The following is a 112847-nucleotide window of genomic DNA, read 5'->3' as shown; positions in this document are numbered from 1 at the left end:
GACCAGAGCCCGCCCCAGTGGGTCGGGGCCGCGGTACTGCTCGGCTACGGCGTCGTGACAGCGCTAGCGGGAACGTCCCTGCTAAGCCGCCGCGACATCTCCTGACGCATCGGGTTGCGGCCCGACCAGATCGCGTGTCAGGGCCAGGATCGAGCCGGCCAGCCCGGCCAGCCCGGCCAGCCCCTGCCCGGCGTCGAGGCGGGACGGGTCGCGGTCGGCGTTCTCGGCGCCGGGTGCGGCGCCGGTGCACGTCGTCGTGCCGGCCGGGAACAGCTGCGGGTTGTAGGAGTCGTCGTAGTACACCCCGGTGGTCTTCGGGTCGCCCCCGGTGACCTGGGCGAGCATCCCGGGGAACGAGTCCGACGGGAACGGGGTGACCGCGTTGCGGTAGGTCAGGCCGGCGCCGGCCAGCCGGGCCAGGGCCGAGCCGGGACGGTGCGCGACGTATCAGGCGAGGTCCTGCTGGTGCAGGCCGTCCACGGAGACGAGCAGCACGTGCGCGCTGCGGCCGCGGCCGTCGTGGCTCGGCTCGGCGGCGGCCGGGGCGGAGAGGGCCAGGCTGGCCGCGGCGACCACGGCCGCGGCCATCACAAGACGGCGCCGCGTCGATGTTGTTTCCATGGTCTCGGTCTATGGGCGTCCGGTGACGCGCTCGCGCGGTTCCGGCGAACGGCGGGTGACGAACCCGGCCAGGCCCTTCAGCGTCCTCTCAGGTGACCATGGACCGCGGCGCCGGTCGCTGTCACTTGCGCCTACCGATGCTGAGAACAGGATGAGCGGCGGGCGGGGGTGATTCAGCGGTACCTCAGCGGCCCCCGCCTAGTTTCGGCCGATGCTGGATCGGCTGCGTAGCCTTCGCCGACCGGTGCTCTCCGCTCCGCCGCCGCGCACCATCGCCGGGCTCGTGCTCGCGTGGGCGATCGTGTGGTTCGTGCTGATGGCCCTGGGTGGCGGCTCGTCGTGGCACTTCTTCGTCCAAGGCGCGGCGGCGCTCGTCGACGTCGACGACGCGGTGACCGGCGGGCTCCATCTGTACGCCGCCGCGCCAGTGCTGCAGATCGGCCCGTTGACGTTCCTGGCCATCGTGCCGCTGCTGCCCGCCGGCCCGCTCGCGGCCCTGATCGGCTGGCAGGTGCTCGGCGCCGTCGCCGGCCTGCTGATCCTGTGGCTCGTGCGCGGCCTGGTGCCGTCGTGGCAGCGTGACGCCGGCTGGCTGGCCCTCGGCGCGGCGTACTTCCTGCCGGTGTGGATGTTCCTTGCCGTCGGCGTCGCGCACCTCGACGACGTCCTCGCGCTGCTGCTGTCGGTCGGCGCGCTGCGCGCCGCCCGGGCCGGGCGGACCTGGCTCACCGGGCTGCTGCTCGGGCTGGCCGTCGACGCCAAACCGTGGGCCGTCGGGTTCGCGGCGATGCTGCTCCTGCTGCGCGGGTGGCGGCGACAGGTGTGTGCTGCGGTGGCGTTGACCGTCGCGGTGGCGGTGGCCTGGCTGCCGTTCTTCGTCGCCGACCCGGGCACGAGCGCTGCCTTGCACTACACCATCAAGAACAATTCCGTGTCCGCGCTGCACGCGCTCGGCATCCACAACCCGCGGACGCCGCCGTGGGACCGCCCGGCCCAGCTGGCCCTCGCCCTGATCCTGGGCGTCATCGCGGTGCGGCGCGGCCGTTGGGCGGCGATCCCGCTGCTGGCCGTGGCGTCCCGGCTGGTGCTGGAGCCCGGCGGCAACAAGTACTACATCGCGGGCGTCGTCGTCGGCACCGTCATCTGGGATTTCGCCGGTTCCCGCCACGACATGCCGTGGTGGACCCTGGCGGCTTGCCTGAGCCTGTTCACCGCCCGCTGGATCCCGATGCCGGACGCCGTACACGGCTGGCTGCTCGTCGGCCTGTTCCTGGCCGCCGGCAGCATTCTGCTCGGCGCGCCCCGGCCCGTGCCGGAGTCGCCCTGGAGTCTCCAGACCCAATCGTCCACCGTGCCGGTACGGTAGGCGACGCACGCCGCCCGGTGATGCCGGGCCGCCGCGGCGTTGGTCCTGCTGGTCTGCGTCAACCTCGGCGCCGAGTGGGCCGCAGTGGCTGCCGGCGGGCACGCCGGGGGTGGAACGGCTGGACCGTGACGCTGATCGCGGGCCTCGCCGCGCTGCCGGCAAGTGCCGGCGGCGCGTTGTGGCGGACCCGCTTCTGCGGCGTCGGTGGCACCCGACCGCTGTGTTCGTGGCCGTGAGCCCGCTCGCCGGGGCCGGGGTGACCGGCGCGGGCGGTCGGGAGGACGTCGGGATCCGTGGCTCGTCGGCGGTCCGTTGAAGCCGCCGACGGTCCGTCGTTGCCGCGCCCGGCGAGCCTTTCGGCGCGTTCGGCCGGACCGGCTCACGGGAGGGAGACAGTTCCCGACCCGGTCGTGACGATGCTTTGCGCCAGATACTCGCCGCCGTTCTCGGCGCAGCCGGGCGGTTTGTAGACCTCATCCAGGGTCATGGTGAGGTGGAAGGTGCCGGCGATGCCGGCATACGCGCCGGTGCCCGAGCCGGTCACGACGGCAGCGTCGCTGGTGATCGTGGCCGTGCCCGAACAGGTTGCGGTGTCGGCCGTGAGCGCGCCGAGCACCGCGGCGAACTGCTGATGCAGTGCGCCGATATCGAGGCGGAATCCGCCTCGGCCCAGGGCGAGAGCCAGTTGGCTGCCGTGTTCCGGATCGACCGACCCGTCCGGGTGGACGCTCCGAGCCGTGCCGTAGTCACCGATCCCGCCGGTGAGGATGACCGTGGACGCCGGTCCGTCGTTGTCGGTGTAGTCGGTCAGATGGACCGGGCCGCCGGGCACCACGGTTGATGTCGGGCCCGTCGAAGGTACCGTCGGGACGGTACCGTCGTGGTCCGCAGAACATCCCGTCATCGCGAGCAGGACGGCGGCCGCAAGCACAGGTAGCAGGTGGACACGCACACGTCGAGGCTGCCCGCCGCGATGCGGTCCGGTCCATCCGGGGATCCCCGGGGAAGTCCCTGATCTAGCGAACACTCGGTCACAACCGGTCGTGACGGCCGCGTGGACGACCACCACGACCAAATCGGTGCTACTTGGCGCTGCGGTGGCCGCCGGTGTTGGGGATGAAAACTGCTGGCGTTTCAGCGTTCAGTAGTGGTCATAGGTGAGCTAGAGTGACGGCGTGAATTTGAAGGAATGGGCAGCGGCGACGGGTGTCTCATACGCCACCGCACGTCGGCGTTACGAGGCTGGGACGCTGCCCGTTCCCACGTATCGGCTGGGCAGGCTCATCATGGTCGGCGAGCCGGTTACGGGTGCGACGGCAGCCGCGGGTCAGGTCGTGGTGTACGCCCGGGTATCGTCGGCCGGCCAGAAGCCGGACCTGGACCGGCAGGTGGCCAGGGTGACCACGTGGGCCACCGGCCGGCACCTTGCCGTGGCGCGTGTGGTGGTTGAGATCGGCTCCGCACGCAACGGCCATCGCAAGAAATTTCTTGCCTTGCTACGTGACCCGGCCGTGACCACGATCGTGGTCGAGCACCGGGACCGGTTCGCCCGCTTCGGCGCCGAGTATGTCGAAGCCGCCCTCGCCGCGCAGGGCCGGCGGCTCATGGTGGTCGACCCGGCCGAGGTCGACGACGACCTCGTGCGCGACGTCACCGAGATCTTGACGTCGCTGTGCGCCCGCTTGTACGGCCGCCGCGCGGCGGCGAACCGTGCCCGCCGGGCGATCGACGCCGCTACCGGGGACGACCTGTCGTGAAGACGATCCAGGCGTACCGGTTCGCCCTCGACATCACCGCCCGGCAGGAGCGCGACCTGCTCGCGCACGCCGGCGCGGCTCGGGTCGCGCACAACTGGGCACTCGCCCGGGTCAAGGCCGTCATGGACCAGCGGGCCGCCGAACGCACCTACGGTGTGCCGGACGACAAGCTCACCGAGTCGATCTCGTGGACGCTAGCATCGCTGCGTCAGGCGTGGAACGCCGCGAAGCACGACGTCGCGCCGTGGTGGGCCGAGTGCTCAAAGGAGGCGTTCAACACCGGCTTGGACGCGCTGGCCCGCGCGTTGAAGAACTGGGCCGACTCCCGCAGCGGGAAGCGAGCCGGGCGGCCGGCCGGGTTCCCGAGGTTCAAGTCCCGCCGCCGCACCGCGCCGTCGGTGCGGTTCACCACTGGCACGATCCGGGTCGAGCCGGACCGCATGCACGTCGTGCTGCCTCGGCTGGGCCGGTTGAAGCTGCATGAGTCGGCCCGTAAGCTCGCCCGCCGCTTGGCAAACGGCACGGCGCGGATCATGTCCGCGACCGTGCGCCGCGACGGCGGGCGCTGGCACGTCGCCTTCACCGTCGACGTCGAGCGCGCCCAGCGGCGCCCTGCCCGGCCGGACACCGTGGTCGGCGTGGACGTCGGGATCAAGCACCTCGCCGTGCTGTCGACCGGCGAACTGGTCGACAACCCGCGCCACCTCGCCTCAGCCCAGCAGCGTCTGCGACAGCTCGGGCGTGCGCTGTCGCGGAAGACCGGCCCGGACCGCCGCACCGGCCGGCGGGCGTCGAACCGGTGGCAGCGGGCCGCGGACCGGCTCGGCCGGGCGCACGCCCGGGTGGCGAACCTGCGCCGCGACGGCCTGCACAAGCTCACCACCAGGCTGACCCGCAAGCACGGCACGATCGTGGTCGAAGACCTCAACGTCACCGGCATGCTCGCCAACCGGCGCCTCGCCAAGCACATCGCCGACACCGGATTCGCGGAGATCCGCCGTCAGCTCGCGTACAAAACGACGTGGAACGGCGGCCGACTACTGGTGGCCGACCGCTGGTATCCATCCTCCAAGACCTGCTCGGGCTGCGGCGCGGCGAAAGCCAAGCTCGCCCTGTCCGAGCGCGAGTACCTCTGCGAGGCGTGTGGTCTGGTCCTAAACCGGGACCTGAATGCCGCGCTCAACCTGGCCGCACTGGCGGCTGAGTACGACACCGCCGGGAGTGGCCCGGTGGCAACACGTGGAGCCGACCGGAAGACCCGCGTACGCGGGCAGGTGGCTGCGAAGCGTGAACCCGGCACCGCGCCTGCGGGTCAGACCGGGACCGTACCACCGCAAGGCGGGACTGCCGATCGTGTGCTCACTAAAGCGCACTGAAAGGCAACGGGTGAAGGTGGTGAGGTCGGCGCTGACGTCGTAGAAGATGTCGCTGCCGTTCTTGGTGCCGAGCACGTCGTAGGAGCCCGTCCGGGTCCTTGCGGACGCTGGTGACGGTCACGGCGGAGTCCTTGTTGGCCTTCATTGCCGCGGTGACCCTTGGCCAGCTCGTCGCCGGTCACCGCGGTGTCGTTCGACCTGCCCCGGCCGTCACCGCCCGACCCGGCGCCCGCTGGGAACGACTGGCCCGGCGACGACGCTGCGGGTTCGGCGCTGGCCAGCGACGCGGCGCCAAACATTCATCACCCCGACCGCCGTCAGCCCGGCCGCGGCCAGCCCGATCCGCCGGATTTGCTTGATCGATTTCATCGACCCGTTGCAGACTCCTGCCACCCGGCGCAGGCCGCTTGCCTGCGCGTCCGTGACCTACGGTCGGCAGCCAAACTGGGGTGAAGACTGGCAAGGCCCTGCCGTGCGGCTGGCATCCGCGATTCTGAGCCGGCCCGGCGGGGGCTTCCGCGTGACGACCGTCTTCCCGCTGAGCGGCGCCGGCGCATGAGCATCCGGGTGCTCGTCGCCGACGACCAGGCGCTCGTGCGCGGTAGCTTCCGGCTCCTCGTCGACACGGCGCCGGACATGGTCGCCGTGGGGGAGGCCGCGACCGGTCACGAGGCCGTCGAGCTCGCCCGCACCACCGTCCCGGCGGTCGTGCTCATGGACATCCACATGCCCAACCTCGACTGGATCGAGGCGACCCGCCGGATCACGGCATCGCCGGGCACGGCGGGCGTCAAGGTGCTGATCCTGACGATGTACGACCTCGACGAGTATCTTCACCGCGCTGCACGCCGGTGCCAGCGGGTTCCTGGTCAAGGACGCGCCGCCGGCCGACCTGCTCGCCGCGATCCGGGTCGTCGCGGCCGGTGAGGCGCTGCTCGCCCCGAGCGTCACCCGGCGCCTCGTCGAGGAGTTCACCCGTCGTCCCGAGCCGGCGCGGCGGCCCACCGCGGCGCCGGCGGGCGTCACGGAACGGGAACGCGAGGTGCTGACTCTGGTGGGGCTGGGTCTGTCCAATGCCGAGATAGCCGCGCACCTGCATGTGAGCCCTGTCCACGGCCAAGGCGCACGTGAGCCCGGCTGCTCACGAAGCTGGACGCCCGCGACCGCGCGCAGCTCGTCATCGCCGCCTACGACAGCGGCCTGGTGCGGCCGGCATGAGTCGCTGCGTTCGACGCGCCCGTCACCGCGGGAGGTGGACGTGCAGCGCGGCCCCGCCTGACGGTGCGTCGTCGACGGTGATGGTGCCGCCGTGGGTGGTGACGATGTCGCGGGCGATGGCCAGGCCGAGGCCGGTGCCGCCGCCGTCGCGGGAGCGGGTGTCGTCGAGGCGCACGAAGCGGCCGAAGACGCGTTCGCGGTCGGCGGGCGGGATGCCGGGGCCGTCGTCGGTGATCGTGACGTCGGCGTGGTCGTCGTCGCCGGACAGGTCGATGCGGACCTGGCTGGCGGCGTGGCGGGCGGCGTTGTCGAGCAGGTTGCGCAGGACGCGTTGCAGTTGCTGCGGGTCGCCCTGCACGCGCGTCGGTGTGACGTGCAGTTCGAGGCGCACGTGTGGGTGCTGGGCGGCGACGCGGTCGCGTTCGGTGTAGACGAGGTCGTCGAGGTCGACGTCGTCGTGGCGCAGCCGCAGCCCGGACTCGTCGGCGCGGGCCAGTAGCAGCAGGTCGGCGATGAGGGTGGCCATGCGTGTGCTCTCGCGGTGCATGCGTTGGACGTGGGTGACGGCGTGGTGCGGCAGGTCGATGCGTTCGAGGATGTCGAGGCCGGCGTGGAGGGTTGCGAGGGGGCTGCGCAGTTCGTGGCTGGCGTCGGCGACGAACCGGCGTTGGGCGGCGGTGGCGTCTTCGATCCGGTCGAGCATGGTGTTCATGGTGGTGGCCAGGGCGGCGACCTCGTCGGTGGCGGCGGGCACGGGCAGGCGGGTGTGCAGGTTCTGGGCGGTGATGGTTGCGGCCTGGCGGCGCATCGCCTCCACCGGTCGCAGGCTGCGGCCGACGAACAGGAACGTGGCCACGCCGACCACCGTGGTGAGCAGGGGCAGGCCGACGGCGAGCGCGCCGATGGTCGCCTCGGTGCCGTCGTTGACCTCGTCGAGCGACTGGGCGACCAGGACGGTGCGTGGCCCGTCGGTGGTGTCGACGCCGGTGGCGACGATCTGGAATAGCTCATCATGATCGACGGCCAGCCGCCGCTGCTCGTGCAGCGTCTGGCCGGCCTTGGGGCGCAGCGGCGAGATTGGGCCGGCCCCGCCGACCGAGGCGGACGCCGCGACGATCCGGCCGTCGACGTCGATGACCTGGACGATGGTGCGGTCGCGGGGCGACGGGCGTAGCGCGGCTGTGAGTCCGGCGCCGCCGCCGTCGCCGACGGCGGCGGTCACCTGCGTGGCGCGTTCGGTGGCGGACTGGTCGATGTTCTGGGTGAGGATGACGCGGGCCGCGACGACGAGGGCGACGCCGCTGAGCACCGCGGCGACCGCGACGACCGCCGCGGCGGCGAGCGCTGAGCGCATCCGCACGCCGAGCCGCTCGCGGAGCCGGGCGACGAATCGCTGGCGTGAGCTGGGCATATGCTGAACCTAACGGGATTGGGCATGCGGCCGGACCGGTTCGGGCTGTCCCCGCCGGCTTCGGGTGGTGGTCCAGGCCTGCCAGGCGGACCGGACGCTGTCGTGCAGCGAGTGGTCGGGGCGCCAGCCGAGGTCCGCCGTGATGCGGTTGATGGCGGCGACGACGGCCGGTGCGTCACCGGGACGCGGCGGGCCGCTCCGGGCCGGTACGGGGATGCCGGTCACGTCGGTGACCGCGCGGATCACCTCCCAGACGGAGTGGCCCTCCCCGGCGCCCACGTTGTAGACGTCGGCGCCGGGCCGGGCGGCGAGGCGCATGCCCGCTCGGCGGTGGGCGTCGGCGAGGTCGGCGACATGGACGTAGTCGCGCACCCCGCTGCCGTCGATGGTGGGCAGATCGGTGCCGGCGACGATGACGGGCGCGCCGGTGCTGAGTGCGTCGAACGTGAGCGGCAGCAGGTTGGTGCGGCCACGGTCGCCGAGGTGGGGCTCGGCGGCGCCGACGGCGTTGAAGTACCGCAGCGCGACCCACGAGATGCCGTGGGCGAGCCCGGCGGCTGCGACGAGCTCCTCGGCGGCCAGTTTGGTCCGGCCGTACGGGCTCAGCGGTCGGGTCGGGGCGTCTTCGGCGACCGTCGGGGTGCCGGGTACGCCGTACACGGCCGCGGAGGAGGAGAACACCAGCCGGGCGACGCCGGTGGCGGCCATCGCGTCGAGGACGGCGGCGACGACGCCGACGTTCTGCTGGTAGTACCAGATCGGCCGGTGCAGCGACTCGGGTGCGGACTTGCTGCCGGCCAGGTGCATCACGCCGGTGACGCCGTGGTCGAGCAGGGTGTGGCGCACGAGCGCGGGGTTGCCGGCGTCGCCGACGACGAGCGGCACGTGCGGGGCGAGGCGGGCCGGGTCGCCGGTGGACAGGTCGTCGAGGACGACGACCCGCTCGTCGGCCGCGAGCAGGTCCGCGACGACGTGCGCGCCGATGTAACCGGCTCCGCCGGTGACCAGCCACGTCATGACCGCACCAGCTGGTGCTCGGCGAGCGGGCCGAGCCGCAGGCCACGCGCTTCGGACCAGGTGATGAGCCGGGGGAGCGCGTCGAGGGTGCGCCGCCACGACCCGGCCGCAGAGGTGCAGTCGGAGTCGTGCAGCAGGACGGTGCCGCCGCTGGCAAGGGTGCTCGTCACGTCCGCGACTATCGTGTCCGGGGTGGCGGCGGCGCGCCAGTCGCGGCCCCACGCGGTCCACAGCTTCGGCTCCAGCCGCAACCGCCGGCAGGCGACGAGCGCCCCGGTGGTGAGCACCCCGTAGGGCGGCCGGTACCAGCGCGGTGCGCCGCCACCGAGCGAGCCGACGAGATCCCGGGCGCGGGCGATGTCGTCGTACGTGGCGCGGGGGCTGCGCCACAGCAGGCAGCGGTGGAACCAGCTGTGCACGGCGACCTCGTGTCCGGCGGCGACGACCTCCCGGCCGAGGCCGTGGTCGCGGTCGAGCATCGAGCCGAGCAGGAAGAATGTGGCCCGGATGTCGTGCTCGGCCAGCAGTTGCAGGAACTTCGGCGTCGAGACCGGGTCCGGGCCGTCGTCGAAGGTGAGCGCGACGTGGCCGGCCGGGCCGAGCCCGGCCAGGCCCGGCAGCAGGGCCCGGCGGCCCGGCGCGAACGCGGTGACGGCTGGCAGCGCATAGGCGGCGAGCCCGGCGAGGCCGGTGACGGCGCCGGCCGTGACGAGCCGGTTCATGCGGTCACCGCCAGGTCGGCCAGGACCGTCTCAGGCCGCACCGGCGACGGCGTGAACCCGGTGGTGCCGCCGAGCGCGGCCCGCAGCCCGTTGGCGAGGTCGGCCCGGCCACGCAGCCAGGGGACCCAGCCGATGCGGTCCAGCACCGCGGCGTTGGTGGCGCCGTGGCCGGGCAGGCACCGGTACGTCACGACCGGCACCCCGGCCGCGAGGGCCTCCAGCGACGACAGCCCGCCGGCGTTCTGCACGACGACCTGGCAGGCCCGTACCAGGGACGGCATGTCGTCGACCCAGCCGATCGGCACGACCCGGCCGGAGCGGTTGAGGCGGCGGCGCAGCGCGTCGTTGCGGCCGCAGGCGACGATCGGCACGGCGAGCCCGGTGTCGGCGATGTCGAGGGCGGCCCGCTCGACCTGACCGACGCCCCAGGCTCCGGCGACGACGAGCGCCCGCGGCAGCTGTGGCGGCAACCCGAGCGCGGCCGGTGCGCTCGACGCTGGCCGGGCGAACGCCGGCCGGACTGCGGGCGCGACGACCCGCACATCGTCGGCGCCGAGCGCCTTGGCCTGCCGGGCCGTGTCGTCATGCAGGGCCAGGTGCACGTCGACGCCGTCGGCGACCCACGCCGGGTGGACGGACAGGTCGGTGAGGTAGGTGACGACGGGCCCGTGCAGCCGGCCGCGCCGGCGCAGCCGGCCCAGGACCTGACTGGCGAGCGGATACGTCGACACGACCAGCCCGGTGTCCGGACCGAGCGCGGCCAGGGTCGCATCGTCCGCGGCGGCGGTCAGCTCGGCGGCCAGCCGGCCGAGTCGGTCGGAGCCGGCGAGGGTGAGCAGCCACCCCCAGGTGCGAGGGGCGAGGGCGAGCTGCCGGCGGTAGATGCTGCGCAGCAGGACCCCGGTGCGGCGAGGGAGCAGGTCGACGAAGTCGTGTCGCTGGACCGGGTGGCCCTGCGCCCGCAGCCGCCGGGTCAGCTCCGCCGCTGCGCCGTCGTGGCCGGCGCCGAAACTTCCGGAGATGATGGCCACCGGTCGCTGCATGTGGACCTCCCTGGTCGGCCGGGCGATTGCCCGACGCAGGCACATGCTGGGCGCGGTGACCTGAAAGAACGCTGAGCATGCCACCATTCAGCTCGATTTCAGGCGAACGGGCCTACGGTCCCGAGCCATGCGAAACATCAGCATGGTCGCGGCCCTCACCGCGGCCGCGGTGCTGGCGCTGGCCGGGTGCGGCAGCAATAGCGCACCGGATGCGGGCGGCGCCGGCGACATTCCAGACAACCAGGCGTTCGTCGAGTACCGGCCGGCTGGCAACCAGTACGCGCTGAAGGTGCCTGAGGGCTGGGCTCGCGCCGAGTCCGGGGGCACCGTGACCTTCACGGACAAGCTCAATACGATCACCGTTGCCCTCGGTACCGCCGCCACCGCCCCCGACGTGCCCGCCGGTCAGGCGGAACTGACAACGCTGGCCGGCAAGACCGGCGGATTCACGGCCGGCACCGCCTCGGTCGTCCAGCGCCCGGCCGGCCCGGTGCTGCTCGTCACCTACCGCGCCGACGCGCCACCCGACCCGGTCACCGGCAAGGTCGTCAACGACGACGTCGAACGCTACGAGTACTGGCACGCGCCGTCCGGGCTGCTCACGGTGACGCTCGCGGGCCCGCACGGCGCCGACAACGTCGACCCGTGGCGGACCGTGACCGACTCCGTCCGATGGCTGCCGTGACTGCGCCGCCGATCCGGGCCGAACGGTTGTACCGGTTCTTCCACAGCGGCGACGAGGAGGTGCTCGCCCTACGTGGGGTGTCGCTCGAGCTCGCCGCCGGTGAATGGCTGGCCTTGACCGGCCCGTCCGGGTCCGGCAAGTCGACCCTGCTGGCCTGTCTCGCGGGCCTCGACGAGCCGGACGGCGGCAACGTCTGGGTCGCCGGGCGGCGGATCACCCGCCGGCCGGAGGCCGCCCGGGCGTTGCTGCGGGCCCGCTACGTCGGCATGCTCTACCAGGCCGGGAACCTGCTGGAACACCTCACCGTTGCGCAGAACATCCGCTTCACCCGCCGTCTGGCGCGGTTGCCCCGCGCCGGCGACGACGTGATCGACCGGCTCGCTGCCGTCGGCCTCGCCGGGCACGCCGACGCTGCGCCCGGCGAGCTGTCCGGCGGCCAGGCGGCCAGGGCCGCGCTCGCCGTCGCGCTCGCCAACGACCCGCCGCTGCTCATCGCCGACGAGCCGACCGGTGAACTGGACGAGGTCACCGAGCGGGCCATCCTCAGCCTGCTCGCCGCCCACGCCGCGACCGGCACCGCCGTGCTCGTGGCCAGCCACAGCCGGGCCGTCGCCCGCGCCGCGCACCGCGTGCTGCGCCTGCGCGACGGACACCTCACGGACCCCGCGGAGGCTTAGCATGTCGGACCGCCGGGACGTCTTCAACGGCGAGCATCTGAACCGCACGTTCGGCCGCACCAGGGCGGTGCATGACGTGAGCTGCGTGATCCCGGCGGACGCACGGATCGCCGTCACCGGACCGTCCGGCTCGGGCAAGTCGACCCTGCTGCACCTCATCGCCGGCATCGACGAACCGACCGGCGGCACGGTCGGCTGGCCGCGGCTCAACGGCCACCCCCGGCATCATCCGGGCCGGGTCGGGATCGTGTTGCAACGCCCGGCGCTGCTGGCGACCCTCGACGTCGGCGAGAACGTGGCCCTGCCGCTGCTGCTGGCCGGTCGTCCGGCCGAGTCCGCCCGGCTCGCCGCCGGCGACACGCTGGGCCGCCTCGGCCTCGCGGACCTCATCGACCGGCTGCCGCACGAGCTGTCCGGCGGCCAGGCCCAGCGGGTCGCCGTCGCACGAGCTGTCGCGGCTGGCCCGGAACTCATCGTCGCCGACGAACCGACCGCCGCCCTGGACACCGAGGGCGCCGCTCGTCTCGTCGACGCCCTCCTCGCCGCCGCCGAGCGCGCCGGTGCCGCGCTGGTGCTGGCCACCCACGACACTGCCGTCGCCGACCGGCTCGAGCAGCGCTGGCACATGGCCGACGGTGCTCTCGGCAACCCTACGGAGCCGCTATGCTGACCTGGATCGCCGGGCTGCTGCGCCGCCGAGCCGGCCGCCTTGCCACCACCGCCGTCGGAATCGCCACGGCCGTCGCGCTGCTCGCCACGGTCGGCGCCTTCCTGGGCGCCGCCCGCACCTCGATGACCCGCCGCGCCGTCGCACCGGTCGAGGTCGACTGGCAGGTCGCGCTCGCCGCCGGCACCGATCCGGCCGCCGCCCTCGCCACGGCCGGCACCGAACCCGGCGTCGCCACCGCCCTGCCGGTCCGCTACGCCCACCTGCCGTCGCTGTCCACCAGCCAGGCGGGCACGGTCAGCACCACCGGCGCCGCCGTCGTGCTCGGCCTCCCGGCCGGCTATCGGACCACCTTCCCCGGCCAGATCCGCACCCTCGGCGGCGCCGCCGACGGCGTGCTGCTGGCGCAGCAGACCGCCGCCAACCTCCGGGCCGTCCCGGGCACCGTGCTGTCCATCGAACGCCCCGGACTGGCCGCCGCCCAGGTCACCGTCGCCGGCATCGTCGACCTGCCGCACGCCGACACCATGTTCGCCACCGACCAGTCCGGTGCCACCGCACCGCCCGACAACGTCCTGCTGCTGCCCGACACCGTGTTCACCGACCTTCTCGGCCCGCTGCAGAGCGCCCGGCCCGACCTGTTCAGCACCCAGCTGCACGTCCGGACCACCCGGCAGCTGCCGACGGCGCCCGACGCGGCGTACACCGCCAGCACCAGCGCCGCCCATCACCTCGACGCGGCCCTCGCCGGGGCCGGCCGGACCACCGACAACCTCGGCGCCGCCCTGGACGCCGCCCGCTCCGACGCCGCCTACGCCACCGCCCTCTTCCTGTTCCTCGCCACCCCCGGCGCCGTCCTCGCCGGCCTGCTCACCACCACCATCGTCTCGGTCGCCGCACCGCGCCGCCGCCGTGAGCAGGCGCTGCTGCGCACCCGCGGCGCCACCGCCCGCCACGTGCTGACGATCGCGGCCATCGAAGCCGCGATCACCGGCGTCGCCGGCGCTGCCGCCGGCGTCGGGGTCGCCGCATTGCTCAGCACCGTCATGTTCGGCAACGCCGGCGGCCCGGCCTGGTTCGCCGCCGCCGCGACGGCCGGCCTGACCGTCGCCGCCGCGGCGGTACTGTTGCCCGCGTGGCGGTCGCTGCGCACCGGCGGCGTGGCCACCTCCACCCGGACCGGTGAACTGCCGCCCACCAGGATGCCCCTTGCGCTGCGGCTTGCCCTCGACGTCGTCGCCCTCGCCGGCGCACTGCTGCTCCTGCGCGTGACCACCGCGCACGGTTACCAGCTCGTGGTGGCGCCGGAAGGAGCACCGCGCATTGCAGTGGACTACTGGGCGTTCGCCGGTCCGGCGCTGCTGTGGCTCGGCGGCGCGCTGCTGGTCTGGCGAATCGTGGCCACCGCCCTGCAGTACGGCCGCCGCCTCCTCGCCACCGTGTTGCGGCCCCTGGCCGGGCCGCTCGCCAGCACCGTCGCGGCCACCCTGCACCGCCGCCGCCAGCCGATCGCCGCCGCCGCGACGCTCATCGCCTGCACGGTTGCCTTCGCGGTGTCGACCGCCGGGTTCACCGCCACCTACCGCCAGCAGGCCGAGGTCGACGCCCGTCTCACCAACGGCGGCGACGTCACCGTCATCGCGCCGCCCGGCACCGCCGACGCGAGCCTCACCGAACCGATCCGGGCGACCGCCGGCGTCCGGCACGTCGAGACCGTCCAGCACCGCTTCGCCTACGTCGGCGCCGACCTGCAGGACCTCTACGCTGTGCAACCCGGCACCGTCACCGCCGGGGCGCACCTCGCCGACGCCTGGTTCACCGGCGGCACCGCCGCCCAGCTGATGCACCGCCTCCAGCAGCAGCCCGACGGCATCCTCGTCTCCGCCGAGACCGTCACCGACTTCCAGCTCCAGCCGGGCGACCGGCTCACTTTGCGCATCACCGACACCCGCACCGGCACCGCGTCCCCGGTCGACTTCCGGTTCCTCGGCGTCGTCAACGAGTTCCCGACCGCCCCGACCGACAGCTTCCTCGTGGCCAACGCCGACTACGTCACCGCCCACGCCGGCCCCGGACCGGCCACCCACCTCATCGACACCGGCGGCACCGACCCCGCCGCCGTCGCCGCGGCGCTGCGCCAACGCCTCGGCGCGGGACCGGCCATCACTGACATCACCGCGACCCGCGCCACCGTCGGGTCCAGCCTCACCGGCGTCGACCTCGCCGGGCTCACCCGCATCGAGCTCGGCTTCGCCCTCGCCCTGGCCGTGGCCGCCGCTGGCCTGGTCCTCGCGGCCGACCTGGCCGAACGTCGCCGCACCTTCACCATTCTCGGCATCCTGCGCGCCCGGCCCCGCCATCTGGCCGGGTTCGTCGCGGCGGAGGCGTGCGTCGTCACCGGACCCGCCCTGGTGCTTGGCGCCGCGGCCGGTGTCGGCCTGGCGGAGGTCCTCGTCACCATTCTCAGCGGCGTGTTCGACCCGCCACCGGATCGGCTCGCCCTGCCGTGGGGCTACCTCGGGGGCGTCCTGGCGGCGATCCTGGCTGCCGTGGCGGCGGCCGTGATTGCGCTGGTGCTCGCCACCCGGCGGCCGGACCTGACGCTGGTGCGCGGCGAATGATCGGCAGCCGGCTGCCTGGCCGTCGCGACGGGCCGGGGTCAGTCCGCCAGGCGCCGCTCGCCCGGCACGGCGGCATCCGGCCGCCGGGGCAGCCGCAGCACCGACGCGGCGATGATGGTCACCGTGGCGGCGAGCAGCCATCCGCCGATGACATCGGTCGGCCAGTGCGCGGCGAGCGCTACCCGGCTGACACCGACCAGCACGGCCCATCCGCCGGCGACCGCGACGAGCGCCGCACGCGACCAGCGGTTCGGCAGCAACGCCCAACCGAGCACGATCACGACGCCGGCCGCGACGGCCGACGATGTGGTGTGACCGGACGGGTAGGAGTACCCGCTCGCGGTGGTCAGCCGATCCGCGGGCCTGGGCCGATGCACGAGCCCCAACAACGCGAGGCGCACAACTGTCGAGGTCGCCGCCGTCGCGACGAGAAAGCCCGCGGCGGTACGGTCGCGGCGCACCAGCAACACCAGCAAGGCGAGCAGCGTCAGCCCCCGCACGACCGCGCTGTCGCCGGAATGCGTGACCGCCGACATCGTCGCGCGCCAGGCCGGGTGCGCAAGCGTGAAACGGCGCGCCGCGTCGCTGACGTCCACATCCAACCGGACCAGCGGCGAAAACCGGACCGCGACGAGTGCCGTGAGGAGGGCGAGGAGACCCCGCGGTGGCGGCGGGGATGGCCCGGCGGTCACCCACCGTCCGGGTCCAGCCGGTAGCCAACGCCACGGACCGTCCGGATCGCCGAGCGGCCGTACGGATGGTCGATCTTCTTGCGCAGATAGCCCACATACACCTCGACGATGTTCGCGTCGCCGTCGAAGTTGGCGTCCCACACGCTTTCGACGATCGCGGTCTTGGCCATCACGTCGCCGGCCCGGCGCATCAACAACTCCAGCAGCGCGAACTCCCGCGGTGTGACCGGAATCTCGTCCTCGCCGCGGGTCACCCGCCGCTGCACCGGATCGAGAAGCAGATCGCCGGCGGCCAGCACCACCGGCCGCTCCGGAGCCCCCCGGCGGATCAGCGCCCGCAGACGAGCGACCAGGACGACGAACGAGAACGGCTTCGTCAGGTAGTCGTCGGCGCCGAGGTCGAGGGCGTCGGCCTCGTCGTAGTCGCCGTCCTTCGCGGTGAGCATGAGCACCGGCGTCCAAACCTCGCGCTGACGCATGCGACGGCAGACTTCGTAGCCGCTCATGCCGGGCAGCATGATGTCGAGCATGACCGCGTCGTAGGCGCCGTGCGGCTCCTCGGTGGCCGCCCACAACCCGTCCACCCCGTTGTACACAAGGTCCGTGGTGAACCCCTCGACGGCCAGGCCGTCGCGGATCATCTCGGCGAGGCCCGCCTCGTCGTCGACGAGCAGCAGTCGCATCAGGCGCTCCCAACCCACGCGGCGCCGCACCAGCGCCCCAACACGGACGCCGAGCTCGTCCTCGCACGGGCGCCGGGCGCCGGGCGCCGGGCGCCGACATCACCATACTCCTACAATATGTAGGAGTATGGTTGGGTGCCGTCGCGCGATGGTGGGACAGGCCACGTTTTGCCGGATTCTCAGCCTCGGCGGCCTAACGTGACCGGCTTCCGCCGCACTGCGCCGACACCCCCTTTGAGACGAGGAGCATCCGTGAAGTTCCTGGATCCCGAATGGCTCATCTCCACCTTCGGGATGCTCGGCATCCTCGCGATCGTGTTCGCCGAGTCGGGCCTGCTGATCGGCTTCTTCCTGCCCGGCGACTCGCTGCTGTTCACCACCGGACTGCTCGTCGCCGGCGGCCGGTACCTGCACCTGCCGCTCTGGCTGGTGATCCTGCTCATCGTGGTCGCCGCGGTCGCCGGCGACCAGGTCGGCTACGTCTTCGGCCGGCGGGTCGGTCCGGCGCTCTTCCGCCGCCCGAACTCCCGGCTGTTCAAACAGGAGAACCTCGCCCGGGCCCAGGAGTTCTTCGACCGCTACGGCGCGCGCTCCATCGTGCTGGCCCGCTTCGTGCCGATCGTGCGCACGTTCACCCCGATCGTCGCCGGCGCCTCACGCATGCGCTACCGCACCTTCAGCCTGTACAACGTCATCGGCGGTGCATTGTGGGGTACCGGCGTGACCCTGCTCGGCTACTTCCTCGGGCAGATCGCGTTCGTGAGGTCCAACATCGAGTTCATCCTCATCGGCATCGTCGCGCTGTCCGTCGTGCCGATCGCGGTCGAACTGCTCCGCGCCCGGGCCCGCGCCCGCCGCGCCCGTTCATGATTCTCTCAGCATCAGCCCGACAGGATGCCCGACGTGAACCACCTGACCTATCCCGAGGCGATCGTCGTCGGCCTCCTGCAGGGTGTCACCGAGCTGTTCCCGGTCTCGAGCCTCGGGCACAGCGTGCTGCTGCCGGCGCTGCTCGGCGGCCGCTGGGCCCGCGACCTGGACGTGTCCACGCCGGAGTCGCCGTACCTCGCCTTCGTTGTCGGGCTGCACGTTGCCACCGCGTTTGCTCTGCTGCTGTTCTTCTGGCGCGACTGGGTACGCATCATCACCGGTTTCGTGACCTCGGTGCGGCACCGGCGGATCGACACGCCCGATGAGCGGCTGGCGTGGATGATCGTGCTCGCTACGATCCCGGTCGGCGTCACCGGCCTGCTGTTGGAGCACACCTTCCGCACCGTGCTCGGCCGGCCCATCCCCGCCGCCATCTTCCTCACCGTCAACGGCGTGCTGCTCTATGGCGCCGAACGCCTCCGCCGCCGAGCGGCGAGCGGCACTCCCGACCCCGTGGACGCCGCCGACTCCGACCGGCGCATCGCCGCCGGCACCTTCCGCGGCGCGACTCTTGTCGGATCGGCGCAGGTGCTCGCGTTGCTGCCCGGCATCAGCCGCTCCGGCGTCACCCTGGGCGCCGGCCTGCTCAAGGGCCTGTCGCACCAGGACGCCGCCAGATTCTCCTTCCTGCTCGCCACACCCGTCATCCTCGCCGCCGGCGTCCTCAAGATCCCGGACCTGTTCGGCCCCCTCGGCGCCGGCATCCGCGGCCAGGTCCTCGCCGGCAGCCTTGCCTCCGGCGTCGCGGCCTACTTCTCCGTGCGATTCCTGACCCGCTACTTCGAGACCCGGACGCTGACCCCCTTCGCGATCTATTGCGTCGTGGCCGGTGTTGCCAGTCTCGTCTGGCTCAGCGCCACATAGGCCGGCTCCGGCCGGATCAGAAGGTCGGACGCCGCCAAAACCACACCGCGCTGGTCGAACGCTGCTCGGAAACCGTGCCTGTGAAACCGAGTGATGTAGCTGGTTCGCGTAGCATCGTGTGCGTCCATCAAGTCGCGCGGGTGCCGAGCCGCAGTGACCGACTCATCCCCGTCCGCGCCGGTCGACGACGGGATAACGATGGTGGGAGCGGTGACAGGATGGTCGAAGACAGCTCGTCCGCCGGCTGCGGGGTGCTCGCCCTCACGCTGCTGGTGGTCGGGTAGCGGGAGCGCATTGCTGCGCTCCCGCCCCTCAGAACCGGACTTGCGGCTGTTCACCGCATCCGGCTCAAGCAGGTCGCTTGGGCGTGCTGGCGTTGCGTCGGCAGGCTGGTCCTTAATCTTCGCCAGTTGTTTGCCGGCGGAGGCATGAGGTGTGCACGAGGCGGCGGCGTTCGTCCTGCCGGCCTGGCGGGGGCGAGATGACAAGTTGTCTGGTCATCGCTTTCCCGATCGCGGCGAGCCACTGTTCCCACTGGTGTGGGGGTTGTGGTTCGTGGTCGGCGTGCCTGGCCGAAACCGCCGAGGCCACCCGCAGGGCCCGGCGCGGATGGCCCCCGACTCCTGGTCGTGCCTCCACGTCGACGCCGCCGCCGAGGCGGTCCGGCTAGCGCTGACCCTCCCACTGACCGGCGTCCACCCCCTCCTGCTGGCCGCCCCGCTCACCCGGTCTTGCCAGTCCACAATGGACATCATCCGGCAACACTATCCGTCTACCGAGATCCGCTCCGAAATCTGCGGCCACCGCACCTCCGTCGACACCACCGCGATCGAACGCCTCCTAGGCTTCCGGGCCCGCTGGACCCTGTGACCGCAGCGGTTCGCGGAACACGGTCACCGGTTGCCGTGGTGGATCTCGATCCGCCGGAACACCGGGAGCAGCGACACACACAGCATCGCTAGCGCTGCCACCGTGCCGCCGGACAGTGCGACCGTCGCCGTGCCGAACGCGGCGGCGAGCGCCGGCGCGGACATCTGGCCGAGTGGGAAGGACACGAACGACCAGAATTCGTCGTGGGCGCCGACGCGTGAGAGCAGCCGTTCGGAGATGTGGGTGTAGTTGACGGTTTCCCAGGTGACGGTGAACAACTCGGTGGCCGCCCCGGCCAGGAATGCCGCCCCGGCCAGCCATATCGCGTCCGCACCGGCCCCCAGCAGGATGAGCGGCAGGGCCGCCAGCGCCATCGCGGCCAGCGCCGGCCGCATCGGCCGTTGCAGCAACGGCACCTTAACCAGCACCACGCTGGCAAGCAGTGCACCGATCCCCTGAGCGCTCAGCACCAGACCCCAGCCCGTGACGCCGATCGTGTCGAAGGCGATGACCGGCCCAAGGACCAGCCAGATCCCCCGGTTGGTGGCGTTGAAGATCGCGAACGCCAGCGTCACCGACCAGATCCACGGCTGCGACGCGAAGTATGTCCAGCCCTCCCGTAGGTCGCTGAGCATCGTCGGGCCGCCGCCGACCCGCTTCGGGGGATCGGGCATCGCAATCCGCGCGAAACATGCGGCGGCCAGCAGGAACGAGGCAGCGTCCGCGGCGATCGCCCAGCCGCCGCCGGCGGACGCCGTCAGCAGACCGGCGCTGGTCGGGCCGAGAATCCGGGCGAGGTTGCCGGCCGTGGCCAGCAGCGAACTGGCCTGCTGCAGGCCGCGCCCGGTGGCCAGGTTGGACACGATGCCCCGCAGCACGGGCGTCGTGATCCCCTGGAACATGCCGTTGCCGACCGCGAACGGCAGCAGGAGCGCCGGGTGCTGATGGGTGATCAGGAGGATCGCGACCCCGGACTGCGTGAGACCGGCACCGAGGCTGGCCAGGCAGAGCACGGTGGAGCGGCGGTAGCGGTCGGCGATGCCACCGCCGAACAGCATGGTGGCCACCGTCGCCACCATCGCGGTGCTGGTGACCGCGGACACCCACACGGCGCTGCCGGTCAGTGCGAGCACGCCGAACGCCAGCGCGACCGGTGACATGGCGCTGCCGGCCAACGAGATCGAGCGCCCGGCGAAGTACCAACGGAACGAGGACGAGCGCAGCGGCCCGGAACCGTCATCACCGGCACCGGCACCGGCACCGTCCGCTGTCAGGCCGGGCTGTGCTGAAGCCATGCGTCGATGCCGGTCAGTGCCGAGTCGATCAGATGGCGGGGTGCCCCGCTGTGACGAAGTGACGTTGCCGCGCATGCGGCCAGTTGCACGTCGTTGAGGCCGAGCTGGTCCCGGGCCCGGGTGTATTCGGTGAACAGGTCCGTGTCGAACAGCAGCGGATCGTCGGCGTTGATGCTGCAGGGCACGCCCCGGGCGAGCAGCGCCGGAAGCGGATGCCGGTCGAGCGAGGGGACGACGGAGAGCATCACGTTGCTGGTCGGGCACACGTCGAGCGCGATGTCACCCGTCGTCAACCGGTCGAGCACTGCCGGGTCGGTGATGGCCGCCACGCCGTGCATGACCCGGTCGGCGCCAAGCACGTCGATCGCGTCGCGGACCGACGGTGCACCGGTCAGCTCGCCGGCATGCGGGACGGCGAGAAGACCACCGTCACGGGCGACGGTGAACGCCTCCGCAAACAGGGGACCCGGTGCCGCGGTCTCGTCACCGTCCAGCCCGAACCCGACGACACCGTCGCGGCGGCGGCGGACCGCGAGGCGGGCCAGCGCGACGGCCTCATCCGGCGGCCGGTCCCGGTTCGCCGCCACGACGAGCCCGAACCCCACGCCATAACGCTCCTGAGCGGCCCGTCCCGCGTCGAGCACCACATCGAGCACCTCGGCATCCGAGCCGAGCCGGCCACGGAACAGGCCCGGCCACATCGACGGCTCCACCCACACCGCCCCGGCCAGTGCCGCGTCCTCGACCACCTCGTGGACCAGCCGCTGAGCGTCCCCGGCCGTCCGCAGACACGCGGCCGCGGCGGTGATGGTGTCGGTGAACGCCGCGAAGGATCCGTATCCGGTCGGCAAGGTGGCGACGACCCCGGCCCGGTCGGCCAGCTCCAGCAACGTCGAGCGACGCATTGCCCCGTCAAGGTGGACATGCACATGAGCCTTCGGCAACGCGGCGAGCGCACGACTGGCTGACATTCGCGGAATGATCCCACACGCGATATGCCGGGCGGCTCGCGCGGAGACATATCGGATGTATATCACGAAAGGGTGTTTGCGGGACTTTTCGCCAGCTCAAGTCGCGAACCTCGTCGTGAACACGTCGACCGGGTCTTCGGACTCGAGTGTGAACCCGTGCCGCTCGTCCAACCGCCGGGCCGCACTGCCCTGCAGTACGTTCAGCCGCTTGCAGGTCGAGCATGACGTCCTCGGCCGGCCAGGCAGGCCGGCGTTGTGGACCGCGGTGCGGATCCGGTCGCGGGTGCCGGCGGTCAGGCCCAGCAGGGTGAGCGCGGGCGGGCCGACGTGCAGGCGGGCGACCACGCGCCGTATGTCGCTCGGGAACCTGGCTCGGCGATAGTCGGGACGAGGACGTCAACGGTCCTGAGACGGTGGGACTGGTCGTGCGCGTGTTCCTTTTCGTGGGAGTTGGGCTCGGGACGGGCAAGGCCGGACCCGACGAGCGGCCGCGGCCACGACGTGGTGGAGGTGGGGATGCGGACGGGCTGCGGTGTATCCCGCTGAGCCGGCGGGGTCGGCCAGCCGTGGGATCGGCTTACCGCGGGTGCCGGTCGGCCGCGGTCGTGGCGTAGCCCGCGGAGCTGGCGGCGAAGGTCGCTGAGGTGGCGGTCGATGTGCTCGGCCAGACCTGCGTCGTCACGGCGGTTGGCTGGTTCGTCGATCTGCCGTCAGCGGCGCCGTCCCAGGCCAGCCAGGGTCGTGGCCATTGCCGTCGCGGACGTGCACGACATCACCGATCGACAGTTCCCGAGAAGTCGCGGCCTTGTGCTGAATGCGGAGCCGCTCTGCGCAGTGGACCGGCAGATCCGAGGGGTGAACGCGTCAGCGTTCAAGCGCACGTGATCCGGTGCTCCCGGGTCGAGGTGTTGGCCGGGATTCGTTACCGAGACGACCGGCGATGAACGCGGCGGGTCTGTCCGGCCGGCATGCCTGCGCCAGTGGACTGGTCCGTGGTGTGTTCGTTGGCGGCCTCTGGCGCTCGGGTGGTGAGTACGTTCGCGATGACGTCGTGGACGAGCTCTGGGGGGATGGCGCGGTGGGCGATGAAGCGGCGGTAGAAGAACGGGCCGGTGAGTAGGTCGGTGGCGATCTCGGGGTCGAGGTCAGGGGGTAGTTGGCCGCGCTCGCGGGCGCGGGCTAGGACGACGAGCAGGGGCTCGCGGCGGCGTTGGGTCAGGTCGGCGTGGAGGGTTGCGAGTGCGGGGTCGCGTTCGGCGGCGTCGATGAATGCGGCGAGCAGGCGCGGGAACGGCGTGTGCTCGAGCAGGGTGACGAAGGCGGTGAGCAGTTGCGCCACATCGGTGTCCACCCGGCCGGTGTCGGGTACCGGGAAGGGTTGGAACGTGGCGTCCATGGCGTCGATCAGGAGCGCGCCCACGGTCGGCCAGCGCCGGTACAGGGTGGCCTTGCTGGCCCCGGCCCGCCGGGCGACCGCTTCCATGGTGAAGCCGGGCAGGCCGTCCTCGTCGAGCACCTCAAGAGCGGCCCGCAGCATCCGCTGGCGTGCGCCATCCCCTCGCGAGATCGGCTCCCGGGCCTTGGCCGGCGGGTCGGCCGTGGAGTGCCGGGTGGCAGTGGAGGCGGCCGATGGGCGTGCGGGCGTCACCACAGGCCGGTTGGCGCGTTGTTGTCGGGGACTGCTGGCCATGTTGCCCTCACCTCCATCGAGACGCTACCGTACCCTTATAGGAGTACGGGTCCGTATCGATAGGAGGATCCGATGGCACGAGTGACGCCGCCGCCCGGGCGCGCCACCGGCGTGCGGGCCCGGATGGTGTCCTGGTTCACCGAGCGTGCGCTCGGACGCCCCGCGGGACGCCCGGCGCATCCGGACCGGCTGGCCGAGCCGCTTCGGGCATATGCCCACCTTCCCGGAGTCCTGCGCGGCTACGCCAAGCTGGAGCAGGCCACCGCGGGCACACACCGGCTCGATCGGCGCCACCAGGCCCTCGCCGAGCGCACGGCCGCGACCCTGACACAGTGCGCGTACTGCATCGACCTGGGCCCTGAGGTGGTCCGCCGCTGGGGGGTGACCGACGAGGAACTGCTGGCCCTGCCGCACTACGACACCAGCCCGCTGTTCGACGAGGTGGACAAGCTCGTCCTGACCTACGCCGAGGGCATGAGCCGCACCCAGGTCGACGTCCCCGCCGACGTGGTCCAGCGGCTACGCGAACACTTCACCGACGCCCAGATCGTCGAACTGACCCACCGCGTGGCCCTGGAGAACGTGCGCGGGCGGTTCAACCTCGCCCTGGGCATCGAGGCCGCCGGGTTCAGCCAGGGCCGGGTCTGCGCCCTACCCGCCCCGCCGCCAGGCGCGGCCCCTCACCGGTCTGACGACGCTCTGACCGGCCTCCCACGGGAGCGGCGGTCATGACCACGGCAGCTACCACCACTGCCCAGCGGCTTGGCCGGACCAGCGCCTACTGGGTCATCACCGCGGTCGTGGTCAGCGAGTGCCTCGGCGGCGGCTTCATGGACCTGCTCCGCATGGCGCCGTTTTACCCGATCATGATCGACTTGGGATATCCCAGCTACCTGGCCACCATCCTGGGAACGGCGAAAATCCTCGCCGGGGCGGTGCTGCTGGCACCCCGGCTGCCACGGCTGAAGGAATGGGCCTATGCCGGCATCCTGATCAACATGATCGGTGCAGCCGCATCCCACGTCGCTATGCACCACTCCGCCACCAGCCTCATCGCCCCTGCCGTGTTCGCCGGGTTGGCGCTGCTTTCCTGGGCGCTTCGTCCAGCCGCACGTCGGCTCTAACACGCCCCTGATCGGGACGGTCAGGCGAGTGAGGAGGCTTCCGTGCTCAGCGTCTTTGTCCGCAACTTTCTGTTCACCATCGTGGTACCCGGGCGCCGGGGCGGTCTGGCTGCCCTGGTGGATCCTCAGGCGCTTCGACGCCATGGCTGTTCCCGCTGCGTGGCCGGCCGTCGCGGTGATCGCACTCGGCGCCGCCTTGTACCTGTGGTGTGTATGGGTGTTCGCGGTGGTGGGACGCGGCACTCCCGGCCCGTGGGACGCGCCCCGGAGCGTTGTCGCCACCGGCCGGTACCGGTGGGTACACAACCCCATCTACCTCGCGCGCTCCTCGTCATCCTGGGCGAGGCATGGCTGTTCCTGTCGCTGCCGCTCCTCATATGCTGGGCTGACGGAGTGCTGTAGGCCGTCCGGTCATCGTCTAACTGGGCTACTGATGCTCCGCTGCGGATCGGTTGGCCAGGTCGGCTGCCCGGGCGAGGAGTTCCGCCGTGGAACACGGCTTGAGCAGGTAGTCGTCGGCGCCGGCAGCGACGTCCGCCACAAAGCGCGTGCGCGGACAACATCAGGATCGGTACCGCTGCCGTCGCCGGTTCGTCGCGTAGCGTCCGGCATACGGCGAGACTGTCCAGGTCGGGCAGGATGGGAACGCGATCGAGACGAGGTCGTTGGTGAACCGCTGCCGACCAGGGTGCCGACGAACGTGGGACCACCACCGACCACGGCGACCACAGCCAGGTGACCCCACGAGGGCCGCTCCCTGGCAGCGGCGAGCCGGGCGACGATCCCGAATCCCTCGGTGGCGTTGTGCAGACCTGGTACCACGCCCCGCCCGGCGCCGGCCTGCGGGTGACGCTGGTGGCCGCGCGGGGAACTGGCGGGTTCAACGCGGCTGTGGTGTGCGCACGGGCTACCAGGTGATGTCCCGCTCGCCTCGGCGCACCAGCTCGCACTCGTAGGCCACGATAACCAGTTGGGCGCGGTCATGCGCGCCCAGCTTGGTCATGGCCCGGCTGACGTGTGTCTTCACCGTCGCCTGGCTCAGGCGCAAATGCGCGGCGATGTCCTTGTTGGTCAGCCCGCGACCGACCAGTCCCAGCACCTCAGTCTCCCGCTCGGTGAGCCCGGCTATCGCGGCCGGTGACCACTCCGGCTCTGCCGGCTGCCGCGTGTACCGGTCGATCAGCCGGCGAGTGATGTTCGGGGTGAGCAGAGCGTCTCCGTCGGCCACCACGTGGACCGCTCGGCGCAGCTCGCCCGGGTCGGCATCCTTGAGCAAGAAGCCGCTGGCGCCGCAGCGCAGCGCGTCGAAGACGTACTCATCGGTGTCGAAGGTGGTCAGCACGATCACCTTGATCCCGCTGGTACGGGGCTCGGCGCGCAGTTGGCGGGTGGCCTGGATACCGTCCAGGCCCGGCATCCGGATGTCCATCAGCACGATGTCGGGCTGCAGCGAGGCGGCCAGCTCCAGCGCCTGCTCACCGGTCACCGCCTCGCCCACCACGGTGAGGTCGGGGTCCCGGTCGATGAGCACGCGCAGGCCGGCGCGGATCACCGCCTGGTCGTCCACGATCATCACGCGTATCGTCACCGGCCCGCTCCGTTCCCCGCCGCGGGCAGGATGGCCACCACCTGGAAGCCGCCCTCCGGGCGCTCGCCTGCGGTCAGCTGGCCGCCGAGCGAGGTGGCCCGCTCGCGCATGCCGAGGATACCGAAACCGCCGTCGCCGCCGGTCCGCTGGCGGGAAGGCTGCGCGCGCCCCTGCCCGTCGTCCACGATGGACAAGACGATCTCGGTGGGCCGGTAGGCGAGTTCCACCTCCACTGTCCGGGCCGCCGCGTGCCGTACCACGTTGGTCAGCGACTCCTGCACGATGCGGTAGGCGGTCATGTCCATCGCCGGTGGCAGGTCCCGCGGCTCGCCCTGCCGGGCGACCGCCACCTGCAGCCCGGCGCGGCGCACCGTGTCCAGCAGCGAGTCCAGCTGTGCTAGGCCCGGCACCGGGCTGCGGTCGGCCGCCCGGCGGCCGGCGCGCGCACTGTCCGCGCGCAGGACGCCAACCGTGGCGGCCAGTTCGGCCCGGGCTTCCCGGTACGCGGCGCGTACCGCCGTCAGCGCTTCGCGGCTGGTCGCCGGGTCGTCGGTCAGCGTCTCTGCGGCCACCGACACCTGGATGGCCGCGCCGGCGAGGGTGTGCGCGAGGACATCGTGCAGCTCGCGGGCGATGCGCAGCCGCTCCTCGGTGACCCGGTGGTTGGCTTCCCGCTCGCGGTCCAGCACCGCGCGCCGGGCCGTGCGTTGCGCTTCGTAGGCCAGCGCGCGCCGACTGCGTACGGTCTCGCCCAGCATGATCAGCGACGCGAGCAACGCCGCCTGTGGCAGCAGCGCGGCGATGGAGCTGCTGATCGGCTGGTGGTCCTGGAGCACCGGGAACAGTTCGGCGGCGATCAGCGCGGCCGCCGCCGCCGACGCGGCCCAGCGCAGGTGCCCGGCGACAGCGGCCGCGTACAGCGGCACGGCCAGCGGGATCACCGGCGAGATACCCGGGCTGCCCAGTCCGTGGTATCCGATGAGCAGCAGTACCGAGGCGAGCAGCACGCCGAGCGGGGCACGGCACCGCGCCGGCAACACCGCCGCGATCAGCAGCGCGAACAGGTACGCAGCCACCCCGGCCGGCCGGTCTTCGGCTTGCGCGGACACGAAAATCCGCACGCCGATGGCCACCGCCACCGCCGCGACCAGCACCGACTCGACCAGCGCCCGGCGCAGCGCGGCCGAGGGCGGCACGCCCAGCCGCACATTCTGCATGTTGACACGCTACGGCGTGGCCGATCGGGCCGCGTCCTGCAGCTGGGGTAGCGCCGGCGGTCCCGCTACCCCGCCTGGGGTAGCGGGAAACGCCATCCGCAGGGCGACGACCGGAGGTACCCCGGGCGGCCAGCATGACGGCATGAGCTCTTTCACCGATCCCGATCCCGGTCCGCGGGAGACAGGGCAGCGTCAACCGGTGCTCCAACCGGCGACGCTGGACGCGCCGCAGCCGCCACACCGTCCCCGGGCGGGTACCTGGGTGTGGCGGGTACTGCGGACAGTGCTCACCCTGCAGGCGCTGGACGCTTTCCTTCAGCCGGTCCTTGCGGGGCGGTTCCTGTCCGGCGACTTCGCGATGCTCGCCCTGCACCGGCAGAACGGCACGTACGTCGGCGGCCTGTCCATGGCGGTGCTGGCGCTCGCCTTCATCTCCTGGGGGCTGTACCAGGTACCAGGCCGGATTGTCGCCGGGCTGGCGACGCTGGGCCCGATCGCCGGGTTGCAGATCTTCCTTGGCTTCACCCGGTCGCTGGGTGTCCATGTCCCGCTCGGCGTCGCCTTCATCGGCCTGTCCGGCTGGCTGATGTTCTGGGTGTGGACCCACCAGCCGGCCGTCCGCCTCTCGCAGCGGGTGAAGGCATGAGCGGTGCCCTGAGCCGGCGCGGCTTGCTCAGAATCGCTGGCGGGGTGGGCGCGACCACCACGCTCGGGCTCGCTGTGCCGGTACTGCTCGGGCAGGTGCAGACCGGAAAGGTGGTGGCCAGCCAGATCCCGCTGCCGCCGCCGTTCCGGGTGCCGCTGCCGATACCGCCGGTGCTGATTCCCAGCCGCAACCCGGCCTTCCCGGACGCGGACTACTTCGAGATTACCCAGCGGGTGGCCCGGCAGCAGATCGTGCCCGGGGTACTCACCGAGCTGTGGACGTACAACGGCAGCTACCCGGGGCCTACCATCATCTCCCGGTCCGGCGTGCGCACGGTGGTGCGCCACCGCAACACCCTGCCGGTACCCACGGTGGTGCACCTGCATGGCGGGCACACCCCGCCGGGCAGCGACGGCTTCCCCACCGACCTGGTGTACCCGCAGCCCGGCGCCGCCGTGCCGATGAAGGCGATGCCGGGCATGGAGAGCACCGGCATGCACGACCCGCTCGCCCGGACCAGCGTGGGTACCCGCGCCTACGACTACCCGATCACTCAGCGGGCCGCGACCCTCTGGTATCACGACCACCGGATGAGCTTCACCGCCCAGTCCGTGTACCGCGGGCTGGCCGGCTTCCACCTGATCGGGGACGCCGAGGCCGACGCGCTGCCACTGCCACGCGGCGATCGGGACATCCCGCTGATGATCGCGGACCGCTCGTTCGCGGCGGACGGCTCGCTGTACTACCCGGCCCTTGACCCGGCCGCGCTGTCCACCCCGGGCACTCCGGACCCGTACATGGGTGGCGTCTTCGGCGACGTCATCCTGGTCAACGGCGCGCCTTGGCCGGTGTGCGAGGTGCAGGCAGTGCGGTACCGGCTGCGCCTGCTCAACGCGTCCAACGCGCGCCGGTACCAGCTCGGCCTGTCCCCGCAGCCGCCCGGCGGGAAGGGGTTCACGCAGGTTGGCTCGGATGGCGGGCTGCTGCGCGCGCCGGTACGCCACGACACCATCGAGATCGCCCCGGCGGAGCGGTTCGATGTGGTGCTGGACTTCTCCCGCTACCAGGTGGGCCAGGAGGTGACACTGACCAACCAGCTCGGATCGGGGACCACGGCCCGCGTGATGCGCTTCCGGATCACCCGCCGAGCAGCGGACGCGACCACGATACCCGCGCAGCTGTCTACAGCGGAGGAAGTTGTCACCAGACAGGCTGAGCGGACCCGCAGCTTCGCCTTCCAGAACCACAGCCGGCGATCATGGACAATCAACGGCAAGGAATTCGACCCGGTGCACCCGGTGGCCACCCCCCGGCTGGGAAGCACCGAGATCTGGCGGTTCACCACTGACTTCCACCACTCTGTGCATATTCACCTGGTGCAGTTCCGGGTGCTGTCGCGCGACGGAAAGAAGCCTGGCCCGTACGACAGCGGCTGGAAGGACACGGTCGACTTGAAGCCCGCCGAGGAGACGGCCGTGATCGCCCGGTTTACCGACTATCCCGGCCGATACGTGATGCACTGCCACAACTTGGAACACGAGGACATGGCGATGATGGCAACGTTCACGGTGACTTGAAAAGGTTCCACGGCTACACGCACCCCACCGAAGCCAAGACCGGAGCTCCGAACTCGGTGCGACGGCGTGTATTGCCCCGTGGTTCAGGCAGCAGTCCCGGGCGTGAAGAGGTAGCGACTGCGCGTAGTGGCGTGTGCAGCGCGGATTCGTCGACCGGGCCAGAACGCGCGCCAAGACCATCCATCACGACCGCGTGTGGCCGCTATGCCAGGCTCGAGCCGAAGCGCCGCCGGCCCAGTACGCCCATGCACAAGCCGATCGCGACAACGGGAGTGCCATTCGGCCGTGGTCCGCGCCGACAGTCCCCCAGGCGTTCCTGCGCCCGCGTCTGGCCGGTGATCCGGGTCGCACCACCAATGCGAGGCCATGTCGAAGGTCACCTGGACCGCCGGACTGAGCGCCGCGATCAAACCGCACGAGATTCCACGAGTTCGACGTCTCCCGCGGCCGCTGCTCGAGGCCGACCAGCTGGTCTTCAAGGCCACCCAGACCTACTCCGACGGCGACGTCGTCCATCGGCGGCCCGGAGCCCCTGACTGCCGATGCCGGGTGCGGTGCGCCGGCGTAGCGGAACTGGCCGATGGCGTGGCGAAGGTCGTCGGACATGCGGTTGACCGTGGCGATGACGGCTTGGGAGGCGATGACCTCGTGCTGGGTGGCTGATGCGGCGTCGGCGATCGTGTTGATCGTTGCGGCGATGTCGCCGCTGGCGTCGGCGGCGCTGTGGCGCATGTCGCCGGTGGTGGCGGTCTGCTGCTCGACGGCGGCGGCGATGGCCGCCTGGTGGCCGTTCATGCATCATCGCAGCGGCCCCGCGGAGACGTCGGTGATGCTGGTCGAGGCGCTGTGCGCGGCCTCGGCCACGACACCCGCGCGGTCCGCGGAACCCGTCACCTGTGCGGAGATCGCACGGCTGCTGTCGGAAAGGGTTCCCGCGGCATCGGCCAACGCGGTTGCGGAGCCGGCGATGGCAGCCACGGTTGTCCGCAGGCTTACCCCGGCGGTGGCCAGCGCAGCAGCCATCTGCCCGACCTCGTCGCGTGAGGTGACCTCGACCTCGGCGGTCAGATCACCCGCGGCGAGGGCGTCCAGGACGTGGCGGACGCGCCGGACCGGCCTGACCAGCGCGCCGGAGACGACAATCCCGACCAGGACCGCGATACCGACAGCGAGCAGCGACACCGCCACCATGATCCGCTGATCGCGGGATTGGGCTTTGCCGGTGGCAGCAGCGGCCGCGGCCGCCTCGGTCGTTTCACTGCGGTGAGTTGGTCAAGGGCGTCGCCGAGGACGTTGTTGGCCTGATCCAGCGCACCGTGGTTGGCGAGCAGCGCTCGAGCGTCGCCCATGTTGCCCTGCTGGACCTCGGTAACAAGTTGAGTGTCGCGGACGTGGCGCCAGGCTGCCAGGCCGGCCCGGGCCGCTGATCCCCTGGAGGTTCGCCGGCGCGCTCCTCGCCGCCGTCGTGTGCACCGCCGCCCTGGCCACCGGGGCCTCTGCCCGCTGGACGGGTCGCATCGACGCCTCCCGACTGCGCGACCTGTGACCACCATCAGCCCGAGACCCCACAATGAACTGCAACGGTGAAATTGCAACGGGCTGCAACGGCCGTGACGATGCTTGTCTTGTCACCACGGCGTACGGCAACACACGCGAGCCGCAGGCCACGCCCTCCTGCGGGTCACGCTGGCACGGCCACACGGTCGTGGTGATCTTCGACAACAGGACGAGCGGCGAGACCGTCGGCAACCCCGACGTGTCCAACCTCTGAGCATCGCGAAGCGGCGTCTTCCGCCGTGGTCGGCCGCGGACGTTCTGCGCCAGGTTGCGGCGGCGGGACGCAGCAGGCCGGCGAGCGGATGGTGAACGCGGTGCTGTGGCCGGATCGTGCCGAGACCGTCGACGGTGCCGCCGTGGCCGGTGATGACATAGCGGGCCAGAGCGATGCCGAGCGCGAAGGGGCAATGGTTACCGTATCCGCCGCGGGCGAAACGGCGCGTTGCTCACCCGCCTGAGTGGAGCGGGCATCAGCCCCAACGGCAGCGTGGGTCACCCCGATCTACCTGGCAGAACCTTGAGCCTGGTGTCGCCTACCTGAAGGGGCCACGCCACTACATCATGGCCGGAATATCGCCCAGGCTCGGACAAGTCCGAGGTATACGATTCAGCGGTATTTGCTCAATTCCGACCTGTTCCTGGATCGGAGGTCGCTCATGCCTCGCCCGCGCTCGCCCTTCCAAAGCCGACTGAGGGATCTGCCATCGACGGATGTCTCGGCCGATGATTCGAGCGCGCAACTGCGTGGATTTATCGCAAAGGTGCCGGCCATCACCCTCGGCTTCTGGGTGGTCAAGGTCCTGGCCACCACGCTCGGCGAGACCGGCGGCGATTCGCTGTCCATGTCGATGGGGCTGGGCTACCCGATCAGTACCTCAATCTTCGCGGTCCTCCTCGTGGCCGCGGTCGTCCTGCAGATTCGGGCGGCCGGATTCAACCAGTGGATCTACTGGTTGACGATCGTCGCGACGACAACGCTGGGCACCACGATCGCCGACTACGTCGACCGGGACCTCGGCGTCGGATATCCGGGCGACACCGCCATCCTGGTCATCTGCCTGCTCACGTCCTTCGGCCTGTGGTACAAGGCGACCGGCACGATTGCGATGACCAGCGTCCAGACACCGCGTACCGAAGGCTTCTATTGGCTGACCATCCTGTTCTCGCAGACGCTGGGCACGGCACTGGGCGACTGGACCGCCGACACGATCGGCCTCGAATACGCCGGGGGTGCCCTGCTGTTCACTGCCCTGCTGGCGGTGATCGCCGCCGCCTATCGCTGGACCCGGCTCTCGCACACACTGCTGTTCTGGGCGGCGTTCGTGCTGACCCGGCCGCTGGGCGCCGTCGTCGGCGACTTCCTCGACAAGCCCCGCGTCAAGGGCGGCCTCGCCCTGGATCGTTACGCGGCCTCCGGCGTGCTGGTCGCCGCCATCATTGCGATCCTGACGGTCCGGCGTCAGCACCCCGCCGCCCGGCCGCACTGAATCCTTTCGTCTTGCGTCTCACCTGAGGCGTATCCACCTGGTCGACGCCGATCAACGCAGCAGTGCCCGGGTAGCGGTGCGGGCTCCGGCGCTGGCTCGACTCGCCGTCAGGAAGTCGAAGAACGCCCGGCGGTAGGTGGCGATCAGCTCACCCTCGGGTGACCACCGCGGCGGGATCTCGGCCCACCCGGCCGCCTCGATCATCCAAGATCAACTCATGGCTGCTTTCGGCGTACCTTGGCGCGCCCGGTAGGCGCAGGCCACGCACGCTGGCAAGCGGCATCGCCGCCATGAGGCGGCGTCACCCGGCAGCACGGCACCACAGCCGCCCCCGCACCGTCTGGCCAGCCGGCCACCTCATGGTGTGCCGCCGCGACCGCCACGAACTCCACAACCTCGTCACGCAGCTCCGCCCGCCACGTGGAAACGCCCGTACCGGCCCCTGGATCAACTTGTTGGCCCCCGGTTGCGCGTTCGTTAGCAACGCCCCGAACGTGCGAAGCGTCGTTCGGTGTCGGTTGGGTCGAATCCGGAACCGGTCGTCGACGACGGCGGTCACGAAGGTCCGTCCGTGCCGAGTTCGGTGGTGAAGTGGCCGCCCGGTGGGTGTGGCTGAGGGCGTTGTCGATCAGAGCGGTCAGCACCCGCCGGAGGACTGCCGGTCGTCCGCGGATCAGTGCCGGTTGCATGGCGTCGCCGGCGCCAGAGGCGACCGGCCGATCGCGGTGAGCGGGGTCAGGCTCCGGCGACGATGAGGACGGCGTCGGTGGCGAAGCCGAGGGTGAGACCGGTGAGGATGCCCCAGCCGGTGGCGGACTTGAAGCCGAGTTTGCGCGCGACGGCGAGCAGTTCGATGACCACATAGAGGATTGACCCGGCGGCGAGCGCGAGGAACGCGATGCTGACGGGTTCGCTGGTGAACCGTTGCCCGAGCAGGGTGCCGAGAAGGGTGGGAGCACCGCCGATCAGGCCCATGGTGGTCAGGAATGCCCAGGAGGGGCGGGCGTCGGCGGCGCTAAGCGGTGCGACGATGCCGAAGCCTTCGGTGGCGTTGTGCAGCCCGAACCCGATCACGAGCAGGACGGCCAGGCCGATCTCGCCGGCGGCGGCGGAGTTGCCGATGGCCAGGCCCTCGGCGAAATTGTGCAGGCCGATACCGATCGCGATGAGCAGAGCCAACTGTTCGGCCGGGCCACGCCAACCGGTCGCGGTAGCGGCATCGGTCATCGTGGCGGAGGAGGCCCTGGCGGCCATCCACCGGTCGAAGTGGATCAGTCCGATCAGGCCCAAGCCGACGCCGACGGCGAGGATCAGCCCGTAGCCGAGTGCAGGGCCGGCGTGCTTGTCGGCCGCGGCTTTGTCGATGGGTTCCCAGGCATGCGCGAGGATGTCGAAGAGCAGGAACACCAGAATGCCGATCGCGATGGCGTTCAAGATTGCCTTGAGCCGCGGCAGGGCGGCCCGCAATCGACCGATGGGCAAACCGAGGAAAATGGTGAATCCGGCGATGCCCCCCAGCAGGGCAATGTTGGTGCTGGACAAGCATGCCTCCAACATCGCGCTCGACAGTGGCAAGGTGAGGCTAGCCTGAGAAACAGCCACGGCAAAATCGTCGCCCGATGCGGGTCGCTCGCAGTCTCCAATGTCTCGGAGCAATCGTCACCACCGGACGATGCGACCGCCAACACAACGCCATCGTGCCGCCTGATCCAGTCTGTGCGGCGCCGCGCCGACACACGGCGGCGGCGTCCGAGGTCGCAGATCCGGATCACAGGCCTGCCGATCTCACACTAAGTGCCTGTTGGTAAAGGGTCTGGGTGGGTTGTTGGTGTCGGCTGGATCGACCCGCGGCGTGGCGTGAGGGATAGAGGGCGGGCTCTTGGTAGATGGGTGGTGTCTAGGCAACCATCCGACCAAGAGCCCGTGGATGTCTTCATACCTGTTCGATGTGTTCGGCGCCAGCACCAGGTGTCCCGGTTGTCTGTGTCGTGACCGGGTGCGTCACTATCCCTCCGACCTGACCGACGCGCAGTGGAAGATCCTGGAGCCCCAGGCGCGGGAGGTGATGGACCAGCTGCGCCGGGCCACCGGCCGGCCGATGGTCCACGACCTGCGCGCGATGCTCGACGCGATCGGCTACATCACCCGCCAGGGCAGCGAGTGGCGGGCTCTGCCGATCGATTTCCCGCCCTGGGAAGCGGTCTACGCGTTCTTCCAGCGCTGGAGCGAACGGCAACTGCCGCACCTGCTCGTCGACCGGCTCCGGGCCCGGCTGCGCCGCGGCGTCGGCCGGGACATCGAGCCGACGGCCGCGATCATGGACTCGCAATCCGTGAAGGCCGCCGACACCGTCGCCGCGGCCAGCCGCGGCTTCGACAACGGTAAGAAGATCAACGGCCGGAAACGACACATCGTCGTGGACACCGAAGGGTTCCTCCTCGCCGCAGTGGTCACCGCCGCGAACATCGGCGACCGCGTCGGCGCGAAACTGCTCATCATCGCTGTGCTCAACGTCTGCACCCGGCTGCAGCTCATCTGGGCCGACGCCGGCTATCACGGCACCGCGCTCACCGCCTGGATCCACGCGGTGGCCCGGATCCGGGTCCAGATCGTCACCCGCACCGAAGCCCACACCTTCAAGGTCCTGCCCCGCCGGTGGGTCGTGGAACGCAGCCTCGCCTGGCTGATGCGCTACCGCCGCCTCGCCCGCGACTACGAACGCCGGCCCGAACACCACCAAGCCATGATCTACTGGGCCACCGTCTGGATCATGACCCGCCGACTCGCCCGCCGCTCCACCGACCCACCCCAACAACGGCGATGGGGCCAATCACGCACCCCCGCTCCCAGACCCACGTAGACCCTTTACCAACAGGCACTAAGACCATGTCTCATTTGGGGTGTTTGACCAGTTTGCGGTAGCAGATGAGGGCGCAAGCGATGGCGGCGAACGCGGCGAAGTGCCCGGCATAGCGGTCGTAGCGGCGTACCAGCCGCCGGTAGCGCATGAGCCATGACATGGTGCGTTCGATGACCCAGCGGTGACGGCCGAGGCGTTGTGAGGACTCGACCTTCTTGCGGGCGATCCGCACGGTGATGCCGCGCCGGCGGACCTCAGCCCGCAGTGTTTTGTGGTCGTAGGCTTTGTCGGCGTGCAGCTTGGCGGGGCGGCGGCGAGGGCGGCCGGCCCGGCCGGAGACCGCGGGCATGCCGTCCAGCAGTGGCAGTAGCACCGCCGCGTCCGGAGTGTTCGCCGCCGACACGGCCGTGGTCAGCCGCAGGCCGCCACGCTCGGCCATGGCATGGATGTTGCTGCCGGGCTTGCCACGATCGACCGGGCTCGGCCCGGTCAGAGCGCCCCTTTCTCCGCCCGGACCTGGATCGAGTCGATCACCGCCCGGGACCAGTCCAGTACCTCCAGGGCCTGCAGTCGCTGCAGTACCGCCAGGTGCAGCGCCGGCCACAACCCCGCCTTCGTCCACGCAGCGAAGCGCCGGTGTGCCGTGGCCCGCGTGACGCCGAACATCGCCTCCGGCAGCTTCCACCACGAGCACCCAGCCTGGGTCAGATAGCAGATCGCAGCCAGGACCGCCCGGTCGTCGACCCGCCGCCGACCACCACCCTGCGGCCGCACCGGCGCCGGCGGAATCAACGGCGCAGCGATCTCCCACAGAGCATCAGGACACCAACACTCCACATCGGACACGCCCAAGATTGAACATCAACCTTGAACCGATGTCAGCCCCAAATGAGACGCGGGCTAAGAGGTCCTAACAAAGTCGGACGACGTGTCGGTACGTGATGATGCAGGTGGCGAGGCTGAGGAACGCTTCGTGCATGTCGTCGCGGCGTTCCCACCGGATCCGCAGTCGCTTCATGCCGTGATACCAGGCGATCGTCCGTTCGATCACCCACCTGTAGATGCCCAGGCCGGAGCCGTGCGGTTGACCGCGTCGGGCGATACGCGGGCGGATGCCCTTGCCCCGTACGGCCTTGCGGTACTTGTCGTGGTCGTAGGCCCGGTCGGCGAACAGCTCATCGGGGCGCTGCCGTGGCCGGCCGCGCCGGCCCCGCACGGGCGGGATCTTCTCGATCAGCGGCAGCAGTTCGGTGACGTCGTTGCGGTTGCCGACGGTCAGCGACACCGCCAAGGGGGATGCCGGCGCCCTCGGTCAGGACGTGGTGCTTCGAGCCCGGCCGGGCGCGGTCGACCGGGCTCGGACCGCTTTTGGGCCGCGTCGCGCGGCACGGACGTGGGAGGAGTCGATGACCGCCCGGGACCAGTCCAACTTTCCCGCGCCCTGCAACTCGGCGAGGAGCAGCTCATGCAGCTGCTGCCAGACTCCGGCCCGGTTCCACTCCTCCAGCCGCCGCCAGCAGGTCATCCCTGACCCGAACCCGAGCTCCTGCGGGAGGAACTCCCACTGGATACCGGTGTGCAGCACGAACAGGATGCCGCACAACACCTGCCGATCCGGGATGCGGTTGCGTCCCGGACGCCGGGGATCGCGGGGCACAGGCTTGGGCAGCAACGGTTCCATGCGCTGCCACAACCCGTCCGGCACGATCCACGGCGCCTGCTCACCACGCCTCACGGCCAGAGATCATAGACCACTGTCCATAAAGGACGGAAAAGATATAGATCACTTCTGTTAGGAACTCTAAAGGCCACCCCGGCGGGTGGGCGCGTCGCGGTGCGTGTGGCGGCCTCACCGTCGCCGACGATCGAGATCCGCCAGGCCGCCGGGTCGGGCCCGCCGAAGTGGTGGGCCGACCTGTGCGGCACGGGTACATCGGACGAACCGGTGCCGCACGCGGTCGCCGACATCCTGCGGGCGCACGGCGCCACCAAGGCCAGCACCTCCGTCATTCCGGGTTCGACCGACGTCCGGATCGCGTTGCAGTTCCCGGCGGCCTAGTTGCCAAGAACAGGCTCTCCTTCGTTGTTGGGTGCGGACTATGCGCTGGACTCGGGAGCGCGGCGGACGCTGCTCACGACGTCCGGCGCGCTGGGGTCGACCGCGTCGCCGAGCCGGTCGGCCGGTATGAGATCGAGGTGCAGGTCCGTCCGCGGAGTGGCCATAGGTTGCCAACTGGCGGCGAGTGGCTGGCGGTCGATGACCGGCGAGCCACGGCGACGCCGGTTGGTGCGGCCGTGGCGATGCGGGTGACGATGTTGTCGGGGTAGGCTATCGCGGCGGACGAGCCGCGGCCGTGCACGGCCGCCGGAGGCCGTCGCCGTTTGCCTGTGTGGGGCCGCTGGCGGCCAGGTGCGCATGGCGGCGAACAGGCATATCGACGTTGGCCGCGACAGCGCGGATCGGGACTGTGCGTGCGGCTGCGGCCTTGTCTGCCGACGCCGTGGGCGAGACCGCCGGGGGACCGCGAACAGGCGCAACGAGCCATCTTGCAGGCGTTGCGCCCGAAGCAGCGGCAGCAGCTGTGGACGGCGTACTACGTCACCGCCACCTGCCAGACGATCCTGCGCGGTCATGGGTGATCGTGCGGGATCCGGGTCTGGAATGGCACGACGCCGCGACCGGCTTGGACTACATTGCACTGCTGCGCCGCGACGACCGCCCGGGCCAGACGCAGCCGTGAACAGCTGGGGAGCCCGGCCGCGGGCCGGCCTCGCATCCGAACCCGTACGCACGGCTGCGATGGCGTCAGCGTCCGGCGCACGTTGCGCGGGAGCGGCAACCGCGTTGCGGAGCACCGTCGTGGTCACCTTCCCAGCGTCACGCCTCTCGTCTGCATGAAGCTCACTGACTCCACCGCTCCGCTGGCGCTCCGATCCCCGTTGACATGCACCTCGAAATGCAGGTGCGGACCCGAGCTGTGCCCCGACGATCCGACCGTACCGATGACCTGGCCGGCCAGCATCTGCTGACCCGCGGTGACCAGCGGGCGGGTGAGTATGTGACAGTACCGGGTGATCACACGGTTCGTGTGCAGAACGTCCACGTACCAGCCTTCTCTGCACCACGCAAGTGGCGTCGTGGCGGCGTTGGTCATCGTGGTTTCTTGCGGGTCTGGCCGAGCGGTGCACGGGTGGCCATGAACGAGATGGGGTCGATGGCTCCGTTGTGCGTGGTGTCGTTGTTGATGTGGACTTCGAAGTGCAGGTGGGGGCCGGAGCTGTGGCCGGAGGAGCCGACGTAGCCGAGGATTTGCCCGGCGAGGACGTGCTGGCCGATGACGACGTCGGGTTGGCGGAGCATGTGGCAGTAGCGGGTGAGGATGTCGTGGTCGTGTCGGATTTGGACGTACCAGCCGCAGCCGGGCGTGGCCGGGGATCCGTCGCGGTCGCAGCCGTGGCTGGCGGGTGTGATGTTGCAGCGGACAACGGTGACGACGCCGGCGCTTGCGGCACGGATCGGGGTTCCGCGGGCCGCGCCGATGTCGACGCCTTGATGCTCGGGTCGTTGTGTGGTGCGAAATCCGGAGACGATGGGCGCGTCGACCGGCGTGACCCATTGGCATGGCGGCGTGCTGGCTGTCGCCGAGGCGTCGGGGCTTTGCGTGGCTGCGGTCGTTTGCTGGCATGGGTTTGAGCACCCGTCGAACGTGACTGGGGTCGCCGATGTGTTGAGGGTGGTGAGTTGGCGGACGAGGCTTGCGGCGTCGGGCTCCCATTTCGCGTAGGCGTCGGGGTATGCGGAGCGCTGGACGGCCTGCGCGGCTTCGGTGAGGGGCAGGGTTTGCCAGTCGGGGACGGCGAGGAGTCGCTGGTAGAACTTGGCGGCGGCGTAGGCGGGGTCGTGTAGTTGGTCGGGGGTGCCCCAGCCTTGGCTGGGGCGTTGCTGGAACAGGCCGATGGAGTCACGGTCGCCGCCGGCCAGGTTCCGCAGGCTCGATTCCTGCATGGCGGTAGCGACGGCGATAACCCATCCGCGGGCCGGAATGTGTTGCGGGGCGCCGGTTTCGACGATGATGCGGGCGTTGGCGATCTGGTCGCTGTCCCAATGCTCACGGACTGCTGCGCCGGTGCCGCTCGGCATCGCCGGTGTGGTGGTGCAGGTGTCGGTGACGGCGGCGAGCATGACGAGCGGTGCGATGAGGCAGGGGATGATCAGGAGCGCCGCGCCGACGATGATGGCGAGGGTGCGGCTGGTCACGGCCGCCCCCGGGGAGGGGTGGCCGTGACCGTGGTGGTGTCGGTGGCGGGCATGAAGGGCTCCTGAACGGGTTGAGGGGGTGCGCGGGCGGCGGTCTGCGGTTGGGTCATGCGCTGGTGGCGGGTCGGGCGGTGGGTATGCCGAGCGGGACGGGTGTGGTGATGCGCCGGGCATGGTCGCGTTTGCCGGCGAGCCGGGTCAGGGTGATGTCGATGCCTTCGAGTTCGCCGAGCCAGCCTTCAGCTTCGGCGCACTGTCGCCGCTGGTGCAGGTCGGCTTCGATGTGGTCGAGTCGGGGCAGCATGTCCGATTCGACGTGCAGCATTGAGCAGCGCAGGCAGGCGTGTTTGTGGACGTAGGGGCGGCCGCAGGTGCCGAGTTCGACCTTGCGCCGGTCGAAGTGCTGTTCGAACTCGGCCCATTCGGTGGCTGTCGCAGGCCGGCATTCCTCGGCCGGTCGCATCCGGCGCCGGCGGTCCAGGAACGTCTGGTAATGGCGGATCAGGTCTTCTTCGAAGACTGCGACGTAGCCGCGGGTTGTCTCGAGGTTGGGGTGGCCCAGCAGGGCAGCGCCGATGTGGATGGGCAGGCTGTTGTTAACCAGATCGGCGGCGAACAGCCGCCGGAAGTCGTGCGGTGTGAACCGGGACCGGGCGAACTCCGGGTGCGTGCCGGGCGAGGGCGGCGCAGCAACGTTGGGGGGTCTGCAGCACGGTGTGCTGGCCCAGCGCCTGATCCGTGGAACCGCGGCGGCGTTGGAACAGCAGCGGCAGTAGCGGGGTATGGACCTTGTCGTGGGTGTCGTAGCGGGGTGATGGCCGGGATCGTGCCGGCGCGGTCGGTGCGCCGGCGGCGTAGGCGGGGTCGAGGAGCTGCTGCGGGGCGCCCCAGCCCTGGCTGGGGCGCTGCTGGAACAGCCCGAGCGAGTCGTGGTCGTTGCGGGGGCCGAGGTCGCCGAGGTTGCGCAGCCCCGACTCCTGGATCGTCACCGCGACCGCGATGATCCGGGCCTGGACGGGGATGTTCCGGCGGGCGCCGATGTCGGCGATGAGCGCTGCGTTGCCGCGCTGCTCGGCATCGTAGGCGCCGATGTCGCCACCCGGCGCGCCGATGATGGCACCGCAGATGCCATTGGCGCCGGTAACGGCGGCAAGGCCGATGCAGCGGAACACGACACCGATCACGGCCGTCACGATCAGCGCCAGCATCCGGCCGGTCATCGGTCATCACCGCGCTGCGGGCGGCTCCACGGTGCAAGCATGATGCCTCCTCGGGGGCAGCGGTTGGCGTGGCCGGTGACGGTGAGCCCGGGTTCTGGGCCGTGGCGTGCGGTGGTCACCGCCCGCGCAGTGCCGGCCGGTATCCGTGGCTGCGGCCCGCGTCTCGATCGGGGCCGGCTCGCGTGTCCGGTCGGGTGGAGACGCCGCAGCGTGTTGCGTGGTGCGAGAGCGGCCAGACCGCCCGGAACGCCACCCGGTTGCGGACGCGTCGCTACCCACGGGCGGTCATGGCCGGCAACGGCCCGGCGCCGGCCGGCCATGACCATCCACAGTGGATCGATGATGGTGCTCAGGTGCCGCTGTGCTCCGGCGATGCGGCATCCGGTCGTGGTGGTGCGTCGGTCAGGATGCGGACCACCGTGCTGGCCTTGATCGGTTTGTCGTGCGGGCCGCGGACCTGGGGCAGGACCAGCACCGGCCGGCGCAGGGTCCGGCCGGGACCGTACGGTTGCTGGCGCCAGTGGGCCCGTACCCACCACCGGTACGCCCGCGGGATGCGGTCCTGCCCGGCGGTGCCGCCGCCGGCCTCGCCGGGCCGGTCGACCGGGTTGTGGGCGGCGCCGCGGATACGTACGAGCTGCACCTGCGGTGCGGGCCGTCCGATGCGTTGGTAGGCCTTGCGGATTGTTGTGTCGATGTCGGCGGGGACGGTTTCGGCGACTCGCTGGGCGATGAGCAGCCAGGTCACGACGAGTACGGCGCCAGGGCCGGTCGCGTCGACGGTGGTGTCGGATGCCAGCGTGGTGTGCATCCGGGGCCCGACCCATCCGATCTCGGCACGGAGTTGCTGCAGGTCCCGGGCCGGCAGGCCGGTGCCGATGCTGCGGTAGCCGACCACCCGCAGGCCGTCGGGTCCACTCGTCCAGGACGCGGCGACCAGGTCGGCGTGTGGCCCGACCGGCTCGGCCCAGGCCAGCAGCCCGTGCGGGGCCGGCAGGTCGGCCGGGTCCACGACGGTGGCCGGCAGGGACCGGGCGGCGTGCGCTGCGAGCTCGGTGAATGCCGCGTCGATCCAGAACAGCCGCGCGGTGGCGACGCTGTCCGCGACGGTGCTGCGGACGTCCGGATCGTCGAGGCCGAGTGGCAGGCCGAGCGGCCCGCGGTACACGTCGGTGAGCCGGTCGCGGACCTTGGGCAGGGTCGCGGCCGGCAGCGGGCTGACCGGCCAGCGGCCGATCGTGGCCAGCGTCCTGCCGGGCAGGAGACTATCGAGGACGGCCTGCTGGAAGACCCGGGTGAGCGCCGCCGCGACCTGGTCCGGTGCCCACCCGGCCGGTCGCAGCCGCCGATGCAGCCTGTCAAGGTCACCGGCGTGCAGCAGGGCCGCGCAGGGGAAGCACACCGACCAGTCGGTGCCGAACTGTTCGACCAGCCGGCCGCCGTCGGTCTCGGCGACGGTGATGATGGGTGTGGTCTGGACGGTGTAGGCGATGCGGTCGTCGCTGCAGAAGTCGCAGACGTGCCGCGCGTCGACCTCGTCCAGCGGCGCCGGGTCTACCGGGTGGTGCGGGCCGAGCGTGGCCCCGGCCGGGTGGAGGTAGCGGACACGTCCGCTGTCCAGGTCGGTGTAGCGGTTGAGTGGCACGCCGCAGGTGCGGCACGCCATCGGCGTCCCGGGTGCCTGGTTCACCGGGCCACCTCCCGCAGCGGCACGGACGGCAACGCGGATACGCCGGCTCCGGGTGGGACCGGCTCGCCGGAACGGCCGACGCGCTGGCGGCCGAAGTTCGGGGCCTGACCGGCGAGGTCGGCGCGGCTGGGCAGGCCGGCGAGTGCCACGGCGTCGGCTCGGCCGCGGCGTGCCCGGGGCCGAGCGCGGGACGCGGCGTCGCTTGCAGTGCGCCGGTCGTCGTGGGCACGGCGGGGCCGCAGGATCGTCCGGCGATGCTGCGGTACGGGGGACGGCCCGGGCGGTGGCGTCGGCTGGGCCGCGCCGTCGTGGTGTGCAATCACAGGATGTGCTCCGCAAGGTGCGGGCCGGGCCTGCAGGCGCGGACGTGCATGCCCGGCCCGCCGCCGGACGTGCTGTGCACGCATGCAGGTCCCGGCGTCGGATGGGGCGAAGGCCAGGCGACCGGACGGGTCACCTGATGCGGGGAGGCGTAGCCCGGCCATGCCGGCGGCAGGTGCCGCCGCGAGACTGGGGCTGCGGACCGGCCGCTGGGCTGGTGCCGGCGCGGCGGGCGCCGAGGTGGCCCGGTGTCACTCGGGCGTTGCTGCACCGACCGGCCATCGGCTGTCGGACAGCGGTGCCGGGCCGGGGTGTGCTGCGGCGATGCTCAGGCCGTGCCGTTCGCCGCCCGATAGGGCGTTGCCCTATCAGGCCGGCGATCGGCGACCTTCAGCGTTCGGCTGGTGCGTCCAGCGTCGCCGCCAGCCGGGCGGTCTTGGTCGCCAGCCGGAAGATCGACACAGCGTTTTCGCCGATGGCCGCGAGGCCGTCGATGCGCTCGCGCGGCGTGAGCGGGAGCCGGGCGTGCGGACCGACACGGAACGCCGGCAGGGAGTCGTGCTCCCGGGCGAGGGCGTCACCGTCCTCGTCCAGCACGTAGTCGCCGAACGAGCCCAGGAACAGCCCGCCGATGCTGCTTTCACGGTTGCCGGTACAGGACACGACGAGGTCATAGGCGCGGCCGTCGACGAGCGCCGTACCGGGCAGGGCGACGGCCGCGGCGCGGCGGCCGGTGATGGTGAGCCGCTGGACACCGAAGCGGTCCGGCCGCAGGTACCGGCCGATGGCCTGGTAGCGGCCGCGGATGGCCGCCCGCCAGCCGTCGCAGGTGGCCGGCAGATCCTCGGCGTACCAGTCGATCCGCTCGAGCTGATCCAGGGCGGCGGCGGCCAGCTGCGGCGGCGGCGCGATGCCCAGCAGCGCCTCGACGGCACACTTGGCCGAGTCGCCGTCACCGATCACGGCCGCGCGGCGCACCCCGCGCAGCGGCCACGGCCCGGCCATCCGCTGCATGAACTGCGGGAACGTGACGATGCTGCCGCCGGCCGGGTACTGCACGACCGGGTCGCCCACGCCGCGCGCGTCGATGACCCGCCCGGCGAACACCGGTTCCCGGTCCCGGATCGCGATCTCGACGCCGGGGCCGTCGTCGCCGACGGCGATGACGTTGGTGTCGGTCACCACGTCGGCGAACTGTGCCAGCGTCAGCCGGATCACGAACGCCAGGTCGGCGTTGGTCTGGTACTCGGCCATCGACAGGTGCCCCGGCTGGAGCGGGGCGCCGGGCAGATAGTTCAAGCTGGCTCCCAGATCACCGGCGAGCCCGGCGCCGCCCGCCTGGTTGCGGGAGTTGAGGTAGAACGTCGGGCGGGTGGTCATGGCGAACGTGCCACCGGCCCGCGCTCCACGTTCCAGGACCAGCGGCTTCGGGTAGCCGCTGAGGACCCGGACCGCGGCGTAGACCGCGGCGTGACAGCCGCTGCCGATGATGACTTCGCGTTGCGCGTTGCTGGCGCTCAAGGTCACCTGCCGGCGCGTCTCGTCCGCCCAGGCGGCGTCGAGCAGCTGCTCGGCGAGGTCGCGGCCGGCGGGGTCCAACGCGATGCCGGTCAGCATCGCGGCGAGCGGGCTCGGGAACTCCGACACCCGTTGCAGTGCTGCCTGCATGCCCGCGACGGCACCCGGCTGCGTGGTCACCGCGGTCAAGATGGACTCGATCTGCGCGGATGGCTCCAACATGGCTCCGCATCCTTTCGTTGAGCGTGGACGGGCCACCACGCCGGCAGCTGCCCTCCCCGGGGGCAGTCGCCTGGGGCGTCGGCATGCAGCCGGCGCGGTGCCCGAAAGGGGTCAAACGGCATCGATGACGCCAGCCGGTGCCGTGCGGCCCCGGCTGGACGGCGGACTGGGCCGGCCGTCGGCGCTGCCCGGACGCCGCCCAGGCGGCGGGTCCGCAGGACCCGATCAAGCCGGGCGGCCCGTGCCGGCCGCGCGGATGGCGCCGGCTAGCGGATGCTGATCGCGGCCAGCGCCGGTTCCCGGTTGGCCGGGACGGCGCCGCCGAGGCCGGCGCGGGCGCCGAGCCTCGGGCCGAGCCGCAGCGTGTCGTGCACGGCCGGGAGGATGCGCCGCTGCCAGCCGTGCAGGGCGGTGCCGAGATCGGCACCGTGCCGGGCGTACTGGCGCAGTACCGCGGTGAGCGCCGCGGCCTGCTCGAGGCCGTGGTTGGCGCCCCGGCCGGTGTGCGCCCGCACGGGTGCGAGGGCGTCGCCGGTCAGGACCGCGAAACCGTCGCCGATCGGCCACACCGCACGGGTCGGCGGGTCGATGTCCAGCACCGGGAACGCGGCCCGGTCGGCGGTGGCGTGCACCACATCGGCATGGCCGGGCGGCAGCACTCTGGCGGCGGCCTCGTCCAGCTCGGCCCGGGCCGCGTCACCGACCCGGCGGCCGGGCACGTACACCCGCTGGTGCGGCGGCGCACCGAACAGCTCGGCGAACCGGTCGGCGGCGGTGTCGCGGTAGCAGGTCCAGTCCAGGCCGCCGGGGACCGGGCAGCTGTTGAGTTGCAGCCCGGCGCCGGGCTGCAGCCGCCAGAAGTCGTGCAGGCCGAGCGGGTCGCCGGCCAGGGTGCCGCGATGCGCGACGTATCCGGCGTAGTGCAGCCGCCGGTGCGGGTCGAGCAGGGCGCGGCCGGTGGAGGCGCGGCCGTCGGCGAAGACGACGAGGTCGGCCTCGGCGGTGCCGCCGCCGGCCAGGTGCAGCCGTGGCCGCCGCTGGTGCTCGGTGAGGCCGGTGACCCGGTCGCCGGTGCGGATCGCCCCGGCGGGCAGCCAGCCGGTTGCGGCGGCGGTCAGGGCGGCGGCGAGCCGGGTCCAGGTGGTGAACCGCCCGGGATAGTGCAGGGCGGCCGGTCGGCCGGCCTGCCGGTTGCGGACCGGGACCTGCCAGATGGTTGCCGAGCGGAGGTGCACGTAGTGCTGCTGCGGGAGCCCGGCGAGATCCAGCCGGTCGAGGACGGGATGCTCGAGCGAGAGCAGCCCGCCGCCGAGGGTGGCCGCAGCCGGGGCGGCCTCGTGGACGGTCACGTGGGGAAATCCGGCCTGGGCCAGGAACAGGGCGGTGGCGGTGCCGGTCAGCGAACCGCCGACGACGGCGACGCGCAGGCCGAACCTGGCCGGGTGATGGTGCTGCATCGGGTGCCTCCCAATGGGGACGGGACCCGGGCACGGCCGTGCGGCCGTGCCCGGGGTGCGCAGGGGTGCGCGTGCGGCCGGGCAACGGCCGTTGCTGCTGGATGGCGCGTGACGTCCGATGTGGACGGTCAGCGGGTCTGCCGGCGGGTCAGGAACCGCTGGCGATGGCCCGGCTGGGTGCCTGCGGGCCGGCGGCCCGGAGCTCGTCGAGGACGTCGGTGACGCCGGTGACGGCCCGGATACGCGGGTCGGTGCGCAGCAGCCGGTGCACGCCGGCCGAGGTGGCGGCGGTGACCGGCCCCGGCACGACCATCGCCGTGCGGCCGAAATCCGCAGCCCGGCGGGCGACGGTCACCGACCCGTGCCCGCCGCGGGCCTCGACCACGACGGTGCCGCTGGACACGGCGGCCAGCAGCGCCCGGTTCGCGATCGTGCGTGCCGGGGTCGGCTGCGCGTCCGGCGGCCACGCCGAGGCCAGCAGCCCGGCCGCGGCCAGGTGTTCGAGCAGTCGCAGTTCGTCCGGCGCTTGCAGGCGCTGCAGGCCGCAGGGCAGCAGCGCGACCGGTGAGGCCGTCGCCGCGGCGGCCCGCAGTGCGGCGGCGTCGATGCCGGGCCGGCCGCTGGACACCACGGTGTAGCCGCGGGCGGCAAGCCCGGCGGCCAGGTCCATGGCGACGATCCGGCCGTAGGCACTGGCGGCCCGGGTGCCGGCGACCGTCACCGCGGCCGCCGGGACGGGCGGTCGGGCCGGTCCGGCCGTCCACAGACACAGCGGCGGGTAGGGGAGGGCGTCGAGGCCGGGCGGCCAGTCGGGGTCACCGGGGACGATCACCCGGCAGGCCGCCATCGCGGCGTCGGCCGCGGATGCGGCCAGTGCCCGCAGCGGTCCGGGCAGCGGCCGGACCTCGGCCCGTAGCAGCGGCGGCGTGTCCGGGTCGGCGGCGAGACGATCCAGCGCGGTCACCGGCCCGTGCTCGGCGACCAGCCGGCTGACGGTGTCGTCGCCGGGTTCGGTCAGCCAGCTCAGCATGGCCCGGGCCGTCCGGTCGTCGGCGGCGGTCACGGCCGCCTGCCCGGGTTGTCGGCCGGCCCGCCGGGCGTGTCCACCGCGTCGGGCGGACCGTCGTCGGCGGTGTCGCCGCCGTCGAGGGGGTCCAGATCGGCCAGGATGCTGCGGGTGACGCGCAGCACCGTCTGCGCGCAGCCGCGGACCAGGGCCAGGTCCCCGCCGGCCCAGTTGCACACGTACGGGTCGCTGTAGCCGCTGGTGTCCAGGCCCAGCGCCGCGCAGACCACGTGGGCGACGCTTTCGGCCTCCGTCTCCGCCCGGCCCTCATGCACCACCACGACCGGCTCGCCGGGCACCGGGTCGTCGAGGTGGCCGCACCGGATGTGTGCCAGCTCGTGCAGCATCGTCTTGACCCGCTGCGCGCCGGCGAGGTCCCGCCGCACGGTCACCGACCGGTCGGGCCGCCCGCCTCGCATGTCGATCCGGGTCCGGCCCGTGGCCGCGCCCAGCGACCCGCTGCCGGCCTCCTCGAGCTGGAACCGGTACCCGGCGGCGGTGATCAACCCGATCACGTCGGTCGCCACCCCGGTCGGGTCCTCGCCGGTCAGCGGCTCGGGGGCCTGCCCGGCGGCCAGCAGCAGCCGGCGGCGCCGGGCCACTGTCGGCGGTTCGAACGGGATCCCGTCGGTCTGCGACAGCTCGAACACCGGGGCGAGCCGGAACCCGGTCAGCCGTGGCCGCGGCTGCCCGTCGGCATGTCGCGGCACGGCGAGCCCGTTGCGGGTGAGCCGGGCCGCCTCGTCGTCGGTCGGCCGGCGGCGGATCGGCGCCCATACGTGGAAGGCGTGCTCGCCGGTGCGGACCCGCCGGCCGTGGCGCAGCCAGCCGCTGGTACCGGCCCGGTTGCCGTAGGCCAGGAAGTAGCGCGGGACGATGCCGCGCTGCCGGGCCTGCTCGTCGAGCAGGATCTGGTTGTGCAGGCTGTAGCGGGCGCCGAACACGGCGACCCGGTCGAGGAACTCCACCCACTGCTGCGGCTGTTCGGCCAGGGTCTGCAGCCTGGTCTCGAACGCGGCGTGCAGACGGGCGACCCGCTCGTCCCGGTCGCGGCGCCGGACGTCCGGTGCCGGCGGCTCGGCGGTGCCTGGGGTGCCGGCGCTCGGGTCGGGCCGGTCCTTGTGATGCGTGGCCATCTGGAATGGCCTCCTATCCCCGCCTCGTGGCGGCGGGCAGGCTGGGACCCGTGCGGCCCCAGCCTGCCCGTGGGCACGAGGTGAGGCCGCCGGACCGCCGCCGTGCGAGACCAGGCGGTCGGCGATGCCGGACCTTCCTCAGCGGCCGCTGAGGAAGTCGCGCAACGCGTTGCGGTCGACGCCGAGCTGCTGCGTCTGCCGCACCAGCCCGAGCAGCACGAACTCCGGTTCAATCGCGTGTGCCCGTTCCAGCGCGGCGATGGCGAGGGCGTCCTGCCCGGCGAGGTAGGCGTTCAAGGCCAGCAGGCACGCCGGTGGCGCGGCCAGGTCCGGATCGGCGCGGCAGGTCACGCGCTGCCACAACGCCACCTCGGCCGGACTGCCGTCGCAGCCGGGCAGCACGTCGTCGACGACCGCGTCGGCGCCCAGCAGCAGCACCAGCCATGCCAGGTCCTGATCCGAGAGCGCGGTTCCGACGCCGGCCTGCTGGCGGGCGGCGCGGACAGCAGCGGCGCCGGCATCGCGCAGCATCGCCTCCATCGCTGCGACGTGGTCATCGGTACCCCCGCCTGCCAGGAAGCCGGCTCGCAGCGCGGCGAGCCGGTCCCGGGCCGCGGTCGCGGCCGCGTCCATCGCCGCCCGGGCGGCCCCGGTCACCGGGGCGACGAGTGCGCTGACCGCGTCGCGGCTGGCGTGGACCACCCGCCCGTGCTGCGCCGCGGCGACGGTGCTGCGTGCCGGCTCGATCGGGAACGCCTCGACGGGCTCCCCGGCGTCGTCGAGGACATGGGCGGTGCCGGCGTCGATGCGGATGCCCGGGCCGACGTCCAGGCCCGCGGCCTGGATCATCGCGCCGACGGTGGTGACGGCGGTCCGGACCGGGTCGGCGTCGCCGTAGCCGAGCAGCAGCACCGCCGCGAATTCGTGGACCCGGCAGTGTTCGACGACGGCGTCGGCGAGGTCGGTGAAGTACTGCCGGCCGCTCGGGTCGTCGGGATCGTCGCTGGGCAGGTCGGCCCGCAGCAGCATGCCGATGTGGTGGCCGTCGCGGGCGACGACGACGAGGCTGCGGTCGGGGTGATACCCGGTGATGTAGGGCACGGCGACGATGAGGTCGTGGTCGTCGCGGATCCGCAGCGGCTCGCCTCCGGCGCCGCCGGGGGTTCCGGTTGGTGCGGTGTCGTGCCGTCCGGGGGCGCCGGCGCTCGTGTCGCGCCGGTCCTGGTGGTGCGTGGCCATCGTGGTGGCCTCCTGTTCCCCGCCTTGTGGCGGCGGACAGGCTGGGACCCGCGCGGCCCCAGCCTGCCCGTAGGCACGAGGTGAGGGCCGTCGTACCGCCGGATGCGGCACGAGCTGCGGGTGGTACGGACGGTGTGCGCCGCCGGGTCAGCCGGCAGTCACGGTGGGGCCGGCCCGGGTCAGCGGGTGGTGACGAGCCGACGCAGCGTGTCCCGGTCGAGGCCCGTCGCCTGGGCGGCGGCGATGAGCCGGGCGAGGCGGTGCTCCGGGTTGCTGCGCAGCGCCCGTTCGATGCCGACGATCGCCAGCATGTCGTCGCCGGCGAGGTAGGCGTTCAGCGCCAGCAGGCAGGCGGGCGCCGGAGCGAGGGACGGCTCGGCGCGGCGGGTGACGTCGGTCCACAGCCGAAGTTCGGCCGGGCTGCCGTCGCAGCCGCGGATCGCCTCGTCGCGCACGTCGGTGCGCTGCAGCAGCAGGGCCAGCCACGCGATGTCGGCGTCCGCCGGCCGGGCGCCGTCGGTGGCGGCGCGCCGGGCGTCGCGGACCGCAGCGGCGCCGGCGTCGCGGACCGTGCGCTCCAGCACGATGACCGGGACCGGCGGCTCGCCGGCCAGGACGGTGCGGTGCAGGTCGAGCAGCTGTGACCGGGCGGCATGATCGGCGCGGTCCATGGCGTCGCGTTCGGCGCCGGTGACCGGTGCCACGAGGTTGGCGACGGCGGCGCGGCTGCTGCGGGCCACCCACCCGTGCATGACGGCCGCCGCGATGGCCGCGTTGCCGTCCGGGTTGAGCGGGATGTCGTCCAGGTAGGTGCCGTGACGGTCCATCACCGAGCCGTAGCCGTCATGGACATGCGCGATCAGCATGGTCTCGACGCCGATACCGGCCAGTGCGGCCGCTGTCGGGGCGACAGCGGCGGTGACCCGGTCGCGGTCGCCGTAGCCGACGAGGACCGCTGTGGAGATCTGGTGCTGTGCGAGCGTGGACCGGACCACCGCGACGGCGGTGGCCAGGTCCTCGGGGTCGTCCATGAGGTCCAGGCGGATTGTCGCCCGGAGCCAGCCCTTGTCAAATGCGGCACATACGAGGCTGTCGGCCGGGTGGTAGCCGATGAGATGTGGCAGCACGACGAGCAGATCATGCGTGCTGTGCACGGCCATCGGGCCGTCAAACGATGTCATCGCAACTCCTGTTCGTAACCGGATGCAGGTCGGGGGCGCCGCCTGGATCGACGCGGGGCTCATGCCCGGCTTGTTGCACCGGGCGGAGGTCGGGGTCAGGGGTTCCCGGCGGGGTACGGGGCCGGACGCCGGTCGCGGTGCCGGACCGGCGGGCGCACCCCGGGCGCGAGCGGTTCACCGTCGCGGGCCGCGTCGTAGTGCTCGACGCCGCCGCCGCGGCGTTTCGCCGTGTACATGGCCCGGTCGGCCCGGCCGAGGGCGACGTGCGGGTCGCCGCCCGGGGTGCGGCAGATGCCGATGCTGACCCGCAGCAGCAGCGTCCGGGCGCCGATGGTGACCGGTGCGACGAACGCCGCACGCAACGCGCGGGCCAGCACCAGCGCCGGCCGGGCGGTGAGCACGACGAACTCGTCGCCGCCGAGGCGGGCGACGAGGTCGCCCGGTTCGGCGGCCGCACGCAGCCGGTCGGCGACCTCCGCCAGATAGCGGTCGCCGCCGTCGTGGGTCAGGGTGGTGTTGACGTCGTGCATCCCGTCGACGTCGATGAGCGCGACGGTCACCTCGGCGCCCACGGTGCGGAACAGGCGCTGCTCCGCGATCTGGCGCACGGCAAGCCCGGTGACCGGGTCCTGCAGGGCGACCGCCAGCGCCGCCTGCAGGCCCGCGATGTGCACGGCGCGGCGATGCGCCTGCGACCGGTAGTGGACCAGCAGCACGGTCTGCGCGGCGAAACCGGTGACCGCGCAGCCGCAGGCGAGCGCGGCGTGTGCCGTGGCCAGGGCGATGCCCACGGCAGCGGCGGTGACGAGGACAATGGTGGCGATCGGCGTCCAGCGGCCGATCGTCGCGAAGGATGGCAGGGGCACGGACGATCCTCCTGTCGATGTGGTCGCGAACGCCGGGCAGGCGAACCGGGCTGGCCGGTTCGCCGTGGCGTTGCGACGGTGCTGGGGTTGTCAGCGGGTGCAGACCGCAACGAGGCGGTCGCGGCGGTGCAGCGCGTTGATCCGGGCGTTGGCCTCGGCCAGGTACGCGAGCTGCGTCGCGTACGGGCCTGGCACGGCACCGAGGTAGGTGCGGTCGAGGCTCAGCACACCGTCGCCGGGAACGGCGGCGAGCCAGCCGAAGGCGGCGTAGCTGTGCGCGCCGGCCTGGAACGCCTCCAGGTGGTTGGACGGCAGGTCGGTGAGCCGGTTCGGCAGGGCGTTGTAGGTGAGCATGGCGGCGATGCGCGGCTGGGCCCGGTACTGTTCCTGGGCTTTGCGCAGCGGGTACTTGCTCGGCGCGTCGAGGTGCCGGTCAACGGAGGTCCAGTACGGCTGGGCCGGCCGGGTGTGGCCAACGACCTGGTACCACACGTGCCAGCGATGCCAGCACGCCTGCCAGGCGGCGGCCCGCATGGCGTCGAGACCGAGCAGGTGGACGGGCCCGCCGGCGGCGGTGCCCTGCCACGGCTGCAGCAGCTGGCTGCGGTGCAGGCGGCTGGTGGCGACGAAGTACCCGGCGCTGCCGAGGCTGCGCCGGGCGGTCGTCTCGAGCCGGTCTGCGGCTTCGGCGGCCAGCCGGCTGGCCGGGGTGTCCTGGGGCAGGCACACGATGGTCACGGACGTGTCGGGCACAGACTCCTCCTCCGGGGGATGTGATGGGGTTCGGCCCAGGCGGGCCGGGCACGCAGTGCCGGAAACCGGCACGGGTGCATGGGCTGACCGCAACGGGTCAGCGGCACGCGGGGTGGACCCGCGGCGGGCGCGCAATGCGCGTGATGGTGGTGCTGGGTGGGCGGGGCGCCGACGGGCGGGGCAGGCCGACCGGCCGGGTGGCGGGTGGGCGGATGCGACCGCGAGCGTGGGCGGCGAGGCCCGGATGGTGCTGCAGGGGTTTCACAAAGGTGAGCCGTGACCGTAGCCCGGCCACCCAACAGCCCTCAGGGCGCGGTTATCGGCCCGGCCTCGGAGCCGACCAGCGCTGTTGGGCCCGGGCGGCGTGCGGTAGCGGTGCCGGCGGGTGCCGCTGTTGGGCGGCGGTGACCCAACAGCAGCCTTGGGACCGGCCCACGGCGGCTGTTGGGTGCCCGCCGATCGCCCTGCAGCGGGCAGGCCGGCGTGACGCGGCAGACGCCGGGTCGCCGGGTCGCAGGGTCGCCGGCCGTCCCGGCTTCGCGTGGTCCGCCGCCGGCGTTCAGCGCGTCGGGTGGAGCAGCCGCAACGGGTGCTCGTCAGGCTGCGCCGGCCCGGGGGCGAGCGGGCCGGGCTGGCCGTGACTGCTGGGCAGCTCGGCGAGGGTGATGCGGTGCCGGCCGTTGCCGGCCAGCCGCCACACCGGCCCGGCCGGTCCGGGCCCGGACTCCGGCGATGTGGTGGCGATGACGAGCGTCGGCTCGGGCCGGTCGGCGAGGCGGCGGTGCAGGTGCTGCTCACGGACCCGGCTCGGCAGCGCGTACAGCACCGGGTAGAGCGGGCCGCCCTCGGCGCGGAGTTTCCGGTAGGAGGCGAGCTTGTCGACGAGCCGGCTGATCGGTTCGGTGCCGCGGTCGAGCTCGAGGAAGAATCCGGTCTCCTGGCCGGCGGCGGCCCACACGCCGTGACCGTCGGGTTTGATCCGGCGGCCGAACGCCGCCGTGGTGCTGCGCTCCGACCACCACCGCAGCAGGGCCGTGCCCGGCGCGTGGCGGGTGTGGGCGAGCAGGGCGACGAAGACGTCGTTGACGGCCAGCAGATGCTCCAGCGTCGGGCTGGCGTGCACGCGGTCCTGCCGTTCCCGCAGGGCCCGTCCGGTCGGCGGGATGCCGCCGCGGGCCAGGGCGGTGTACCGGGCGGCGAGCGGGCCGGGCAGCCAGCACACCGGGTTGGGTGCGCCGGGCCGGTTGCGGATGAACCGGTCGACGAACCGCAGTCGGCGCAGCAGCTGCAGCCGGTGCCGGCAGGTGGTGTCGCTGTCGAACAGGACCGCGGCGAGGTGGGTCGTGGTCAGCGTGGTGTGCTCGTCGAGCAGCACGGCGATGGTGTAGTCGCGCGGCTGCAGCCGGTGGGAGATGTCGATCAGGGTGGCGGCGGTGTGGCGCGGTGCCGGAGTACCGGGCACCTCCCCGGTGAAGGGGTCCCCTGCAGGGACGAGTCGCGATCGGTCGTGAGCAGACATGACGGCTCCTAGCTGGGCTGTTGGGATGGTGGGGGTGGCCCCGCCCCGGCAGTACGGCGCCCAGGACCGGGCCGAGGCTCGGGCGGGCCTGCGGACCAGCGCTCGGCCGGGCCCCGCCGGCCCGGCTGACAAACCGATCCGCGGCGTCGCCGATCGAGTCGCCGCAACCGCGAGCGGGCCGATGTGCGGACGGTCAGTCGGCCTCGCCGGTGGCGGCACGCCGGCCCCGGCTCCGGTTCGTCCCGCGGCCGGACGTGTCGGCGAGCGTGGCGATCGCCGTGCGGCCGGTGCCGGTGCCGGTGGTGGTGCGGGCGGCGGCGAGCCGGACCGCGGTCGCCTCACCGACGACCGGCCTCGGCGGGCTGGTGCGCAGCGTGAACGCGGCGGTCTCGCGGCTGGCCACGACGAGCCGGCAGGCGGCCCGGAACGCGTCCAGGTGCGACAGGTCGTGCTCGTCGAGTTCCGGGGTGGTGTGCCGGGCGAGCTGGTGGGCGTCTTCTGGGGCGCAGCTGAAGAAGACTTTGTTGCGGGCGTTGGCGGAGATGGCCAGTTGCGTCTCGCGCGGCAGCTGCGCCAGGTTCTGGTGGGCCAGGACGAGCCCGAAGCGGTAGCCGCGGGCCTCGGCGAGCATGTCGGCGACCGAGCCGGGCAGGTTGAGGAAGTTCTGGGCCTCGTCGATGTAGGCGAAGCTGTCGCGCCGCTCGGCCTCGGGCAGCCGGGCCCGGCCGATGGCTGCCTGCCAGGCGGAGGCGAGCACGAAGCTGCCCATCAGCCGGGCGGTCTCCTCACCGAGCTGCCCTTTCGGCAGCCGGGCGAGCAGGATGCCGCCGTCGAGGACGCGGCGCATGTCGAAGCTGGACTGGGGCGCGCCGAGGGTGCGCCGGACGAAGTCGCGCAGCAGGAACGCCCGCAGCCGGGCCAGGACCGGGCCGATGACCTGTGCCCGCAGTGGCGGCGGGGTGGACTCGAACCATTCCCAGTAGCCGCGCAGCCCTTCCGGGTCGTCGAGGTCCGCGGTGAAGGTGTGCCGGAACTGCCGGTCGTTGAGCAGCGGCGGGACCAGCGTCAGGGTCGCGTTGGCCTTGCGCAGCAGGGTCAGGCATGCGACCCGCATGGTGTCGTCGATCCGCGGCCCCCAGTGTTTGGCGAAGATCCGGCTGAAGATGCTCACGATGTTGTCCACGACCAGGTCGTGGTCGTCGCCGGCCAGCGGGTTGAGGGTGGTGCCGGCCGGCTGGTCGGGGTCGATGATGGTCAGCCGCCGCGCGTGGCTGGCCGGGATTCGGTCGAGCAGGTCGGTGACGAGGTCACCGCGTGGGTCGATGACGACGACGCCACGGCGGGCGTGGATGTCGTCGAGGATCATGTTCAGCAGCAGGGTGCTCTTGCCCGAGCCGGTCGACCCGAGCACGTGCAGGTGCTGGCGGGCGTCGGCGACGTGCAGGGCCACGGCGTGCCCGCCGACGTCGGCGCGGCCCAGGACCTTCGTGCCGCGCCCGCCGGCGGCGACGGCGATCGGGGCGGGCATCGGTTTGGCGCGGGCCCGGTCCAGGCCGGGCACGGCGATGTCCTGCGGGAGCGCGGCGATCGTGGCGAGTTCGGCCGCCGAGAGCAGGAAGCCGCGGCGCAGCACCCGGCCGGCCAGCACCCGGGCCGGCCGGGTGACGGGCACCTGGCGCAGCCGGTTGCGGCCGGTCCACGCCCCGAACGCGGCGGTGATGCCCTGCGCAAGCACGACCAGCCGGGGCATGCGCCCGGCCGGGTCGCCGCTGCGGGGGTCGTCGGCGGCGACGCCGTAGCGCACGGCGACCTCCCACGGGGTGCCGGCGAGCTGGTCGACGCCGGTGCGGGCGTCGCGGTCACGCTGCGGGTCCGCACCCGGCACCGTGGTGCGGCGGGTGTCGGCCGTAGGGCGCCGTCCGGTCCGCAGCAGCGCCGCGGCGAGGTCGAGCCCGGCACCCAGCCAGGTGGTGGGGGCGAGCAGGTCGCGGGGGGCCCGGCCGGTGCGCAGGCCGAGTACCCCGCGCCGCAGCCGCCGCACCTGCTGGCGGGTGGCAGGCCGGGCCAGGACCTGCACGCACGCCGACTCGTCCGGGCGCAGGCCCGACGCGGCCACGAACAGGGTCCGCAGCGGGTCGTCGCCGTGGTCGTGGCGCAGCGGATACCAGCCCGGCAGGACCGGGACGAGGGCACCGCCGGTCGCGGCCGCGTGCACCGGCAGCGGCGGGCCGGCGGCGGTGACGGTACAGGTCGCGCCGGGCCAGGCGCCGCGGACCGCGGCCAGGACCGGGTCGGTGGGCACGGTGCCCGGCACCCAGACAGCGATCGTCACCGCCCGCCCGGCCCACCGGTACTCCACGGTCACGTGCGGGCGGCCCTCGCGCAGCCGCCGCCGCAGCCCGGCCCGCAGCAGTTCGGCGACGGTGGCCCAGCAGGTGGCGGCGCCGTCGGCGTCGACCTGCGGGGGCGGGCTAATGACGACCAGCCGGGCCTGCCGGGCCATCCGGGCATGACGGCGGGCGGCGACCGCGGTGCGGGCGGCGACGCCGCCGGCGGCGAGCAGCACGGCGACGACGAGCAGCCACGGCCGGTGCCCGCACCAGGCGGCGGTCGCGGTGATGGTGTCGAGGAGCCACCGCGAGGGGCTGGGCAGTGGAGGGCTGGTCGGGGCAGGAGCGGGCGTCGGCCCGAAGGCGGTCACGGTGAGCACGGATGGCACCTCTCGGCGAGGGCAGCACACCCGGGCCGCCGATCGCCGGATCGGGCGGTCCGCGGCCGGGTTGGGCTGCACGTGTGGTCGGTGCGCGGCTGCGCACGGGCTCGATCAGTTGTCGTCGGCCAGGTCCAGGTCACCGGTGCACAGACGGTGCTCCTGGCGGGATGCGACCGCCTGGAAGCCGACCCGGTGGCTGCCGGCGATGAGCAGGCCCTCGCCGCGGCGGGCGCCGAGCAGCACCCGGGCCTCGCCGCCGGTGAGGCCGAACACGTCGGCGACGAGGTCGATGGCCTGCGGCGCCTGGCGGAGCAGGATCTGGGTGGCGGCGTTGGCGATGACGACCTGCCCGAGGTCGGAGCCGAGCAGGTCGCCGACGTCCTGGGTGATGACGGTCAGCGCGGCGCGGCGTTTCCGGGCCGATTTCGCGAGCCGGGCCAGGAATTTGGCGCCTTCGCTGTCGCGTAGCAGCGTCCAGGCCTCGTCGACGACGACCAGCCGCCGCGGGGTGTGCGCAGTACGGGCGGCAGGCGTGTCGACGTCGCGCCAGATGGCGTCGAGGGCCAGCAGCATGCCGGGGGCGCGCAGCTCGTCGGCGAGTTGCCGGGTCGACCAGGACACCAGGTGCCCGCCGGGGACGGTGGTGGTGGGGCCGTCGAAGAGTTCCCGGAACGAGCCGGACGTCCACGGGGTCAGCCGCGCCGCGAGCGTGCCGGCGGCGTCGGTGTGCTGACCGGCCAACGCGGCGGCGACGTCGCGCAGCAGCGGCGCCGGGCGGTCCCAGGTGCCCGGGTCGTCGCTGATCCCAGCCTGGTCGTAGGCGTCGATGATGGCCTTATCCAGCGCGGCCCGTTCCGAGGGCGGCGGCTGGCGGCCCAGCAGGACCGCGACGAGGGTGTGCAGGAACAGCGCTCGGTGGGTGCGGGCCTGCGGTCTGCGGTCGCCGGGCGGGATGTCGAGGGGGTTGAGCCGGACCCCGCCGGCGCCGAGTGCGATGGTGGTCCCGCCGACGGCGTCGGCGAGGCGGCCGTACTCGTGCTCGGGGTCGATGATCGCGACCTGGACGCCGTCGACGAGGGAGCGCAGGACGTCGAGTTTCACGAAGTAGGACTTGCCGGCGCCGGAGCGGGCCAGCACGACGCTGTTGGCGTTGTGCTGCGCCCAGCGGTCCCACCACACCACGCCGTTGCTGTTCGGGTTGAGCCCGTACAGCACCCCGCCGGCGGCGCCCGGCTCACCGGGCAGCGGCGCCGGCAGGTCCGGTGAGGCGAGGGGGAATGCGGCGGCGAGGGCGTCGGTGTCCATCACCCGGCGCATCCCGAGCCCGTCGGTGGCCAGGGGCAGAGCCGTGGTCCAGCCCTGCAGCTGCCGCCATGTCGCCGGCTGCGTGTCGAGCAGGACCGACGCGGCGGTGGCCCGCACATGCTCGACGTCCTCGTCGAGGTCCTCGAGGCTGGTGGCGTGCACGCACAGGTACAGCCCGACCCGGAACAGCCGGCTGTGGCCGCGGGCGATGCGATCGGCGAGCTCGGCGGCGTCGTCGGCGGCCGCCTCGGTGACCGGCTCGACGAGCCGGCCCCGGTCGGTGTCGGCGCGCAGGTTCGATTCGAGCCGGGCCCGCTGCTTGCGCAGCCGGGCGGCGGCGGCCTGCGGCGGGACCGGGTCGATGTAGACGACGACGTCGAGCCGGCCCGGCCAGGCCAGCAGCGGGTCCAGCCAGGCCGGCCCGACCTCCGCCGGGTAGCCGGTGACGATCAGCGTCGCCGTGTACCCGTCCCCGACGCGCAGATGGCTGGGGGCGGGCTCGACCGCGGCCGGCCCGACCACAGCGGTCAGGTCAGCCGCGTCCGTCGGGGCGTCAGTGGCCGGGGCCGGCGTGCGCCAGGGCAGCAGCGGCATGTCAGGCTCCCGGTCCGGTGATGGCGGTGTCCGGCAGGGATCTGGCCCAGGTGACGTCGGCCGGGGTGTACGGGTCGGTGGCGCACGCCAGCACCGCAGCGGCCCGGCCACCGTCGAGGACGGCCGTCTGCGCGCCGAGGGCGGCCAGGGACGCCGCGGCGTGCTCGGCACGGCGCAGCACCTCGATGTCCCGGCCGCGCTCACCGGCCGCGGTGACCGCGACGGTGACGGTCCGCCACAGCGGGTCGCGGCGGGCGGCGAGCTCGTCGAGGAACCCGGCGTAGTCCAGGGCGGCCTCGGCCAGCGCCGGATCGGTGATCGTCTCGGCCTGGTCGGCGACCCGCAGGGCGTGCCCGGCGAGGTCGACCCGCTGCGCGGCGACGACGATCTGCACCGGCCCGGCGAGGGAGTTCAGCCAGCGCCCGTAGCCGCCGATGAGCGCGGCCTGCTCCTCGCCGGTGCGCAGCCCGATGTTCACCGTGGTGCAGGCGACCAGCGCCACGGCGTGCGGGCCGGTGTCGACGACGCCGGCGTCGCTGATCGCGGTCGCGGGCAGGTGCAGCATCGGTACCGCCCGGGCCGGTGTCGCGGTGGCGGGCGCCCAGCCGGGCACCACCGCGGGCCGCCCGGCCGCAGCCGGGGCCAGCCGCCGCGGGTCGCGGATGTGGCGCAGCGCGGCGAGGAGCCACACGTCCATCGGCAGCCCGTCGCGGCGGCCCAGGGCCAGCACGATCGCCGCTCCCGCCAGCGGCGTCAGCGCGGCGAACAGGACCGGCTGGGGCAGCAGGTCGCCGGCGGCCCGCACGATGCCGACGCCGAGCAGGCCGGCGACGGCGAGGATCGCCAGCTGCCGTGCCGTCAACCCGTAGACGATCTTGTCGGGGGTGTCGACATCGGCCGGGATCCGGGCGTGCGGGGTGACGTCGTCGCTCGGGCGCATCACGCGCTCCTTCCTGACGCCCGGCGGCTCTTCATCGCCCGGGTGTAGAGGTCGACACCGGCGGCGAGCTCGTCCCGGGTGTAGGGGCGGACCGGCCGACGTGGCCCCGCCGCTCCGCCGCCCCTGCCACCGGCCGGCTGGGCCGGGCCGGACAGCCGGGCGGCGCCGCTACCGGACCGTGCGGTTCGTACCTGCCCGCCGGCGCGACTCCGGCTTGCGCCTCCGCCGCCGGGACGGACCGGCCACGGGCGGTTGGCGCCACCCGCGCCCGCCTCGCCTCCGGCGGCCCGTCCGGTCGGCCGCAGTGGGCGGCGGGCGCGGCGCAGCACCCGGGAGATGCCGCGGGTCAGCTGCTGCACGAGCACGACCCGCAGGACCGTCCCCACAGCGCTCGGGCGGCTCTGCGTCACGTAACGCCGCATCAGCCCGGGGATCTTCACAATGCCCCACAGCAGGCAGAGCACGATGAGCAGATTGAAGAACGCGTTCGGCTCACCGTTGAGCGTCGGGACGCCGAGCACCGGCAGGTTGCTGTCGGGGGACAGGAACACCCGCAGCGTGGTGTGCAACGCGAACGCCTGCAGCACGACGACGCCGACAGTGCCCAGCATGGTGCGCCACCACAGTTTCGCGGCGCCCTCGGTCTGCGGGGTGCCGTGCAGCGCCAGAGCGATCGGTGCGAGCCCGACCGCCACGACGAGCACGCCGATCCGCACGATCCACTGCACCAGCAGCGTCCCGGTCAGCACCGCAATGAGCAGCCCGAGCAGCAGCAGCACGAGGCTCGTCGCGGTGGCGCCGTCCTGGCTGGCCAGCACGCTGACGGTGGTGGCGCGCAGCTGCTGCATCGACCCGGGCGCGGTGATGTCCTGGCTGGTCAGTGTGGCCGTGAGCGCGTTCGCCAGCCCGATGATCTGCGAGCACAGCGGGATGGCGACGTTCGCGCCGATCAGCCCGATCACGAGCCGGGGGAGCAACTCATCGGGCCCGGTCCGCGACTGGATCGTGCCGCGTCCCATGACCACGATCCCCGCCCACAGCAACGCCAGCACATAGCAGACGTTCACGACCGTGAGCGAGGTGGCGGCGAAGCCGGTGACCTGCGGCAACTTCGTCACGTCGGGGCTTTGGAACGCGGTGGCCGCCAGCACATCCCACAGCAGATCCAGCGCGCCGATCACCATCTTCGCGAACCAGGTCAGCAGCCGGCTGATGGCCTGGTCGGCGACCCAGTCGCCCACCTCAGCCGCCGATCCAGCCCTGCACCACCGACAGCAGAATCGGTGCCAGGACGGCCAGGGCGTAGCCGATCAACGCGTTCTTGAACGCGCTGTTGGACTTCTCGATCTCCGACGGGTCGCCGCCCGCGGTCATGCGGCGCAGCCCACCGATGGTGAGGAACAGGGTCGCGACCCCGACGAGCAACCCGACGACCCAGGCCGTGATATTGCCGATGATGACCGGCAGCGGGTACGCGGCCACGGTGGCCGGTCCGGCCGCAAACGCCGGGACCGGAACGATCAATGCCGCGGCCATCACGATCGTGGTTGTGATGATGCGCAAGCTGGTGCGGCGGAACATGACGGGCACCTCCCGCCCCGCATGGGGGCCTTGGACGGGTTGAGGTGCGCCACCAGGCACGGAGCGGACGTGGGAGCGTCGCTCCTTTCAGCCACGAGATGATCGAGTGCGAACACGGCCAGTCGAGCCGGCCGCCCCGAACCCGGCGACGCCGACACCGTCCGGCGTCCGGACCGATGTCTTGCCCACAAAGGCCCGCCGTTGGGCGCCCGACATCACGCCCGCCGCAGCAACGCCACCCAACCGACCCGACAGCCGCAGCCACCGTCGAAGCGGCACCGCCGACGGACCCGGTGCCGTTGGGTCAACAGCGATGCGGATGCTGGCCGGGCGGTGCCGGTGGTCCGTCATAACGCCGTGGACGAAACGGCCCGTTGCGTCCCGACGAGACGGCCGGTGTCACGGCATGGGTGCAGCGACGTCCTCCTGGCACCGGCAGAGGGTGTCGACCCGTGCGGGTGCGGCGGGCACCTCACCGCCGGGACACGATGCTGCGCGGCAGTGGCCCGGCGCTGGCAGCGCCCGCCGCGCCGTCACGGCGCCGTGCGCCGCGGCGCAGCGGCATGAAGGCCAGCTCGCCCTGCCGGATCGCCTCAGCCAGCCGATGCTCGGCCTTCTGACGCCACACCGAAGCCGTACTCGCCGGGATCCCCATGCGTGCCGCGGTGTCCGCGAGGGTCGCGTCCTCGAGACGGGTTGCGCCGATGAGGTGCGCTTCATCGGCATCGATGACGCCGGCCGCGACGGCCCGCACCAGGACCAGATCGGGGTGGTCCCACGGGTGGACCGGCGCGGTCGGGTCGACCGCACGCGTGCGGATCCGGCACGCATCGGACTCGGCATCGCGGGCCTTCCGCGCGGCCCGTACCCCGGCCCCGATCAGCCGGGCGATCACCCGCGGCGGCTCCAGGTCGATCGTGGTGAGCCGCTCGACAAACCCGGCCAGCAGCTCAGCGTCCAGGTCACGAGTGTCCCCGCGCCATCCCGACGCCAGCAGCCCCGCCACCCGCCGAAGGCCCGGCAGCGCGATGCCGACCGCAGCCACGACCCACGCCGGGCCGTCGCGGCGCGCCCGGACGACGAGCTCCCGCCACACCGCATCCCGCACCTCAAGCCCGGTCTGCGGGTCCAGCAGCAGCGTGCGGAGCCGGTCCAACGGCAGAACCTCATCCGGCAGGCCATCAACCGCACGGCCGTCGAATGCGACGTGGGTCGGCGGCTGCACCATCAGCGCGAAGGCACGGCCGGCGGCAGCGAGCGGTGACGACGGCCAGGATCGGACAGCCATGACATTCCTCGGAGGCCGGGTACCGCACCTCAGACGGGCGGTACGAGAACCCATCGACGCACGCCGACCCGACAGCAGGGATCGTGCTTCACTGCGCCGGCTGCCGTTGAGCCCGCGCCCAGCGTGTGGCCAGGCCGCGTCCACGTCCGTTGGCACCGTTGGGTCAACACCGGCCCGGCGGGATCGTGTGCGCCTGGTGTCCCGGTCGGGCGGGCCGGTGATAATCCGGCAGCGCATCGCTCAGATCAGCTGTTGGGCCAACACCTGGGCGGCCTGATCCAACAGTGCATGCACGCCGCCCGGTCCGGAGCGCTGTTGGGCACGAAGCCGGGCCTGACGGGTGATGACATGGCACGCGCTGGACCGCCGTCGGCTGTGTTGGGTTAACAGCCGCCGTCATGCTGGCGCATGCTGCGTCGGCCGCGCCATTTCGTTGATGCGAACACGGTCAGTCGACGCGGGAGCTACCCGCACATGACTGCACTGCCCGATCACACCTCGAACCGCACCGCACCGCACCGTCCGACCGAAGGCCCGGACAACGCGACCCTGACCGGCGGTAGCGTCCCGATCGCCGTCTGGCGCCTCGACAACCGCGACGACCCGGCCGCAGCGCTGGCCCCGGACACCCGTTTCGCGTCGAGGCTCGCCAGCCGGCTCGTGCTCGTCTACACCGACCACGGCGGCGCGATCGTGGACTTCACCCAGGACCCGCAGTTCGCGTACGCCACCGCCCAGGCCCGGCGGGCCTACATCCCGTTCGGCGACACCGCCACCGTCGCCGACCCGGACGCCATGGCCACGGTCGGTCTGATCGTGGTGTCCTGGCCGCCCCGGCCTGCCATCCCGACCACGCGCGGGGCTGCGGACCTGTTCGCCGCATGCCGCCGCATCATGACCGCCGATACCTGGCTCATCGCCGCGGTGCGGTCGGCGCTGCCCGGACAACCCGGCGCCACCTTCGCCGAACACGCCGGCACGCTCCTGCCGGCGAGCAGCGAAGCCGGCTTAGCTCCGGTACTGCAGATCGTCGCGGTCCCCACCGACGGCGAGGGCGATGCATTCCTTTACCACGCCACAGACGCCGAAGCCGAAGCCGCCCGGCAGCGCCAGCCGGCCCGCCACACCGGCGCATCCCAACACGTCGACCTGCTCGTGTTCCGGAACACCAGGATTCCCGGCGGCTCAAAGAGAACTGACGGGCTCCCAGCCCACAGTTGAGGGCATCGTGCGGGCGGGAAGCGGCTGGCTCACCATCCCGACGAAGACGACCGCCACCTCACCGTGACCGGCCGGGCACACCTGACCGACGTCGCGCACGTCATCGCCGTCGACCCGATCAGCCACCGCAGCTACTTCCCCATCCCACACTGCCACGACGGGCGACCCGCGCTGCTCTCGTTCGGCCCGACCGATGACGGAACCACGCAACGGCACGCCGGACAGCAGCGTCGACTGATCGCTCGCTTCGCATCAAGGCGCGGAATCCGTTCGCGCGGATCCCACCTCGGCGACGCATGCCGTCGCAGCATCGGCAATGACGCCGGCACTCCCATGTGGCGTTGGTGGACAGGGGTGAACGAACGATGAGCGCAATGAAGCGTGTGGCTTCGTCCGTGAGAACGGGCCCAGATGTGCGCGACTTCCAAGCCCAGGTGGGCCAGCCTTCCTTGATCAATGTCCGTGAGCTTCGCACCCACCCTACGGCGGCGGTGGCGATCGGAACGACGGGTCGGATTTGATCTGCTGGCCGACCGGCGGCAGTTACGTTAAGTAGCGGAAACCAGTTCTCAGGCGGCTACCGGATCTGCCGATGTCCGTGCATCCGATCATGGCCGATCGGATGTATGAACAAGCCTCGGGCCAAGTTCTGGCCTCGCCGGTTCGCCGGATCTCGCGTCAGCCGCTGAATGCGTGCCATTCGAAGCCCAGCTGACGCAGCGGGCGCAATGCCGACCGCCAGCGGCTGCCGGCCCAAACCTGAGCCGACCCGTCGGGTTGATCGCGCACCGTCACCACGACACCGGGACCGACATAGTGATGCGTCGAACCGGTCGGCCGGTGCGTCGGAATCAGCTGCACGGCTCGCCAGCGGATCGGGCCTAGCGGCACAAGGCGGAGTCGCCGCCCGATCTGGCGCGCCTGCTCGTCGGTCACGGTGGCGACGGCCGCGAACGGACTGCCGATCGCAGCTCCCCTCAGCAGGAAATGCAGCAGGAAGCCGCTCAGCGGCTGCTGCGTGCTGACCACCTCGTCGGCGGTTTCACCGCGATCCCGGCCGTACAAGACTTCGGGTTCGGCGTCGGTGGGGTCGATCAGCATGACGAGTTCGCCGTCGTCCTCTGCTGCGAAGAGCAGCAAACCGCCTTCATGACGCAGCCGAGGATCAGACAGGATCAACTCCTCCCGGCCGAGCACCTCCCCGCGTCCCGCAGCAGCGCGATAGAACTCCGACAACGGCTCGGGCAGTTGGAGCGGCAGATCCACGGTTTCGTGCGAGACAGCGGGAATGTCGGCGTACCAGCCGGCGACGAACTCATGCATGGCGCGGATCGGATCGTGCGGCAGACAGGTCATCCATGTCGGGCCCGGCAGATCCTCGGGAAGCATGGGACGGACCAGGTCCAGCAGGTGCCACGGCAACCGTTCGTCGAGTCTGAGCACGCACTCGGAGAGCGGGGGCTGGTCGCTGTTGTGCGTAACCGACGCGATCGAACACTGAGAAACCTGGAGGCGGCCGAGCGGAAGACAGCCGGCCGGCAGCCGGACGAATCCCAGGATCACCGGCTCATCGCCGGCGCCGGCATCCATCCATCTGTGGGCCGAGCCCGGGATCACGCCACGCAGCACCACTTCGTCACGGCTCCACACGCCAGTACCGTCCGGCCGATCACCGGCATCGAGCACCACAACTGTGGCATCGGCTCCCAGTGCATACGAGACCCGCTCACCAGGCCGCACCTCGACGCCTGCCCCAGCGTGCGCTAGCGCTTGCCGTTCGGAGATCAAGGTCCAGCGTTCCGTCACGGGTAACATCGTAGAGCCGTGAACTGCGGCCGATCCGGACCGCGACCTACGGACCGTCGGATGTGCCCGGGACGACGGCTACTGCAGACTCCACTGCGACGTCTGGGCGTTGTGCTGCCGATAGGCAGGGCGATGTGCCGGCCGGGTCGAGTCGGCGGCGGTGTCGGAAACCGATGTCCGGTGATCGGCTGGCAGCGTGCAGCCGAGTGAGCACACCAACCAAGATCAGGTGCGCTGATCTGCCGCTGACAATGTGCGGAGCCGGTGATCCCGAATGGCGACCCAATCACAAGGTGCCGTCAACTCGTCGTACGTGCTGCGGATTAGCTAGTTCGGCGGGAGAGAGACCCGGGCGGCGAGAAACTTCGGGGCCATTTCGCAGTAGCTGTCGGTGAGGAGCTCGGCGATCTCGGTCCAGTCGGTGTGGTCGCCGAGGAAGGCGCCGGCGACGTTGCGGCCCCAGCCTGCGCGGAAGAACGGGAAGCCGCTACTGGTCAGGCCGAGCAGGTCGTCGGCAGGTACGCGAAATGTCATCAAGGTCGGCGGCTCGCCGGCGATCAGATGCCGAGGGTAGAACAGATTACGCTCAGGGTCCGCCGTGTAGACATGGGCGATTGTCCGCTTACGGATCCGCCAGCGGACGCCGATCCAGGCCGGTTCCTCATATGTCTCCGGCAGCCCCCAGCAGATCGGTCGCAGCCGGTCCAGGATCTCCGGCCGCACATCTCCAGGGGCGGACATGGGCCGACAGTACCGGCCACCGGCGAACTTCGCGGGCCGCCCGTTCGTCGCAGGTTTCGAGAGCGAGGAGCCACACGGACATGGCGGTGGGCTTGACCACGACCGGCCGCACTGATCTGCCGCGATGTGCTCGCTACGCAACGTCATGACTTGAGGATCGCCCAGCTCACTGACATGCCGATGAGCGCGCGCGTTGCCGAAGGCCGACTGCGCGTTCCCGCGCGGGCTACTGCAGTCGGAACCGCGCCCGGTCGCCCTCGATCACAATGTTGAACAAGGACACCACGACACCCCGCGGATCAGCCAACCACAACGACTCCAGAATCTGGCGGCTCGCGTCTGCGCTCCGCTCGAAATCCCCAGCGGCCAGACCCTCGGACGCGTCGACGAACAACCCGCGAAGTTCCAACTCGAATGGCCCCACTGGAACGAATCGACCACCCAACCAGAACATGTCCACGCCCATGTCACAGATCTCGCCGACAAGCTCGTCGCCCCGATACAACCGCCACGCCTCGCCGTTTCCTGCAGGTGCGCGCACCGCACGGCCCGTGCCTTCGCAGCGAGGAGGGTTCGCCGTCGACTCCCCATCACGCTCCTACGTCAGGCCTGCCGGTCGGCCGCAGGGAGCACGAGGTCGTGCGGCCACTCCTCGTGCAGCACACGGTCGAGCTGCGGGTCGCTGGAGCTCTCACAGTACGGTGTTTCATCCGGGTCGCGGACCACGGTCTGGACGGGAGTGCTGAGCAGGCCCCACGGTGGGACGGCGTTCGCGAGCCATCCCGCCATCCGAAGGTCCCGATATGCAGGCTCCCACCAGGTAGCAAAGACGGCTTGGAGGTGCGCGGGGTCGACCGCAAGCCAGACACCGAACGTGATGGCGTGTCCGTCGGTCAGCCTGACCGGAAGCAGCGCGCGGACGAAGGCCCCGACACCAGGAACCTGCATCATGACTGACTCGCGAGCGCTGGCATGGCTCATCCACGTGCCGGGTGTCCGCTCCTGCTCAGGTGTGTCGAGCACCGGGTCCGGCAACGTGAAGCGCACATGCCGGTTGTGCTCATCGAGGGGGCGACCACAGGAAGGGCATTCAGCACTCATCACGTGAGTGTCTCAAAACCCGACCGGCACCAACCCGTCCGACCGCCGGCGGCATCCGCTTCTGCCGCGATTCTCGCGCGGTGGCCAACCCGGAGGTCGTCACGCTCCGTGGCCGCGGCTCGGCGCCGCCGGCGCACACTCGTGCCGAGAAGAGTGCGTATGGACCGACGTCGGAGGCCATCGACTACAGCCCCTTTGCCGTACCTACCGAGTCAGACGCTGGACTCTCCACAAGCACGTCCCATCCTGCAACCTGCCGGTGCCGTGGCAATGCTGACGGCACCGGCAGGGCAGGCGACGGGGCCTGGGACGGAACCTGCAAAATATTGCCGAGGTCGTAGCAGCGACGGCGCCACCACGGCCACGCCCTGGGGGCGCAGGGATTCGGCAATGTCCGAGCCAGGAAGTCAGCATCGAGAGGCGCAACCACCCGGCCAAGGTCGCGGCCAGCCCGCCGACCCAGCGCGGTGACGGCCCGCTCGATGAGCTCCCGATCATCCCAGAGATCAAGGCCCGGCAGGTGCGGCTCCGGAAGATACAGTGGCCAACCGACCGCACCGAGGAAGGCCCCCCAACGCCGCAAGGCGTCCTCGACCGCCAGAGGCGGCAGGCCACGGCTCGCTTCGAAGCGGGTGATCTGGTGCCGGGTACCGGCTGACAGCGCGCGGCCCATGCCGCTTCTTTCCTAGATCCTGAGTAGAGCCACCATCGTAACCATGCCCTGTCAGAGCGGTCGATGGTCAACCGACCGGTGCCGACCGGGCAAGCACCGAACGGCCCGACCGCACTCTATTGCCGCGATCCGGTCGTAACATAGTGAGACCGTTCGCTCGTCACCTCTCGCCGTAACCGTCACCGTGACCGCTTCCGGGATGTTGTTCGGGTCAGGTCGAGCTGTTGCGGCCGAAGCCCTTGAACTGTTGGTCCTACCCCGTGTCCCGGCACAGCGTCGACGCTGTCCGTGCGATTGCCGGGTCGACCGCCCGGACCAGGGCATCGCGCAAGTACTCGGGAACAACCGCGAGCGCTTCACGCAGCGTTGCCACCGCTTGGTGCCCGCGGGTGCGCCCGGCGACGAGCGGGAGGCTCCACAACGCGACCGGCAGGTAGCGCGCATCGGCCAGCACCCGAGTTCGCAGCGCCGCCAGGGCGGTGTCACGAACCTCTTCGACCCAGTCAGCCGAGCGCAGCATGACGATCGGCATCAAGATCGCCAAGGGCCCTGTATCGGTGTCCGGCTCCAGGAAATCCCACGAGGACACCCATCCGCGGGTGGCTAGAGGATCTGTGGCGCCGATGCCGTCAGCCAGTCCATGTGCTGGTCCCGTCACAGCGAGGGGGCCGGCGCAGATGACGTCGATCGCCCGTTGCCGGATACGGCCATCCGGGTGCATCCCGGCCAGCACCCAGCTCACCGGTCCTGCAGTCCCGGCCACCAGCCGACCGCCGACCTCGTCCATCACCGCCGCATGCCATGCGAACCGCTGCCGCATGTGCCGATCCAGGTGGTTCCATCCGGCCTGCTGCCAATGGAAATCGAGCAGCTGGCAGATCAGCCGCACAGAACCCGACGGCTCCAACGCGACCATGCCCTCAACGAACGACCGCAACGCCTCCTGATGTCCGAACGCTGCGGCTTCCTTCGCCTCGATCAACCGGGCCAGCCAACGCGGCAACGCACCCCAAACCACCGGAGGATCGCTGAGATACGGCGCAGTCATACCGGCATTCTGCACGCTGATCCTGGGGTACCTCCCAGTCGGCGCCAAAACGATCTTGGCATCCGCACATGCCGCGGCGGGAGCGCTGGCGTTCATCACGGCTGGTGACGCACCGTAATACATGGCTGCGTTTCCTGTACCCAGCGCCCATCTCAAGCCCTCGGGTGACCTTGTCCTGCGGGCCGCAGTGGCGGCCTACCTCGGTCGCTACCGCGGCCAGACCCGACTGCACAGCGAGTCGGACCTACGCGTCTTCCTGCGCTGGTGCACCGACCACGAGCTCGATCCGCTCGTGGCGGTCCGGGTCGACATCGAACGGTACGTGCGCTGGCTGCAGACACAGCCGAGCGAAGTGTCCGAAGCGGTGCGCACCTTCGTCCACCCCGCCCTCGACCTCACCGGGATGCTGCTGCCCGGCATGCTCGAACGCCGCGCCGGCACGCTGCTGTTCGTCGCGGGCCTCGGCGCCGTCATCCCGCTGCCCGGCATGGGCGCCCTCGCCGTCGCATCGGCAGCGTTGCGCACCTACGCCCTGACCATAAACGCAGCACTCGCCGGCACCGGCGTATACGCCGGAGCGCTGGTCATCGGCGGGCTCATCGAACACGGCGACATCCACCGGCACGCCGTCGCCGCGGCAGGCCCGGACGGCGCCGCTGGACTCCCTACCCTCGACCCGGCCACGATCGCCGACACCGCCTGGGAACTAGCGGCGCGCCAGGAGCGCTCAGAGGCGATCTTCAACGCTCTCGGCTGATTTCGCATCGCCTGGCGGTGCGGTGATCCTCGGTCCGAACTCGCTGTCGGAGCGCTGTGAGCACCCGCAGAACGCGCGGCGGAGGCATCCTGATCTGGCGCCGACCGGATGTTCAGTGGGGAAACGAGCGAGGGATGCGGGCGATGGGGAGTTGGTCGCGGAACGCTTGGATGCGCCCGATGACCTGTCGCCTGCCGATGGTGTTCTCGATGCGGTCGAGGTAGAGACATCGGCCAGCGAGTTTGTCGAGGTCAACGGTGAAGTAGATCGCCATCAGCGGGTTGACGAACAGGGCGCTGCCGCTGGTACGCCCGGTGAAACGTACGTCTCCGAACGCGCCGCTGACGGCGGCGGTGATCTGGCCTTGGACGATGCTCGGCCGCTGCGGGGTGGCGGCCTGGGCGTCGGCGACCGCATCGCGGTACAGCGTTGCTTCCCGACTCGATCCGGGGATGGACAACGCGCCGAGGTAGCCGCCGTCGCGGTCGAGCGCGGCGAGGTTCTCCAGCACCTGGACGTGGTTGACGCCGTCGTAGGCGTCGATGCCGAAGCCGAGACTCGTCACCAGCTTCACCGGCACGTCAAGCGCGGCCACGGCGGCGAGGCTGGTGATGTCCTCCACCGGGGTGCCGAGGTCGCTCTCGTCACCGCGTAGCAGGATGTCCGTGCCGCCGTCGACCAGCACCACCGCATCGACGCTCAGATGTTCGATCAGGTACTGGTACGCGTCGCGCAACGTCTGGACCCCGAGCGGTGGAAAGGCGTACACCGTCGAGGGCAGATCATGTGCCGCCAGCCACCGGGCGAGCGTCCCTTCGGGAAAATACCAGTCCGGACTTGCCGTGTCCGGCCGCACCGCCACGACGTGCTCCGCCGCCCACGCGTCCCGGTCGATCAGTTCGAGCTGAGAAAACGACAGGCTGGCCAGGTGTACCTGCGCGCCGCCGTGCCAGAGGGCCAGCGCCAACGGCAGGCCGGCGTACACATCGAAACCCCCGCCCGCGCCGGCGATGAGAATGCTGCGCGCCGGAGCCAGCGCGGCGAACAGCGGCGGAACGGCCAACGAGTACGTACCCGACTCTTCCGGCAGCGCGGCAGGGTTCATCACCGCTCAATGATCAGCCATTACGCAAGCTACCCACACCCCTCAGGTCTCCGGCCCGTGCCTTGATCGGATGCTTTCTTTGCCGCGAAACGGTCCGACGAATGAGGTGGAGCCGACGGCTCGACCCGACTTGATCACGTTTCCGCATCTGCCGCGATGGTGCGCGGCGGCCACTCGTCCCCCCGTGGCAGTCGGTGACCGGACGCCCAACGCGGGTCAGGCGGGGCCGACTGTCGGGGGTCGACAGCGGGAGTGATCTACGCTCGGCGGCTATGACGACCTGGCTGGATCCGAATCGGGAGTGCTACTGCCACGTGTGCGTGCCGAACCCTGCCGACGACGGGTGTCTGGACTGGCGTGACGGGACGGCCGGGCTGATCGACAGGCACGGGTGGAGCGTCGTTGGTATCGACGCTGCGGACGAGGTACCGGCGCGGGCGTTCACGGTGGGCCTGTGGCACTCACTCGGGAGTCCCGAGATCGCCATGTTCGGGCTGCACCTGCGCGACATGCAGACGTGGCTCAACCGGCTCGGCAACCAGATCCGCGACGGCCGACCGTTGATCGCCGGGCAGCGACGCGACGGGGTGCTGGACGGCTTTCCGCTGGAGCTTCGGCCGGTGCATGACAGCTGGTACCCGCGGCTGTTCCTTGACGCGGTGAACTTCTACCAACGTCCGCCGCTGCCCATCGTTCAGGCAGTCTGGCCGGACCGGACCGGCCTGTTCCCCTGGGACGACGGCAGCGGTGATAACTGCCGGGCGAACCAGCCGTACTCGTGGCTTGCCGCCGAAAATCACGCATCGAGCATCTGGCTGGAACTGGACGACATCACCCCGTGGCCGTTCGCGAATACCGGAGCGCGGACCACCGTCTTCACCTTGCACCGAGTCACGGCAGGCGGGCAGCTCCGGGGCGTCGTCCGCGACCACGACGGGTCCTGGCAGTTCCTCGATGGCGATGCCATCGAGCCCGAGGACATCACGACCGCACACCTGCACCACGTGCTGGCACGCTGGCCCCACATCCGAAAGGTCGCCGACCTTCGGCCCGGCGAACAGGCCTGGCTCGACGCGAACGACACCTGGCAACGCAGTCGAATCGAGGCTGAGCGACCCGTTGATGGCTCACTTGGACGCAGTGCAATGCCGAAGTGAGATCAGCTGAGCACATCTGAGCCGCGATCCGCGCTCGTGGCCCGCGGTTACGAGCCGTGCGACGATGCGTGGACGAAGGACGTGAGGTGTGGCATCGGTGCTGACCGAGCGCTGGCTGGGCGAGTGGGCGACGCAATTGCAGGCCGCGGTCGAGCGGGCGCTTCGCGATGTTGTGTCGGGGTGTTCGTTCGAGGCGGACGATCATCGAGTGGGGCCGCCGGCGTCCGGGGCCGAGCTTGATCTGCTGCGACAGCGCTTACCGTGGACGCCGGATGAGCTTGTCGCGCTACACCGGCACGTCGGGCCGGTCACGCTGCCCGACATCAGCAACGGCTACTTCCTCTACGCGCCCGATGGTGTGCTGGCCGTGCTCGATCAGCAGGATCGGGCGGATCGGATCGGCGAGCCGTTCGCCGAACACATCGATGTGGTCGTCTTCGGCAGCAACGGCGGTGGTGACCTGTATGCCATCACGGTGACCGTCGGCCGGGTCTTCCGGTTCCAGGATGCCAGCTACATCGGCGGCGTCTACGACCGCACCAACCACGGCATCATGATCGTCGGCACGGACCTTCGCGATTTCCTCGAACGGTTCCTCAACGCTGTGAACGCCTTCGCCATGAACGGCGACATCACCGATCTCTGAGCGGATCCGGCGATCCGGCGGGCATCCGACATGCGGTGTAGCGCTCGATCACGTTTCCGCACATGCCGCCGATCGAGCGCACCGCCAGCCCGACAGGTGTGACTCTCCGTATGTGGCGCGCAGGTCCGGAGAACGACCCGACGCTCACTGAACTGCCGCCGATCGCGCGCCCTTGACAATGAGCCATTCCGCGTAAGGTCGTTGGACGGTAGGTAGTCAACTGCTGGCCGATCGAGACACGCCGAGGCTGTTGCGGTGCAACGGAAAGGCGCAGAACCCCGATATGAAGGTGGTCCTCTCACAGATCAACTTCATAGGGGTGCTGCGCCGAATGAGTGCCACATACACCGCCACGTTGACCCGGCGCGAGGCGACCGTGCTGTACGTCTCAAGTCTGCTGCACGCCGAACGCCTGCGCCGCGGTACCCGAGCCGACACCCGCGCATTGAGCTGCTTCAAGCAGGTGATCCTGGTCATCCGGTGGTTCCTGGACGGCACCCGGGTCGCCCAGTTAGCCGTCGACAACGCGATCGGCCGGTCCACCGCCTATGACTATCTGCACGAGGGCACCGGCGTCCTGGCCGCTCAGGCACCGAATCGGAAGCGGCGTTGCTCGCCGCGAAGATGGCCGGCTACGACCACGTCAATGTCGACGGGACGCTGATCGAGACCGACCAGTGCCGCACCCCGGGACCCACCCCGGGTGTGGATTTGTGGTGGTCGGGCAAACACGACAACCACGTCGGGAGCATCCAGGTCATCACCGCCCCGGACGGCTGGCCGCTGTGGACCTCGCAGGTACGCCCAGGCCGCGAGCATGACACCACCGCCCTGCGGGAACATACTGAGATGCTGCCCCTGCTGGTGCTGTGGACCGAAGGGCGGTTGCGTGTCCTGGGCGATCTGGGCTACGAGGGCGAGCTTGCGGCGAACGTCTGGCACGGGCAGCGCTGCGGACCACCCAGTACTCGGCCTCGTCCATCCGGCCGCAGTACCGGCTACCAGCTCGCGGTCCAGTGGTACCAGCCGCCGCCGAGGGGTCGGAACCTCGGCCACTCGAACGAACCGGTGTTCAACTCCGCGGTCGGCCCGGCCGGCAGGTAAGCGAAGCCGGCGTCGTCGATGAAGTTGCCGTGCGCTTCGTAGAAGACCGCGCCGCCAGGCACCCAGTAGGCAAAGACGATGGGGTAGGAACCCAGCTGGTTGGGCACGGGCAATGCGGTCCACTCACTGCCCGCCGGCGGGATCGGATGCCCGGCGACGACGGCCGCGAACGCGTCCCGGCTGGCCGCCCACCGCACTTGCAGCGGTGCGCCGACGGCGAGCAGCACCACGGTGAGCACGCCGATGATTGGCCCGACAACAAACCACCGCCATAAACGCCCAGTGCGGGTGGCAACAAAGATGATCCACCCGAGCCAGAACCCGGCGACGGCGAGAGACCCCCATCCGCTGGCCACCAACAAGTAGAAGTCGAAGCCCGGGTAGCTCAGCGACCACAGCACACAGCCCGCCACCGCGGCAGCGACGAGGTGGAAGGCCCAGATGAGCCAGGGGGCAGATCCGCGATTCCGTTCGGCCCGTACCTGCGCTGCGATGTGTTCTGCTCGTTCGGCCCGCATCAGCGCCGCAACGCGTTCAGCCCGTACCTGCGCTGCAAGGTCTGCCATGGTGACATCCTGCCGGGCCGGACCCGGCCGCATCGACCACCTCCACAGCATCTTCACCTGTCGACCTGGACCGGTATCTGGTGCGGTCGTCGCGAACAACAACGTGCTGCTGCCGCCGAGCGGGCGGGGCACCCACGCCGATACCCGGACAGGATCGTTGCTGCAGCCCCCGCCTTCGACCGCGATCGCACCACCTGACCACGATCAGTGATCACCCCGCTTGCCCGGGTAAGCCCAGGCAGGTCGACGATGCCGGGACAACGGCATCCTACGCGTTCGCGCGACTACGGCGCCGAACGTGCGGACGCGCCAGCACGCCGCAGACGAGCGTGCTGGAGGAGCGCCGGAATCCCGTCCGCATGATCGCGGCCGGTCGCAACCCGCGTCCTAATCTGCCGTCGAGTGGGCGCTGCGTCGGCCCGGTGGACGTCGGGGGCAGTACCGATCCCCGGCCGCCACGAATGCCACCACCTGAACCACGTCCTGCGACCCGAACTCACGAATCTCCAAGCTACCGAAGACGATCTTCACTGGAGGGAACATGGCGAGCAGCCTAAACCCCGCCCATCGGGGCGTAGCTGGACTCTGTCGTGCCGGCTGGGACTGAGCTGTTCCGCGTACCGGTGCGAGTGCGGTGGGTAGCTGCCTCGGGGTCGGCGCGGACAGGCCCGAGCCCGTTGTGGTGCAAGGGAAAGACGCAGAGCCCCGGTATGAAGTGGTGGTCCACCGCGCATCGGGTTTCCGTTGGTATGGCGGTCCCGGCGCACTCAACTGCCGCTGCCACGGCGCGGAGCCGGCCTGCCGCTCGTCACTGACCGTGACAACGCGCCGAGGGCGTGAGTGGTCGGACATGCCGATGTGCGGATGCCCGCTCATTGACGGAGTTCGGCTACGCGCGGTAGACGTGGATCGTGGCTGACGCTGGTGTTAGTGGCGACGATGGCGTACCGAGCGGACTTGTCCTGCTGGTCGGACCACCCGCGTCGGGCAAATCCTCCTTCGTCCGCACGTGGGTTGAGGATGGCCGGCTGGACGCGGCCGGTGTTGTCTCATGTGACGCCATCCGCTACGAGCTGTTCGGACCCGGCGTCGACGTTCGCGATGATCCGGCGGTGTTCGACGAGATGGACCGGCGCATCACAAAGCGGCTGAAAGCAGCCCATACCGTGGTCGTCGACGCGACCAACGTCATGCCCCGTGCACGGACCAGGATGATCGCCTGGGCTCAGCGGTACGGCCAGCCGGTAACGGCGTTGCGGTTCCGGGTTGCGGCCGAGGTCCTGATCCGCCGCAATGCGCAGCGCCTCGGGCACGCGCGTGTGCCCGCTGACGTTGTACTGCGCTCTACGGAGGCCGCGGCACGCCACACTGGCCGTGCCCAGTTGATCGGTGAGGGCGTAACCCTTGTCGTGGATGTGCCCGGTGAGGCGGAAGGCGTGAGCCCGGCGCAGGCCGCAGCGACGATCCGGCTCAACGCACAGCGCCGTTGACCTCTAGGTCACACCCGATCGCAGCGGCGCGCCTCGCAACGAAGGTGCCGCCGATACCGTCAAGATCGCCGCACCCATGCCGGCATGTCCGGCATCCGCTGCATCACACCTCGGAGATCCGCCCATCCCCGACTGGATCGGACGCACCGGGCTCCAGGCGTTTCGCCCGAGGTTGGGATGCCGCCTTCGACGAAACCGGCCCCTGGAGTTCGTCAAAGACCCGAGAGTCGAGACATCCGGCGACGATCATGGCATCCGCACATGCCGCGATCAGCTCGCTACGGAACGTCATGGGGAGTTGGTCACCAGGCTCGCGGACATGCCGATGAGCGGTCGTTCTGACGACGGCTCGCTTGGCTGCGGATTTCGGCCACGGGCGGCTCCGTGGCGATCGAGCCGTTGCGAATGGAGCCCGCGGCATGCCTACGCGGCGAGCAATGCCTGTGTCAGGACCGCAAGGTTGGAAACGACCGGGGTCTGGACGTCGGCTAGGTGCTTGCGTGGATCGCGCCGGCACTCGCAGCCGAGGCCGATGGCACCTGCACGCTGGGCCCGGCGCAGCCGCCCGGACGAACCGCTCACGACGAGGCAAGCAGCAAGCGGCACGCCGAGCAGATCGGTCGCCCGCTCAGCGGTGTGCCCGGCATCGAATGCGGAAAGGTCGAGACCTTGTCGAGCTGCCACCGCATCGACGTGCGGATCCAGCGCGTGCGCTCGGAGGGCGGCCAGCACCGCGTACTCGGACAGGTCGCTGATCACCGCCACCTTGCGGTCTGTGGCAGAACAGACGGCGAGAAGTCGGTCCAGGTTCCGCGTCGGCTTGGCGGTGATCGCCGCGTCCAACTCCAGACCCGACACGAGCGCCTCCGCCTCAGTGGCATAGTCCGGTTCCCGCTCGGCGAGGTACGCCAGCGTCTCGTGGATCCCGAACCATGAAAGTGTGATCGGCAATGGGCGTGGCCGGTATTCGCGTCTCGACAACAACTCCGTGACCGCCCGCTCGCGGCTCTCTGGACCCATCGCAGCCTGAATGTCGAACATCACACCATCGAAGTCCAAGAGCACATGTCGGGCGAGACCGACGGCGCGCGCAACGTGGTCACGTACTCTCGGTGCCGCCCGGCCAGCAGGCTCATTCAACCCATCCCCGACATTCCTCCGCGACAGCCGATCATCGCGTGTTTCGTAGCATCCGTTACCGACCACCGGATCTTGGCAGTACCCGGTATCCGGTAGCAACCGGCGGTCGCGCTTGCCCCATCTCCGCAAGGCCGTCGCCCGGTTCAGGGACCCCAGCGCGCGATCGTGGCAAGCCACGCGTGCAGCACTCAGGTGCTGTCGGCCTCCCGACGTGTCACGGCCCGGCCGGTCAGGTCGGCGACATACGGCGACCCGGTGCACGGACATGCCGCGATCCGTGCGAGAGGGTCAACGTGCGGAATGTGCTCAGCTAGGCGGTCACATACGCACTCTCGGCTGCGCCTCTGGTCGGCCGTACATCAGGATCCTGGCCAAATACTCCCGAAAGACCTCGACAGACCGAGCATCCGCCGCCAACTGGACCACGATCTCAGTATCGTCAAGATCGAGATCGGCGAGCGCGTCTGCCGCGACAACTACGCGCATTCGATCACCGCTGATGCTCAGTTCCCGCACGCAACCGTACGCGGTTCCATGGGTCTCAGTGACCAGGCAATAGGTGTCCATGCCCAACCGCACGTCCTGATCGTCCGGGGGCTCACTACCCGCCTGAAAGATCAGCGCACGGCCGGTGCCGTCGTCTCGCTCCGCGACGGCGGCGACCAAGCAGAGCTCGTCGTCAACACCGGCCACGTGCGCGACAAACTCGATCGGCATGGCGTCGTTCCTACCACAGACGAGATCGCATCTTGCCGCCAATGCAGCCGCGCCGACATCCGCTATGCCGCGGACGTTGCGCAGCGACGGGACCGTGCCGCGGATGCCAGTACGTGGTGGCCGGGCGTGCTGTTCAGCGTGGTAGACCACCGGATGTGGTTGCGATGGAATTCCGGGCGGGTGACGTGCTGACGATTTCGTGCCCGTTCGTCGAGACAACGGTCATGCGAGTCTCGGAGTGGCACGTGGCCGTCCGATGGCCGTGGTGGCAGGTCGACCCGGACGTGCGATGGGCGAGGTGGGACGGCAATGCCGCGCTCGCTCGCGATCCGGAAACCTTCGACTGGGCGAACGAGCTGTTCCGAACCGACCCGTCGGCCGGTGTCCTGGTGGCTGGGGCGCGCTGCCGGGTCGGCATCCCGCCTACCGTGGTTCACGTGATGGACGTGGTCAGCTTCGATCCGCCGTTGGAGACGGGCATGCTTCCGCGACCGCGCCGACTGTTGAACCTTCTCCACAAGGGCGTGTCGGTCGACCTCGACTCGGACGACCAAGGCTGCTCCATCGATCCAGACGGTGACATCCCGTTGAGTATTGAGTTGCTCTTTCGGCCGTACGCATTCCTTGACCTCGGTGATGATCTCGTCGATGCCGCCGGCCGTGCCTGGCGCTTTGACGGGCCGTGGATCTGGCACCCGTACGACGGGCTGAGCGGAGTGCCGGCCTGGCCGTTGACCCTGCTGAATCGCGTCGGCCTCGAGCTGCTGCCGGAGCATCGCGCGGAGATCGCCGCCGCCACCGCCACCGGTTCCCACAGCAACGAGATCGACCAATGGAGCATCTACGCTGAAGCTGCGCCACCTGTACATTGAAGAGCCGATCAACCGAACCTCGAGCATGCGGGGCGTTCAGGTCGCCCCACCGTTCTCGATCGCGCCGTCAGCGGCACCCCGGCGAATTTGTGCAGTTCCGGACCAGCGCCGACTTCGGACCACACTTGGCGGAATACGTCTCAGCCAGGCCCGGCACCCCGGTCACAGATGATCTACCGGATCTGCCGCGATGCGGGCGCTCGGTGGCTCTCCCTTGGCAATTGCTCTCCGGAGGTTGGCGTCGTCGCTCGGCGGGTCGGCTCGGCACTGGCGAGGCCGCAATCACATCGTGCGCTGGAGGTACGGGTGTGTGGTCGCTACTGTGCCGTGCCTGGTGCCGACGCGGAGCCGTTCTTCGACGTCTGCGTGCCACGGGCTGGCCGGAGTCGCCACACTCCTACCCCACAACCCGATCGCTACCACCGCCGTGACGATGGGAAGCGGTCCGGGTCCTGGGCTGGTGGACTCGTCCACCGTGGTGCACAGATCTGACGCGGAGTACCGCAGCCTCGAAAAGCGCCGTGAAGAAGGCGTCCTGCTGCATCGTCGCGTCGCCAGGTTGGAGGCGTGCCGCGGTTGCGCCCGGGATGATCGGCGTCCGAGGCGGATCGGTCGTCCGCTGATATCGCACCGCGAACGTGTCGGTGGCGTCGGTGAACACATCGGCCACCTTGCGGGCCGAGGACTGGTCGGCGGACCGCTTCCACGACCCGAGCGTCGAGGGCGCGCTGAGCGGTGACCGTCGGCGGCGGCGAGGCGTTGCGGGCGGCGACACCACCGCTCCCTCCTCGGTCGCCGCAGCCGGAAGCAACGGTTGCTACCAGCACCAACATCAGCGCCGGGGTGACTGCGTCCGGTGTCCTCACGAGCCTGCCGACCCGTCATCGAACGACGACGAACGCCCATGGCCCCGTACCGCCGCCCGCTTGTCGTCGGTGATCTTGTGCCGACCCGCGCCGTGGTCAATCGCCTGACCGAACATGAGCACGGCGAAGTGGGTTCTTCGGATCTCCCGCGACAGCGACCGGCGCTCGCCGAAGCGCCTTGATCACGTTCCCGCACACGCCGCCGACCGGTCATCCCGAACTCGCCGAGCCGGCTCGCGTGGGCACGGATTTGGGCTATCGCGCTGCAGCTCGGACGCGTGTGGTGGCGGGCATGGACACTACCGTGGCTGCCGTCTCCACACGTAGTTGGGCGACACCGTGGAGAAGGTTGGTGCGCTGCCGAGCGCTGCAAGGCCGACGTGCCGCGGAACTATCGCGGCCCGCGGAACGGACGACGAAAATCCACAGAGGACGACCTCCACCCGCCCGCCGTTGTCGGCAACCTCGGCGTCGCACAGATCAGACCAATCCACCGAGTCCAACATCGACACGTAGCACCACTCGTCGTCGATGAGACCGACGATGACCCACTCGACGCTTCCCTCGTCCGACTCCCAACTGAACGTCGGACCACCATCGCCGGCCGTCGCAGCAAAGATGGCCGCAAGTTCCTCGGACGGGATCACCTGATCCTCCGGGCCCCGCAGTGTAAACATCTGGCCTCAATATGTATGCCGGAGTTTCCACCGCCAGTCGAGTGGCGGGCCGGACGATTCCAACCTGCCGCCATCGTCCACTTTGCGCTATGCCGCATTGCGCTCGTCATCACCGGTGACGGCTGTGCCGGACTCGGCTTCCGGACGTGTCATTTACAGGGCGATGACCACCCCTACGCCGATGCGGAACGGTCCCGCTGGGTCCGGCGTTGTCGCGATCTGTCCGCAGGGTTCCCCGACTTGCCGCGGCAGTGGGCGAGCCGTTCTGCGCTGTGCCGAGGACGCCTGCGCGGCCCGCGGCAGCCGGCGCATTGTCAGCTCAACGGCCGGCGGCGGCCTGGTAACGGTCGAGGATCTCTTGCTTGATCCGGCCTCGGTCAGACACGTCAATCCCGTTACGCTGCGCCCACTCGCGGACCGCACGATTCTGATCCCGATCGCCGCGAGGAAGCGCACCGGGAGTTCGGCCGGCCCGGCCGCGCGCCGTCGGCGTGACTCCACCCCGACCGACCTTCGTCCCAGCGGCCACGAACGGCGCTACTGCCTCGCGTAGCCGCTGCGCGTTGCGTGCAGAAAGGTCAATCGCGTACTGCATCCCGTCAAGCGCGAACGACACGCTCTCATCAGCCGGCTTCCCGTCGATATCGTCGATCAGCTCGTGAATCACCCGTCGCGCCATATCCCACTCCCTCCGACCGCACCCAGACGCCCTCCCAAGCGGCAAAAGTCCTGAGGCGCGGCATCACCCGAACCCGGCGGCATCAACCGGATCGTTCATCGCCAAATCGGCTCTTCAACAGCAACAGAACCACACGCCAGGAATCGTCGTCAACCTCCGCCGCTCCACGACAGTTCCCGACCAGCGGCATCCCGCCGGACATCGCGTCCCACCGGCTACATCTGCGCCTGCCGCACAGGACCTGCGCAGTGCAGCCTTCGAGCGTGAACCACGCTCGCACGGAATACACTGCACAGCAAATACCGTGACATTGTCGACGCCAACGGCTCTGTCCGAGGAGCACATCCCGAATCGGGACCACGGATATCTGCGACTGGACTTGAAGTCGCCAAAGCGTCAAGCTGACGAAACCTCCATCGACTGCTCAACCAGGCCGTTGACAGCACAGCCACATCCGTCGGTTCGCGGCTATCAGGACACGAATATCGGTGATCTTGGCGCCCGCATCTGCCGCGATCCGCTCGCCACCGATCGCAGCGGCGGCAGAGTCGCGGCGACGGCTGCGGTCGAACGCGGCAACGGGTAAGAGGCGGTATGTCTTGCGGTCCTGCTGACGGTCAACGAGCTACGTTGCGCCGGAGTGGAGGGGCTCAGTCCGAGGAAGCCAGGTCCAAACGCCGCCACCAGGCCTCGATCCCATCGGGCGGGTAGCGGCTGAGCCACCAGATCCAGGGAAGGTGCTGCGCCAGCTCGCGTACGACCGGCAGCGGCACTGCGTCTCGCAGGCATCGCAGCCCGGGCGGTATGGCCGCTGAGGTGAGGTTGAGCCAGGCGATCGCGCCGCCCAGGCGGAACTCGACCGGCAACGCCGGATCGGACCACAGCGCCTGTGTCCAGGCCAGCGCCTCTGGGACGCGGTCGAGCTCCCGGTGATGCTGCGCGAGACCAATGATGAGGATCATCCTCACGGCCGCGTTGCCCTCGAGGTCGAGCTTCGACCTGAGGACCCCGGTCAGATCCTCGATGACAGGTAGCGCGGTGACCAGCACGTAGGCCGCCCGCCCGCGTACGCCGGGATCGTCATCGTCGAGCAGGTCGATCAGGAGGCGGGCGTCACGCCCGACCATCACACGGACAGCGTCCACCGACCAGTTCTCGAAATATCCCCAGGGGGCATAGACCGGAATCGGCTGTGCGGCCCGCAGCATCCACGGACGCATCTCCACGCGGAGACCGTCCGTCCGCGCAAGGTCACCGACGAGCTGCAACACTTCGACCCGGCAAGCGAATCCCCGATTCGCCGCCATCCGGATCAAGGACGGCACCAGGAACGCAGCGCAGACAGCCGTATTGCCATTGTGGTCGACAAGGCATCGCAGTGCGCCGAGCGCCTTCAGCGCAGCGGCAGGATCGTCGCCGGCCAACTCCTGGACGACGGCACGAATCTCGAAAAGCGACGGGCCATGGTCGTTCACGATCTGCAACCTGGGATCGTCCAGGCTTACCGGACCAGGTGAGAGACCTGCCACAACGGTCCGCACATCGAACTCGGGAAGCCACGGTCGGTCCGCCTCGTCAGGCTGCCAATCGCCTCGCGCCACGATGAACCCTTCTGCCGACCACGCCAACCACCATTGTCATCAGACTGGAGCCGCGGTCCTTCAGAGTTGCAGCACCCACCGGTCCAACACCATGGCGATCACCACGGTTGGTGGATCCCTTCGCAGCGGTGCATGAGCTCAGCCCGTGAAACCGATCTTGGTTTCCGCACATGCCGCGATCCGTGGCCTTGCGCGCACTGGACCAGGCCGCCCTTATCACGCGACGTAGTCGGCTACGACCACTTGAACCTAGCGCAGCAGGGTCCGGCAAGAGCGAAGGGCGTCGTTGGCGACTCGACCGCGCTGGGCTCACCGACCGCCATTCCATCAACATGGGTGGGTCCTGAACTCACGAACTCACGAACACAAGAATCGGTCGTCGGCTGGTGGGGCGCCCGGAGCTCGCCGACAAACGGGTCCCGAAGTACGGACCAAGCCATGCAGGTCTCGCGTGAGCGTCGGGCGTGCGCTGCAGTGAGAAACGTCCCAGCTCACAGCAGGCGGTCTGCGGCCGTCGGTATCGAACGCGTGGCCGTCACTCTCTGTCTTGGAACACCGCGTCGAGGATTGACTCGGCGATGCGCGCGGCATCCGCGGGCAGGACGCTCCGGTCATCAGCAGGGTTGGTGGTCCGGGCGGCGATGACCAGCTGCTGCAGCTGTTCCCCGAGCGTTGCCGCGCCGGCCCGGTCGAGGTCCATACTCAGCCAGCGAAGCCATTCCCCGATGATCCCCGCCTCGTATCCGTTCTGCCGTGTCTCGATCACACTGCGGTCGGACAGCAGCCGAATCGCGGCCGCAAGGCGGCGATGCGGTGCGTCGTGGCCGTCCAGTGCCAGACCGCGCTGGTTGGCCGGGTGTATCCCGTCCCGGTCGGACGTGAGCACGTCGAAAAGTACCGGCCCGGTTTCGGGTAGCGGCATCACCTGCGCGTCAGCGGTGATGTCCAGTCCGACGTCGACTCGGGACGCGTAGCCAGGGTCATCGACCCGAATGATGACGCGCTGGGGACCTGTGCGCGAAATCCGCTGCGTCCACCGCCCGAGCCGTTCCATGTCACCGACGAAGATCCGATAATCCTCCAGCGCCAGGTCCCCGTCGAAAACGAGCGCTCCGAGCACCGGCATCGAACCTGACCAGAACGACACCCGGGTGTGGCCGGCCTGCCCACGTGTCTTGACCACAACGTGCCGCCCGTCAGCGTCGGCCGGACCGTCACCCCAGCTCAGCTCCGGCCAACTGACCGATCCCACCACGAGAAGACCATGGTTCGCGTACACCTCGACCGCGCCCGTCAACACCGGCGACCGGCCTCCGATTCGGGCGAGAACGTCAACATGGGGAATGTGCTCGGGTAGGCGGTCACATGCGCACTTTCGGTTGCGCCTCGGGCCGGCCGTACGCCAGGATCCGTGTCAGGTACTCCCGAAAGACCTCGATCGACTCAGCATCCGCCGCCAACTCGACCACGATCTCGGCGTCTTCAAGATCGAGAGCGACTAGGGCATCCTCCGCGACAAGGACGCGCATTCGACCATCGCTGATGCTCAGTTCGCGCACGCAACCATACGCGGTTCCCTGGGTTTCGGTGACCAGACAGTAGGTGTCCATGCCCAACCGCACGTCCTGATCGTCCGGCGGCTCATGCCCCGCCTGGAAGATCAGCGCGCGGCCGGTGCCGTCGTCCCGCTCCCCGACGGCGGCGACCAAGCAGAGCTCGTCATCAACGCCGGCCATGCGCGCGACAAACTCGATCGGCATGGCGTCGTTCCTACCACAGACGAGATCGCATCAGTCCTCGATAGAACCGTGCACGGCATTCGCGCGTTCCGCCGGGTGTCCTTGATCAGATTCACGGATCTGCCGCTGCGGGCGTTCGGCAGCGGGCGGTACTCGTCACCGACTGTGAGGATCCCGGGCTTCCCATCGTGCCGAGATCAGTGCATTCCGAGAAGTGCGCGCCGCTCACCAAACCGTCGGACTGGCGGTCGCCCTGGTGAATGATGTCGATCTGGTTTCCTCCGTACCTCACTGCCAGACTGTTGGGTCGTGGATACACTGGCGGTGATCGTTACGACGTTCGGCGGCGCGCTTTCGGCGACGCTAGGTGTTCTTGTGGGCGGTGTGGTCACCCGTCGGGTGCAGGAGCGGCATTGGTTGCGCGACAAGCAATTGCGCGCATACGAGGAGCTGTTCTCGCAGTACGCCCGGTTCATGATGGCGCTGCGGCGAGCGCACCTGGACCGAACGCCGGTCGACGTCGACTGGGGTGCCTGGAGCGTCTCGCTTACCTCCGCGAGCCTGGTCGCTCCGCTGGGCGTGGCGCGGGCGATCGACGCGTTTGGGAGCGCTGTTGGCGTCTTCCTCGACGCGGTGTCAACCCGGGATCCCATCGCGAACCCGGTCGACGAAGAGATTCTGACTGAGGCGTCGCGTCCGGCGGCGGCGGCGCAATTGGCCCTGTTGAACGCGATCCGTCGGTCTATGGGGCGCGCCTTGGAGGAACTGCCGTTCTACATCGGCGGTACGCTCGGCCGCCATCCCGAGGGAACGGCGTCGCCCCGCGACCAGCCGCCTCGCTGACCGCGTCCGACCGTGAGGCGTGAACCGGGCGGAATAGTAGCGTTGATCGCCCAGCTACGGCCCTCAGGCCGGCATCCTCATCTGCCGCCGAGGGTGCGCGACCTCGACCACGTCTGTTACGCCGCGTGACGACGTCCCGCTTCGGTCGGCGCGCTGAACTGCCGAGATGAGGGCGCCTCCGGCTTGTCGGCATGACCCCGAACGTTTGCTGGGTCTGGTCAGGCTGCACTCGATCGTTGGGCCCTCAGCGTCGATGCGTTCGCCGCGCAGCGGGTGTTCGCGGCGTGTACGTCGGGGTGGCGGGCGTTGGCATTGCGCTGCGACCGCGATTATCCGATGTGGATCACTAAGGCCTCGTCGTCGTGCAGCGCTGCTATGAGCCTGTGTAGCAGGATGAGTCCATCGTCGAGGGCCTGCTGCACCTCCTCGAAGCCGCCTCCCGCGCCATCGAAGTACCGTTCGGCGGCCGCACGGTCCAGCCGTGCCGGGTCCAGTGCGGGTAGGTGACGCTTGTCGGCCGAGGTGATCAGGTATGTCAGGTCGTACACCGCATTGACGGCCTCCGTCTCCGCACGGTATTCGGCCGTCCCGAGGGTGGTGCCCGTGTCCTCCAGAAGAACCATCAGATGCATCAGCGCGTAGCCAGACCAGTTGTACAACCCGCCGGATACGCCTAGATCGTTTTCCTGGAGGTAGTTGTATACGGGCACCACCATGATCGACGAGGTTGGGTTCCTCCAGCCGATTCGATTCCTGAACTTCCTGATCACGGGCCAGCGGTGGGTGGCGGCTGGGATCATTACCGGCTCGGCGTTCGCGGCCTGCGCGAGCCCGGGTACGGCGGACCGGTCCAGCAGGTAGAACGACGCTATCGCCGACATGGCCGCCGCACCGTCCCGACGCCACCCTGCGTCATGGCTCTGGCTATCCCCATAGTCCGGCATGCTGCCACAAACCGGCCGCACCCGGGGGAACGCACAACGTCCTGATCTGCCGCCGATGGAGCGGTGGCGCCGGCGAATCGTTGATCGGCGGTCCGAACGGTGCGTTCGAACATTGACCGCCGAATCTACAGTCGGAGGTATTCGACGCGTCGGAGGGACGGTGATCGGTGTGGCTTGGGCACAGGCGATCAGCGTCGTCTTCGTGGGCCTGGTCGGGCTCTGGCTCGCCCACGACTACCGTCGGCAGGTCCGGGTCAAGCTAGCCTCGCTCTTTCGTTATCAGTCGATCATGGCGACTGGGAGCGGCTTTTTGATCTTTGCTCGGGTTGGTGGGCCGCGCGGGCGTGCCGAGGTTCCGGCGCGTTGGCCGGTTTCCTCCGTGCGATGTCGACGTGATCGGGTGCGGGTGTCAGCCGGTCGGGCGTGGTAGCTCGTTGAGTCGGGTGAACGCGGTGGTGAGATCTGTTGCCCAGGGCCAGGTTTCGGCGATTCGGAGCCGGGTTTGGCGGGCGGTGTGGGTGATTCTGGCGGCGACGTGCAGGAGTCGGTAGCGCAGGTTCTTCGGTTCGGCGGTCGCGAGGGCCCCGTTGAGGAGGAGCATCTGGGTCCAGGCGAGTAGGTCGATGCCGGTCAGGGCGAGTTGCAGCCAGGCTTGGTTGATCGCGAAGACGCGGGACGGGAACCGGCCGAAGCCAGTGTCCTTGCCGGTGCGGATGCGGTCTTCGACGCGGGCGTGGCCGCGGTGGCGCGCCTCGAGGTACTGCACTGACCCGTTGCCGGGTGGTGTGTCGGTGGCGAACACCTGATGGCGGAGGCCTTCGACGGTATCGAACAGGGAGAGTTGCGCGCCGGGGTGCGGTTCCTCGCGGCGGACGATGAACCGGGTGCCCGGCGGGTAGCCGTCGTCGGGGACGAGGCCGGTCAGTTCGCAGATGTCGGCGCCGTCGCGGGGTTCACCGTCGCCGTCGAGGGCCGGCACCCATTGCAGGTGCTGTTTGGCGGTGAGGATCGCCTGGCGGATCGGTTCGGTGATCGCGACGCCGACGGAGAAGCGGGCGTCGACGCCGGTGGCGCGCAGACCGCGGATGTGGGCGAGGAGCCCTTGAGTGCAGCCGGCGGAGTCCGATCGGATCAGGATCGGGGTGCCGTGCCGGTGGTGGTCGGGGATCTGGGTGAGGGCGTCGTCGAGGACGGTGATGTGATCGGCGGTCGTGTTCGACCCGGCCCGACCCTCGCGCAACAGTCCGGACAGCGCTTCGCGGGTGTTGTCAAGGAAGCAGAACAGCGGGTGGTAGCCGAAATTCTTCTTCCAGGTCGGGGTCGCTGCTTCCTTCTCCGAATGGCAGATCACGATGGAGGCGTCCAGGTCGAGGATCAGACCCGGGACGGGTAGGCCGGCGGCGGTGGTCTGCGGAAGGCCGCCGTGTGTGTCGATCCGTTGCGCCCACGCGATTTCGCGGGCCTGTGCTCGTGCGGTGGCGAACCGGAGCAGTACGTCACTGTCCATGCTGGACAGTAGTCGCCACGCGGTCGGATCGGACGCGACCGGCCCGAACAACGCCGCCTGATCCCGCAGCACGGCCAGGTCCGAGATCGCTTCCCCGCCGTCGGCGAGCGTCACCGCCAGATCGACCGCGATCCGGCCCGGGTCGTGGCCGCCACGACGCTGCCGCAACCCGGCGAGCGCATCACTGCACGCGCCGGTCAGACCGGTCACATCGGCGATGTCGGTGAGCAGGCGCGCACCGGCATGACCGACGACGCCACGACCGTCGGCACTCACCACAATTCTCGGACGCGTTCCGGTACGCTTCACCATGCAGGTGCCCTCCGGGCGGATGGATAAGGACCCTCGACAAGTCCTATCTTCCCAGCTCAGATGGCACCTGTTCTCTATCGACCCAGCATGTGGGCAGCCCTAAACGAATGACCCGGGCTAGCTGATCGGCAGGTAGAGGCGTACCAGCGGCTGTGGATCTTGACGGCGGTCGCGCATCCCGATCGAGTGGCTCCGTTGAGCCGTGACGAGCGAGGCGAGCTGTACGAAGCCATGATGCGGTGGTACTTCGCTGACGGAGACGGCATCTTCGCGTCGGCGGCGACGCGGGACCTGTTCGTGGCCGTCCGCACGAACCTGACCGGGCCGGTCGCCTCGCTACGGCCGACGGTGTTGGCAGCCGAACTCGCGTCCTTGCCCGACGACCGCGCGGAACGGCGGCGCGGCTGCCTTGCCATTCGCCAAGCCTCCCTGCTGCGGATGCAGCTTAAGGCCGACTTGTCGCTGCATTTCGGGTTCAGGTACTACAGCACGCTGCGCGCGGACGAGCGTGCGCTACTTCGCGAGTGCGGCATCCCGCCGTGGCGACGTCCGTGGCGGCGTGCACTGCGGGAACCGGCCCGACGAGGCGCACCGAACCCTTGCGTCTGTGGTCTGTGCGGCATCGCCTGACGTTCTCGAGCCCGTCAGCTTGCTGACGACAGCCGTCCCGACGCAAACCAGCGCGTCGTCGGGCGCTCGGAATGCAGCCGGGTATCGCCGGGCAACGAGTCATAATCACGTGTACTGATCTGCCGCGATCCGTTCGCTACGGAACGTAATGGCGAGTTGGCTTCATGGCTCGCGGACATGCCGAGAAGAGTGCGTATGGGCCGACGTCGGAGGCCATCGACTACAGCCCCTTTGCCGTACCTACCGAGTCAGACGCTGGACTCTCCACAAGCACGCCCCAACCTGCAACCTGCCCGGTGCCGTGGCAAGGCTGACGGTGCCGACCGGCGGGCTACGGGGCCTGGGACGGGACTCTCAGGATGTCGCCGAGGTCGTGACAACGGCGGCGCCACCAGGGCCACGCCTTGGGGGCGCAGGGGTTCGGCAGTGTCCGAGCCAGGAAGTCAGCATCGAGAGGCGCGACAACCCGGGCAAGGTCGCGGCCAGCCTGCCGACCCAGCGCGGTGATGGCCCGCTCGATGAGTTCCCGGTCATCCCAGAGGTCAAGGCCCGGCAGGTGCGGCTCCGGAAGATACAGTGGCCAACCGACCGTACCGAGGAAGGCCTCCCAACGCCGCAAGGCGTCCTCGACCGCCAGAGGCGGCAGGCCACGGCTCGCTTCGAAGCGGGTGATCTGGTGCCGGGTACCGGCTGACAGCGCGCGGCCCATGCCGCTTCTTTCCTAGATCCTGCGTAGAGCCACCATCGTAACCATGCCCTGTCAGAGCGGTCGATGGTCAACCGACTGGTGCCGAGCCGCATGCACCGAGCGGCCCGACCGCACTCTATTGCCGCAAGGCGCGCTTGATCACGTTCACGCTCATGGCACCCCTCTGTGTCAAGAGAAGGCCAGGGCCGGTGTTCTAGAGTGGGCTCTAGCGGGTCCGGGAAGTGGCTTGTCCGAAGTGCTGGCTGTCGGGATTGAGCCGGCCGCGCTGGATTGCAGAGTCGCTCCCGTTTGCCCTCCCGGGCCCGTCCGGATCCGTTTGGCGTCGTTGACCATCTGTTGATAGACCACATTGGACAGTCGGCGTTTGAGGCTGCGCATGGCTTCCATCGGGCTCTTGCCCGCGGCGAGTTTGCGTCGATAGTAGGCACGGCCTTCGGTGTCGTTGCGGAGCTGGACGATGGCCATGATGTGCAGGACCCGGTTGATGCGCCGGTTCCCGGCCCGCGACAGCCGGTGACGCCGATGGTCACCGGAGGACGCGTCGATGGGTGCGGTGCCGTTCCAGGACGCGAAATGGTCCCGGCTGGCGAACCGGTCGACGTCGCCGACGTCACCGAGGAGCCGAGCCGCGCCGGACGGACCGATGCCGTTGAGCTGCTGCAGCGTGCTGCCGGTCGAGGCAACCAACTCGGTCAGCTGCGCGTTGGCGGCCTTGATCTTCTTGTCGATCACGGCGACCTCAGTGATCAGTTCCGAGGCCAGCTGCCGGCGGGTGCGACCGACGATGTCACGCGGCCGGACCGTGCTGAGCAGGGCACGGGCCTGCGGCGCGGACAGGAACTGCTTCGCCCCGCCGGGCACGAGCTCGAGCAGCAGCTGGTGCAGCCGGTTGAGTGTTTCGGTCCGAGCCCGCCCCAGCGCGTCACGGCGATCGACAAGCAGCTTCAACGCCACCGTGGTGTCATCGACCGTGACCTGCCGCAACCCGGCCGCGCGTAGGCGGCGACCGCCACGCAGTGGGCGTCGGCGGGATCGGTCTTGCGGGACTGGTTGGTATCGAAGAGCCTGGCCCGCGCGGACAGTTTCGCGGGCACGTCCAGCACGGTCTCGCCGTCGGCGACCAAACGCTGAGCGATGTGCCGGCCGATGCCATTGCAGCCCTCGACCGCCCAGACCCGGTCTTTGTGCTGCCGGCCCAGCTTGAGCATCGCCTGGTAGCCGTCGCGGTCCGTGCCGAACCGGCCCTGCGCCACGACCTTCTCCCGGCCGTTGATGATCTCGATGGTCGCGGACCGCTTGTGCGGGTCCATGCCGATGATGACGCGTGCCATGCCGTCCCTCTCGATCCGACGATCCAGGTGTCGGCGAGGAGGGCAGCGCTACGTCGAGCAGGGCAGACCCCTCTGGAGCCTCTCCGCGCCACGGCGACCGGCAGGACGCACGCCATGAGTGAGCCACACCAAACCGCTGTGGGCAGCCGCGATGCGAGCGACCCCACCGGTCACCTCGACCAAGCCTGGCCGGGCTGCGGTCGTAGGTCTAGTCAATACGTAGCCGCGATCCGGGTTTGCCGCAGTGGGCGCGGTCGTCGACCGGAGCTCGTAACAGTCGGTCACCGGAACGGTGAGGACGGGGCTCCTGTCCTGCCAGTGACCGTGCGCCCACCTCTCGGCCCGGGCGCTTGGGTCCGGAGACGGTTGCCGCATAGGGTTCGGATGTGGCCACAGTCCCGCCGTACCTGACGCACTGGCAGTCGCATCCCGAGGATGATGCCCATTTCAGGTCGGCGCTCGCGGTCGCCCGGTTCGCGACGTCGTCCCCAGATCTGACCGATCAGCATCGGCTCCGCCTGCTCAACGACGCGATTTGGTATCGCACCGAGGCAGCCAGCAAGATCCGTCTCAGATTCCGGTCAGGCGGGATCCTGGCATTGGGTTTCCCCGCACCCGCTTCGTGGCGGAAGCTCGTTCGCCACGAACACGTTCAGATCCGAGCCTCGCTGATCGCGCGCATGTTGGCCGAGCCCGGCCATGTGCAGAACATCCTCGCCGAAGCCACGTCATGCCTCGTCACCGTCGATGAACACGTGCTGCTCACACAGCACGACAGCAGTTCTGCCGGCTGGGAGCGATACCGGCTCGCCGGCATCGATGTCTACGACTTCTCGCACGATCCGCCGAGACCACGGTCTCCACTCGAGTAGCCAGAACTCGCCACGTCTCAGATGCGTCTCGACGCCGTGATCGAGTGCACGGATCGGCTGCCGACCGAGCACTGCGACTTCCATCGATCGTCACGCTCGGTATGACGCTGTGGCTGGCCCTGACCGAGGTGCCCGTGTGTGCCCGCGTCAAACCGCCCGGCAACGGCCGCGAGCACGTCGAGCCTGGGGGCGCGTAGCTGCCCCTTGCCGAGGCGTGGGCGACCAGCCGTAGCTGTCAATGTTCACGGTCGTCTGCACGGCTGACCGAGGGCCTCTGCACGCGCGGTGGCCCGGGAGTTCACCGAACCGAGCGGGCCGGAGGTGCTCGGCGTTTCGGTAAGGGCCGACCCTTCAGGTACCTGACGCGGCTCGGGTTCACTGACGGCTGACCGGCGCTCCTCAGCAGGCCACAGCGGCGCATAGCCGTTGGAGTGCGCGGTGCGCCAGGGTGGTGGCGCGCGCGGTCTGCCCGCTGGCTTGGCTCGGGTTGATCAGGGCGATCCATACCAGGTAGTCGCCCTTGCGCACGACCGCGTAGTAGATCTCCCTGCCGTGCGCGGCCTGCGGTTGTACGACCGACAGGTCGGTGGAGTGCAGCAGCAGCGACTCGTCGCCGCCGAGGGTGCGGTCGACCACCTGGTAGTGACCGGCACACGAGCCGGCCACCAGTGCGTCGATCGCGACCATGGCGCGGTGGGCGCCGCCACCGGCGAAGCGCAGCACCGAGTCAGAGCCCTGGGATCCGTTCTGCTGCTGCCCCGCACCGGCACCCATGCCCGCCACTGGCTGGTCATCCCCGGGCAGGCCGTCCGGGCCGCAGCCGATGAACGGGTTGGGCACTGCCGGCGCCGCAAACACCCCGCCGGAGGCGGTGAACCCGCCGCCGAAGTCCGTGGCCGACAGCAGCGCGGAGGGCGGGATCACCGCAGCACCCAGCGACGGCGCGGCGGAGGTCGACGGATTTGGGGCCGGCGAGGTGGCAGTCGGTGTGAGGCTCGCCGCCGGTGCCGGGGCATGCCGCGTACCGGTGCGGGGCAGCACAAGTACGCCGGCCACGACGACGGCCACGGCCAGTGTCATGGCCGCGACCTGCGCGCGCCGGCGGCGGCTGCCGACGGCCCGGATCCGGTCGGGGTCTGGCCAGTCCAGTCTGGACACGTCGGCGTGCAGGTGCTGGGCGAACTGGTCGAAGTCAGGCACGGTCAACCTCCTCGAAGTGGCTGCCGAGGATGGCGGCCAGAGCGGTGCGGCCACGCGACAGACGAGCCTTGAGCGTGCCCACGGGTACACCGGTCTCGGCCGCGATCTGTACCACCGGAAGATCAAGTAGGTGGTGCAGCACGAGCGCCTGGCGCTGGGGCTCCGGTAGCTGCCGCAGCGCCGCCACGAGGGTCACGGTGTCCTCGCTCGGCGCGGGCGAGGAACGTGGGGCGCCCTGCTGGTACTGAGCGCGGCGGCGGCTGCGCAGGCTGCGCCAGCGGTGAGCCAGGACGCGCCAGCCCACGGTGCGGACCCACGCCTCCGGATCGGGCGAGCCGGCGAGGCTGGGCCAGCGTTGCCACGCCCGGGTGTACGCCTCCTGGGCGGCGTCCTGTGCCTCGGCCAGGTCGCCGCTGGCCGCGAAGAGGTACGCCACGAGCCGTGCCCGGGTGCCCTGGTAGAAATCGTCGAACCCCTGCGCGTCCCGCATCCCGCCTCCCGCGACAAAAACTGTCTGCCCCCATATGCCACGACGGCGGCCCCGGGTTGCACCACCGACACTCGCCCGTCCCGCACTGGTCGGCCCGTGATCATGAGCCGGTGTTGAGCAACGCCCGGCGTGAGGACGTTGGGGCGCTTTCTCGGTCGCGCGGCTGAGTCTTTGGCTGGTCCCACCTTGGGTTGCGGTTGGTGCACGCGCAACGACAACTTGACCATGTCCGGTTGGGGCACCTCCTAACACCACAGTCGATCGCCACGAACGTCTATGACGTCGGACTTCTGGGTTGAAGTGCGGGTTACACCGGCACGGTGGACACCACGGCGTTGTTCAGGCGGTCGGTGTAGACCCGGTACGCCTTGCGTGCCGCCGAGGTTGCCCCGTCGGCGCCCAGTTCGGCTGCGGCGGCAAGCAGTGCCTGGTGTACGTCGGGCAGCGCGGTGACGTGCAGGCTGTAGCCCTGGCCGCGGCGTACCGGGCGGCCCCGCCGCAGAGCGTGCCGCTCGGCCTCGCCGAGCTCGGGGAGGCCGTTGAGATGGTCGGCGATCTTGCCGGGGATCTCCACACGTACGGCCCGAGGTTTGTCCGCGGTGGCGACCGCGGGCTGGTGGGGTTGGTTGGGTAGCAGGTCGGCGACTGCGGTTCGGATAGCGACGCGGCTGACCTGGTGGTCGCGGGCGAGGGCGGCGATGCTGGCACCGTCGCGGAAGGCGTGGCGCACCTGGTCCAGGACGCCGAGTTGGGCCAGGCGGGGCCGCCGGCCGGACTTGGCGCCGTTGGCCCAGGCGGCGGCGAGGCCGTCACGGGTGAGTTCGTTCTGCAGGTCGCGTTGGAACTGCCCGACCGAGACCAGGACGTTGACCAGGGCACGGACTGGTCGACGAGCTTCCCGAACGCCTCAGCACCAGGTTCGACCTGATCCGACCCCATGGTGTCGACTACCAAGCCGGGTAGGGCATCACAGCGTCCTCATCTGCCCGCCACGGCTCCGCCAAGGTCACTCAGAACGGGACCGCAACGGCACCACAGCCGGTCCGACCAGCGTCAATCCCGGCAAGCCGCTGCGGCCCACCCGACTGAGGAGGAGGGCGCCCGTGTGAGGAGATTCCATCGACTCCAATGCCACGATCTTGGTTTCCTCATCTGCCGCAGGTCTCGCGCGGCCGCTGCTCGAAGATCGCCACGCTCCGTGACGGCGGCCGGGCGCGTGGAACCGCGACACGTGGCGCACGCTCGTACCGATGAGGGTGCGCATGGTCGGTGATCAGGCTCGGTGCTGGGCGAGTGTCTTGGTGAACGTCGCAACGCCTATGAATACGCCTGCGCCGATCCGGTCAACAAGTTCGACCTCGACGGACGGATCCCGCTGTGGCTGATTCAGCTGTGGTCCTTCGGCCTGAGTCTCGACGAGTTCTTCGCCGAGGCTGTCGTACTGCCCGGCTGGGCGCGGGCACTGGCCGGCCCGGCGGCGCCGCGGGCGCTCGAGATCTCCTGCAACGAGGTCCGAGCGGGCCTCCCGCGCCGCCGGGTCACACCGCCGGCGGCCCCGATGGCCGGCGGTCGTGTCCGTTCGCGATCGGGGTGCGCCGCAAGTCCGGTCGGCCGGGTCCGTCCGGAATGCCGTACCGGCTTCTCGCCGATCACATTCCGGCTGCTCCGGGCGGAGCATGCGGATTATGGCCAACGATCTCGATGCCGGCGCCTCGTACACCGTCGCCGACCTGATGCCCGCGCCCGCGCCTGCGCCGAGGCCGCCGTCGAGGCGGCCGTGGGTGATCGCCGTGGCCGCAGTCGCGGCGGTGGCCGTGCTGGCCGGCGTGGCCCGGTTGGCGTGGGCGGTGCGCCCGCCCGCGCACGCGACCCGCTCCCTGGGCCCGTCGAAGGCCGAAGCGGCGCGGGAGTGCAGGTCGGCGATGGGTACGGAGGCACGCGACCGGGCGGACGCGGCTTCCAGGTCCGGCGGCCGTTCGGCGACGGTCGTCCTCGGGGCGTCGAGTTGCAGGAGCCGCAGTGGGGCGTGACGCAGCACGCGTGGACGGGGCGATCCGGTTCAGCATCGTGTCGGTGCTCGGGACCGTGCCGGCGAGCGTGGACGTGCGGTGCACGGCGACGAGGTCGGCGTGCGGTCAACTGGTGGCCTCGGTCGTGAACCGGTGAACGGGAACGCGACCCTGTTGCGCCGGCCGTACCGCCGTCGCGTTTGGGCCACCGCGGCGGTGGCGCTGCTCGGCGCGGCGGTCACCTGTGGCGCCGCGCTGTACCTGGTCGGCCGGCGCGCCCGACCGGCACCCCCGGTCATGACCGGCGACGCGACACGGGTCCACCCGGAGACCGACCACCACGTGCTCGACCGGCGCGAGTTCAAGCGCCGTGTCTCCGAGATCTTCCCCGATACCCACCTGACGACGATCAGCGTCGTCCACGGCGTCGCGCTGGCGCTTCTGATCGGAAACTTCCTGGGCCTGACCCCCGGGTCCACCGAAGGCACGCACGCGCTCTGGCGCCGGATCCCGTATGCGGTGCCGTCGCTCGGCCTCATCATTACGATCTCGTTCGAGTACTACTATTTCGTCGCCGTCTACCGGTGGTCGCCCAAGTTCGTGGACGCCTGCATGCCCTACCTGCTCGGCATCTGCGAAATCGGCGCCATCTACTACCTGGACGACCCGCGGACCTGGTGGTGGTGGAATGTGGCGCTGGCCGTCGTGGGCGCGTTGGCGTTCCTCAATACCTGGATGAACTGCCACCGCCTCATGTTCCGCACCGACGAGATGTACGCCTTCGTCCGGCGCTACGTGGCCGGCGACATCGCCGCGGCGGTCGCACTGGGCCTGGTCAGCGCGGCGGTCGCCCTGGGTTACCGGCCCCACGCGAACGGCCACTTGTACAGCTGGTGGGATCTCGCGTCGATCGTGTTCATCGGTGGGCTGGCGTTCCTGTCGTGGCGCGCGCACCGCTTCATCCGGACGCTCCACGGGCGCCTGGGCGAGCGGCCCGGGGCCGCGCACGAGACCTCGACACGCGCCGGGCGGTAGGTTGGTGATCGTGTTCGAGGTCGACGCGGCGCAGTTCGCCACGCTGTTTCACCCGTGCGGCCGGGCCGTCGATACGCCCGGTCACCTGGTGGCGCTGGCCGAGGGCGATGCCGAGCGCCGGCGCGAGGCGCTGGGCCATCTGTTCGGCGCGGTCATCCACCAGGGCACGCCGCTCACCGCGACCGGCCCGGCCGCCGTCGTGGTGGCCGGGCTGATCGGCGATGCGCGGCTGGCCGGGGCCGCGAACGCGGAGCTGCGCGCCGCACTGCTTGGATTTCTGGCCGCGGTGGCCGAGGCCGGCCGGTCGTACACCGACGCCGAGCTCGACTCCTGGTATCCGGCGACCGATCTGGACGTGGACGCCGCGCTGGCCGAGGTGCTGGAGGGCGACGACGAGGAGTACTGGGACATCTATTCGGACGGGCCGCTGGCCGCGGCGGTCTTCCGGCGGGGCGTGCTGGGCTGCCGGGAGGCCACGCCGGTGCTGCTGGAAGCGGCCAACGCGGCCCTGGACGATCCGATGCCCAAGGTGCGTGCGGCGGCGGCGCACGCCGTCGGGGCCTGCGGCACGGGGGTGGCCGATCTGTGGCGGCTCGAGCGGTCGGCGGTGGGCGCCGGGCCGGACGAACGGGCCTCCGTGGCGCTGGCCATCGGCGCGCTCGCCGGGGCGCCCCGGGCCTACCTGCGCGACCCGCATCCGGGCGTGCGAGCCTGCGCGGCCCTGGCGCCGGCGCTGGCGGACGAGCCGGCCGCCCTCGACGAGCTCCTGGCCGCGCTGGCCGATCCCACCGCGCCCGAGCGCTGGTTCGCCGACCGGCCGCCCCACTTCCACCAGCACATCCGGTTCGCGCTCATCGCGGCGGCGACCGAGCGGGCCGGCGACCCCGAGCGGCTGGTGCCGGCGGCCGTAGCCGCCGTGGCCATCGACGGCGGGCGAATCACCGGCGAGGACGTCGTGCCGTTTCTCCGGGTGATCTTCGCCGACGCCGCCGAATGGGGCGAGGGAGTCGACTGGCGGCCCTTCACCGCGGCGCAGCGCCGGTACCTCGCGGCCCTGGTCAGCAACAACCGCCTCTGGGATGGGTGGCTGCGGGAGGCCTTCCAGGAGCTGGGGCTGCCCTATGACCGCGACCGCTGCCGTGAGCTGGCGCACCGGTCCCGGGAGGGGACGCTCTGGTAGTGCCGGATCCGGGTGGTCAGCCCCCGGCGGCGATGGTCGGCGGGGCCTGCTGGATCGGGTGCGGTGCCACGTCCTGGGACTCGACCGTCCACCGCGCCGACTCTCCCGCCAGGCGGATGGCCTTTGCCTACAGCCGGGCCGGGTCGATGCGGAAGGTGCCGTCGGCGGCGGGCCCGGGGTTCATGATGGCGGCGTCGACCGGCACGGAGAGGTACGCCTCCTCGGTCGTGGTGCGCTGCAGGCGGACGGAGATCGAGTAGCTCGGTCCAGTCATACCCGCCATTGTCCCAAGGGCGAAGTCCCGACGGGGCCACAGGCGCCGCCCGATCGCGGCGGGTCAGTCCGGGCCGAGCAGCGCGTCGCCGCGGGCGGTGCGGACGTAGAAGACCTGGCGACCCGCGCGCCAGCGGGTGACCAGGCCGGCGGTCGCGAGGCGGGCCAGGTGCGCCGAGACGCCGGCCGGGGCCGTGGCCGTGCGGCGGGCCAGCGACGTCGTCGTGGCCGGGGTTGCCAGCTCGGCCAGCAGGGTGGCGCGGGCCCGGCCGAGCACCGGGGCGAGGTCGGGCGCGGGCGCGCCGGTGTGCCACACCGCGCCCGCGCCACGGGCGGGGTACCGCAGCACCGGCGCCCAGGGCTCGGCCGCCTTGACGAAGACGTTCCGCCACGCGAACAGCGACGGCACCAGGACCAGGACCAGGCCGCCGAGGTCGTAGCCAAGGTCGAGGTCGGGCCGGTCCACCGACAGGACGTCGTCCGACCACGAGGTCGCGGGGTCGAGCTCGGGAAACATCCGGTGCGGGCCCGCGTCCGCAGGCGCCGGGCGCGGAACATCACGTCGCCCTCCAGGATCGTGCGTATCCGGTCCCAGTGCGTGGATAGTGCCCGGCCGGGCGAGGAGTTCACGCTCGTAGCCGATGTGCGAGCACCGATGACGGCAACGGTGAAGGGGACCAGATCATCTTGTGAATGCAGCGGCCGCCACCGGCTCGTCGATGCTGTGTCATCATGCTGCCGTGGCTGAGGAGCGGGCCGACCTATGCAACATGGTCGACGACATCATGCGGGCCTGCGAGGCGGACGAGTGCTGGTGGCCGGACCCCGACATGCGGCCTGCGCTGCACGGCCTGGCCACTGACGATCCGCAGTCCATCACGATGGGACTGTCGTATCTGTGGGCCTCGCTTGCCGAGTATCCCAACGTATTCGAGTCGGCGGTGCCGGCCGTCCTGTACGTGCTGGCGCTGCTGGACCGCAAGGCAGGTGGCGATACAGTGGTCCGGAGCCCAGACGGCAGACTCCGGCCGTTGCGAGGCCATCTGCTGACCTGGTTGTCCACCGTTGCGAACGCAGTCGGTGACGTCCGCGTCCGTGAGTTCGTCGAGCTGGCTGGGCATTCGCCGCTGGAGTACCCGAACTCGGCGTGGCGCGCTGTCCGGCAGCTCCGTTCCCAAATGTACGATGCCGCCACCGCGTTTCTGGACGACCCGGACCCCCTTGTTCGGCAGGAGGCGATCACTGCGGCTGTGGTGCTCGTACGAGTTCCGGAGCTGGCCGTCCACCGTGAGCACATCGCCGCCGCGGCGCGAGCGTTTCTGGACGCCTGCACGGACCCGGTGCGCAGGCGATGGGCGGATGAAGCATTCTGTGAGTTGAGCGCGACGTACGTCGCCGACGAGCCGGTACGGACGCAGCCGGAACTCGACCGGATGCACTAATATGCCGCCGTAGGTGCGCGGCGGTCTGTCATCACGCGGCTGGCTTCGTTCGCGAGATTGGGGCTCACGAACAAAGGCATCCACGCCAGACTCGCGGCCGACGGTCGCCCGCAGCCGCTGGACTTACCGCCGGAGCCGCTTGATCAAACGCACTCTGCCTTGACGCGTCTTGGCGTAGGTCGGCGCTGGTGACGCACGGTGAGACCTGGAGGTCCCTCCTGGCATAACGCGTCACGCCATGAGCTCTAGCTTGGTAACGCATCGAATGCTGCGGCATCGGCCTTGAGGAGGGCGCCCAGCGCGTAGGCCGCGTTCTCGGCGCTGGCGCCGAAGCCGTACAACTGGACGTAGACGTCGCCGGCGCCTGCGGCGGTCCAGCACGAGTACGAGTCGGGGTAGCCCTTGCGGGTGGCCTTGCTGCAGTACGCATCCACACCGTAGAACCGGCCTGATTGAGGCCGGAGTACAGTTCCGCGGTCGAGGTCGGATACGGTGTCGCTGCCGTCGGACTTGTGCTCGTGGGTGCAGGTCTTTCGATCTGCGAGGGCCAGTGCGGCCAGCGCCTCGCCTCGCCGGTACCCCGGGTTGCCGGTCGGATTCGGCGGGGCATCGGAGGCGGCGAGTACGACTGCAGTCTCACCGCCGCCCGCACCGTGCCCGTCGCCCCACTCCCGCTGGTGCATCGTGAGGTCACCAGGTGTCAGCTTCTTGCCGCCACAGCCGGTTATGGCCTGGTTCGAAGTCTCCTTGTCGTAGGTGAGCGTCCAGTTTGTCGGGGCGTCCCATGACGTGGGCACGAGCGCGCTGGTACGCAGTTCCGCGGGTGTCAGCGGCGACCGGGCCCCACTCGGGGACGCGGACGGCGACGGCGCGCCGGTGCTGGCCCCCGGAGTGGATGCCGCGACCGCGGGCGAGGACGTCGCGACCTCATGGTGCTGAGAGCTGCAGCTGCTCAGCACCATGACGCAGGTCCACGCTGCAACGGCACGCTTCACAAGGGTCTCCGGATGCTGGTCGCAGGACGACATAAGGTGACCCGCGGACGTTCAAGGACCAGACAATGGATCACCTCCGCCAGCCGAAGATGGTCGGGGGATCGCTGTCAGGGTCATTTGATCATAAGAACATGCGGTCGTCGATGAGGCCCCAACCAGCTGACACGAACACCGAGCGTAGATCATCAACGGCGCGCTCATCTGGCGCTGACGGTGCACGCCCTTGAAAGCCGTCGCGCTCCGTACCCGAAATACTCGGTTGAACGTGTCCCCCTGCTGGCAACCCCGCTGCGTTGCCTCCGCCTGTCGGCCTCTCTCGCCTGGCCTCGTGAATGGGCCCGAAATCACGAACACAAGAATTGGCAGTCGGCTGGTGGACCCACGCTCGCCGACACGCGGTCCCGAAGTCACTGACGAAGCCACGGGCGCCGATTGCGGAACGCTGCACGGCTGCACGCCCGGGTCGAACACCCCGATCCCCAGGCATACCGGAGAAGCCCCGCGACGAGCTGTCCTGGCGATTCGGCCGCACCGACCGCGATACCGAGACCGTAAAGGCACCGGCCTCGGCGTCCAAATTGTGCGGCCCTCGCCGACGGTGAGAACCTCATGCGGCGTGCCCAAGTCGAAGACCGGAGACCTGGGCTGGTTCACGAGGCGCGGAGTCGTTCGGCGAGATCGCTCGCCTCGTGCCCGCTGGCGGCCCGCGCCGACGCTGGCGGCCAGTACCTGCGCACCGTGCGCTCGGACCGGCCGATCCTGGCCGCGATGTCAGCGGGGTGCAGCGACGGGTCGCGGTCGTGCCAGTAGGCGACTGCCGCCGCCGTGTCGGACGGCACCACGGCGTCATCGTCGTCGCACCCGCCCCGGCCGTTGCGGCCGTCGGTGTCCGCGTCGACGTCGAGGCCGGGCTGGCCGTCGCCCGACCCGTCCGGCGACGGTGTCGGGGGCACCGGCTGGTCGCCGTCCGGGCTGGGCAAGACTGACGGCCGCTGCGGGATTCCGCCGGCGGTGGCGGTTCGGCCATCGACTCCAGGCGACGCGCTCCCAGCAGCCTCCAAGTCATCGATGGCCGGCAGCGCGCTGACCGAGCCCGGTCCGGGCGGCGCCGTCGCGGCCCCGTCGGACAGCGCCTGGCCGGGCTCGCCTGCGTGATGGTGGTGGCCGTCGGTGCGGCGTCCTGGAGGGTGCGCCGGTTCGTCCGGCGTCACCGCCGGGCCGCCGTGCGCCGCCGAGTCGAAGGCGACGGCGGCGGGCTGCGGCGCGGCGGGCGCTGGTGGGCTGGCCGTGGCGGCCTGCAGGCGTGAGGCCGCCACTGGGTCGGTGGCCGGCAGGTCGGCCGGTGGGGACGGCGCCGGCATGGTGACGGGTCGCGGCTGGCTGGCGGTGGTGCGGATGCGTCCGGCGATCTCGACGAGGCTGATGCTGGCCACGACGACGAGGCCGTCGACGGAGAGCGGCAGCAGATGGGAGGCGCCGGCGTCGGTCTCGCCGTAGCGGGCGGCGACGCCGGCCATGTGCCAGTAGGAGACCCAGGCGGCGATGCCGGCGATCACAGCGGCGGCCATCAACCGCAGGCTGGCCAGCCAGCGCCGGTCCGCCGGAACCCGGGAGATCAGTTCGACGGTCAACAGCAGCGCCAGCGGCGGCCAGGCGGCGATGATCTGGCTGATCAGGTTGGGCCGCGCGTGCAACACGTTCGCGGCGATCGATGCCGTGACACCCAGGGTGAGCACCGCCCGCACGGCCCACCGCAGACGGCGCAGGTACCTCGCGTCGGTGTCCGCGCCACCGGCCTCCTCGAGGTTCCGGCGGGTGAGGGCGACTACCGGGGTCGATGTCGCGGTCATGCGGCGGCTCCGTCACCGGGTCGGGGCGCCGGCCGCAGATCCGGTCGCCGGCCGGGGCGCTGTGCCTGGGCGACCAGCTCATCGGCCAGGGTGATGGTTTCGTCGCTGGGCTCGGCGTCGATGTCGCCCAGCGCGCGGGTCAGCGCGCGGCGCAGGCTTCGGATCGCGTCGAGGTGCCCGAGCGTGGCCCGGGCACGCATGGCCTGCTGGTACAGCTGCTCGGTGTACGGGTTGTCGCGGATCGCCGACTCCAGCACCGCGACCTGCTCGGCCGGTTTGTCGGCGAGGGCCTCGGCGAGGGCGAGGGAAGCGTCCAGGGCCTGCACGCGGACGGCTTCGCGGTACGGCTCGATCCACTCGTAGTCGGCGCCCTCGGCCAAGGGCCCGCCGTAGGTGTCCACGGCGCGGCGCAGCGCCGCGAGCCGTTCCCGCGGGTCGGTGGCCTGGTCGGCGTCGCGGATCGCGGTGCGCATCCGCCACAGGTCCACATCGACGGCGTCGGCGCTGAGCACGTACCGCTGACCGGGATGCGTGATGTAGGTGCCGCGGCCGCCGGTGTTGCGCATGACCGCGCGCAGGTTGGACACGTAGGTATACAGCCGGCGGGGCGCCTTCTTGGACGGGGCGTCGGGCATCACATCGTCGAGGATCGCCTCGGCGGACGCGTCGCCATCGTGCACGGCCAGATACACCAGCACCTCGGACGGACTTCTTACGCAGTGTCGGGCCGGGCGGCACGTCGACGATTCCTGCCGGGCCGAGCACCGTCACCTCCACCCGGCCCGGACCCGTGTCGGCGTCGTCGGCGGCGGCGTCCGACTCCTCCACCGAATCGTCGTCGGGCGCATCGCTGTCCTCGCCCTGCACGTCGTTGCCGACATCCGCGGCGGGACGCGTGGTCGGCTGCGCCTCGACGACCGCGTCGGCCTCCACGCTGCCGGCGCGGTCCGGCGCGACGGCTTGAGTCGGGACAACCGGGCCAGCGGCGCCATCGGTCGCCGCGTCTGGTACGGCATTGCCATCGATGCGCTCGTCGGCGCTCCCCGAGACGGTGGACTGGTCACCGTGCGGATGTTCGGGATTCGCGACCGGTACAGCTACGGGATCGGCCGGATTCGGGCCGCTTGCCGCCTGCTCGGGCGTGCCGTCGCCCTCCGGTCCGGCTGTCTGTGGTGGGGTGGACAGCTGCGCGGCGGGCTCGACGGGAGCGGGCGCCTGCGGCTGGCCGGTGTGTGACTCGGCGAGGGTGGTCAGCAGGTCGCTGGTCTCGGCCGGGGTGAGGGTGGCCAGCCGGCCGACGTCCGCGGGGTGGTTGCCGTGCCGGGCGCCCTCCCCGCTGGCTGGGCTGGTGGTGCCGTCCGCGGCGACGACGACGGTGTCGCCGTCGGGCCAGGCGCCGAGCAGCACCCCGTGGATGTCGAGGCGCTGGCCCTGGGCCAGCAGCGCGGCGATGCGGGTGCGCTGGTGGTGGCCGGTCGTGTCGGCCAGCAGCAGGATCGGCGGCAACGGTTCGTCGGTCGGATCGGCGGCGCGCAGGTCGGCCACGGTGTCGGCCTCGTGGGCGTAGACGATGCGGCTGCGGTGCAGCGTCTGCGTCTCGAGCAGGTCGAGGGCGTCGTCGAGCCCGGCCGTGACGGTCAGCCGCGGTGTGTGCGGCAGCGCGGCAGTGTCCGCGCCGAGCAGCGTCGTCGCGGTCGCTGCGGGCATCACCACCCAGCTGCGCTGGTCCGGCTCGTCCAGGCCCCCGGCGGCGAGCCCGGCGGCGAGGAACCCCCGGGCGGCGGCCTCGGCGCCGGCGCCGGTCAAGCCGAGCCCCGCGGGCGGCCAGACCGCCGTGAGCGGGTGCGCCAGGGACGGCACCGCCGGCCGCGCTGTGCTGGGTGCCTGGCCGTCTCCGGTCGCGTCCGGGCCGGTGCGCGACGGCCGCGGCTCCGTTCCGGCCGGGTCGCCTCCGGCAGTGTCGGGCGGTGGGTCGCCGGCGGCCAGGTCGAGGTCGGGTGCCGGCTCGGGATCAGCGATGTCGTCGTCGTGGGCCAGCCGGTCCTCCTGGTCGGGGGTGTCGTCCGCGTCGGTCAACCGCCCGATCTGCACGGCGTCTCCAGCCGGATGCAGGCCGTCGGTGTCGTGTGCGCCGCCGCGCAGCCGGCGGCGGATCTGCCGGACCACCGGCGGCATCACCGCCACGTCCGGGTCGCCGAGCCGCAGGTCCGGTGAGGGCGGCCGGCGGGTGTAGCGGCGCCGCCGGTGGGCCCAGACCAGTGCGGCCGCGGCCGCGATCGCGGTGGCCAGTCCCAGGTCCAGCCAGCTGCCGCCGGGCAGCGTGATCCCGTGCGGCTGGGCCGGTGCCGGGCCGGGTGGAGGCGCCGGGTTAGTGGCCGGCCGTGACGGGACGGCGGAGCTGGCCGATGAGGGGCCAACGGCAGCGGGCGGGCCGGTGGCCGGTGCGGTGGTACCGCTGGGCGCTGCCGCGGACGCGGTGACCGCCGGTGCGGGGGTGGCCGTCGAGGCCGGCGGGGATGGCGTGGGCGCGGTGGTCTGCCCGGCGCCTGGCTCGGTCTGCGTGCCAGGGTCCTGCTGCCCTGGGTCGCCGGGCTGCGCGCCGGGCGGCGGGGTCGCGTCGTCGGGCAGGATCAGCACCCAGGCCGGTTCGATGTGGTTGCCGCCGCGCATCCGGCCGTGCTGGTCGTAGCGGTCGGCGTTGCGGTGGTAGATCTCGGGCCAGCGGCTCGGGTTGCCCAGGTAGTGCCCGGCGATACCCCACAGGGTGTCGCCGCGGCGGACCGTCACGGTCAGCGGCGCCCGGACCGCCCCGCCGGTGGGGGCGCTGGCCGTCAGCAGTCCCGACGCGGGCACCACGGTCGCGGGTGGCACCGCCACCGTCTGCGGTGCCGTCTCCATGGCTGGGGTGTGGACCGCGGCGGCGGGTGCCGTGGCCGCGGCATGGCCGGTACCCGGTGTGGCGGCGGTGATCAGGACGCCGGCCAGGGCGGTCACCGCCGCGTGCAGCCGAGCCGGCAGCAGCCGTGGCACACCGCGGCGGGCCGCGGCGACGACGTCGGACACCGTCGCGGCGACCAGCCACACCCACACACTCCAGCCACCGGCCACCCCGAGCGCGGCGAACAGCGGCCAACCCATCGGCTGCGCTACCACGGCCGCCGGATCGAACCCGGCCAGCAGCGGCCGCTGGATGAGCAACAGCCCGACCGGCAGCCCCGCCACCCCGATCAGCAGCACCACCGCCCCCGCCGCCGCGCCCGCGGCCGCCCGTGCCCGCGCCAGCCGGTAGCGGCGCCAGACATCCCTGCTGCGCGCCGCCCGGCGCTGGCCGTCACCGCCGTCTGCATGATTCCCACCCGGCCCTTCATCCGTCGACACCGCGACGCTAAAGCCGGGCGGGCGGCGTCGACCCCGACAGCGCCGTCACAGCGGATCACAGCCGGTAACACCGGAAAACACCCCTGGTCAGGGGGCAGGGCCCGCACCGTCGGCGACTCGCCGGGCGCCGCAGCCGTCGAACAACACTTGCCGGTCCGCCGCCCCACCCCGGTCGCCGGCGGCCTATCGGCCCCGGTGGGCTGCCATGCGGGTGCCGTTCGGAAGTGACCGACCTGTCCGCTGATGGGATGCCGACGGTGCCGGTGGCCGCAGTCCAGGTGTGTGGTTCCACAAGCCGCCCGTTCCAGCGATCGAGGAACCGCCCGGCCCGGTCTCGTGGTGCTTACCGTGGCGGCGTCGGCGGCCACTGGTCGGCAGTCGGCCTGGGCGCTCGGGTGGGCGAGTTCGGCGCCGCAGCCGGCGGGGCGATCCAGGCGGGTGCGGGTGGCCGGTCGGTGTTGGCGCGGTACTCGGCCAACGTCGCGGTGGTGCGGCGCAACCCGTCGATGTCGCCGACGTCGGCGTGGCGTTGCAGGATCCGCTGGTAGACCGCTTCGTTGCCCGGTGCCAGGCGCAGCGCCCGGCGCAGCAGGTGCAGCGCGGTGGTGTGGTCGGGTTCGGTGTCGGCGAGTTCGACGATGATGTCGAGCAGATGCCGTGCCAGGCGTTCCCGGTCGGCCAGCAGCCACGGCTGGTCCCAGTTCGCGGCGAGTTCACCACCGTCCAGGCCGGCCGCCGCCCGCAGCAGCGCCCGGCGGCTGCCCGCGTCGGGGCTGGTCACGGCGGTGGTGAGCAGGTCCTGGAGGTGCCAGATGTCGACCTGGGCGGCGGCCGGGTCAAGCCAGTACCGGCGCCGGGCGACACCGGCGGCGTCGTCGTGGCGCAGCACCGGCCGGCCGGCGGCCGCCTGCAGGGTCCGCCCGAGCTCGGACATGGTGGTGAGGAAACTGCGGTGAGCGGCGGCCGAGGGCACCTCCGGCCAGATCGCCTCCCTCAGCACGTCCGCGCCGGCCCCGTCGCGATACAACGCAAGCAGCACCAGGATCTGCCGGCCGGCGGTGCGGCGAATCCTGACCGGGCTGTGTTCGCCGTCCGGATGGGGACGCAGCACCTGCGGTTCGCCCAGCACCCTGACCAGCAGCCGTCGCGTATCCGCGGTCTCGGCCGGCGGCGGGTCAGGCCAGACGTCAGCGACGCCGACCGTGCCGGTGGCATCCCGGCGGGCGGGGCCGCCGGCGGGCGCGGTCGCGGCGCTGGCCGAGGCGGGCGGCAGGATACCGAGGCTGGTCAGCAGGGTCATGGTCGCGGCCTGATCGAGCATCGGCAGGCGCCCGACCCGCGGTACGGCGCCGGCGGCGGCACGTGTCGTGCCGTCCTCGCCGACATGCCAGCTGCTGCCCTGGCCGGTTGCCGTGAGCTGGATCGTGCGTCCAGGATGCCGGGCCGTCGCAGGATCGGCCAATCCACCGGACGTAGCCCCCGGCACCGCGGCGGCTGCCGGGGCGGCTGAATCCGGCGCCACCGTGAACAGCACCGTGTCCGCATCGGCGTCGGCATCGGCATCGGCGCGGGGGGTGTGGTCGGTGGGCGGCACGTCGATCGGGATGTGGGCGGCCCCGAGGACTGCGGCGGCGAACTGCGGGGTGCAGGCGATGCCGGGCCGAAGGTCCGGCGGCTGGACCGTCAGGGCGAGGAGCAGGCCGCGTGCGGCGTCGTAGCGGCCCGGGCCCTCCAGCGCCAGCACGCCGCGCGGCAGCCATGCATCGGCCACGCTGCGCGGACCTGGGCCGGCGCCCGCGGCATGCGGCGCGAAGTCGTCGCCGGACCACGGGTGCGTGACCGCAGCCTCGTCGGTCGCCGGTTCCTGGTCGGCGGCTGCCTGCACGGCGCTGAGCAGCCGCAACCCGGCCGCGGACGTGACGGGCAGGTCAGGGTCGTGGCGCTGCCAGCCGGCTGGCCGGCGCGGCCTGTACCGGCGTCGCCGGTGCACCCAGCCGGCGGTCGCCGCCGCCGCGAGCGCCGCGGCAAGGGGCCACGGCAGCCAGCCCCCCGGCACCCGCACACCGACGTCAGCCCAGACGACACGGCCGGACTGCGTGCCATCGCCGGCCGGTGCCGGCGTCGACGCGACACCGGCCGTGGCCACGGAACCGGCGGAGGCCGCAGCCGGCATGGCCGCCGTCCCGCCACGCGCGGCCTGCACCGCGAGCACCACCCCGCCGACGGCAGCGGTCACCGCCGTGTGCAACGGCACCGGCAGCCGCACCACCCGGCCCGGTCCGGCCCGCAGCGCCGCGACCACATCCGCCACCACCGCCCGGACCGCGGCCAGCCACACGAGCCACCCCGCACCGACCAGCGCCGCAAGGGCTCCCGGCGCGGACATCGGCTCCGCGACCAGCCCACGCCAATCCCAGTCGACCGCCCGCACCACCATCACCAGCAGCGCCGGCAGTACCGCCAACGTGACCAGCAACACCACACCGGCCATCAACCCCGGTCATCAGCCGCCCCACGGTCCTCACCGCGACCCGACCCCGTTCCTGGCTCTGGCGCCGCCGCGCGGCGCGACCCACCGGTCGTGGCCCCCGGGTCCGGACCTGGCCCGTGTGGCGAGATGGCGTTGCGCGCCGAAGGCAGCGGTCGCCGGCGCAGCAGCACAGACCCGGCCGCCCGCAGCGCCGAACACGCCGCCCCGGCCAACGCGACCCCGACCCCGACCGAGCCGGCGATCCGCCACGACGGCACACCAGCGGCCGACACAGCCGCTGACCCGCCGACCAGCACGCGCGGCCGCGGCCTCCGGATCGCCATCAGCACCACCACGACCCCGACCAGCGCTCCGCCCAGCATCCCGACCGGACCGATGATCGTGGCCCGTCCGCCCACCGGCCGTTAGCACAGCCGGCCCGAGCCTCACAGCCGCGCAACCCGACCGCGGGCCAACCCGCAGTGATCGACACATGTACATTCTGCACTGCCGCAATACCGGCAGACAGCCTCAAGGGAGTATTCCCGATGACGGCCTACGCCGTGCGGCTCGGTCCGTGAGAACTGGCCCGGATGCGCGTGACCTCCGGGCCCATGCGCGTCACTTCCCCTTGATCGTTATCAGTGAGTTTGGGACCCGCCTTGCAGGAGGCCGCAGCGCTGGACGCGGTTCGGGCGGCGGATCGAACGTTGCTCTACCGTAGCTACGTTGGGTAGCGGAAGCTCGTGAAAGAACGGCTACCGGATCTGCCGATGAGCGGACGCCGGCATGGACGATCGTTCATGTCATCGTTCGGCGACGTTGCGTATTCTGTCGATGTATCCAGGCGCCGGTCCGTGGCATGGGTGTGCGACCGCTGGGTTCGGTCGGTGCGGTTGTCGATGACAAGGAGATTGGACAGCCGATACGGCTGGCGCAAAGGCGGCAATCGGGCGCTGGCGCGGCGGTTGGAGCAGCCCGTGCAGCGGTGGGATTTCGGTGGTAGCCGGCGCGATCTCGGAGGTTGAATGCGGACACTCGGCTGGTGGACCGGCATTTTCGTCACGATCTTGGGCGCCGCCGGGTTCGCCGTTGCAGTCTCGTCCAAACACAGGTCCGAAGCGTTGTGGCCGGTCTGGGCCACGCTCGCAGTCGGCCTGTGCATCGCCGCGGGCTTGGTCGCCGCTCACGGGCTGAGGTCATGGCATGACCTGTCACGGGAGCAGCCGCTGCCATGGCGCACGACGGTGCTGCCGACCGCAGCGATGGGCATCGGCGTGCTGCTGGTGCTCGCGGCCGGCGAACTGTTCGCCGAACACCCCGGCAGCGGGTGGCGCGGGGACGTACTCGTCGTACTCGCGCTTACCGGCGGCTCGTTCGCCGGGGCGGCGATGTTCGGTGTCAGAACGGCGGCAGCGACGCGCGCGGTTCCCAGTGGCGAGGACATAGTTGGCTTCGAAGCTGACATCCTGCAGCTGATCGCGCTGCGGCGCCTTCTGCAGCGCCTGTCTTCCGGGCTCGGTTCGCTCGTGGCACTGTCCACGCTGGCGCTTGGCGCCGGCGTTCTGCTGAGCAAGAACCTGCCGCGTGAACTCGTCGTCACCTTCGGCGCTGGCGGCTCTGCTCTTGTGGGTCTCTTCTATGCTCCTGCGGCCGCAGCAATCCGCGGACGGGGAGAGCGTCTCGCCAATCTGATCTTCGCCATCACGAAACCAGACGACGTCGCCGAGCTGATCGACCAGATCGAACGGCGCTCGAAACTGGAGCAACTGATGGGCCTGGATCGAACATTGCTTGGCGATCTGCAGTCAGCAATCCCTATTCTCGGGCCGCTCATCGCCGCCGCCGCGATCTTCCTGCCCAAGTGATGCGTCAAGAGGTGACACATCTGGCGCCGAGGGTGCTTGATCACGTTTCCGCACATCAGCGTAAGGCGTTTTTGTCAAGCGGTCGGGTCGGGCGCCTCGTTCGTCGTCTGTCCCTGCATAGCTAATGGGGTTGGTCCCGGCAGCGTGTAATCGGGTTGGCGAGACGACGGGCGGGGCTGCCCATGATGTGCGTCGAGGTGACTGTGGTTCCTCAATGCCGCGTGGGGCTCGCCCCGACCCTGCTTGACGGCCGCCTGGAGTGTGTCAGGCGGCGATGGGCGTCACCGTGGGCTGTCGGGTGCCGTGGGTGGCGACTGCGGAGTTCCAGGCGCGTCCGGTGGTGATGACGGCGTGCAGCTGGCGCAGGATCGCGGCGGCGATCACAGCTTGGGCTTGGGTGACGGTGAGCTTGTTGTGTTCTCGGGTGGTCAGGTGCGTGAACCGGGCGGCGTAGACGGGGTTGGCGCGTTGCGCGCCCCACACCGCCCGCCAGGCGGCGAGTCTCAGCGCGGGGCGGCCTTGGCCGGTCAGTTTCGTGCGGCCAACGAAGGTGCCGGAGAGTTTCTCCCGTGGGGCGAGGCCGGCGTGTTTCACCAATGCCCGGGCGGAGGTGAACCGGTGCGGGTCGCCGGTCTCGGCGAGGATCGCCGCGGCGCCGATCGCGGACAGACCGGTGATCGAGGTGACCAGCCGGGTCAGGTGCAGCTCGTCCAGGACACCGGTCATCCGGGTCTCGGTGTCGGCGAGCCGGCGGTGGCTCTCCTGCCAGTCGTCCAGCAGCAGCGCGACCCGTTCCAAGGCGCCCCGGCGGTGGGTGTGCACCCCGGCCGGGTCGCTCAGCGCCGCGAACACCGCACGGACGATGCGGGTGCACGGTCGTTGCCGACCGCGTCGGACGATCTCCCGGCGTACCGCCGTTTCCAGCCGGGCCAGGCCGATGCGGCGGGTCCGGGCAAGATCCCCGCCGTCACGCTGCATGACCACGTGCATCGTCGCGGTCCAGGTCAGGGAACGAAACGGATACCGCGCGGCCGACAACGCGGCCGGCCAGACACACTCCAGCAGCGCCCGCATCTGCTGGACCTGGCTGACGGTCTCCACCAGCAGCTGCACGCGGCGTGCGCCCAGATGCCGTAGCCGGCCCCAGGTCTCATCGATCGGTTCGGGGATGTAACACCGCAACTGGGCGGTCAGCCGGGCGATGAGCACGGCGTCCTTCTCGTCGGTCTTGTCGAAGGTCAAGTCCTCGCTCCGGCGTGCCCACGAGGTCTGTATCGGCTGGACACACACGAACGGCATCCCGCGTTCGGCGGCCAATTGCCCCAAGACCCGCCAGCGGTGACCGGTCGGCTCGCACGCCACCGTCACCCCCGCGAAACCCTTCCCGGCAGCCTGTTTGCCGGCCCAGTCCAACGCCACCCCCAGATCCCAGGCGCGGCACCTGAACGTCTTACGCGCCAACACTTTCGAGTCGTGATCGGTGACCACGACCATCTGCTTCTCATCCGCCAGATCGATACCGACGATCGCGTTCGAGACCGGCACCAGCAACCGCAGCCGGGACAGTCGCGCGTTACGGTTGCGATCACCCCGGGACACACCGCTACCGTTACCCATGAACGTCCTCCTCCTGCGATGGGACACCAAGCCCAACAAGCGCATCAGGAGGACGTTCCTACATCCTGCAACGACACGCAGAACGTCTTTCTATGCCGCGGGTGTCGCGCGGCGGCGGGCCAGCGGTCGTCACGGCGAGTGACAGCGTTCGGATCGCCGAGGGTTGCTGTCCTGCCGAAAGTAGTACGTCGTTCAGCCGATCTCGAAACTCATCGTGGGCCGCTCGCTCTACCTTCACGGCGGCGATGGCACGGTCAACTCGCGCGGCGGAAGTCGGTAACGTCCGGAAGCTTCTGAAAGCCAGCCGAAACGTATGTCGCCACGCCGCCGACGTTGCTGCTCGGGGTACACACTGTCGCGCTGGACGACCCCATCTCCTGCAATGCCGCGGCCGCGGCCACGGTGATGGCGCGGCCGTATCCGTGGCCACGGTGATCCCGATGAACGCCCAGTGGCTCGAGCAAACCCGGTCGCCCTTCCACGGCCGACCAAACCGTCACCGCGGCGACCGCGTCGCCATCGCGGTCGTATCCGACCAGGCACCGGGCCCCCCGGTAAGGCGGGGCAGCGGCCATCGCGCGCCAGCGCTCCAGAGTGAACGTCGAGTTGGGGAACGATGCCCGCTGCACCGCGACCCGATCCTGAACGATCCGATCCCGAATGTTGTCCGCGTCGAGGACCTCGACCCTGATCCCGCAGTCCTCCACCTGCTCCACCAGTTCACGAGACAACGGAGTCCACGGTTCATCGGCCACCCAACCGCTGCGCTGCAGGAGATCTTGAAAGGCAGCACCGAAGCGAGCCTCGACGGCCGAGGCGCCGTCGGGCAGTACGCCCCGCACTGGATCCGACAGGTCGGCCAGATTGGGCGGCGAGGTCTTAGAGGTCGCCCGCAATCCGGGCCTGACCCGCGCGGCCGGACATCGCGTCCTGCAGCACCTGGCCGCCGTGACCTGCCAGCACGAGCCAAACCATGACGGCGACGCCCGGATCGCAGACGAACGCGCGACCACGTAGCCACGCAACGATGTCCCATCACCGGCCGTACCTCAGCCAAGATCACGTAACCGGATTTGCCGCCGGTGGTGGGCTGCGTGCGCCGCGGTCGGCTGGTGTTCGTTACGGCGGGTGGCAGGTTCGGCGGGTCGAGGTTCCTGTGCTGTTGAGGTTTGAGGGTTTGATCCGGGACGCTCAGGCGGTGGCCGGATCACGTCGATTGCGAGGTGTCAAAGTGTGACTGCAGTCAGCGCCTGGTTGGCGAGGCTTTGGGCCTCGTCGTCCTCGGCGATACCGCGCCATCCTCCGCTGTACAGCAGACGTTCGTCCTGCGTGGCGGCGCCGTGCAGCAGGGGCGTGAACCTGGCCGCGGCCCGCCCTAGTCTGGCGGTGTAGCGCAGCGCCTCTAGGCTCACTGGTAGCTGTCGGCTGTGCCGTAGCGGGTCGAGTGCCGCGTCGAAGACGTCCAGGCACAGTGCCGGGTCGCCGGTGATCCGGTAGTCCGCGTACCCCAACTCGACGCCCTGCCACGAGCACCAGAGCTGTGGCTGTTCCATCAGCCGCTGCTCGATGTTCGGCGCGTAACGCCCGGCCAGGGGGCCGAGGTCGCCGAGCATTCGGGCGGGCGGTCCGGTGAGGCGTTCCGTAGCGAGCACGTCCTGGCGGGCGAGGAACGGTTCGGGGTCGCCGGTGATCCGGAACAGTGCCCAGGCGGCGGGGGTGGCGGTGCCTTCGTCGGATGTGGCGAGCCGGGTCAGCCGTGCCAGGGCCGGTGCGGCGGCGGGGCCCAGTCCGGCGAGGACTGTGCAGGCCAGTTCGGGGTGTTGCGTGTCCAGCATCGCGGTCAGCTCCGGCATGGCCGCCGTGGCCGCTGTCCCGTACGCGGCCAGCACCCGTGTGAGCTGAAATGCGGTCGGCGTGGTCGGGTCCTCGCGCAGGCGGGTTCGGACCGCGGGTACGAGTTCGTCGGCGTGCGGGGCAAGCGGCAGGCAGACGTCTGCAATGGCCGGGCCCTGTTCCAGCCAGTAGAACTCATCGGTGTAGTGGCTCGAACCGATGTCGTACATCTCCGGGTCGCGGCGCAGCGACCG

General features: G+C 70.9%; 112 protein-coding genes and 3 pseudogenes (2 of these 115 cut by a window edge). 39 read left to right on the top strand and 76 right to left on the bottom strand.

Translation table 11 applies throughout. The features are described from left to right. Positions 1–105 carry the 3' portion of an ABC transporter permease gene (locus ACPPVO_RS35390; protein WP_426502898.1) on the top strand. Its footprint begins 780 nt before the window's first position, so the window shows 105 of its 885 coding nt (coding positions 781–885); its start codon lies off the left edge, out of view; it ends in the stop codon at positions 103–105. On the opposite strand, the gene ACPPVO_RS35385 is transcribed toward ACPPVO_RS35390, so the two are convergent. Both ACPPVO_RS35385 and ACPPVO_RS35380 read right to left on the bottom strand, forming a co-directional pair. Then, positions 82–396, bottom strand: a complete 315-nt coding sequence (locus tag ACPPVO_RS35385; RefSeq protein WP_426514753.1) for a hypothetical protein — start codon at positions 394–396, stop codon at positions 82–84. The two genes, ACPPVO_RS35390 and ACPPVO_RS35385, sit on opposite strands and share 24 nt — an antisense overlap. A 51-nt stretch (positions 397–447) precedes the next feature. After that, the gene (locus ACPPVO_RS35380; protein WP_426502897.1) at positions 448–621 is read right to left on the bottom strand and encodes a hypothetical protein; all 174 of its coding nucleotides are present in this window, start codon (positions 619–621) and stop codon (positions 448–450) included. Positions 622–865: 244 nt separating this feature from the next. Here ACPPVO_RS35380 and ACPPVO_RS35375 point away from each other — a divergent pair, with 244 nt between their 5' ends. Next, the gene (locus tag ACPPVO_RS35375; RefSeq protein ID WP_426502896.1) at positions 866–1987 is read left to right on the top strand and encodes a glycosyltransferase 87 family protein; all 1122 of its coding nucleotides are present in this window, start codon (positions 866–868) and stop codon (positions 1985–1987) included. 379 nt (positions 1988–2366) lie between these two features. Here ACPPVO_RS35375 and ACPPVO_RS35370 read toward each other — a convergent pair whose 3' ends face one another. Beyond that, a complete protein-coding gene (locus tag ACPPVO_RS35370) occupies positions 2367–2939 on the bottom strand; it encodes a hypothetical protein (protein ID WP_426502895.1) in 573 nt (190 codons plus the stop codon). 223 nt (positions 2940–3162) lie between these two features. On the opposite strand from ACPPVO_RS35370, the gene ACPPVO_RS35365 reads away from it, so the two are divergent. The 3 genes and pseudogenes from ACPPVO_RS35365 to ACPPVO_RS35355 all read left to right on the top strand — a co-directional run bounded on the left by ACPPVO_RS35365 (position 3163) and on the right by ACPPVO_RS35355 (position 6338). Further along, positions 3163–3744 carry an IS607 family transposase gene (locus ACPPVO_RS35365; protein WP_426502894.1) on the top strand — a complete coding sequence of 194 codons (582 nt, stop codon included), beginning with the start codon at positions 3163–3165 and terminating at the stop codon, positions 3742–3744. Then, complete coding sequence (tnpB, locus tag ACPPVO_RS35360; RefSeq protein ID WP_426502893.1) at positions 3741–5120, top strand: IS607 family element RNA-guided endonuclease TnpB; 1380 nt, start codon at positions 3741–3743, stop codon at positions 5118–5120. The genes ACPPVO_RS35365 and tnpB overlap by 4 nt, the downstream gene beginning before the upstream one ends. 555 nt (positions 5121–5675) lie before the next feature. Continuing rightward, positions 5676–6338 (top strand): annotated as a pseudogene (locus ACPPVO_RS35355) (response regulator). A gap of 22 nt (positions 6339–6360) precedes the next feature. Here ACPPVO_RS35355 and ACPPVO_RS35350 read toward each other — a convergent pair. Genes ACPPVO_RS35350 through ACPPVO_RS35335 form a run of 4 tightly spaced genes read right to left on the bottom strand, consistent with a single transcriptional unit; the run spans position 6361 to position 10531 of the window. Next, entirely contained in the window at positions 6361–7749 is a 1389-nt protein-coding gene (locus ACPPVO_RS35350; protein WP_426502892.1) for a sensor histidine kinase, read from the bottom strand. 9 nt (positions 7750–7758) lie between these two features. Continuing rightward, positions 7759–8766 carry a UDP-glucose 4-epimerase GalE gene (galE, locus tag ACPPVO_RS35345; protein WP_426502891.1) on the bottom strand — a complete coding sequence of 336 codons (1008 nt, stop codon included), beginning with the start codon at positions 8764–8766 and terminating at the stop codon, positions 7759–7761. Continuing rightward, positions 8763–9488, bottom strand: coding sequence for a polysaccharide deacetylase family protein (locus tag ACPPVO_RS35340; RefSeq protein ID WP_426502890.1), 726 nt, complete (start codon positions 9486–9488; stop codon positions 8763–8765). Before ACPPVO_RS35340 ends, galE begins: the two co-directional genes overlap by 4 nt. Then, positions 9485–10531 carry an MGDG synthase family glycosyltransferase gene (locus ACPPVO_RS35335; protein WP_426502889.1) on the bottom strand — a complete coding sequence of 349 codons (1047 nt, stop codon included), beginning with the start codon at positions 10529–10531 and terminating at the stop codon, positions 9485–9487. The genes ACPPVO_RS35340 and ACPPVO_RS35335 overlap by 4 nt, the downstream gene beginning before the upstream one ends. Positions 10532–10658: 127 nt before the next feature. On the opposite strand from ACPPVO_RS35335, the gene ACPPVO_RS35330 reads away from it, so the two are divergent. From ACPPVO_RS35330 to ACPPVO_RS35315, 4 genes are read left to right on the top strand one after another with little or no spacing between them, the layout of a single operon-like run. Further along, the gene (locus tag ACPPVO_RS35330) at positions 10659–11216 is read left to right on the top strand and encodes a hypothetical protein (protein ID WP_426502888.1); all 558 of its coding nucleotides are present in this window, start codon (positions 10659–10661) and stop codon (positions 11214–11216) included. Further along, complete coding sequence (locus ACPPVO_RS35325; RefSeq protein ID WP_426502886.1) at positions 11213–11893, top strand: ABC transporter ATP-binding protein; 681 nt, start codon at positions 11213–11215, stop codon at positions 11891–11893. Before ACPPVO_RS35330 ends, ACPPVO_RS35325 begins: the two co-directional genes overlap by 4 nt. A 1-nt stretch (position 11894) precedes the next feature. Continuing rightward, positions 11895–12563 (top strand): ABC transporter ATP-binding protein, encoded by a 669-nt coding sequence (locus tag ACPPVO_RS35320; protein ID WP_426502885.1) that lies wholly within the window; start codon positions 11895–11897, stop codon positions 12561–12563. After that, on the top strand, positions 12557–15181 hold the full coding sequence (locus ACPPVO_RS35315; RefSeq protein WP_426502883.1) for an FtsX-like permease family protein: 2625 nt from the start codon (positions 12557–12559) through the stop codon (positions 15179–15181). Before ACPPVO_RS35320 ends, ACPPVO_RS35315 begins: the two co-directional genes overlap by 7 nt. Before the next feature lie 38 nt (positions 15182–15219). Here ACPPVO_RS35315 and ACPPVO_RS35310 read toward each other — a convergent pair whose 3' ends face one another. Together ACPPVO_RS35310 and ACPPVO_RS35305 are read right to left on the bottom strand one after the other, a co-directional pair. Continuing rightward, on the bottom strand, positions 15220–15873 hold the full coding sequence (locus ACPPVO_RS35310; protein WP_426502882.1) for a phosphatase PAP2 family protein: 654 nt from the start codon (positions 15871–15873) through the stop codon (positions 15220–15222). Further along, positions 15870–16556, bottom strand: a complete 687-nt coding sequence (locus tag ACPPVO_RS35305; protein WP_426502881.1) for a response regulator transcription factor — start codon at positions 16554–16556, stop codon at positions 15870–15872. The genes ACPPVO_RS35310 and ACPPVO_RS35305 overlap by 4 nt, the downstream gene beginning before the upstream one ends. A gap of 294 nt (positions 16557–16850) precedes the next feature. On the opposite strand from ACPPVO_RS35305, the gene ACPPVO_RS35300 reads away from it, so the two are divergent. The 3 genes from ACPPVO_RS35300 (at position 16851) to ACPPVO_RS35290 (ending at position 19220) form a co-directional block, all read left to right on the top strand. Then, positions 16851–17426 (top strand): DedA family protein, encoded by a 576-nt coding sequence (locus tag ACPPVO_RS35300; protein ID WP_426514752.1) that lies wholly within the window; start codon positions 16851–16853, stop codon positions 17424–17426. Positions 17427–17459: 33 nt separating this feature from the next. Further along, entirely contained in the window at positions 17460–18350 is an 891-nt protein-coding gene (locus tag ACPPVO_RS35295) for an undecaprenyl-diphosphate phosphatase (protein ID WP_426502879.1), read from the top strand. A 564-nt stretch (positions 18351–18914) separates the two neighbouring features. Next, the gene (locus tag ACPPVO_RS35290) at positions 18915–19220 is read left to right on the top strand and encodes a hypothetical protein (protein WP_426502878.1); all 306 of its coding nucleotides are present in this window, start codon (positions 18915–18917) and stop codon (positions 19218–19220) included. 23 nt (positions 19221–19243) lie between these two features. On the opposite strand, the gene ACPPVO_RS35285 is transcribed toward ACPPVO_RS35290, so the two are convergent. From ACPPVO_RS35285 to ACPPVO_RS35270, 4 genes are all read right to left on the bottom strand, one after another. Beyond that, on the bottom strand, positions 19244–20515 hold the full coding sequence (locus tag ACPPVO_RS35285; RefSeq protein WP_426502877.1) for an MFS transporter: 1272 nt from the start codon (positions 20513–20515) through the stop codon (positions 19244–19246). Further along, positions 20491–21420: an adenosine deaminase gene (gene add / locus ACPPVO_RS35280; protein WP_426502876.1), complete on the bottom strand. Its 930-nt coding sequence runs from the start codon at positions 21418–21420 to the stop codon at positions 20491–20493. The genes ACPPVO_RS35285 and add overlap by 25 nt, the downstream gene beginning before the upstream one ends. A 162-nt stretch (positions 21421–21582) precedes the next feature. Continuing rightward, positions 21583–21831, bottom strand: coding sequence for a hypothetical protein (locus ACPPVO_RS35275; RefSeq protein ID WP_426502875.1), 249 nt, complete (start codon positions 21829–21831; stop codon positions 21583–21585). Between the two features lie 577 nt (positions 21832–22408). After that, positions 22409–23176, bottom strand: a complete 768-nt coding sequence (locus ACPPVO_RS35270; protein ID WP_426502874.1) for a TetR/AcrR family transcriptional regulator — start codon at positions 23174–23176, stop codon at positions 22409–22411. A 72-nt stretch (positions 23177–23248) separates the two neighbouring features. Here ACPPVO_RS35270 and ACPPVO_RS35265 point away from each other — a divergent pair, with 72 nt between their 5' ends. Then, entirely contained in the window at positions 23249–23908 is a 660-nt protein-coding gene (locus tag ACPPVO_RS35265) for a carboxymuconolactone decarboxylase family protein (protein ID WP_426502873.1), read from the top strand. Beyond that, positions 23905–24300, top strand: coding sequence for a DoxX family protein (locus ACPPVO_RS35260; protein ID WP_426502872.1), 396 nt, complete (start codon positions 23905–23907; stop codon positions 24298–24300). Before ACPPVO_RS35265 ends, ACPPVO_RS35260 begins: the two co-directional genes overlap by 4 nt. A gap of 907 nt (positions 24301–25207) precedes the next feature. On the opposite strand, the gene ACPPVO_RS35255 is transcribed toward ACPPVO_RS35260, so the two are convergent. Both ACPPVO_RS35255 and ACPPVO_RS35250 read right to left on the bottom strand, forming a co-directional pair. Then, a complete protein-coding gene (locus ACPPVO_RS35255) occupies positions 25208–25873 on the bottom strand; it encodes a response regulator (RefSeq protein WP_426514751.1) in 666 nt (221 codons plus the stop codon). Positions 25874–25884: 11 nt separating this feature from the next. Further along, entirely contained in the window at positions 25885–27105 is a 1221-nt protein-coding gene (locus ACPPVO_RS35250; RefSeq protein ID WP_426502871.1) for a sensor histidine kinase, read from the bottom strand. A gap of 199 nt (positions 27106–27304) precedes the next feature. Here ACPPVO_RS35250 and ACPPVO_RS35245 point away from each other — a divergent pair, with 199 nt between their 5' ends. Then, positions 27305–27751 carry a hypothetical protein gene (locus ACPPVO_RS35245; protein WP_426502870.1) on the top strand — a complete coding sequence of 149 codons (447 nt, stop codon included), beginning with the start codon at positions 27305–27307 and terminating at the stop codon, positions 27749–27751. A gap of 44 nt (positions 27752–27795) precedes the next feature. Further along, positions 27796–29328 (top strand): multicopper oxidase family protein, encoded by a 1533-nt coding sequence (locus tag ACPPVO_RS35240; protein WP_426502869.1) that lies wholly within the window; start codon positions 27796–27798, stop codon positions 29326–29328. A 183-nt stretch (positions 29329–29511) separates the two neighbouring features. On the opposite strand, the gene ACPPVO_RS35235 is transcribed toward ACPPVO_RS35240, so the two are convergent. Then, the gene (locus ACPPVO_RS35235) at positions 29512–30123 is read right to left on the bottom strand and encodes a hypothetical protein (protein WP_426502868.1); all 612 of its coding nucleotides are present in this window, start codon (positions 30121–30123) and stop codon (positions 29512–29514) included. A gap of 3 nt (positions 30124–30126) precedes the next feature. After that, entirely contained in the window at positions 30127–30510 is a 384-nt protein-coding gene (locus ACPPVO_RS35230) for a HAMP domain-containing protein (RefSeq protein ID WP_426502867.1), read from the bottom strand. An 86-nt stretch (positions 30511–30596) separates the two neighbouring features. Between ACPPVO_RS35230 and ACPPVO_RS35225 the strand changes: the two genes are divergently transcribed. The 3 genes from ACPPVO_RS35225 to ACPPVO_RS35215 all read left to right on the top strand — a co-directional run bounded on the left by ACPPVO_RS35225 (position 30597) and on the right by ACPPVO_RS35215 (position 32372). After that, entirely contained in the window at positions 30597–30755 is a 159-nt protein-coding gene (locus ACPPVO_RS35225; RefSeq protein WP_426502866.1) for a hypothetical protein, read from the top strand. Positions 30756–30898: 143 nt separating this feature from the next. Continuing rightward, the gene (locus ACPPVO_RS35220) at positions 30899–31099 is read left to right on the top strand and encodes a hypothetical protein (protein ID WP_426502865.1); all 201 of its coding nucleotides are present in this window, start codon (positions 30899–30901) and stop codon (positions 31097–31099) included. 403 nt (positions 31100–31502) lie between these two features. After that, the gene (locus tag ACPPVO_RS35215) at positions 31503–32372 is read left to right on the top strand and encodes a hypothetical protein (RefSeq protein ID WP_426502864.1); all 870 of its coding nucleotides are present in this window, start codon (positions 31503–31505) and stop codon (positions 32370–32372) included. A 51-nt stretch (positions 32373–32423) separates the two neighbouring features. On the opposite strand, the gene ACPPVO_RS35210 is transcribed toward ACPPVO_RS35215, so the two are convergent. Both ACPPVO_RS35210 and ACPPVO_RS35205 read right to left on the bottom strand, forming a co-directional pair. Further along, positions 32424–32576: a hypothetical protein gene (locus ACPPVO_RS35210; RefSeq protein WP_426502863.1), complete on the bottom strand. Its 153-nt coding sequence runs from the start codon at positions 32574–32576 to the stop codon at positions 32424–32426. Positions 32577–33107: 531 nt separating this feature from the next. Next, complete coding sequence (locus tag ACPPVO_RS35205) at positions 33108–33914, bottom strand: ZIP family metal transporter (protein WP_426502862.1); 807 nt, start codon at positions 33912–33914, stop codon at positions 33108–33110. Between the two features lie 454 nt (positions 33915–34368). Here ACPPVO_RS35205 and ACPPVO_RS35200 point away from each other — a divergent pair, with 454 nt between their 5' ends. Beyond that, the gene (locus ACPPVO_RS35200; RefSeq protein ID WP_426502861.1) at positions 34369–35232 is read left to right on the top strand and encodes an IS5 family transposase; all 864 of its coding nucleotides are present in this window, start codon (positions 34369–34371) and stop codon (positions 35230–35232) included. Between the two features lie 31 nt (positions 35233–35263). Here the strand turns inward: ACPPVO_RS35200 and ACPPVO_RS35195 are convergent. The 3 genes from ACPPVO_RS35195 to ACPPVO_RS35185 all read right to left on the bottom strand — a co-directional run bounded on the left by ACPPVO_RS35195 (position 35264) and on the right by ACPPVO_RS35185 (position 36967). Next, a protein-coding gene (locus ACPPVO_RS35195) for an IS5 family transposase (RefSeq protein WP_426514750.1) occupies positions 35264–36069 on the bottom strand; the annotation gives its coding sequence in 2 pieces (ribosomal slippage) (positions 35264–35731 and positions 35734–36069; 804 coding nt in all). 73 nt (positions 36070–36142) lie between these two features. Beyond that, complete coding sequence (locus ACPPVO_RS35190; protein WP_426502860.1) at positions 36143–36517, bottom strand: transposase; 375 nt, start codon at positions 36515–36517, stop codon at positions 36143–36145. Positions 36518–36544: 27 nt separating this feature from the next. Then, positions 36545–36967, bottom strand: a complete 423-nt coding sequence (locus ACPPVO_RS35185) for an IS5 family transposase (RefSeq protein WP_426502859.1) — start codon at positions 36965–36967, stop codon at positions 36545–36547. Between the two features lie 99 nt (positions 36968–37066). Between ACPPVO_RS35185 and ACPPVO_RS35180 the strand changes: the two genes are divergently transcribed. Beyond that, the gene (locus tag ACPPVO_RS35180) at positions 37067–37291 is read left to right on the top strand and encodes a hypothetical protein (protein ID WP_426502858.1); all 225 of its coding nucleotides are present in this window, start codon (positions 37067–37069) and stop codon (positions 37289–37291) included. 38 nt (positions 37292–37329) lie between these two features. On the opposite strand, the gene ACPPVO_RS35175 is transcribed toward ACPPVO_RS35180, so the two are convergent. The 22 genes and pseudogenes from ACPPVO_RS35175 to ACPPVO_RS35070 form a co-directional block, all read right to left on the bottom strand. After that, complete coding sequence (locus ACPPVO_RS35175) at positions 37330–37455, bottom strand: hypothetical protein (RefSeq protein WP_426502857.1); 126 nt, start codon at positions 37453–37455, stop codon at positions 37330–37332. Positions 37456–38096: 641 nt separating this feature from the next. Further along, positions 38097–38345, bottom strand: a pseudogene (locus ACPPVO_RS35170) (M23 family metallopeptidase); the annotation flags it as partial. 38 nt (positions 38346–38383) lie between these two features. Further along, positions 38384–39490 carry a peptidoglycan DD-metalloendopeptidase family protein gene (locus ACPPVO_RS35165; RefSeq protein WP_426502856.1) on the bottom strand — a complete coding sequence of 369 codons (1107 nt, stop codon included), beginning with the start codon at positions 39488–39490 and terminating at the stop codon, positions 38384–38386. Between the two features lie 106 nt (positions 39491–39596). Further along, positions 39597–39953 carry a hypothetical protein gene (locus ACPPVO_RS35160; RefSeq protein ID WP_426502855.1) on the bottom strand — a complete coding sequence of 119 codons (357 nt, stop codon included), beginning with the start codon at positions 39951–39953 and terminating at the stop codon, positions 39597–39599. A 133-nt stretch (positions 39954–40086) separates the two neighbouring features. Then, positions 40087–40698: a hypothetical protein gene (locus ACPPVO_RS35155; RefSeq protein ID WP_426502854.1), complete on the bottom strand. Its 612-nt coding sequence runs from the start codon at positions 40696–40698 to the stop codon at positions 40087–40089. Positions 40699–41059: 361 nt separating this feature from the next. Further along, positions 41060–42400, bottom strand: coding sequence for a hypothetical protein (locus tag ACPPVO_RS35150; RefSeq protein WP_426502853.1), 1341 nt, complete (start codon positions 42398–42400; stop codon positions 41060–41062). Beyond that, on the bottom strand, positions 42397–42549 hold the full coding sequence (locus ACPPVO_RS35145) for a hypothetical protein (RefSeq protein WP_426502852.1): 153 nt from the start codon (positions 42547–42549) through the stop codon (positions 42397–42399). The genes ACPPVO_RS35150 and ACPPVO_RS35145 overlap by 4 nt, the downstream gene beginning before the upstream one ends. A 562-nt stretch (positions 42550–43111) precedes the next feature. Next, positions 43112–44461 carry a hypothetical protein gene (locus ACPPVO_RS35140; RefSeq protein WP_426502851.1) on the bottom strand — a complete coding sequence of 450 codons (1350 nt, stop codon included), beginning with the start codon at positions 44459–44461 and terminating at the stop codon, positions 43112–43114. Between the two features lie 266 nt (positions 44462–44727). After that, on the bottom strand, positions 44728–45918 hold the full coding sequence (locus ACPPVO_RS35135; RefSeq protein WP_426502850.1) for an FAD-dependent monooxygenase: 1191 nt from the start codon (positions 45916–45918) through the stop codon (positions 44728–44730). 148 nt (positions 45919–46066) lie between these two features. Then, positions 46067–46981: a DNA-processing protein DprA gene (locus tag ACPPVO_RS35130; RefSeq protein WP_426502849.1), complete on the bottom strand. Its 915-nt coding sequence runs from the start codon at positions 46979–46981 to the stop codon at positions 46067–46069. Next, entirely contained in the window at positions 46978–48120 is a 1143-nt protein-coding gene (locus ACPPVO_RS35125) for a hypothetical protein (protein WP_426502848.1), read from the bottom strand. Before ACPPVO_RS35125 ends, ACPPVO_RS35130 begins: the two co-directional genes overlap by 4 nt. A gap of 138 nt (positions 48121–48258) precedes the next feature. Continuing rightward, positions 48259–49359: a DUF4192 domain-containing protein gene (locus ACPPVO_RS35120; protein WP_426502847.1), complete on the bottom strand. Its 1101-nt coding sequence runs from the start codon at positions 49357–49359 to the stop codon at positions 48259–48261. A 179-nt stretch (positions 49360–49538) separates the two neighbouring features. Then, entirely contained in the window at positions 49539–50540 is a 1002-nt protein-coding gene (locus ACPPVO_RS35115; RefSeq protein WP_426502846.1) for a DUF4192 domain-containing protein, read from the bottom strand. Positions 50541–50635: 95 nt separating this feature from the next. Further along, positions 50636–51406 carry a GGDEF domain-containing protein gene (locus tag ACPPVO_RS35110; protein WP_426502845.1) on the bottom strand — a complete coding sequence of 257 codons (771 nt, stop codon included), beginning with the start codon at positions 51404–51406 and terminating at the stop codon, positions 50636–50638. A 90-nt stretch (positions 51407–51496) separates the two neighbouring features. Beyond that, entirely contained in the window at positions 51497–52159 is a 663-nt protein-coding gene (locus ACPPVO_RS35105) for a hypothetical protein (protein WP_426502844.1), read from the bottom strand. Between the two features lie 559 nt (positions 52160–52718). Next, positions 52719–53678, bottom strand: coding sequence for a replication-relaxation family protein (locus ACPPVO_RS35100; RefSeq protein WP_426502843.1), 960 nt, complete (start codon positions 53676–53678; stop codon positions 52719–52721). A 193-nt stretch (positions 53679–53871) separates the two neighbouring features. After that, entirely contained in the window at positions 53872–56388 is a 2517-nt protein-coding gene (locus ACPPVO_RS35095; protein ID WP_426502842.1) for a type IV secretion system DNA-binding domain-containing protein, read from the bottom strand. A gap of 114 nt (positions 56389–56502) precedes the next feature. After that, a complete protein-coding gene (locus tag ACPPVO_RS35090) occupies positions 56503–58290 on the bottom strand; it encodes a VirB4 family type IV secretion system protein (RefSeq protein ID WP_426502841.1) in 1788 nt (595 codons plus the stop codon). 1 nt (position 58291) lies between these two features. Further along, positions 58292–59230, bottom strand: a complete 939-nt coding sequence (locus tag ACPPVO_RS35085; protein ID WP_426502840.1) for a PrgI family protein — start codon at positions 59228–59230, stop codon at positions 58292–58294. Further along, positions 59230–60471, bottom strand: a complete 1242-nt coding sequence (locus ACPPVO_RS35080; RefSeq protein ID WP_426502839.1) for a hypothetical protein — start codon at positions 60469–60471, stop codon at positions 59230–59232. The genes ACPPVO_RS35085 and ACPPVO_RS35080 overlap by 1 nt, the downstream gene beginning before the upstream one ends. Position 60472: 1 nt before the next feature. Beyond that, on the bottom strand, positions 60473–60811 hold the full coding sequence (locus ACPPVO_RS35075) for a pilin (RefSeq protein ID WP_426502838.1): 339 nt from the start codon (positions 60809–60811) through the stop codon (positions 60473–60475). A 472-nt stretch (positions 60812–61283) separates the two neighbouring features. Continuing rightward, on the bottom strand, positions 61284–62243 hold the full coding sequence (locus ACPPVO_RS35070) for a hypothetical protein (RefSeq protein WP_426502837.1): 960 nt from the start codon (positions 62241–62243) through the stop codon (positions 61284–61286). 330 nt (positions 62244–62573) lie between these two features. On the opposite strand from ACPPVO_RS35070, the gene ACPPVO_RS35065 reads away from it, so the two are divergent. Beyond that, a complete protein-coding gene (locus tag ACPPVO_RS35065; RefSeq protein WP_426502836.1) occupies positions 62574–63320 on the top strand; it encodes a hypothetical protein in 747 nt (248 codons plus the stop codon). Positions 63321–63998: 678 nt separating this feature from the next. On the opposite strand, the gene ACPPVO_RS35060 is transcribed toward ACPPVO_RS35065, so the two are convergent. The 5 genes from ACPPVO_RS35060 to ACPPVO_RS35040 form a co-directional block, all read right to left on the bottom strand. Next, entirely contained in the window at positions 63999–65126 is a 1128-nt protein-coding gene (locus ACPPVO_RS35060; RefSeq protein ID WP_426502835.1) for a hypothetical protein, read from the bottom strand. A 327-nt stretch (positions 65127–65453) separates the two neighbouring features. Beyond that, on the bottom strand, positions 65454–65867 hold the full coding sequence (locus ACPPVO_RS35055) for an MmcQ/YjbR family DNA-binding protein (protein ID WP_426502834.1): 414 nt from the start codon (positions 65865–65867) through the stop codon (positions 65454–65456). 226 nt (positions 65868–66093) lie between these two features. Further along, the gene (locus tag ACPPVO_RS35050; RefSeq protein WP_426502833.1) at positions 66094–66408 is read right to left on the bottom strand and encodes a hypothetical protein; all 315 of its coding nucleotides are present in this window, start codon (positions 66406–66408) and stop codon (positions 66094–66096) included. A 62-nt stretch (positions 66409–66470) separates the two neighbouring features. After that, entirely contained in the window at positions 66471–66914 is a 444-nt protein-coding gene (locus ACPPVO_RS35045) for a DUF2199 domain-containing protein (RefSeq protein ID WP_426502832.1), read from the bottom strand. A 980-nt stretch (positions 66915–67894) separates the two neighbouring features. After that, on the bottom strand, positions 67895–68689 hold the full coding sequence (locus ACPPVO_RS35040) for a hypothetical protein (protein ID WP_426502831.1): 795 nt from the start codon (positions 68687–68689) through the stop codon (positions 67895–67897). Positions 68690–68810: 121 nt separating this feature from the next. On the opposite strand from ACPPVO_RS35040, the gene ACPPVO_RS35035 reads away from it, so the two are divergent. Further along, a complete protein-coding gene (locus tag ACPPVO_RS35035; RefSeq protein ID WP_426502830.1) occupies positions 68811–69446 on the top strand; it encodes a hypothetical protein in 636 nt (211 codons plus the stop codon). 112 nt (positions 69447–69558) lie between these two features. Here ACPPVO_RS35035 and ACPPVO_RS35030 read toward each other — a convergent pair whose 3' ends face one another. Next, entirely contained in the window at positions 69559–70551 is a 993-nt protein-coding gene (locus ACPPVO_RS35030; RefSeq protein ID WP_426514749.1) for a DUF1152 domain-containing protein, read from the bottom strand. A 272-nt stretch (positions 70552–70823) separates the two neighbouring features. Between ACPPVO_RS35030 and ACPPVO_RS35025 the strand changes: the two genes are divergently transcribed. The 3 genes and pseudogenes from ACPPVO_RS35025 to ACPPVO_RS35015 all read left to right on the top strand — a co-directional run. Then, positions 70824–71708 carry a DUF4262 domain-containing protein gene (locus ACPPVO_RS35025; protein ID WP_426502829.1) on the top strand — a complete coding sequence of 295 codons (885 nt, stop codon included), beginning with the start codon at positions 70824–70826 and terminating at the stop codon, positions 71706–71708. 88 nt (positions 71709–71796) lie between these two features. Beyond that, on the top strand, positions 71797–72354 hold the full coding sequence (locus ACPPVO_RS35020) for a hypothetical protein (RefSeq protein WP_426502828.1): 558 nt from the start codon (positions 71797–71799) through the stop codon (positions 72352–72354). A 331-nt stretch (positions 72355–72685) separates the two neighbouring features. Continuing rightward, positions 72686–73284: pseudogene (locus ACPPVO_RS35015) on the top strand (transposase family protein); the annotation flags it as partial. 68 nt (positions 73285–73352) lie between these two features. Here the strand turns inward: ACPPVO_RS35015 and ACPPVO_RS35010 are convergent. After that, positions 73353–74081 (bottom strand): hypothetical protein, encoded by a 729-nt coding sequence (locus tag ACPPVO_RS35010; RefSeq protein WP_426502827.1) that lies wholly within the window; start codon positions 74079–74081, stop codon positions 73353–73355. Positions 74082–74935: 854 nt separating this feature from the next. On the opposite strand from ACPPVO_RS35010, the gene ACPPVO_RS35005 reads away from it, so the two are divergent. Further along, positions 74936–75514 (top strand): AAA family ATPase, encoded by a 579-nt coding sequence (locus ACPPVO_RS35005; protein WP_426502826.1) that lies wholly within the window; start codon positions 74936–74938, stop codon positions 75512–75514. 423 nt (positions 75515–75937) lie between these two features. Here ACPPVO_RS35005 and ACPPVO_RS35000 read toward each other — a convergent pair whose 3' ends face one another. After that, positions 75938–76555, bottom strand: a complete 618-nt coding sequence (locus ACPPVO_RS35000; protein ID WP_426502825.1) for a hypothetical protein — start codon at positions 76553–76555, stop codon at positions 75938–75940. Between the two features lie 417 nt (positions 76556–76972). Beyond that, on the bottom strand, positions 76973–77371 hold the full coding sequence (locus ACPPVO_RS34995) for an Imm10 family immunity protein (protein ID WP_426502824.1): 399 nt from the start codon (positions 77369–77371) through the stop codon (positions 76973–76975). A gap of 164 nt (positions 77372–77535) precedes the next feature. Between ACPPVO_RS34995 and ACPPVO_RS34990 the strand changes: the two genes are divergently transcribed. Beyond that, positions 77536–78243, top strand: a complete 708-nt coding sequence (locus ACPPVO_RS34990) for a hypothetical protein (RefSeq protein WP_426502823.1) — start codon at positions 77536–77538, stop codon at positions 78241–78243. 1165 nt (positions 78244–79408) lie between these two features. On the opposite strand, the gene ACPPVO_RS34985 is transcribed toward ACPPVO_RS34990, so the two are convergent. Beyond that, positions 79409–79786, bottom strand: a complete 378-nt coding sequence (locus ACPPVO_RS34985; RefSeq protein WP_426502822.1) for a hypothetical protein — start codon at positions 79784–79786, stop codon at positions 79409–79411. Between the two features lie 319 nt (positions 79787–80105). Next, positions 80106–80465, bottom strand: coding sequence for a histone-like nucleoid-structuring protein Lsr2 (locus ACPPVO_RS34980; RefSeq protein WP_426502821.1), 360 nt, complete (start codon positions 80463–80465; stop codon positions 80106–80108). A gap of 304 nt (positions 80466–80769) precedes the next feature. Between ACPPVO_RS34980 and ACPPVO_RS34975 the strand changes: the two genes are divergently transcribed. Beyond that, entirely contained in the window at positions 80770–81051 is a 282-nt protein-coding gene (locus ACPPVO_RS34975) for a hypothetical protein (RefSeq protein WP_426502820.1), read from the top strand. 64 nt (positions 81052–81115) lie between these two features. On the opposite strand, the gene ACPPVO_RS34970 is transcribed toward ACPPVO_RS34975, so the two are convergent. The 3 genes from ACPPVO_RS34970 to ACPPVO_RS34960 all read right to left on the bottom strand — a co-directional run bounded on the left by ACPPVO_RS34970 (position 81116) and on the right by ACPPVO_RS34960 (position 83826). Next, complete coding sequence (locus ACPPVO_RS34970) at positions 81116–81949, bottom strand: hypothetical protein (RefSeq protein WP_426502819.1); 834 nt, start codon at positions 81947–81949, stop codon at positions 81116–81118. A gap of 652 nt (positions 81950–82601) precedes the next feature. Beyond that, the gene (locus ACPPVO_RS34965; RefSeq protein ID WP_426502818.1) at positions 82602–83321 is read right to left on the bottom strand and encodes a hypothetical protein; all 720 of its coding nucleotides are present in this window, start codon (positions 83319–83321) and stop codon (positions 82602–82604) included. A gap of 106 nt (positions 83322–83427) precedes the next feature. Next, positions 83428–83826, bottom strand: a complete 399-nt coding sequence (locus ACPPVO_RS34960; RefSeq protein WP_426502817.1) for an Imm10 family immunity protein — start codon at positions 83824–83826, stop codon at positions 83428–83430. 288 nt (positions 83827–84114) lie between these two features. On the opposite strand from ACPPVO_RS34960, the gene ACPPVO_RS34955 reads away from it, so the two are divergent. Further along, entirely contained in the window at positions 84115–84648 is a 534-nt protein-coding gene (locus ACPPVO_RS34955; protein WP_426502816.1) for a hypothetical protein, read from the top strand. Positions 84649–84977: 329 nt separating this feature from the next. Here ACPPVO_RS34955 and ACPPVO_RS34950 read toward each other — a convergent pair whose 3' ends face one another. Both ACPPVO_RS34950 and ACPPVO_RS34945 read right to left on the bottom strand, forming a co-directional pair. Beyond that, positions 84978–85529: a hypothetical protein gene (locus ACPPVO_RS34950; RefSeq protein ID WP_426502815.1), complete on the bottom strand. Its 552-nt coding sequence runs from the start codon at positions 85527–85529 to the stop codon at positions 84978–84980. Between the two features lie 472 nt (positions 85530–86001). Beyond that, a complete protein-coding gene (locus tag ACPPVO_RS34945; RefSeq protein ID WP_426502814.1) occupies positions 86002–87411 on the bottom strand; it encodes an IS1380 family transposase in 1410 nt (469 codons plus the stop codon). Positions 87412–87606: 195 nt separating this feature from the next. Between ACPPVO_RS34945 and ACPPVO_RS34940 the strand changes: the two genes are divergently transcribed. Then, positions 87607–88041 carry a hypothetical protein gene (locus ACPPVO_RS34940; protein ID WP_426502813.1) on the top strand — a complete coding sequence of 145 codons (435 nt, stop codon included), beginning with the start codon at positions 87607–87609 and terminating at the stop codon, positions 88039–88041. Between the two features lie 331 nt (positions 88042–88372). Here ACPPVO_RS34940 and ACPPVO_RS34935 read toward each other — a convergent pair whose 3' ends face one another. The 3 genes from ACPPVO_RS34935 to ACPPVO_RS34925 form a co-directional block, all read right to left on the bottom strand. After that, the gene (locus ACPPVO_RS34935; RefSeq protein ID WP_426502812.1) at positions 88373–88750 is read right to left on the bottom strand and encodes a hypothetical protein; all 378 of its coding nucleotides are present in this window, start codon (positions 88748–88750) and stop codon (positions 88373–88375) included. A gap of 168 nt (positions 88751–88918) precedes the next feature. Next, positions 88919–89704 carry a transposase gene (locus ACPPVO_RS34930; RefSeq protein WP_426502811.1) on the bottom strand — a complete coding sequence of 262 codons (786 nt, stop codon included), beginning with the start codon at positions 89702–89704 and terminating at the stop codon, positions 88919–88921. Continuing rightward, positions 89695–90081 carry an IS110 family transposase gene (locus ACPPVO_RS34925; protein WP_426502810.1) on the bottom strand — a complete coding sequence of 129 codons (387 nt, stop codon included), beginning with the start codon at positions 90079–90081 and terminating at the stop codon, positions 89695–89697. The genes ACPPVO_RS34930 and ACPPVO_RS34925 overlap by 10 nt, the downstream gene beginning before the upstream one ends. A gap of 386 nt (positions 90082–90467) precedes the next feature. Between ACPPVO_RS34925 and ACPPVO_RS34920 the strand changes: the two genes are divergently transcribed. Next, entirely contained in the window at positions 90468–90953 is a 486-nt protein-coding gene (locus ACPPVO_RS34920) for a hypothetical protein (protein WP_426502809.1), read from the top strand. A gap of 399 nt (positions 90954–91352) precedes the next feature. On the opposite strand, the gene ACPPVO_RS34915 is transcribed toward ACPPVO_RS34920, so the two are convergent. From ACPPVO_RS34915 to ACPPVO_RS34900, 4 genes are all read right to left on the bottom strand, one after another. Further along, a complete protein-coding gene (locus tag ACPPVO_RS34915; protein WP_426502808.1) occupies positions 91353–92153 on the bottom strand; it encodes a hypothetical protein in 801 nt (266 codons plus the stop codon). Then, on the bottom strand, positions 92146–92643 hold the full coding sequence (locus ACPPVO_RS34910) for a sigma-70 family RNA polymerase sigma factor (protein WP_426502807.1): 498 nt from the start codon (positions 92641–92643) through the stop codon (positions 92146–92148). Before ACPPVO_RS34910 ends, ACPPVO_RS34915 begins: the two co-directional genes overlap by 8 nt. A gap of 307 nt (positions 92644–92950) precedes the next feature. Beyond that, entirely contained in the window at positions 92951–93373 is a 423-nt protein-coding gene (locus tag ACPPVO_RS34905) for a hypothetical protein (RefSeq protein ID WP_426502806.1), read from the bottom strand. Between the two features lie 543 nt (positions 93374–93916). Then, the gene (locus tag ACPPVO_RS34900; RefSeq protein WP_426502805.1) at positions 93917–94681 is read right to left on the bottom strand and encodes a hypothetical protein; all 765 of its coding nucleotides are present in this window, start codon (positions 94679–94681) and stop codon (positions 93917–93919) included. A gap of 70 nt (positions 94682–94751) precedes the next feature. Here ACPPVO_RS34900 and ACPPVO_RS34895 point away from each other — a divergent pair, with 70 nt between their 5' ends. Both ACPPVO_RS34895 and ACPPVO_RS34890 read left to right on the top strand, forming a co-directional pair. After that, positions 94752–95687, top strand: coding sequence for a hypothetical protein (locus ACPPVO_RS34895; protein ID WP_426502804.1), 936 nt, complete (start codon positions 94752–94754; stop codon positions 95685–95687). A 10-nt stretch (positions 95688–95697) separates the two neighbouring features. Continuing rightward, positions 95698–96867, top strand: coding sequence for a hypothetical protein (locus tag ACPPVO_RS34890; protein WP_426502803.1), 1170 nt, complete (start codon positions 95698–95700; stop codon positions 96865–96867). A 127-nt stretch (positions 96868–96994) separates the two neighbouring features. Here ACPPVO_RS34890 and ACPPVO_RS34885 read toward each other — a convergent pair whose 3' ends face one another. After that, positions 96995–97141 carry a hypothetical protein gene (locus ACPPVO_RS34885; protein ID WP_426502802.1) on the bottom strand — a complete coding sequence of 49 codons (147 nt, stop codon included), beginning with the start codon at positions 97139–97141 and terminating at the stop codon, positions 96995–96997. A 63-nt stretch (positions 97142–97204) separates the two neighbouring features. Further along, the gene (locus tag ACPPVO_RS34880; RefSeq protein WP_426502801.1) at positions 97205–97657 is read right to left on the bottom strand and encodes an ArsR/SmtB family transcription factor; all 453 of its coding nucleotides are present in this window, start codon (positions 97655–97657) and stop codon (positions 97205–97207) included. 223 nt (positions 97658–97880) lie between these two features. On the opposite strand from ACPPVO_RS34880, the gene ACPPVO_RS34875 reads away from it, so the two are divergent. Continuing rightward, entirely contained in the window at positions 97881–98582 is a 702-nt protein-coding gene (locus tag ACPPVO_RS34875) for a hypothetical protein (RefSeq protein WP_426502800.1), read from the top strand. A 245-nt stretch (positions 98583–98827) separates the two neighbouring features. Here ACPPVO_RS34875 and ACPPVO_RS34870 read toward each other — a convergent pair whose 3' ends face one another. From ACPPVO_RS34870 to ACPPVO_RS34860, 3 genes are all read right to left on the bottom strand, one after another. After that, positions 98828–99379: a hypothetical protein gene (locus tag ACPPVO_RS34870; RefSeq protein ID WP_426502799.1), complete on the bottom strand. Its 552-nt coding sequence runs from the start codon at positions 99377–99379 to the stop codon at positions 98828–98830. An 848-nt stretch (positions 99380–100227) separates the two neighbouring features. Then, on the bottom strand, positions 100228–101427 hold the full coding sequence (locus ACPPVO_RS34865) for a DUF2637 domain-containing protein (RefSeq protein ID WP_426502798.1): 1200 nt from the start codon (positions 101425–101427) through the stop codon (positions 100228–100230). Then, entirely contained in the window at positions 101424–102062 is a 639-nt protein-coding gene (locus tag ACPPVO_RS34860) for an AfsR/SARP family transcriptional regulator (protein WP_426514748.1), read from the bottom strand. Before ACPPVO_RS34860 ends, ACPPVO_RS34865 begins: the two co-directional genes overlap by 4 nt. On the opposite strand from ACPPVO_RS34860, the gene ACPPVO_RS34855 reads away from it, so the two are divergent. From ACPPVO_RS34855 to ACPPVO_RS34845, 3 genes are all read left to right on the top strand, one after another. Continuing rightward, positions 102043–102663 (top strand): hypothetical protein, encoded by a 621-nt coding sequence (locus tag ACPPVO_RS34855; protein WP_426502797.1) that lies wholly within the window; start codon positions 102043–102045, stop codon positions 102661–102663. The genes ACPPVO_RS34860 and ACPPVO_RS34855 overlap by 20 nt on opposite strands. A gap of 174 nt (positions 102664–102837) precedes the next feature. After that, on the top strand, positions 102838–103641 hold the full coding sequence (locus tag ACPPVO_RS34850) for a hypothetical protein (protein WP_426502796.1): 804 nt from the start codon (positions 102838–102840) through the stop codon (positions 103639–103641). A gap of 550 nt (positions 103642–104191) precedes the next feature. Continuing rightward, on the top strand, positions 104192–104716 hold the full coding sequence (locus ACPPVO_RS34845; protein WP_426502795.1) for a hypothetical protein: 525 nt from the start codon (positions 104192–104194) through the stop codon (positions 104714–104716). 432 nt (positions 104717–105148) lie between these two features. Here ACPPVO_RS34845 and ACPPVO_RS34840 read toward each other — a convergent pair whose 3' ends face one another. Continuing rightward, complete coding sequence (locus tag ACPPVO_RS34840; RefSeq protein ID WP_426502794.1) at positions 105149–107287, bottom strand: AfsR/SARP family transcriptional regulator; 2139 nt, start codon at positions 107285–107287, stop codon at positions 105149–105151. Positions 107288–108303: 1016 nt separating this feature from the next. Here ACPPVO_RS34840 and ACPPVO_RS34835 point away from each other — a divergent pair. Then, a complete protein-coding gene (locus ACPPVO_RS34835; protein WP_426502793.1) occupies positions 108304–109143 on the top strand; it encodes a hypothetical protein in 840 nt (279 codons plus the stop codon). A 264-nt stretch (positions 109144–109407) separates the two neighbouring features. Here ACPPVO_RS34835 and ACPPVO_RS34830 read toward each other — a convergent pair whose 3' ends face one another. The 3 genes from ACPPVO_RS34830 to ACPPVO_RS34820 form a co-directional block, all read right to left on the bottom strand. After that, positions 109408–110805 (bottom strand): IS110 family transposase, encoded by a 1398-nt coding sequence (locus ACPPVO_RS34830; RefSeq protein ID WP_426502792.1) that lies wholly within the window; start codon positions 110803–110805, stop codon positions 109408–109410. A gap of 209 nt (positions 110806–111014) precedes the next feature. Beyond that, positions 111015–111602, bottom strand: a complete 588-nt coding sequence (locus tag ACPPVO_RS34825) for an N-acetyltransferase family protein (protein WP_426502791.1) — start codon at positions 111600–111602, stop codon at positions 111015–111017. A gap of 384 nt (positions 111603–111986) precedes the next feature. Continuing rightward, positions 111987–112847, bottom strand: partial view of a hypothetical protein gene (locus ACPPVO_RS34820; RefSeq protein WP_426502790.1) — the final stretch only. It continues 1074 nt past the right edge of the window; the window shows 861 of its 1935 coding nt (coding positions 1075–1935); its start codon lies off the right edge, out of view; the stop codon is at positions 111987–111989.

The sequence above is a fragment of the Dactylosporangium sp. McL0621 genome (assembly GCF_049995355.1).
Classification (GTDB): Bacteria; Actinomycetota; Actinomycetes; order Mycobacteriales; family Micromonosporaceae; genus Dactylosporangium.
This window is presented reverse-complemented; position numbering and strand designations above follow the sequence as displayed.

Excerpts from the sequence above, each read along its gene's own strand:
- ACPPVO_RS35340 (WP_426502890.1), bottom strand. The coding sequence starts at position 9,488 with ATGAACCGGCTCGTCACGGCCGGCGCCGTCACCGGCCTCGCCGGGCTC.
- ACPPVO_RS35335 (WP_426502889.1), bottom strand. The coding sequence starts at position 10,531 with ATGCAGCGACCGGTGGCCATCATCTCCGGAAGTTTCGGCGCCGGCCAC.
- ACPPVO_RS35135 (WP_426502850.1), bottom strand. The coding sequence starts at position 45,918 with ATGCAGCACCATCACCCGGCCAGGTTCGGCCTGCGCGTCGCCGTCGTC.
- ACPPVO_RS35090 (WP_426502841.1), bottom strand. The coding sequence starts at position 58,290 with ATGCCGCTGCTGCCCTGGCGCACGCCGGCCCCGGCCACTGACGCCCCG.
- ACPPVO_RS34950 (WP_426502815.1), bottom strand. The coding sequence starts at position 85,529 with ATGTCGGCGATAGCGTCGTTCTACCTGCTGGACCGGTCCGCCGTACCC.
- ACPPVO_RS34925 (WP_426502810.1), bottom strand. The coding sequence starts at position 90,081 with ATGGCACGCGTCATCATCGGCATGGACCCGCACAAGCGGTCCGCGACC.
- ACPPVO_RS35025 (WP_426502829.1), top strand. The coding sequence starts at position 70,824 with ATGACGACCTGGCTGGATCCGAATCGGGAGTGCTACTGCCACGTGTGC.
- ACPPVO_RS34960 (WP_426502817.1), bottom strand. The coding sequence starts at position 83,826 with ATGCCGATCGAGTTTGTCGCGCGCATGGCCGGCGTTGATGACGAGCTC.
- ACPPVO_RS35315 (WP_426502883.1), top strand. The coding sequence starts at position 12,557 with ATGCTGACCTGGATCGCCGGGCTGCTGCGCCGCCGAGCCGGCCGCCTT.
- ACPPVO_RS35260 (WP_426502872.1), top strand. The coding sequence starts at position 23,905 with ATGACCACGGCAGCTACCACCACTGCCCAGCGGCTTGGCCGGACCAGC.
- ACPPVO_RS35285 (WP_426502877.1), bottom strand. The coding sequence starts at position 20,515 with ATGGCTTCAGCACAGCCCGGCCTGACAGCGGACGGTGCCGGTGCCGGT.
- ACPPVO_RS34935 (WP_426502812.1), bottom strand. The coding sequence starts at position 88,750 with ATGGGCCGCGCGCTGTCAGCCGGTACCCGGCACCAGATCACCCGCTTC.
- ACPPVO_RS35255 (WP_426514751.1), bottom strand. The coding sequence starts at position 25,873 with ATGATCGTGGACGACCAGGCGGTGATCCGCGCCGGCCTGCGCGTGCTC.
- ACPPVO_RS35305 (WP_426502881.1), bottom strand. The coding sequence starts at position 16,556 with ATGCGACTGCTGCTCGTCGACGACGAGGCGGGCCTCGCCGAGATGATC.
- ACPPVO_RS35085 (WP_426502840.1), bottom strand. The coding sequence starts at position 59,230 with ATGCGCCCGAGCGACGACGTCACCCCGCACGCCCGGATCCCGGCCGAT.
- ACPPVO_RS34865 (WP_426502798.1), bottom strand. The coding sequence starts at position 101,427 with ATGACCGCGACATCGACCCCGGTAGTCGCCCTCACCCGCCGGAACCTC.
- ACPPVO_RS35235 (WP_426502868.1), bottom strand. The coding sequence starts at position 30,123 with ATGAACGGCCACCAGGCGGCCATCGCCGCCGCCGTCGAGCAGCAGACC.
- ACPPVO_RS34990 (WP_426502823.1), top strand. The coding sequence starts at position 77,536 with ATGGAATTCCGGGCGGGTGACGTGCTGACGATTTCGTGCCCGTTCGTC.
- ACPPVO_RS35100 (WP_426502843.1), bottom strand. The coding sequence starts at position 53,678 with ATGTCTGCTCACGACCGATCGCGACTCGTCCCTGCAGGGGACCCCTTC.
- ACPPVO_RS34860 (WP_426514748.1), bottom strand. The coding sequence starts at position 102,062 with ATGCCCGACGCCCCGTCCAAGAAGGCGCCCCGCCGGCTGTATACCTAC.
- ACPPVO_RS35040 (WP_426502831.1), bottom strand. The coding sequence starts at position 68,689 with ATGACTGCGCCGTATCTCAGCGATCCTCCGGTGGTTTGGGGTGCGTTG.
- ACPPVO_RS35125 (WP_426502848.1), bottom strand. The coding sequence starts at position 48,120 with ATGGCCACGCATCACAAGGACCGGCCCGACCCGAGCGCCGGCACCCCA.
- ACPPVO_RS34910 (WP_426502807.1), bottom strand. The coding sequence starts at position 92,643 with ATGCGGGACGCGCAGGGGTTCGACGATTTCTACCAGGGCACCCGGGCA.
- ACPPVO_RS35250 (WP_426502871.1), bottom strand. The coding sequence starts at position 27,105 with ATGCAGAATGTGCGGCTGGGCGTGCCGCCCTCGGCCGCGCTGCGCCGG.
- ACPPVO_RS35330 (WP_426502888.1), top strand. The coding sequence starts at position 10,659 with ATGCGAAACATCAGCATGGTCGCGGCCCTCACCGCGGCCGCGGTGCTG.
- ACPPVO_RS35035 (WP_426502830.1), top strand. The coding sequence starts at position 68,811 with ATGGCTGCGTTTCCTGTACCCAGCGCCCATCTCAAGCCCTCGGGTGAC.
- ACPPVO_RS35065 (WP_426502836.1), top strand. The coding sequence starts at position 62,574 with ATGACTGCACTGCCCGATCACACCTCGAACCGCACCGCACCGCACCGT.
- ACPPVO_RS34885 (WP_426502802.1), bottom strand. The coding sequence starts at position 97,141 with ATGACTGGACCGAGCTACTCGATCTCCGTCCGCCTGCAGCGCACCACG.
- add (WP_426502876.1), bottom strand. The coding sequence starts at position 21,420 with ATGCGTCGCTCGACGTTGCTGGAGCTGGCCGACCGGGCCGGGGTCGTC.
- ACPPVO_RS35030 (WP_426514749.1), bottom strand. The coding sequence starts at position 70,551 with ATGAACCCTGCCGCGCTGCCGGAAGAGTCGGGTACGTACTCGTTGGCC.
- ACPPVO_RS35175 (WP_426502857.1), bottom strand. The coding sequence starts at position 37,455 with ATGGCCACTCCGCGGACGGACCTGCACCTCGATCTCATACCGGCCGAC.
- ACPPVO_RS35155 (WP_426502854.1), bottom strand. The coding sequence starts at position 40,698 with ATGCTGGCGCTGATCGTGACGGCCGTGATCGGTGTCGTGTTCCGCTGC.
- ACPPVO_RS35320 (WP_426502885.1), top strand. The coding sequence starts at position 11,895 with ATGTCGGACCGCCGGGACGTCTTCAACGGCGAGCATCTGAACCGCACG.
- ACPPVO_RS35075 (WP_426502838.1), bottom strand. The coding sequence starts at position 60,811 with ATGTTCCGCCGCACCAGCTTGCGCATCATCACAACCACGATCGTGATG.
- ACPPVO_RS34945 (WP_426502814.1), bottom strand. The coding sequence starts at position 87,411 with ATGGTGAAGCGTACCGGAACGCGTCCGAGAATTGTGGTGAGTGCCGAC.
- ACPPVO_RS35055 (WP_426502834.1), bottom strand. The coding sequence starts at position 65,867 with ATGTCCGCCCCTGGAGATGTGCGGCCGGAGATCCTGGACCGGCTGCGA.
- ACPPVO_RS34995 (WP_426502824.1), bottom strand. The coding sequence starts at position 77,371 with ATGCCGATCGAGTTTGTCGCGCACGTGGCCGGTGTTGACGACGAGCTC.
- ACPPVO_RS35160 (WP_426502855.1), bottom strand. The coding sequence starts at position 39,953 with ATGCGACCGGCCGAGGAATGCCGGCCTGCGACAGCCACCGAATGGGCC.
- galE (WP_426502891.1), bottom strand. The coding sequence starts at position 8,766 with ATGACGTGGCTGGTCACCGGCGGAGCCGGTTACATCGGCGCGCACGTC.
- ACPPVO_RS35115 (WP_426502846.1), bottom strand. The coding sequence starts at position 50,540 with ATGACATCGTTTGACGGCCCGATGGCCGTGCACAGCACGCATGATCTG.
- ACPPVO_RS34985 (WP_426502822.1), bottom strand. The coding sequence starts at position 79,786 with ATGTTTACACTGCGGGGCCCGGAGGATCAGGTGATCCCGTCCGAGGAA.
- ACPPVO_RS35120 (WP_426502847.1), bottom strand. The coding sequence starts at position 49,359 with ATGGCCACGCACCACCAGGACCGGCGCGACACGAGCGCCGGCGCCCCC.
- ACPPVO_RS34830 (WP_426502792.1), bottom strand. The coding sequence starts at position 110,805 with ATGCGCTTGTTGGGCTTGGTGTCCCATCGCAGGAGGAGGACGTTCATG.
- ACPPVO_RS35265 (WP_426502873.1), top strand. The coding sequence starts at position 23,249 with ATGGCACGAGTGACGCCGCCGCCCGGGCGCGCCACCGGCGTGCGGGCC.
- ACPPVO_RS35140 (WP_426502851.1), bottom strand. The coding sequence starts at position 44,461 with ATGTTGGAGCCATCCGCGCAGATCGAGTCCATCTTGACCGCGGTGACC.
- ACPPVO_RS35350 (WP_426502892.1), bottom strand. The coding sequence starts at position 7,749 with ATGCCCAGCTCACGCCAGCGATTCGTCGCCCGGCTCCGCGAGCGGCTC.
- ACPPVO_RS35000 (WP_426502825.1), bottom strand. The coding sequence starts at position 76,555 with ATGTTCGACATTCAGGCTGCGATGGGTCCAGAGAGCCGCGAGCGGGCG.
- ACPPVO_RS34835 (WP_426502793.1), top strand. The coding sequence starts at position 108,304 with ATGCGGACACTCGGCTGGTGGACCGGCATTTTCGTCACGATCTTGGGC.
- ACPPVO_RS35300 (WP_426514752.1), top strand. The coding sequence starts at position 16,851 with ATGCTCGGCATCCTCGCGATCGTGTTCGCCGAGTCGGGCCTGCTGATC.
- ACPPVO_RS35380 (WP_426502897.1), bottom strand. The coding sequence starts at position 621 with ATGGAAACAACATCGACGCGGCGCCGTCTTGTGATGGCCGCGGCCGTG.
- ACPPVO_RS34880 (WP_426502801.1), bottom strand. The coding sequence starts at position 97,657 with ATGTTTCCCGAGCTCGACCCCGCGACCTCGTGGTCGGACGACGTCCTG.
- ACPPVO_RS35220 (WP_426502865.1), top strand. The coding sequence starts at position 30,899 with ATGAACTGCAACGGTGAAATTGCAACGGGCTGCAACGGCCGTGACGAT.
- ACPPVO_RS35210 (WP_426502863.1), bottom strand. The coding sequence starts at position 32,576 with ATGATCGAGGCGGCCGGGTGGGCCGAGATCCCGCCGCGGTGGTCACCC.
- ACPPVO_RS34980 (WP_426502821.1), bottom strand. The coding sequence starts at position 80,465 with ATGGCGCGACGGGTGATTCACGAGCTGATCGACGATATCGACGGGAAG.
- ACPPVO_RS35270 (WP_426502874.1), bottom strand. The coding sequence starts at position 23,176 with ATGGCCAGCAGTCCCCGACAACAACGCGCCAACCGGCCTGTGGTGACG.